The 80,895-nt window shown below is 63.3% G+C and carries 71 protein-coding genes and 1 pseudogene (1 of these 72 cut by a window edge); 21 read left to right on the forward strand and 51 right to left on the reverse strand.

Annotation, left to right across the window (positions count from 1 at the left end):
- Window positions 1-441, forward strand: partial view of an OmpW family outer membrane protein gene (locus tag NH396_RS05295; protein WP_253062142.1) — the 3' portion only. The gene continues 318 nt to the left of window position 1, outside the view; 441 of the gene's 759 nt are visible here — the last part of the coding sequence; its start codon lies beyond the left edge, outside the window; the stop codon is at window positions 439-441.
- 131 nt (window positions 442-572) lie between these two features.
- Here NH396_RS05295 and NH396_RS05300 read toward each other — a convergent pair whose 3' ends face one another.
- Window positions 573-1,568, reverse strand: a complete 996-nt coding sequence (locus NH396_RS05300) for a DMT family transporter (protein ID WP_176676649.1) — start codon at window positions 1,566-1,568, stop codon at window positions 573-575.
- 156 nt (window positions 1,569-1,724) lie between these two features.
- Between NH396_RS05300 and NH396_RS05305 the strand changes: the two genes are divergently transcribed.
- Window positions 1,725-3,431, forward strand: a complete 1,707-nt coding sequence (locus NH396_RS05305; protein ID WP_176676648.1) for a PLP-dependent aminotransferase family protein — start codon at window positions 1,725-1,727, stop codon at window positions 3,429-3,431.
- A 39-nt stretch (window positions 3,432-3,470) separates the two neighbouring features.
- Here the strand turns inward: NH396_RS05305 and NH396_RS05310 are convergent, their stop codons facing one another.
- Entirely contained in the window at window positions 3,471-4,346 is an 876-nt protein-coding gene (locus NH396_RS05310) for a carboxylate/amino acid/amine transporter (RefSeq protein WP_176676647.1), read from the reverse strand.
- Between NH396_RS05310 and NH396_RS05315 the strand changes: the two genes are divergently transcribed.
- The gene (locus NH396_RS05315) at window positions 4,345-4,911 is read left to right on the forward strand and encodes a DUF6314 family protein (protein WP_176676646.1); all 567 of its coding nucleotides are present in this window, start codon (window positions 4,345-4,347) and stop codon (window positions 4,909-4,911) included. The two genes, NH396_RS05310 and NH396_RS05315, sit on opposite strands and share 2 nt — an antisense overlap.
- 139 nt (window positions 4,912-5,050) lie before the next feature.
- Here the strand turns inward: NH396_RS05315 and NH396_RS05320 are convergent, their stop codons facing one another.
- The 7 genes from NH396_RS05320 to NH396_RS05350 form a co-directional block, all read right to left on the reverse strand.
- On the reverse strand, window positions 5,051-5,734 hold the full coding sequence (locus NH396_RS05320; protein WP_176676645.1) for a carboxylesterase: 684 nt from the start codon (window positions 5,732-5,734) through the stop codon (window positions 5,051-5,053).
- A gap of 211 nt (window positions 5,735-5,945) precedes the next feature.
- Entirely contained in the window at window positions 5,946-6,770 is an 825-nt protein-coding gene (locus tag NH396_RS05325; protein WP_253062144.1) for a haloacid dehalogenase type II, read from the reverse strand.
- 523 nt (window positions 6,771-7,293) lie between these two features.
- Window positions 7,294-7,560, reverse strand: coding sequence for a hypothetical protein (locus NH396_RS05330; protein ID WP_176676644.1), 267 nt, complete (start codon window positions 7,558-7,560; stop codon window positions 7,294-7,296).
- Window positions 7,561-8,074: 514 nt separating this feature from the next.
- Window positions 8,075-8,407 carry a hypothetical protein gene (locus NH396_RS05335; RefSeq protein WP_176676643.1) on the reverse strand — a complete coding sequence of 111 codons (333 nt, stop codon included), beginning with the start codon at window positions 8,405-8,407 and terminating at the stop codon, window positions 8,075-8,077.
- A gap of 124 nt (window positions 8,408-8,531) precedes the next feature.
- Window positions 8,532-8,864 (reverse strand): hypothetical protein, encoded by a 333-nt coding sequence (locus NH396_RS05340; protein WP_176676642.1) that lies wholly within the window; start codon window positions 8,862-8,864, stop codon window positions 8,532-8,534.
- A gap of 90 nt (window positions 8,865-8,954) precedes the next feature.
- Window positions 8,955-9,287, reverse strand: coding sequence for a hypothetical protein (locus NH396_RS05345; protein ID WP_043335406.1), 333 nt, complete (start codon window positions 9,285-9,287; stop codon window positions 8,955-8,957).
- A gap of 85 nt (window positions 9,288-9,372) precedes the next feature.
- Entirely contained in the window at window positions 9,373-9,714 is a 342-nt protein-coding gene (locus tag NH396_RS05350) for a hypothetical protein (protein ID WP_107335218.1), read from the reverse strand.
- 1,284 nt (window positions 9,715-10,998) lie between these two features.
- Here NH396_RS05350 and NH396_RS05355 point away from each other — a divergent pair.
- The gene (locus tag NH396_RS05355; RefSeq protein WP_290441694.1) at window positions 10,999-12,297 is read left to right on the forward strand and encodes a DUF1853 family protein; all 1,299 of its coding nucleotides are present in this window, start codon (window positions 10,999-11,001) and stop codon (window positions 12,295-12,297) included.
- 269 nt (window positions 12,298-12,566) lie between these two features.
- Window positions 12,567-13,907 (forward strand): branched-chain amino acid transport system II carrier protein, encoded by a 1,341-nt coding sequence (gene brnQ / locus NH396_RS05360; RefSeq protein ID WP_253062157.1) that lies wholly within the window; start codon window positions 12,567-12,569, stop codon window positions 13,905-13,907.
- A gap of 103 nt (window positions 13,908-14,010) precedes the next feature.
- Here the strand turns inward: brnQ and NH396_RS05365 are convergent, their stop codons facing one another.
- Complete coding sequence (locus NH396_RS05365; RefSeq protein ID WP_176676640.1) at window positions 14,011-14,511, reverse strand: gamma-glutamylcyclotransferase family protein; 501 nt, start codon at window positions 14,509-14,511, stop codon at window positions 14,011-14,013.
- A gap of 115 nt (window positions 14,512-14,626) precedes the next feature.
- Complete coding sequence (locus NH396_RS05370; RefSeq protein ID WP_176676639.1) at window positions 14,627-14,992, reverse strand: YqcC family protein; 366 nt, start codon at window positions 14,990-14,992, stop codon at window positions 14,627-14,629.
- A 75-nt stretch (window positions 14,993-15,067) separates the two neighbouring features.
- Here NH396_RS05370 and NH396_RS05375 point away from each other — a divergent pair, with 75 nt between their 5' ends.
- Both NH396_RS05375 and NH396_RS05380 read left to right on the forward strand, forming a co-directional pair.
- A complete protein-coding gene (locus tag NH396_RS05375) occupies window positions 15,068-17,056 on the forward strand; it encodes a cation:proton antiporter (protein WP_176676638.1) in 1,989 nt (662 codons plus the stop codon).
- Between the two features lie 200 nt (window positions 17,057-17,256).
- Window positions 17,257-17,523 carry a late competence development ComFB family protein gene (locus NH396_RS05380; protein ID WP_253062159.1) on the forward strand — a complete coding sequence of 89 codons (267 nt, stop codon included), beginning with the start codon at window positions 17,257-17,259 and terminating at the stop codon, window positions 17,521-17,523.
- Window positions 17,524-17,729: 206 nt separating this feature from the next.
- Here NH396_RS05380 and NH396_RS05385 read toward each other — a convergent pair whose 3' ends face one another.
- The 4 genes from NH396_RS05385 to NH396_RS05400 all read right to left on the reverse strand — a co-directional run bounded on the left by NH396_RS05385 (window position 17,730) and on the right by NH396_RS05400 (window position 20,595).
- Entirely contained in the window at window positions 17,730-18,494 is a 765-nt protein-coding gene (locus NH396_RS05385) for an amino acid ABC transporter ATP-binding protein (protein WP_176676636.1), read from the reverse strand.
- The gene (locus NH396_RS05390; RefSeq protein ID WP_176676635.1) at window positions 18,491-19,165 is read right to left on the reverse strand and encodes an amino acid ABC transporter permease; all 675 of its coding nucleotides are present in this window, start codon (window positions 19,163-19,165) and stop codon (window positions 18,491-18,493) included. Before NH396_RS05390 ends, NH396_RS05385 begins: the two co-directional genes overlap by 4 nt.
- Before the next feature lie 146 nt (window positions 19,166-19,311).
- Window positions 19,312-20,046, reverse strand: a complete 735-nt coding sequence (locus NH396_RS05395) for an amino acid ABC transporter substrate-binding protein (protein WP_253062213.1) — start codon at window positions 20,044-20,046, stop codon at window positions 19,312-19,314.
- A 369-nt stretch (window positions 20,047-20,415) separates the two neighbouring features.
- The gene (locus NH396_RS05400) at window positions 20,416-20,595 is read right to left on the reverse strand and encodes a hypothetical protein (protein WP_176676633.1); all 180 of its coding nucleotides are present in this window, start codon (window positions 20,593-20,595) and stop codon (window positions 20,416-20,418) included.
- A gap of 224 nt (window positions 20,596-20,819) precedes the next feature.
- Between NH396_RS05400 and NH396_RS05405 the strand changes: the two genes are divergently transcribed.
- From NH396_RS05405 to NH396_RS05420, 4 genes are all read left to right on the forward strand, one after another.
- Window positions 20,820-21,944, forward strand: a complete 1,125-nt coding sequence (locus NH396_RS05405) for a DUF3549 family protein (protein ID WP_176676632.1) — start codon at window positions 20,820-20,822, stop codon at window positions 21,942-21,944.
- 502 nt (window positions 21,945-22,446) lie between these two features.
- A complete protein-coding gene (locus NH396_RS05410) occupies window positions 22,447-22,956 on the forward strand; it encodes a RimK/LysX family protein (protein ID WP_176676631.1) in 510 nt (169 codons plus the stop codon).
- A 198-nt stretch (window positions 22,957-23,154) separates the two neighbouring features.
- Window positions 23,155-24,063, forward strand: a complete 909-nt coding sequence (gene rimK, locus NH396_RS05415; protein WP_043335225.1) for a 30S ribosomal protein S6--L-glutamate ligase — start codon at window positions 23,155-23,157, stop codon at window positions 24,061-24,063.
- Between the two features lie 286 nt (window positions 24,064-24,349).
- Window positions 24,350-24,808 (forward strand): hypothetical protein, encoded by a 459-nt coding sequence (locus NH396_RS05420; protein WP_176676630.1) that lies wholly within the window; start codon window positions 24,350-24,352, stop codon window positions 24,806-24,808.
- Between the two features lie 105 nt (window positions 24,809-24,913).
- Here NH396_RS05420 and NH396_RS05425 read toward each other — a convergent pair whose 3' ends face one another.
- The 19 genes from NH396_RS05425 to NH396_RS05515 form a co-directional block, all read right to left on the reverse strand.
- A complete protein-coding gene (locus NH396_RS05425) occupies window positions 24,914-25,810 on the reverse strand; it encodes an ElyC/SanA/YdcF family protein (protein ID WP_253062161.1) in 897 nt (298 codons plus the stop codon).
- Window positions 25,811-25,962: 152 nt separating this feature from the next.
- Complete coding sequence (locus tag NH396_RS05430) at window positions 25,963-26,568, reverse strand: YceI family protein (RefSeq protein WP_176676628.1); 606 nt, start codon at window positions 26,566-26,568, stop codon at window positions 25,963-25,965.
- 223 nt (window positions 26,569-26,791) lie between these two features.
- A complete protein-coding gene (gene sufT / locus NH396_RS05435; protein ID WP_176676627.1) occupies window positions 26,792-27,367 on the reverse strand; it encodes a putative Fe-S cluster assembly protein SufT in 576 nt (191 codons plus the stop codon).
- Between the two features lie 165 nt (window positions 27,368-27,532).
- On the reverse strand, window positions 27,533-28,777 hold the full coding sequence (locus tag NH396_RS05440; RefSeq protein ID WP_176676626.1) for a SufS family cysteine desulfurase: 1,245 nt from the start codon (window positions 28,775-28,777) through the stop codon (window positions 27,533-27,535).
- A complete protein-coding gene (gene sufD, locus NH396_RS05445; protein WP_176676625.1) occupies window positions 28,774-30,186 on the reverse strand; it encodes a Fe-S cluster assembly protein SufD in 1,413 nt (470 codons plus the stop codon). The genes NH396_RS05440 and sufD overlap by 4 nt, the downstream gene beginning before the upstream one ends.
- The gene (sufC, locus tag NH396_RS05450) at window positions 30,186-30,935 is read right to left on the reverse strand and encodes a Fe-S cluster assembly ATPase SufC (protein WP_176676624.1); all 750 of its coding nucleotides are present in this window, start codon (window positions 30,933-30,935) and stop codon (window positions 30,186-30,188) included. The genes sufD and sufC overlap by 1 nt, the downstream gene beginning before the upstream one ends.
- Before the next feature lie 75 nt (window positions 30,936-31,010).
- Window positions 31,011-32,453: a Fe-S cluster assembly protein SufB gene (gene sufB / locus NH396_RS05455; protein WP_176676623.1), complete on the reverse strand. Its 1,443-nt coding sequence runs from the start codon at window positions 32,451-32,453 to the stop codon at window positions 31,011-31,013.
- 135 nt (window positions 32,454-32,588) lie between these two features.
- Window positions 32,589-33,095: an SUF system Fe-S cluster assembly regulator gene (locus NH396_RS05460; RefSeq protein WP_176676622.1), complete on the reverse strand. Its 507-nt coding sequence runs from the start codon at window positions 33,093-33,095 to the stop codon at window positions 32,589-32,591.
- Between the two features lie 385 nt (window positions 33,096-33,480).
- On the reverse strand, window positions 33,481-34,776 hold the full coding sequence (locus tag NH396_RS05465; RefSeq protein WP_176676621.1) for an adenylosuccinate synthase: 1,296 nt from the start codon (window positions 34,774-34,776) through the stop codon (window positions 33,481-33,483).
- A 174-nt stretch (window positions 34,777-34,950) separates the two neighbouring features.
- The gene (locus tag NH396_RS05470) at window positions 34,951-36,135 is read right to left on the reverse strand and encodes an ATP phosphoribosyltransferase regulatory subunit (RefSeq protein WP_131431591.1); all 1,185 of its coding nucleotides are present in this window, start codon (window positions 36,133-36,135) and stop codon (window positions 34,951-34,953) included.
- A gap of 359 nt (window positions 36,136-36,494) precedes the next feature.
- On the reverse strand, window positions 36,495-37,376 hold the full coding sequence (gene hflC / locus NH396_RS05475) for a protease modulator HflC (protein ID WP_176676620.1): 882 nt from the start codon (window positions 37,374-37,376) through the stop codon (window positions 36,495-36,497).
- Window positions 37,373-38,596, reverse strand: coding sequence for an FtsH protease activity modulator HflK (gene hflK, locus NH396_RS05480; protein ID WP_176676619.1), 1,224 nt, complete (start codon window positions 38,594-38,596; stop codon window positions 37,373-37,375). Before hflK ends, hflC begins: the two co-directional genes overlap by 4 nt.
- A gap of 388 nt (window positions 38,597-38,984) precedes the next feature.
- Window positions 38,985-40,355, reverse strand: coding sequence for a ribosome rescue GTPase HflX (gene hflX / locus NH396_RS05485; RefSeq protein WP_176676618.1), 1,371 nt, complete (start codon window positions 40,353-40,355; stop codon window positions 38,985-38,987).
- 15 nt (window positions 40,356-40,370) lie between these two features.
- Window positions 40,371-40,619: an RNA chaperone Hfq gene (hfq, locus tag NH396_RS05490; protein WP_176676617.1), complete on the reverse strand. Its 249-nt coding sequence runs from the start codon at window positions 40,617-40,619 to the stop codon at window positions 40,371-40,373.
- 114 nt (window positions 40,620-40,733) lie between these two features.
- The gene (miaA, locus tag NH396_RS05495; protein ID WP_253062163.1) at window positions 40,734-41,717 is read right to left on the reverse strand and encodes a tRNA (adenosine(37)-N6)-dimethylallyltransferase MiaA; all 984 of its coding nucleotides are present in this window, start codon (window positions 41,715-41,717) and stop codon (window positions 40,734-40,736) included.
- A gap of 60 nt (window positions 41,718-41,777) precedes the next feature.
- Window positions 41,778-44,084: a DNA mismatch repair endonuclease MutL gene (gene mutL / locus NH396_RS05500; protein WP_176676616.1), complete on the reverse strand. Its 2,307-nt coding sequence runs from the start codon at window positions 44,082-44,084 to the stop codon at window positions 41,778-41,780.
- A gap of 163 nt (window positions 44,085-44,247) precedes the next feature.
- Window positions 44,248-45,732, reverse strand: coding sequence for an N-acetylmuramoyl-L-alanine amidase (locus tag NH396_RS05505; protein ID WP_290441695.1), 1,485 nt, complete (start codon window positions 45,730-45,732; stop codon window positions 44,248-44,250).
- A 91-nt stretch (window positions 45,733-45,823) separates the two neighbouring features.
- A complete protein-coding gene (gene tsaE / locus NH396_RS05510) occupies window positions 45,824-46,309 on the reverse strand; it encodes a tRNA (adenosine(37)-N6)-threonylcarbamoyltransferase complex ATPase subunit type 1 TsaE (protein WP_176676614.1) in 486 nt (161 codons plus the stop codon).
- Entirely contained in the window at window positions 46,290-48,095 is a 1,806-nt protein-coding gene (locus NH396_RS05515) for an NAD(P)H-hydrate dehydratase (protein WP_176676613.1), read from the reverse strand. Before NH396_RS05515 ends, tsaE begins: the two co-directional genes overlap by 20 nt.
- 306 nt (window positions 48,096-48,401) lie before the next feature.
- Between NH396_RS05515 and queG the strand changes: the two genes are divergently transcribed.
- Window positions 48,402-49,472 carry a tRNA epoxyqueuosine(34) reductase QueG gene (queG, locus tag NH396_RS05520; protein ID WP_253062215.1) on the forward strand — a complete coding sequence of 357 codons (1,071 nt, stop codon included), beginning with the start codon at window positions 48,402-48,404 and terminating at the stop codon, window positions 49,470-49,472.
- Between the two features lie 45 nt (window positions 49,473-49,517).
- On the opposite strand, the gene orn is transcribed toward queG, so the two are convergent.
- Complete coding sequence (gene orn / locus NH396_RS05525) at window positions 49,518-50,090, reverse strand: oligoribonuclease (protein WP_176676611.1); 573 nt, start codon at window positions 50,088-50,090, stop codon at window positions 49,518-49,520.
- A gap of 183 nt (window positions 50,091-50,273) precedes the next feature.
- Between orn and rsgA the strand changes: the two genes are divergently transcribed.
- Window positions 50,274-51,284 (forward strand): small ribosomal subunit biogenesis GTPase RsgA, encoded by a 1,011-nt coding sequence (rsgA, locus tag NH396_RS05530; protein ID WP_176676610.1) that lies wholly within the window; start codon window positions 50,274-50,276, stop codon window positions 51,282-51,284.
- A gap of 126 nt (window positions 51,285-51,410) precedes the next feature.
- Here rsgA and NH396_RS05535 read toward each other — a convergent pair whose 3' ends face one another.
- On the reverse strand, window positions 51,411-52,745 hold the full coding sequence (locus NH396_RS05535) for an NCS2 family permease (RefSeq protein WP_176676609.1): 1,335 nt from the start codon (window positions 52,743-52,745) through the stop codon (window positions 51,411-51,413).
- Between the two features lie 572 nt (window positions 52,746-53,317).
- Here NH396_RS05535 and NH396_RS05540 point away from each other — a divergent pair.
- Both NH396_RS05540 and asd read left to right on the forward strand, forming a co-directional pair.
- A complete protein-coding gene (locus NH396_RS05540; protein ID WP_176676608.1) occupies window positions 53,318-54,181 on the forward strand; it encodes a rhodanese-like domain-containing protein in 864 nt (287 codons plus the stop codon).
- A gap of 252 nt (window positions 54,182-54,433) precedes the next feature.
- Window positions 54,434-55,345 carry an archaetidylserine decarboxylase gene (gene asd / locus NH396_RS05545; RefSeq protein WP_176676607.1) on the forward strand — a complete coding sequence of 304 codons (912 nt, stop codon included), beginning with the start codon at window positions 54,434-54,436 and terminating at the stop codon, window positions 55,343-55,345.
- A gap of 487 nt (window positions 55,346-55,832) precedes the next feature.
- Here asd and epmA read toward each other — a convergent pair whose 3' ends face one another.
- Together epmA and efp are read right to left on the reverse strand one after the other, a co-directional pair.
- Window positions 55,833-56,888 carry an EF-P lysine aminoacylase EpmA gene (epmA, locus tag NH396_RS05550; protein WP_176678301.1) on the reverse strand — a complete coding sequence of 352 codons (1,056 nt, stop codon included), beginning with the start codon at window positions 56,886-56,888 and terminating at the stop codon, window positions 55,833-55,835.
- 236 nt (window positions 56,889-57,124) lie between these two features.
- Window positions 57,125-57,691 carry an elongation factor P gene (gene efp / locus NH396_RS05555; protein ID WP_175089738.1) on the reverse strand — a complete coding sequence of 189 codons (567 nt, stop codon included), beginning with the start codon at window positions 57,689-57,691 and terminating at the stop codon, window positions 57,125-57,127.
- 91 nt (window positions 57,692-57,782) lie between these two features.
- Here efp and epmB point away from each other — a divergent pair, with 91 nt between their 5' ends.
- A complete protein-coding gene (gene epmB, locus NH396_RS05560) occupies window positions 57,783-58,988 on the forward strand; it encodes an EF-P beta-lysylation protein EpmB (RefSeq protein ID WP_176676606.1) in 1,206 nt (401 codons plus the stop codon).
- A gap of 125 nt (window positions 58,989-59,113) precedes the next feature.
- Window positions 59,114-59,473, forward strand: coding sequence for a 5-carboxymethyl-2-hydroxymuconate Delta-isomerase (locus NH396_RS05565; protein ID WP_043335180.1), 360 nt, complete (start codon window positions 59,114-59,116; stop codon window positions 59,471-59,473).
- A gap of 110 nt (window positions 59,474-59,583) precedes the next feature.
- Here NH396_RS05565 and NH396_RS05570 read toward each other — a convergent pair whose 3' ends face one another.
- From NH396_RS05570 to pgi, 6 genes are all read right to left on the reverse strand, one after another.
- Window positions 59,584-59,832 carry a TIGR02647 family protein gene (locus tag NH396_RS05570; RefSeq protein ID WP_043335179.1) on the reverse strand — a complete coding sequence of 83 codons (249 nt, stop codon included), beginning with the start codon at window positions 59,830-59,832 and terminating at the stop codon, window positions 59,584-59,586.
- 238 nt (window positions 59,833-60,070) lie between these two features.
- Window positions 60,071-61,282, reverse strand: a complete 1,212-nt coding sequence (serB, locus tag NH396_RS05575) for a phosphoserine phosphatase SerB (protein WP_176676605.1) — start codon at window positions 61,280-61,282, stop codon at window positions 60,071-60,073.
- A 106-nt stretch (window positions 61,283-61,388) separates the two neighbouring features.
- Window positions 61,389-63,665 carry a DNA topoisomerase IV subunit A gene (parC, locus tag NH396_RS05580; protein ID WP_176676604.1) on the reverse strand — a complete coding sequence of 759 codons (2,277 nt, stop codon included), beginning with the start codon at window positions 63,663-63,665 and terminating at the stop codon, window positions 61,389-61,391.
- Window positions 63,666-63,808: 143 nt separating this feature from the next.
- Window positions 63,809-65,689 (reverse strand): DNA topoisomerase IV subunit B, encoded by a 1,881-nt coding sequence (gene parE, locus NH396_RS05585; RefSeq protein WP_176676603.1) that lies wholly within the window; start codon window positions 65,687-65,689, stop codon window positions 63,809-63,811.
- 238 nt (window positions 65,690-65,927) lie between these two features.
- Entirely contained in the window at window positions 65,928-66,680 is a 753-nt protein-coding gene (locus tag NH396_RS05590; RefSeq protein WP_253062165.1) for a YqiA/YcfP family alpha/beta fold hydrolase, read from the reverse strand.
- Window positions 66,681-66,958: 278 nt separating this feature from the next.
- Window positions 66,959-68,662, reverse strand: coding sequence for a glucose-6-phosphate isomerase (gene pgi / locus NH396_RS05595; RefSeq protein ID WP_176676602.1), 1,704 nt, complete (start codon window positions 68,660-68,662; stop codon window positions 66,959-66,961).
- A gap of 204 nt (window positions 68,663-68,866) precedes the next feature.
- On the opposite strand from pgi, the gene cmoA reads away from it, so the two are divergent.
- A complete protein-coding gene (gene cmoA / locus NH396_RS05600) occupies window positions 68,867-69,613 on the forward strand; it encodes a carboxy-S-adenosyl-L-methionine synthase CmoA (RefSeq protein WP_043335167.1) in 747 nt (248 codons plus the stop codon).
- Between the two features lie 31 nt (window positions 69,614-69,644).
- Window positions 69,645-70,673, forward strand: a complete 1,029-nt coding sequence (cmoB, locus tag NH396_RS05605; RefSeq protein WP_176676601.1) for a tRNA 5-methoxyuridine(34)/uridine 5-oxyacetic acid(34) synthase CmoB — start codon at window positions 69,645-69,647, stop codon at window positions 70,671-70,673.
- A gap of 140 nt (window positions 70,674-70,813) precedes the next feature.
- Here cmoB and norR read toward each other — a convergent pair whose 3' ends face one another.
- Window positions 70,814-72,586, reverse strand: a complete 1,773-nt coding sequence (norR, locus tag NH396_RS05610) for a nitric oxide reductase transcriptional regulator NorR (RefSeq protein WP_176676600.1) — start codon at window positions 72,584-72,586, stop codon at window positions 70,814-70,816.
- Window positions 72,587-72,779: 193 nt separating this feature from the next.
- Here norR and NH396_RS05615 point away from each other — a divergent pair, with 193 nt between their 5' ends.
- The gene (locus tag NH396_RS05615; RefSeq protein WP_176676599.1) at window positions 72,780-73,997 is read left to right on the forward strand and encodes a globin domain-containing protein; all 1,218 of its coding nucleotides are present in this window, start codon (window positions 72,780-72,782) and stop codon (window positions 73,995-73,997) included.
- A 166-nt stretch (window positions 73,998-74,163) separates the two neighbouring features.
- On the opposite strand, the gene cysN is transcribed toward NH396_RS05615, so the two are convergent.
- From cysN to NH396_RS05645, 6 genes are all read right to left on the reverse strand, one after another.
- The gene (gene cysN / locus NH396_RS05620; RefSeq protein ID WP_176676598.1) at window positions 74,164-75,615 is read right to left on the reverse strand and encodes a sulfate adenylyltransferase subunit CysN; all 1,452 of its coding nucleotides are present in this window, start codon (window positions 75,613-75,615) and stop codon (window positions 74,164-74,166) included.
- A 171-nt stretch (window positions 75,616-75,786) separates the two neighbouring features.
- Window positions 75,787-76,698, reverse strand: coding sequence for a sulfate adenylyltransferase subunit CysD (cysD, locus tag NH396_RS05625; RefSeq protein ID WP_176676597.1), 912 nt, complete (start codon window positions 76,696-76,698; stop codon window positions 75,787-75,789).
- 314 nt (window positions 76,699-77,012) lie between these two features.
- The gene (locus NH396_RS05630) at window positions 77,013-77,759 is read right to left on the reverse strand and encodes a metallophosphoesterase (RefSeq protein ID WP_176676596.1); all 747 of its coding nucleotides are present in this window, start codon (window positions 77,757-77,759) and stop codon (window positions 77,013-77,015) included.
- Between the two features lie 119 nt (window positions 77,760-77,878).
- Window positions 77,879-78,325, reverse strand: coding sequence for a DUF1249 domain-containing protein (locus NH396_RS05635; RefSeq protein WP_043337025.1), 447 nt, complete (start codon window positions 78,323-78,325; stop codon window positions 77,879-77,881).
- A gap of 324 nt (window positions 78,326-78,649) precedes the next feature.
- Window positions 78,650-79,288 (reverse strand): NUDIX domain-containing protein, encoded by a 639-nt coding sequence (locus NH396_RS05640; protein WP_176676595.1) that lies wholly within the window; start codon window positions 79,286-79,288, stop codon window positions 78,650-78,652.
- A 355-nt stretch (window positions 79,289-79,643) separates the two neighbouring features.
- Entirely contained in the window at window positions 79,644-80,333 is a 690-nt protein-coding gene (locus NH396_RS05645; RefSeq protein WP_253062167.1) for a hypothetical protein, read from the reverse strand.
- A gap of 190 nt (window positions 80,334-80,523) precedes the next feature.
- On the opposite strand from NH396_RS05645, the pseudogene NH396_RS05650 reads away from it, so the two are divergent.
- Window positions 80,524-80,721 (forward strand): annotated as a pseudogene (locus NH396_RS05650) (transcription elongation factor GreB); the annotation flags it as partial.
- Between the last annotated feature and the right edge of the window lie 174 nt (window positions 80,722-80,895).

The raw sequence follows: 80,895 nt of genomic DNA on the forward strand, positions 1-80,895 counted from the left end.
AGCGCCTTTGCCTTCACTCTCGGCTATCGCTTCACCGATACCTTCGGTATCGAACTGCTGGCGGCGCAGGATTTCGACCACGACATCTCGCTCAATGGCCAGAAGGCCGGCTCCGTCGATCACCTGCCGCCGACTCTGACACTGCAGTACTATCCGCTTGGCGGACGTGAATCGCGCATCCAGCCGTACATCGGCGCGGGGGTCAATTACACCCACTTCTCCGATGAAACCCTCGACGATGGCACCAAGCTCGAGATGGATGACAGCTGGGGCGCGGCCGCACAGATCGGCGTCGATCTGGTGATTAACGAGCACTGGGCGGCCAACGTCGCTGCCTGGTATCTGGATATCGATTCCGATGTCACCGTGGCAGGCAGCGTCAACGACAAGGTCGAGATCGACCCCATCGTGACCATGGCCGGGATCAGCTATCGCTTCTGATCAGCCACTTCCTGGCTAGCACTTCTGACTGGCCAGAGACGACAACGCCCCGCCAGCCCATCTCGGGCCGGCGGGGCGTTGTCCTTTTTTATCTATACGCTGTGCGTGGTGAGTAGTGCGCTCGGCACGCATCAGCGCGACGCGGCTTGCCCGCTGTTCGTTGCCGAAGCTTCAGAAGTTGCTGAAGCTGTTGAGCCTGGGGGCATCGAGGCTGAAGGCGCTGACGGCGTGGCGTCCTCCGCCGGCGCCTTGCTCGCCATGCCCGGACGCGGGCGGTCCAGCACCAGCCCCAGCACCACCAGTGCCGCGCCCGTGACCATCAGCGCGGTCCACTGCTCGTCGAACAGCCACCATGCCATCAGCGCGGCACACGGCGGCACCAGGAAGAAGGTGCGCGCGACCTGATGGGCCTCGCCCCGCTCCAGCATCAGCATCAGCAGCCAGATGGCACCGACCGAGATGGCGATCACCAGCCAGGCCATGGTCAGCAGCAGACGCGGCGTGGGGTCAAAGGCAAAGCTGCCGACACTGGTCGCGGCGACGACGAATACCGCGCCCGCACCGAGATACTGGAACATCAGCCCCTCGACCAGCCCCATGCGCCCGGAGACCCGCTTCTGCCACAGCGTCGAGCTGGACACGCCGATCAGCGCCACCAGGCACCAGACAAGCCCGATCAGCGGCCACTCCAGGGTGCCCGCACCGTCCCTGGCCAGCCCTGCCCCCAGCACCAGACTGACGCCGATGGCGCCACAGCCAAGCCCCGCCCACTGCCTGACCCCGAGACGCACGCCGAACAACGGCAGCGACAACGCCGCCGTCACCAGTGGATGCAGGCTGACCAGCAGCGCCGTCAGGCCCGCCGGCAGCCCCGCCTTGACCGCTGCGAACACGCCGCCCAGGTAGGCGCCATGCAACAGCATGCCGATGCCCATCTGCGCCAGACGGTCATTGCGCCGGCCCCACTGACGCGGCTTGCGGCGCAGCCACAGAATCAACCCCAGCACCGGCAGCACCAGCAGGCTGCGCACCAGCAGCAAGGTGAAGGGTTCAGCGTCCAGGGTACCGAAGCGCGCGGCGATGAAGCCGCTGGCGAACAGAAACACGAAGCAAAGTGGCATCCACATCACGCAGACTCCAGCGAGAGAAATGACAAGCGGGCGGCCCATAGGCAGGTGCAGGACGTGCACCGACGGGACCACGACATGAGCCTTCAGCTTGCCGCGACCCCTCAAGGGGGCACAAGATACAGATAATCACCAATTCAAGGGGTACAGACAGGCATGTCATCCGCCGAGCACGCTTCGTCCGCCAGCCGCCCTTCGCTTGCCGGCGACGCCATCAACTCAACCACCAGCTCAACCGCCAGCTCAGGCGCCACAGCCGCGACGCTGCCGCGCTATCAACAGCTGGTCGAGCGACTCAAGGCCCAGATGGCGACGGGCAAACTGAGCGCGGGACAGCGCCTGCCTTCGCTCAGGCGGCAGGCGGCGCAGGCGGGGCTCGGCCTCAACAGCGTGATCCGTGCCTATGGCGAGCTGGAGGCGGCGGGCCTGATCATCGCCGAACCGCGTGCCGGCTATCGGGTCGCGCCATCGACGCAGGCTGCTCACGACACGGATGACCTGAATACCGGCTCACAGAACAGCCCGACTTCATCACGCCACCCTAGGGAGTCGCAGCACGGGCAGCGGGAGTCACATCACAGGCCGCGCGCCATCACCACACTCACCATCAGTGACCCGGCCTGGCAGGCGATGGCGAATGCCAGTGATCCGCGCCTGGCGCCGTTGGGCGCCGCTCATCCGGAGCTGGACGCCCCCGCCGTGCGCCGCCTGTATCGTCTGGCGCGCACTCAGCTCGGGGCGCATGCCCAGCACCCCAGCGCCTATGCCCTGCCGCCGGGCTCGAGCGCGCTGCGCACTGCCATCGCCCAGCACCTCAGCCACCACGGCCATCCCTGTGACAGCGATGCCCTGTTGATCAGCCAGGGGGCGCAGCATGGCATGTCACTGCTGCTCGGCCAGCTGCGTGCCACTAAGGGCCGCTGTCGGGTCGGCGTCGAAGCGCCGGGCTATTTCGGTATCGTGGCCGCCATCGAAGCCCAGGGTCATCAGGCGATCGCCATTCCTGCCCGCGCGCACCAGGGACTTGATGTCGCGGCGCTCGAGCGTCTGCTCGAACGTCATGATGACAAGACGCCCGCCCTGACGCTGGATGCGCTGATCGTGACCGCGGATGGCCATAATCCCCTGGGCGGACAGCTGAGCACGCCAGATCGCCACCGCCTGCTGGCACTGGCGGCACGCCACGCCATCCTGCTGGTCGAGAACACCACCTTTGCCGAGCTGAGCTTCGATACCCGCCAGCCGTGGCTGGCCGACCTCGCCCACCGCCATGCCGACAGGCCGATGCCTGCGCTGATCAGTCTCGGATCATTTTCCAAGACGCTGGACCCCCGCACCCGCTGCGGCTGGCTGTGGCTGTCACGACCCGAGCAGGAGTCACCACTGGGGCTGCAGGCGATGATTCGGGCACGCTGGGCCAATGGCATGGGCGACATGCCGTGGATGCATGCCGCCCTGAGCGAACTGATCACCAGCGGGGATTACGGCCGCCACGTGCAGCGCATGCGACGCTGCTATGCCAAGCGCCTGGAGCGTCTGCGCGCGCACCTGAGCGCAGCGTTGGGCGACAGCGTCTGGCTGCCACCACCAAGTGGCGGCTATCTGCAATGGTGTGGCCTGCCAAGCCTTGAGGCGCGCCAGCTGGAGCAGTTGCATCAGGACCTGCTGAACGCAGGCATCGCCACCCTGCCCGGCAGCCTGTTCAATGTCGAACAATCGGGCCTGCGTCTGAATGCAGCCCAGCTCGGCGAGGAAGCGACTCAGAACGCTGCACGGTCCTCTGACGAGATTCCCCGCCAGCAGGACATACTGGCGCGCCTCACCACTCACCTGCAAAAAGCCCTCGCACAGGGCGAGGGCTGATTGTGATGCGATGTCTGGATTTCCTTATGGCGCAGACTTTCAGGCCATGCGCAGCGCCTGCTCGCGGCGACGCGCCCACATCTGGTTGATCACCAGTGCCGCCACGATGACCGCCCCACCCAGCGCCAGACGCGCCAGGTCGGCGTCGCGGTTCCAGATCAGCAGATTGACCAGCAGGCCCGCCGGTATCAGCGCGTTGTTCATGATCGCCAGCGTGCCGGCATCGACTCGCGTCGCGCCCTTGTTCCACAGGAAATAGCCCAGCCCCGAGGCCACGATGCCCAGCCAGCCCAGCACCACGAAGTGCACCGGCTGCGACGGCAGCTTGTCGGTACTGCCGAACAGCAGGAACATCACGATCACCAGCGCCAGCGCGCCGAGATAGAACCAGCCGAACACATGGCGATGGGCGACATCCGCCGGCAGCTGCGGAGCGACCTGACGGTAGGCCACCTGCCCGATGGCAAAGCACAGATTGGCGCCCTGCACGACCGCAAAGCCGAGCCAGAAGCCGTCACTGACCCCGTCGTAGCGAATGATCGCCGCACCCAGCACCGCAATCGCGGCGGTCAGCAGGTAGAATGGCGACAGGCGCTTGTTCATCAGGTCATCGAGCAAGGTGATGTAGATAGGCGTGAAGATGGTGAACAGCAGCACTTCCGGCACGGGCAGCAGCAGGAAGGAGCGATAGAAGAAGATGTACATCAGGCCTAGCTGGATCGCGCCGATGGCCATCAACTGGAAGCGCAGACGACCGCTGATCGCCCGCGGGCGCATGAACGGCGCGAAGATCAGGCACGCCAGCGCGATACGCGTCAGTACGGCCAGATAGCTATCGACCTGACCAGACAGATAGACGCCGATCAGGGAAAACGAGAAGGCCCAGAGGGCCGTGACACCAATCAGGTAGGACATGACGAGTAAACCCGGTAGCCAGAAGAAGTTGACACCAATTGTAACCCTCTATGCGCTGCTCGCGCAGATCCACCGGCTGGATTTTTCGTCACGCTCCGGCCCGGCCTCGCGCAATGCCTGGTCTGGCCAGGGAAGCGGCGAGGTGACGGTCACCCACGAAGCCCCAGATTCCCCCCACGACGGGGCACGGCAAGCGGCTCAGCAAGAGGCGGAGAGCGTGGTATTTCTCGAGCAGGGCCAGTTCCAGCTCAAGGGCCAGTCATCCAGCGTCAACTTCCACAACCGCTATCGCTGGCAGCTGGCTGCGGATGGCGAGGCGCTGTCGCTCAGTCATGAGCGTCGTGGCCGCGATGCCGCCGTCTTCCTGTTCGACCTGGTGGCCGACAGCGCTCGAGGCGAAGACCACTTCGTCAGTCGTGAAGCGCATCTGTGCATCGATGATCTCTACGCCGCCACGCTGGTCATCGTGCGCGATGAGGCGGGCAATGCCCTGGGCTTTGATCTCGACTGGCGCATCACCGGCCCGCGCAAGGATGAACACCTCGCCTACCGCTATCGCTGCTGAGCGCGACCAGCATCTGACATGAGCGCTTTCGGCGCATGACGGGGCCGCTGGCAGCACACGTAAACGCCGCTGACGAATCACTTCGTCAGCGGCGTTTTTGCTCTGGCAGTCGATACTGACAGTCGTTCCTGACAGTCGATCAGGCCAGCAGACGCGCCTTGAACCACTCACCGATCGCCTCGATTTCCTCGAGACACACGGCGTGCGCCATCGGCCAGGTCTGCCATTCCAGCGGATGACCCAGCGCACGCGCACTCTCGGCGCCCGCCTCGCCCAGTGCCAGCGGCACGATATCGTCGTGGGTACCGTGATGGACACTGATGGCCAGGCCCTGATTGGCGGCGCTCGGCGCAATGGTCGCGCTGGTCGCGAAATAGGTCGAGAGCGCCAGCAGGCCGCCCAGCGGGCGCTCGCAGCTCAACGCCGCCTCATAGACCACCGCACCACCCTGGGAAAAGCCGGCCAGAATGATACGCTCACTGGCGATGCCCTGGGCGATCTGCTCCTCGATCAAGGCATGCACGTAGGCCGCGGATTCACGCAGCTGCACCTCATCGACACGCCGCCCGAGATTCATCTCGAGAATGTCGTACCAGGCTGGCATGCGCATGCCGCCATTGACGGTCACGGCCAGTTCGCGCGCATGCGGGAAGACGAAACGCACGCCGTGATTCTCGGGCAGACCCAACGCAGGCACCACGGGCACGAAATCACTGCCGTCAGCCCCCAGACCATGCAGCCAGATCACGCAGGCATCCGCCTGGGCGCTCGGCTCGATGATCTGAGGGGCACGGTGGCCATGCTGCTGTGATGCGTCACTCATATTCAGCTCCGGTTGGTAAAAAGGGGATTGCCGCCCAGCCTACCATTGACGCCGTCATCTGCCATGCGGTGAGACTGGCAATCTCAGCCTGAACAGGCAAATTGCCCTGTCACTCGACGCCCGCCAGCCTCACCAATGCCATAAACGCCATGATGACAGAATATCTTCAGCACCCGTCAATCAAGGGGTCTGTCAATCAAGGGTTCTGATGCTATTGCAGAATGTCGGCCAGTTCGTTCACATCCTTCACGACGTGATCCGGCCGCTTTGACAGCGGGAACAGGGCCTTGCCCGGGCGGGCGATGAACGTGGTCTGCAAGCCCGCCTCCTTGGCGCCGGCGACATCCCAGCCATGTGCCGCGACCATCATGGCTTCCTCGGGTTCGACATCCAGCTTGTCCAGCACCCATTCATAGGAACGCAGGTCCGGCTTGTAGATCTGGATATCTTCAATGCTGTAGCGCGCATCGAAATACGGCAGCAATCCCGCATTTTCGAATTGCGCCTGGACGCCCTTGTTGGACGAGTTGGTCAGACTGACGATCTTGTAGCCTTCAGCCTTCAGCCTGGCCAGACCTTCCTTGACATCAGGGTGAGGCGGGAGTGTCAGCAACGGGGTGATGATGGCCTTCTTCGCCTGCTCATCCGTCAGTTCGACACCGTTGTTCTCCGCGACCACCCGCAACGATGCGACACCGATCTGGCCGAAGTCGTGGTAATCCCGGGTCACGGTAGACACCAGAGAATAATGCAGCATGGTCGAGAACCACAGAGGCAGCAGGTCTTCTCTTCCCCCCAGTGCCTCACCGACGGAACTGCGCATCGAGGCAAGATCCAGCAGCGTTTCATTGACATCGAAGATCAGCACCTTGGGCTTTTCGACGACATCACCCGCCATCACACTCCCTGACATCAAACCAACACCCAACATCAATGAACCTGCCACTTTCTTGAGTTTTCCGCGCACCATCATGGGCCTCCACTTGATTGATATCATGGCATCCTGACTCGAAATATCCGACATGCAGGCCAGCAATCAACAACGTTTAATCACCGTGATACATCATGACATCCATACTGTGAACTGCCGATGAATCTTTACGAATCATCTGGAAAACCCTCAGCATATTGCGGTCACCAAGCAAGACGACATGCACAGAGTCGACCAGCCACTTGCTGTGCCTTTCTGGAATCCGGGCATAAAAAACCCGCCATGGTGGCGGGCAATGAATGTCGGGACAGCGACACCCAGGACAGGAAAGCGTTTGAGAAAGGGTTTTGCCACCAGGTCGTTCTAAAAGGGATGGTGGAGGGGCCCAAAGCCCTTGCTCAAGCGTTCTGCTCACTATCCAAGTGTCTCTACGTCTGGGATATTCCCTTTCGCTCTCCCTGAATTTCGGTAGTCACTGGCTTGCGCATCAGTGCCTACGCCTTCGATCGTCGGTGTATAGTAATTCAATCAGCGGCAATCAAATCACAGCGCTTCGATTGTTACGCAATGACAACTTGCGGCATGAAGTCGTGTGAACCGAGTCGTGTGAACCGTCAGCATCGAAAGCTCAGCGATGGTCAGCGTCGATATCGACTGCACCATGCACATCACTATCGGCAAACACATTGCCACGGCTGGTGATCAGAATGTCAGGATTTGCGGCGTAGCGCTTTTCGCTCTTCTGGTAATCACGCACTTCGCTGTGAATGCCGTGAGATTGAGCACTATTGAATCGCACGTTACTGCTGTCATCAGTGCTGATATCGGCACTGGCCAGACCGCTGATGGCGAGGGCAAACGCTGCCAGACCGTGAGTCATGAATGACTTGATCATCTTTCTATCCTCCGTTCATTTTCACTATCGAGTTGCCATGGAGTGACACATCATTGATCACTTCATGTACTGCGTATATCCAGGCGGGATATCTATCAGAGTTGATAACTGAAATTACCCACGTGAACAATTATCAAAGACCATCAACAAGCACTACCCACAAGGATGCGGCTTACGATGGCACGCTATTCAGGTTTTCCCATGGCGTGGCCCTTCTACGTCATCGTATGAGCCACGGGGCGTCGCTGCGCGGTATGACTCCCGACAGATACCGGCCATTTCAGGAAGGATCTGACTGTCGTTTCACTTCGCGACGAGATGTCTCCAGACTCTCAGTGACACTGCTAAGCGACTAGCTTTTTCACGTTCTGGGTCTTCGAGCTCTTACTATTACTACTTCCGTTCCGGCTGCTGCTCATGACGGCACCTGTCGCGGAGACGCTAGAGTCAATTGCTGCCATGCATGGTCACGAATCAGAGCGGGGCTCAGACAATCTGAATTAGACAACCTGGCTCAGACGCTTTCGCTCAGCGCATGCTGAACGCGAGTCGCGGAAACGCTCTTGCCAGCATCGTTGACGAATTGCTGGGCGTCGGACGCCAAGGTCTCGCGCTGACCTTCGATCACAACATCGTTCAAGGAGCTTTCGACACGGCCCGCAGCAACGCTCATGCCGGTATCGGCAAAGGTGGCTTGCTCGGCGGCGGCGGACTGAGCCTGGCCGTGGATGCTGGATTCGCTGAGCGCAGAGCGCACCTGAAGGTCAGCGACGCTGTCTGCAAAGGCAGCACCGGTGGCAGCAACGGAAAGCGCGGTGGCGGCGATGAGGGTATTGAGCAGTTTCATGAGATATCTCCAGTGAAATCTTTTGTCGGGTCAACTGGGCCAACCGGATCAACAACATCCACCAGGTCAGCCAGGTCGCAAGCAGGGTCTGTCTTGGGTGCCGTCAGCGTGACGGCGCGACGCATCAGGCGTTGTCGTTCAGGGCATGCTCGACACGTGACGCGGCAACGCTCTTGCCGGAATCATTGACGAACTGCTGGGTGTCGCGAGTGACCTGCGCCTGCTGGCCCTTGATGGTCTGGCTGTTCAGCGCCTGCTCGACACGGCTGGCTGCAACGCTCTTGCCTGCATCGGTGATGGCCTGCTGCTGAGTGGCTGACTGCTGGGCCTGACCGTGGATCACGGATTCACTGAGGTTGGCGCGAACCTGCTGGTCGGCAACGCTATCGGCATTGGCGACGCCAGTGGCGGTCACGGACAGGGCAACGGCGGCGATAAGGGCATTGAGGGTTTTCATGAGATGACTCCAGAAAAAGTGAATAGCGAATAGATAAAAAGGAGATCAGTACTGCTGTGGTCCTGGGGTCATGAATCAGGACCTTCAGACTCAGGCGTTGTCGTTCAGCGCATCTTCAAAGCGTGATGCCGCGACACTCTTGCCATTGTCGTTGCTCAGGCTCTGGCCGCGGGAGACGGCGTGCGTCTGTTCACCCTTGATGGTATCGGCGTTCAGGGACTGCTCGACACGGTTGGCAGCGGCACTCATGCCGGACTCGGCAGCATTCAGCTGCGTCGCGGCAGGCTGCGCCTGGCCGTGGATGACCTGTTCGCTCAGTGCGGCACGCACCTGGGCATCGGCAACACTTTCATCAGCGGTGGCAACGCCGGTGGCAGCAATGGAAATGGCAGCGGCGGCGATCAGGGAAGTCAGGGTTTTCATGATGATTCTCCAGAAATGGGCAAGGTCGAATGTCAGGTGAGGCGCTGTTCGGGGGTCACTGAGTTGTCAGCGTGACCACTCTGCTTCAGGCGTTGTCGCTGATGTGCTGCTGAACGCGACTGGCGGCGACGCTCTTGCCTTGATCATTGACGGTGGCGTTGGCCTGGGACACGGCAGCGGTATCGACACCGCGGATGTGGTCAGCATTGAGCGCCTGCTCAACGCGACCGGCAGCAACGCTCATGCCCGTTTCGGAGAAGCTCTGCTGGCTGGTGGCAGCCGGCTGAGTCTGGCCCATGATCTGCTGGCTGCTGATGGCGTTCTGGACGCGCACGGCAGCAGGGCTATCGTCGGCTGCGAATACGGAGGTGCTGGCAGTGGCGATGGCGACGGTAGCGATCAGAGTCTTGAGGGAAATGTTTTTCATGGTGTATCTCCTGGTCCTGGTGCGGATGCTTCCGCTTTGAGTCGTTGTCAGTCAGTGATGGAGTGGTTTGCTGACCCCTGTCCGGGCCCTGGCTTTCACTGACTGTGTTGCGTGCTGCGCTTCGATGATTAACAGACTAATGTTTATGCTGCGTTCAAACTAGCCGTGCAACTGGAAGCTCACTGTTTCTCTTTGAGCAACGCTACTGGAAACGAATTTCCTTCCGCAGCGCCTGACCCTCCTGCCCCTCTCATCACCAATAAAGCTATTGCAGCGGTTCTGTGAAAGACTTGTACAACATGGAGAGTGCAAGAATTTCTTGTTTGCGTGCTGGCCATCCCCTTGCGCGGCGCTTCGGCCTGGCAGATCACTATCGACGTTGGTTGAGGAAGACAGTGACTCACCCACCACCTTGGTCGAACATGCTGCACGCTGCAGGGTGTGTCTTGCTGTGCTGATGAGTTATACGTCGCCACAGCAGAACTGGATGCCACAAAAACAGTAAAATGCGTATTTTTCTTTTTGATTTGGCTGAGACGCCTGAAAACAGCGTCCAGCAGCAAGAAATTGTGCACATCAACCTTTACGAATATTTATTGACCGATTGTTCAGGGTGTGGATCTTGCCCCTCACACTGTCAGTCGATGACGCCTTGCCCACTGATGTCGAGTAGATTCATGTCGCTCGACAACCAAGAGCTCTAGGTCAATACCGCCTCATCGGCCCTGCATATTTGCTGCAACGTTGATGGAAGGCATTGTGAACCTCAGGAGCCGTGGGATATATCCCCGCACCGGAACAGGATTGATTCTCTCATAGAATCAATTCAGCGCTCTTCCAACCCGGACTGAAGCCGCCTCACTCCCCCACGCGAAGTAATCCCAACGTTTTCAATCGCTTAGGCGACCCACGCAACGATGTCAAAATGATGACAGCTCGGAGACAGCCGTCGCATTACCGGCGACGGACAGCAGAACGTGTAGGAAGACCGTCGAGAAAGCGGCGAGGCGGCGAGAAAGTGTCGTGTGAGCAGCGCAAGGCTGGCGCAAAGGGTGGCGTAATAACTGGCGTAAAGAGTGGCAAGTGAGGAAAAGGAGCGAGAAGACAGAGGAGTAAAGAATGGGAGTAGAGAAGGGAATATTGAAGGGAGTAGATAGAGGGAGAGAAAAAGCGCCTGCGTGACACCACGGCCGGCAAGCAGCACTCGGCTCGGTTCACACAGAGCCAGGCTCTAACAGTACCACGCATTATCGACCGTCATCGGACGTGGGATACACTTATGTCATGCCTATCGAGCCCGAAGCCCCGCCCCATGCATCGCCAGGTGCAGCCGAGTCATCGCCCCCTTTTGCCCAATGGGGGGACTCCCCCTGTGCGACCGGCTGCGACCTGCGCCGCGACTGCACGCACTACAGTCACCCGCGCGTCAGGGATATCGCCTGGCTTCTGAGTGCCCCGGACCTCTTGCAGCTTGCGCGTTATCCGCGCCCGTCCCTGGCGGCACTCGGGCTGGAGGATGATCGCGTCCGCCACCGCTGGCTGATGACACTGGAGCAGGCACCCCACGCGCTCGAGGCCGCCGTGAATGAGCGCCGCCACTACCGCCTGGGCCACTACCACGAGCTGCTCTGGCAATTCGTGCTGGCACACGCACCCGGCAGTCGCCTGCTGGCCAACAACCTCAGGATTTCCCAGGGCAAGATCACGCTGGGCGAGCTGGACATGCTCTATCTGGCGGCGCGAGACACGGCGCCCACGCACCTGGAGGTCGCGATCAAGTTCTATCTCGGCCTGCCCGAAGGCCCTGAAGCGGCCGACAGTCCGGCACGCTGGATAGGCCCCGGCGGCGCCGACAGCCTCGCCATCAAGTATCAGCGCAGCCTTAAGCATCAATTGCCCCTCGCCTATACCGAGCGCGGACAGCAGACGATAAGCCAGGCACTGGCCAGACAAGCACTGACCAGACAGGCACTGGCCAGACAGGCAGGCGCGAGCGAGACGAACTCACCGCTGGCAGAAGATCCACCTGCCCCGCTGCTTGCAGGCCAGCAACTGGCATTGCCCGGTTGCCTGTTTCGCCCCTGGCAGCCAGACCAGGCGCCTGCCGACTGGCTGCCCCCGCCCCGCCATTGCCATCCCGAGAGTGCGCGCCAGGCCGGCTGGTGGATAAGCGTCAGCCAGTTTGCTGCCTTCTGTCAGACCCTCGAGGCCTCCCCGATGCATGGTGGCCCGCTGCTGGGCTGCGTCAGGGAAAAACCTGCCTGGCTGGCCGCCCCGCCCGTGGCGTCGCTACAACCATGGCATGAACTGGACCGCTGGCTGCGCGATCACTTCGTACTACCTGCCGCCGCTGACGACCTCAGGCCGGACGAACCGGTTCAGCAAGACGAGGCGGCTCAGCGGCACAGCCGCCAGCGCACGCATCAACACCCCCGCCAGCTGTGGTTGGAGCGCAGCGTGGCGGCGCCTGCCGGCGAGCCGACCACCACCAGCTCACCCCGCCAGCAATGGCGCATCTTCGTGGTGTCGGACGACTGGCCGAGCTTCATTCCACTACCACCCCCAGCGTCTGCCGCGCAGTGAGACTGCCGCATAGCTTGCTGGTGGCTTTGTCTTGCTACGTGAAATCAACGATAATGCGCCGCGTCAGATCAGGGTGGCGACAATCCGTCAACCTGATCTCGCCATTCGGCCCGCGCGCAACACTACCCCGCTGCTCCCGGGTCTGCTGGTGACCCACCCCTGTCGCTAGCCAACGGCTTCTCGGCACGTCTTCTTGCCTGACCGACCACCTCATCGGTCACCTGATGACGCCTGCTGCAACGCATCTGCTGAATCCGTAGGACGTCATAGTGAAAACACGACTTTCCAGCCTCGATATCGTGGCGCTGGGCTTCATGACCTTTGCCCTCTTTCTGGGCGCAGGCAATATCATCTTCCCGCCTCAGGTGGGCCAGGGCGCGGGTGCCGAATTCTGGCCGGCGGCACTGGGCTTTCTGGCCACCGGTGTCGGCATGCCGCTGGCCGGTATCGTCGCGGTGGCCGTGATCGGCGGCGGCCTCGACAAGATCACCTCGCCGTTGCCCAAGTGGGCGGCCGCGGCCTTCGGCGTCGCCATCTACCTGTCCATCGGGCCGATGTTCGCGATTCCGCGCACCGGCACCGTGGCCTTCGAGATGGGCATGCGTCCCTTCATCGACATGTCGGCACAGAGCGGTCTGGCCCTGCATTCGGTGCTGTTCTTCGGCATCGCCACGCTGATCGCGCTGAGCCCGGGCAAGTTGATGGATGTGGTCGGCAAGTGGCTGACGCCGCTGTTGATCGCGCTGCTGGCGCTGATCGCGCTGTTCACCATCATCGACCCGCAGGGGCCGCTGGGGCCGGTGAGCCCCGAGTGGGCCGAGGCGCCGTTCATGACCGGCTTCCAGCAGGGCTACCTGACCATGGATGCGCTGGCCTCGATGGTGTTCGGCATCCTGATCGTCTCGGCGATCAAGGCACGCGGCATCACCGCGACCGCTGACGTGACCCGCTACACCCTGTGGGCCGGCGCCATCGCCGCCATCTGTCTGGCCGCCGTCTATCTGCCGCTGACCTACATGGGCGCCACCAGCCATGCACTGGTCAGCGAAGCCGCCAAGGGCGAGCTGATCCCGGTCTACGTCGAGGCACTGTTCGGCGATGCCGGCAAGCTGATCCTGGCGCTGGTCATCACCCTGGCGTGTCTGACCACCGCGGTGGGCCTGTTGACCTCCTGCGGCGAGTTCTTCCACCGCCTGCTGCCGAGCGTGCCCTACCGCCTGCTGGTGATCGTGATGGCCGTGGCCTCGGCGTTGATCGCCAATCTTGGCCTCTCGACCCTGATCAACGTCTCGATTCCGGTACTGGTGACGCTCTATCCGCTGGTGCTGGTGCTGACGCTGCTGTCCTACCTGCGTCCGCGCCTGCACGATGCGCCGCGCGTGTTCGCCTGGACTCTGGGCCTGACGCTGCTGGTCAGCCTGCTGGATGGCTTCGAAGCCAGTGGCATCGACTCGCTGATGGCCATCTCGCACCGCATCGAGCCGCTGCTCCCGCTGGCCTCGATGAATCTGGGCTGGCTGGCGCCGGCGCTGGCGGGGCTGATCATCGGCATGCTGGCCAGCCGTCGTGATCAAACGAACCTGGACCCGGTACTGGCCGCCGAGGACTGAGGCTCACGCCAATCCGTCACCTAGCGTTGCCAGAAACGCGAAAGCCCGCCTCTCCAAAGAGAGGCGGGCTTTTTGTTGCCACACGGCAGGTGGCAGGCGACCGTCAGCGCGGCGTGGTGCGCGACAGGCCCAGCTGAGCCAGGGTGGCGTCATCCAGCCCCTGCACGGCCTCGACGCCGCTCAGCGTCGTGAAGTAGTCCGGCGTCAGGAAGTCACGCCCGCCCAGCAGGTGCTCCAGGTATTCGCGTGCCGGCTTGAGGCCCTCGGCGGTGCGCTCGGGCAGCGCCACATACACCCAGGCGTCGATCACGCCTTCGCGGGTGACGATGGGATGAAGGAAACGCTCATATTCATGCGGGCGGCCTTCGAAGGGGTCCATCAGCGTGATCTGCTCGGCCTCGAGCAGCTCGTACAGCACGCCTTCGACGCGCTCGCCCGACGCAGGCTGCACGTTGGCATGCGCGATACCCTCGACCCGGGAGGCCTTGTCGAAACTCAGGCGATGCGCTTCCAGCCAACCATGCACGGCCCGTCGCGTCTCGCCGATGCGTGCCACGACACGCGCCGGATTCATGTTGCTGCCGTAGGCGAAGTAATAGGCCATGCAAGCTCCTGACAGTTGTCTCGAGGCGCAATGCGAGAGCATCACGCGCGAAAGGCTCAGTGGAAAGTGTCGGGCAGAGGAGGCTCAGTGCGAGATGAGCCTCCCTACCAGACAATCAGTGAGTCGTGACCAGCGTGTCGATCTCGCGAACCACTTCCGTCATCGCCACGCGGCGCTCGGGGCGGGCATCCTTCAGCCAGGCCTCGATGGCAGGTGCCACTTCACACTTGACGGGGAACGGCGCACGGGCGTCGCACAGCGCATCCAGGCGGGCGATGAACACGAAGCGCAGCCACTGGCCCATGTCCATGCGATCGACACAGAATGGCTCCGCACTCATGAAGGCCTGCGGGGATGGCGTGTCCATGCGCCACAGGTCGGCAGCCTTCATGGTCGCTTCCAGACGTGCCAGCAGCGCGCGCAGTTCGTCGTAGGGATTGCCGGCGATCTCGCCGTCCCGGGGTTGTTCAGTCGGATTCATGCGACCTCCGTCAAATCATGCAGGGTTCATTCACGCTATTATCCCGATGATGCTCACCGAAGGCCAGGAGGCCGCATGGCAGACACGCTGTTCAATGATGTGATGATACTGCTGGGAGCCTCGGTAGTGGCCGCGGCGCTGTTCCGCCGCCTGCATCTGCCGCCGGTACTGGCCTATCTGGCGGTCGGCTTTCTGGTCGGCCCTCATCTGGCGGGCTGGATCGGTCGCCCGGAAGAACTCGCCTTCCTGTCGGAATTCGGGCTGGTATTTCTGCTCTTCTCGCTCGGCCTCGAATTCTCGGTGCCGCGCATGCGCGCGCTCAAGACCACGGTGTTCGGGCTGGGTGCCTGTCAGGTGGCGGTATGCAGTGGCCTGTTCTGGGCGCTGGGCTCGGCGCTTGGCCTGTCACCAGCGGCGGCGCTGGTCGCGGCCGGCGCGCTGGGGCTTTCCTCCACCGCCATCGTCACGCGGGAACTGGCGCGCTGGAATGAGCTGGACAGCCCCCACGGCCACGCCGCCGTGGGCGTGCTGCTGTTCCAGGATCTCGCCGCCCTGCTGTTCCTGATCCTGATTCCGGCCATGGCCGGTGATGGCAGCCGGCTGCTCAGTGACCTGGGCCTGATGCTCATCAAGGGGCTGGGGCTGGTGGCGGTGATGCTGATGATCGGCAAGTGGGTGCTGCCGTTGGTGTTCCAGGAAATCTCGCGCGCGCGCTCGGAAGAGCTGTTCGTGCTCACCGTGCTGCTGGTGGCGCTGTTTTCCGCCTGGCTGACCCACAGCCTGCACCTGTCGATGGCGCTGGGCGCCTTCCTGGCCGGGATGATGCTGGGCGAGAGCCACTTCCGCCATCAGATCGAGGCCGACATCCGGCCCTTCCGCGACATCCTGCTGGGGCTGTTCTTCGTCTCGGTGGGCATGTTGCTGGACCCGCAGGTGTTGCTGGCCCAGTGGTATTGGGTCGTCATCGGCGTGGCCTGCCTGCTGGCGACCAAGGCACTGCTGATCACCGGACTGGCGCGCCTCTCCGGCCGCCCGCTGGACAGCGCGCTGCGCACTGGTCTGGTGCTGTCCCAGGGCGGCGAATTCGGCTTCGCGCTGCTGGCACTGGCCAGTCAGCAACGCCTGATGGACAACGAGACCGTGGGCCTGGTGGTGGCGATCATCATCGGCTCGCTGGTGGTCACGCCGAGCCTGATTCGCCACAACCAGCAACTGACGCGTCGCCTGTGCCGCTCCACCACGCCCACCCAGGAGAACCCGCACACCACCGCGGAGCTGAGCGCCGCCACCGCCCCGCTCAGCGGCCATGTCATCGTGTGCGGCTTCGGGCGTGTCGGCCAGACGGTGGGGAGATTTCTCACGCAGGAGAAGCTTGAGTGGATCGCCATCGATGCCGACCCCATCCGCGTCCACGAGGCCGCCAGCGCCGGTGAGCCGGTGGTGTTCGGCGATGCGCAGCGTCTGGAAATCCTGCGCGCACTCGGTATCGAGCGCGCCCGTCAGGTGGTGATCACCGTCAATCAGCTCTCGCATGCGCTGGCCATACTGCGTTCCATCCAGCCGCTGGAACTCGAGAACCTCAAGGTGCTGGTGCGCACCCAGGATGACGCGGACCTCGAGACCTACAAGGCTGCCGGGGCCACCGAGGTGATTCCCGAGGTGCTCGAGGGCTCGCTGATGCTGGTCTCGCATGTGCTGGTCAATCTCGAGGTGCCCTTCCGACGCGTGGCGCGCTCGATCCAGAATGCACGTGAGGCGCGCTACAGCATGCTGCATGGCTATTTCCATGGACAGCAGTCCCAGCTGACCGACAAACGCGGCAACCCGCTGCTGCGGCGTCATCCGCTGACGCTGACCGCCGATGCCTGGGCCTGTGGCCGACGGCTGGACGACATCGCCTTGCCGGAAGTGTGTGGCATTCTCGTCTCACGCGTGGTGCGCGCCAGTGGCGAGAACCTGGAAGAACCCACCGGCGACCTGATGCTGGCGTGTGGCGATACACTGGTATTATCGGGATTGGCTGATCATATTGAAGAGGCGGAAACCCGCCTGCTGACCGGCTGACAGGCCTTGAGCGGCAGGCGACATCCAAAGACTCCGCCGCCTGCTGTACCGCCGCCAGCAACCGTGCTGGCGTGCGGGAGGGAGAGCGTCACAGAGAGTCAGCTCGGATGAATAGACTGATGAGCATACTGAAGGGATCGACATGTCAGGGGGCACGGCCCTGCATGGGAGATAGCCCCCATCACCAGGAGGCAATACACATGGAAAGCGCAGGCGTACACAACTACATGGAGCAGCTGGTGCTCGACCAGCTGCGCTTGCACCCCGATAGCCACACCATGGATGTCGACAGCCGCGAAGACGTGGCCTGCATCGCGCTCAATCAGCTGGCGCCCCGCTATATCCGCCATGACGTCGACATGGCGTTCTACATGGCGCCCGCCGAGCAGGAGCTGCTGGAAGAGCGCGTCTCGATGGCGCTTCAGGAAGCCTTCGACAAGGTGCGTTCGATGCCCCGCCACGGCTAGCCACCACTTGCGCCCCTATGATCCTAGACCCTATGAAAGGTCGCCCTGAACGCGCCCGGCAACATCAGAAGCGGATCAATGATCACCGCCAGAGAAACGACAACGGCCACCGCGATGGATATCACGGTGGCCGTTGTGTCTGTCGCAGGTGCTGCCCGAGGCGTTATCTCACGTGACCTGAGGGTCATGACCTCAACCGAGCAATATCAGATGCCCTCGGCGCACTGTGGCGGCACCTCATCCAGCACCTTGCGCAGGAAGGCGCGCGTGCGGTCATCCTTCGGCGCACTGAACAGCTGGCTCGGCGGCCCCTGCTCGACGATACGCCCACCTTCCATGAAGATGACGCGGTCGGCGACTTCCCGCGCGAACTGCATCTCGTGGGTGACCACGATCATGGTCTGGCGCTCGACCGCCAGCTGCTTCATCAGCTCCAGCACCTCATCGACCCATTCCGGGTCCAGCGCCGAGGTCGGCTCATCGAACAGGATCACCTCGGCCTGGGCGGCCATGGCGCGCCCGATGCCGATACGCTGTTGCTGACCGCCGGACAGAGCCGCCGGGAAGGCGTCCGCCTTCTCGCTCATTCCGATACGCTCGAGAATCTCGCGCGCTCGCTGATGCGCCTTGGCCTTGGGCCAGCCGTTGACGACGATCAGGCCCTCGGCAATGTTCTCCAGCGCCGTCTTGTTGGCGAACAGCGCATAGTTCTGGAACACGAAGGCACTGCTGCGACGCAGGCCCAGTATGTCCTGACGGCTGGCATGCGTGGCCTCGACCTTGCGCTCACCGATCTGGATCTCGCCGGCATCGGGCTGCTCGAGGAAGTTGATGCAACGCAGCAGTGTCGACTTGCCGGTGCCTGAAGGGCCGATGACGACGATGATCTCACCCTGCTTCACTTCCAGAGTGATGCCATCGAGCACCGCCTGCCCGCCGAATTTCTTGATCAGGTTTCTGACTGCAATCATCGCTGATAGGCCTTGTTGAGACGTTTCTCCATCCAGCGCTGCACGAAGGACAGCCCTTCCACCATCACCCAGTAGACGATGGCCACCATGATGAAGGATTCAAAATACAGGAAGCTGCTGGCGGCTTCCTTCTGAGTCGCGCCCATCAACTCGGTCACCCCCAGCGTGAAGGCCAGCGACGTGGACTTGATCATGTCCACGAAGTAGTTCATCAGCGTGGGAGCCGCCACCCGGGCCGCCTGAGGCAGCACGATGCGCCGCATCAGCTGGACATTGGTCATGCCGATCGACAGCGCCGCTTCGGTCTGGCTGCGATCGACTCCGACGATGGCGGCGCGGATGGACTCGGCCATGTAAGCCGCGAAATGCAGCGTCAGGCCGAGAATCGTCGCGGTGACGCCATCGATCTGGGTCAGGAACGCCATCACCTGCGGCAGGCCGTAATAGAACAGGAACAACTGCACCAGCAGCGGTGTGCCACGGAAGAAGGAGATGAACACGATGGTCAGCGCATTCAGCACCGGCACCTTGAGCACCCGCACCACCGCCAACAGCGAGGCCAGCACCAGCGCGGCCAGCATGCCGATACAGGCCATCTTGAGTGTCAGTGGCAGGTATTTGAGCATGACCGGCAACAGGCCAAGCATGTAATCGATATTGAGAATATCCATTCGTCATCCGGACAGACTGAGGGCTTGGCTGAGAGTCTGGAAAGACACCCATCGACATGACGACAACGGGGCGACGGTCAAGCCGTCACCCCGTTGTCACCTGACTTCCTTGCATGCGCCTTGTATCAGGGCGCAGCGGGCATTGTTCAAGGCGTGGTGATGTCGTTGCCGAACCACTTGTTGGAAATCTCGGCCAGACGGCCATTTTCCTTGAGCTCGGTCAGAGCGGCATCCACCTGGTCACGCTTGGCCTCGCCTTCGGCGTCCTTGCGGAACGGCAGTGCATTCTCGAGACGCGAGAACGGCTTGCCCGCCAGCTCCAGCGGCAGCGGGGTCTTCTGGATCACCTGACTTGCGCTGACGCGGTCCATCACGAAGGCATCGACACGCCCCAGAGCGGTGTCCTGCTCGATGTTGGACTCATAGGTCTTGATGTCGATCTGGTCGGCGTAGGGCAGCTCTTTCATCAGCGCTTCGTAGTTGGAGCCCAGATTGACCGCCACGCTGTGACCCTTGAGGGACTCGACACCGGTGATCTCGTCATTGCCGCGACGCTTGACCACCTGAGCCCCGTCGTAGACGTAAGGCTGAGTGAAGGCGAACTTGGCCTTGCGTGCGTCGGTGATGGTGATCTGGTTGGCCACGGTATCGATGCGGCCGGCTTCCAGTGCGCCGATCAGGCCGGAGAAGCTCATGGTCACGAATTCGACATCATCGCCGGTGATCTCGCCGACGGCGTTGAGGACATCCACCTCAAAGCCCTGCAGCTTGTCCTGCTTGACGAAGGTAAACGGGAAATAGCCGCCCGACATGCCGACCTTGAGGGTGTCAGCCTGTGCCGCCAGGCTGCCCAGAGTGGTCGCGCCCAGCGCGGCAGCCATCACGGCGCCCTTGAGAGCGGTAGAAGAGAAGACAGCTGCGAGCGAACGTGATTGGCGCATGGGATTCCTCGTGGATCGCAAGACTGGGCCTTTACCGCCGGACTGGTGCCGATATCCCATGGGTAATGGATAGCGAGGCGACAGAACAGGTATAAGCACAGCCTTTTATATGTGATTTGGTTGTATAGGATAACGGGGCTGACCCGCATTCCCAATCATTTCATCCCTTAAGTACATAACCATAAGGAATAAGACAGCAATTCTGTCAATGGTCGCGATTCTAGCACGCCTGTCTTGGCGGGCCAGTGATGCCGTCTGGGCTAGCTGCAGCGCTGGATGTCAGCCTGACGACAAGCGGATGACAGTTATTCACGCCATCCGTGGACGATGCTGTGGATAACCCGTCTTGGTCACGCTGCAAGCCGCGCCAGCCGTGGGATGACGAAAATTGATCAAAAAATCATCAACCTGCAAAACGCGCAGCGGCGCTTGAGGTACCGCGTCATCTGTCAAGCCATCACGGGCCGAAAGAGCGGCCATAATAGACATAGGTCGCTCTCTTCCCTCTGGCCATCATCACACGCCAGCGGGTGGCATGACAGCCGGTGAATCGCTAAAGTCGCTGCCATTCCAGACATGCTCAGGCACATGTCACGCGCCGGCAGCTGTCACTCAACGACACGTGCCGCGCCTGGCAATGGTGCTCGACAAGACTCCTTTTTCCGTTCTCCACCACGCCAAGGCGTGGCGGAGACACAGCCGTGGTGAGCCTCATGACTCCTCTCTCTTCCTTGAGCAACTTCTTCACACGCACCGGCGCCGAGCTGCACCTTTATCACCTGGGTCGCACCCTGGCCCCGCTCAGCCTTGAGCAACTGGAAGCCTTCGAGACCGAACAGCAGCCGTGGGAGCAGCCCTTCAAGGGCCAGGCACGCTTGGCATGCGTGTTCCGTCCGGCCGGACTCGACGATCCGCTGGTGTGGTTTCTGGCCCTGCCACTGGATGAGGAAGGTCGTCTGTCTCCCGCGCAACGCGACGCCTTCCTCGAGCGCTTGATCACGACGCTGGGTCAGACGGCACTGACCGTCGGCCGGCCTGATCTCCAGCAGGCCGAGGCCGGCAAGATCGACAACCTGATGCAGGACAATCCGCTGGCCTTCACGCCGGACGACAGCCTGCGCGCCATGCTGCACGCCCGCGCCAGCCTCGATTGCGACCGCCCTGCCAGCCAGTACTACGAGCTCTCCGAGCAGTATCTCACCGCCCAGCTACCGCTGGATGACTGGCCGTCACTCGGTCTGCAGGGCATCGCCGACGTGCTGACACGGCGCGGCGAGCTGTCCAGCGAGCTTGCGGCCGCCTTCGTGCAGCGTCTGGCTGACCTGCCGGATACACCGCTGCGCGCCATCGCGCTGTGTCTGGAGCAGGCACCGCCCGCCCATTCCCAGCTGGCCGCCCCACTGCCGGAGGAATACGAGACCGAGCTGCTCTCCGCCCTGATCGCACGTGGCCAGGCTGCACGTGACCTGGGGGATCTGGAGACGCTGTGCGCCTGCCTGCGGGCCGCCGGCGCCAGCCCACGGCCTGCGGCGGCGGAGTGGATCGATGCCCTGCTGGCCGACGACGAGGCCGTCAATGTCGACGTGCTGGTCGCGATCGCTGCGCGCGGCTACGCCCATCTGGAAGATGCCAAACGTCTGCCGGCCTTCCTGACCCGCCTGGCCAGTTGCCCGCAGGCCAACTTCGCCGCCTTGGCACGCGACCTCGCCCTGATTCCGCGTCTGCGCCTGCCGGTGCTGATGACGCTGCGCAATGCAAGCGCGGACAGCCCGCTGGGTCAGGCGCTTGCCGCCCTGACCCGCCAAGCCGATACCGGCAATCCTGCCCCGCGTCATTGACGCCGGGCATGCCCGCAGGTGACAGTGCTTGAGATCATGCGCTTAACCCACGACACTCGAACAGACACTTGATCGGACACTTGCTCAAGGCATGGCATCGGGGCTGATCAGCACCGGTGAACAGGGCGCGCGGCAACGCGCCACCGGCACGACGTCACCCGCGCCTGTGACCGTGGGGGACTTGCCCGACGCCCGCAAGAGAGGCGTCTGGCGGCGATGAAAGCGCGCCATCACCGCGTGCCATGACCGCGTGCCATGACCGCGTGCCCTGGGCGGTTTTGCCGGGTGCAGTCAGCGCCACCGTCATATCCCGCTGCGTGACGCGAAAAAAGAGGCTTCAGCAAGGATTGCTGTCAGTGCGTCAAGTGACTATGCTGCGCGCCCGCCTGGCCATTACCCCGCCAGGCCGGCAACGCACATTACGCTGTGCCGCGCCTGCCCGGTGTCTTCATGCCGTGAGCCGCTGCCCGCTTCGCTCACGCCCTCTGATTCAGGAAGAAACATGTCGCATCACAAGCACATTTCGCGTCATCACATCGACAAGGCACCGCCCCTCGATCTCAAGACACTGAATCATGACCTGCTGGGCTTTCGCCCGCGTGGCGTGGTGGGTCGGCGTGAGTTGATCGAGCTGCCGGAGCTCAAGCTGCACCTCAATGCCAAGATCGACACCGGTGCGCATTCCAGTGCGCTGCATGCCGAGAGTATCGAGGTCTTCGAGCAGCACGATGATCTGTGGGTTCGCTTCATCACCCGGACCGGCGGTAGCGACTCCCCGCCGCATACGATCGAGACGCCGGTGCATGATCGCCGCCGCGTGCGCTCATCCAATGGTCAGGCCGAGTGGCGCTACGCGATCCGCTCGCGCATGAAGCTGGCCGGGCTCGACTACGATATCGACATGACGCTGGTGGACCGCTCCCAGATGCGTCACCCCATTCTGCTGGGGCGCCGTGCCCTGCGTCGCCTGCTGGTCGCACCGGGCGCCGCCTATCTGCACGGCGAACCCTGACGGTATCGGCCGTGCGCGCGGCGGCATGCTGCGGCATCTCGCCTCAAGACGCTGGCGCCGGTGCCACCTGCTATCGCGTAACGCCTCGAGACAGTAAAGGCCTCACCGACGAACACCACGCCTCCTGACGGGCTTCACGTCAGTCGTCTTCTGATTCATTCCCATCTCTGTTTGGCCCATTCGGCTCCGGAGGATTTCATGCATATCGGTATCCTGTCGCGTAACTCACGCCTCTACTCCACCCGTCGCCTGATCGAGGCCGCCGAGGCACGTGGCCACACCGCGCGCGTGGTGGACACGCTGCGTTGCTACATGAATATCGCCTCGCACCGCCCGTCCATCCATTACAAGGGCGCCGAGATCGAGCACTTCGATGCCGTCGTGCCGCGCATCGGTGCCTCCGTCACCTTCTATGGCTGCGCCGTGCTGCGCCAGTTCGAGATGATGGGCACCTACGTGGTCAATGATTCCGTGGCCATCTCCCGCTCACGCGACAAGCTGCGCTCCCTGCAGCTGCTGTCGCGCAAGGGGCTGGGCCTGCCGGTCACCGGCTTCGCGCATTCGCCGGATGACATCCCCGACCTGATCACCATGGTCAAGGGTGCGCCGCTGGTCATCAAGCTGCTGGAAGGCACCCAGGGCATCGGCGTGGTACTCGCCGAGACCAACCAGGCCGCCGAGAGCGTGATCCAGGCCTTCATGGGCATGAAAGCCAACATCATGGTGCAGGAATACATCAAGGAAGCGCGTGGCGCCGACATCCGCTGCCTGGTGGTGGGTGACAAGGTGGTGGCGTCAATGAAGCGTCAGGCGGCCGATGGCGAGTTCCGCTCCAACCTGCACCGTGGCGGCACCGCGAGCGAGATCCGCATCACGCCGGAAGAGCGCTCCACCGCCATTCGCGCCGCCAAGGCCATGGGCCTGTCCGTCGCCGGTGTCGACCTGCTGCGCGCCAATCATGGCCCGGTGATCATGGAAGTGAACTCCTCGCCGGGCCTGCAGGGTATCGAGACGGCCACCGGCAAGGACATCGCCGGTCTGATCATCGATCACATCGCCAAGTCCGCCGCGCCGGCCAAGAAGATTCCGCCCAAGCCCAAGGGCTGAGGGCTGAGGACTTAACGCGCAACGCTCGACCAAGGGGGCAGGTCTTCATGACGGCACACCTGGCGTCTCTGGGTCTGATGGCCGCGTGTGGACAAGCGGGAGCGATGGAAACAGGGCAAGGACAGCGTCTGAAGGCAACGATGATCGTCACCAGAACGTCATTGTATTGTCGTAAACTGCAGGGATTGACAGTGCGGGAATAAATATCCTGACTTTCTGCCCTTCAGGGGTAGAAAAACACTGTTTTCACCCGCACAATCTCTTCTGACGGAGGAGGTGACCGCCCATGTTTCTCGACAATCGCCAGGTGGCGATGGATAGCGTCCAGGAAGCCCTGGCAGACAGTCTTGATTATTTCGAGGATAACGCCGAACGGCTGCGTCCCGCGCTCCTGGAGGCCTTCGAGCCCTTCTATGCGAGCCGTGTCGAGCTCAAACAGGCCCTGGAAGTCGAGACACGCAAGCATCTGAGCCTGATGCCGCGCGACGCCGATGTCGAGCGCGATGACTACATGTGGCTGTGGAGTCGCCTGAAGAGCATCGTCGGCAATGACAATCAGGTGCTGATCAACGAGCTGCTCGAACAGGAACGCGTCCTGATGCAGGCCTGCTCGACCGCCTTCACGCATCCGCTGCCTGACAGCATGGAGAAGGTACTGGAAGGCATCTTCCACAACTGCCGCCATCTGATCCGCGAGCTGTACCGTCACCAGACAGGTCAGGCCGCCCGCCGCCGCGCCGGCTAGCCATATATCCGCCGCCAGGCCGTGAACGCAAGACGCCCCGCCTTCCAAAGGAAGTGCGGGGCGTCTTCGTGTTGACCCTGTGCGTCTGGCGAAGCCGACACGCGGCTAGTTCGCATCAGATCTGACAGGCAGCCACTGGAGCAGTGCCTGCTTCACCTCGGGCAGACTGGCCAGCAGGCTTGCCTGTGCCTGACACGCGAGGGCATGCGAGTCCGGCGTGTCGGCAGCATTCTCTGCATCCGCCACATCACGACTGGCAGTGGCCTGCTGCCCTACTCCGGCAGCCACCGAGTCCGCCGCCGGTGACACGGGCTTGTCCAAGGAGTGAGATGATGAGGGCTGCGATGATGAGTGCGATGACAAGACCGGCGTCGGCAGCGTCTCCTGCGGCCCGAGAAAGCGCGGCTTGCGCCCCCACAGGTAAAGGTCTCCCACTGTCGCCGCACGGGCCAGCCACTCGCGCAGCATCAGCTTGAGCCCCGGCGGCTGGCGTTCGGAGATGGCCGGGCAACCCACTGCCTCCAGGCCCAGTGCATCGGCGATGAACAGTGCACGCGGCAAATGCCACGGCTGGGTGACCAGCACCGCCTCATCGACACCGAAGACCTTGTGCGCTCGCACGAGGGTATCGAAGGTGGAGAAGCCCGCGTAATCGAGCGTCATGAACTCCTGCGGCACGTTGCGTGCTCGCAGGTCACGCCACATGGTCATCGGCTCATTGTAGTAACGCGTGCGGTTGTCCCCCGAGAGCAGCAGGTTGGAGACGCGGCGCAGGCGGTAGAGCTGGGCGGCGGTATCGAGACGTGCCTGATAGTGTGGATTGCTGCCCCCGCCCACCAGGCCGTGTGAGGTGCCGAACACGATCCCCACCTCACGGCTCTGGCAGGTCAGCGGTGACGTGGCAATGCGATCGTGCGTTGCCATCACGACCCAGAGGTTGAGCCCGACCACCGCCATTGCACCGGCGGCCAGTAGACCGACGATGGTCCAGCCAGCCCGCATGATCACTCGCTGCATCTCTTCCCCACGCCCATCCCTGCCTGTCTTTCCTGCCAGTAGCGTCACATCATGCAGGCATGAGCGATCAGCCTACCCAAGCGGCCGAGGCTCTGCCAGCACTGACTGCTCCCGGCCACGCATGCGGGTGACTCCGCTCAGTCTTCCTGCACCATTACTGCCTTGACGCTGACTGGCACCTGGGTCGCGATGTTGCCAAGCCCGGCCAGGTCACGCAGGGTGCGAATGCCATCGACCAGCGCGAACTGCTCAGCATCGACCATTACAGGCGTGAGGGTCTGCACCAGCCAGCGGTCGCCGCGCAGGCGCGTCACCTGCAGGCTCATCGGCAGGTTCTGGGTATTGTCGTGCAGCGTCAGCTGACCTTCGACATCCACCTTCTGAGTGTCGCCCGACTCCATCACCTTGAGGGTCGGCATGTCGAGACTGGCGGTCATCACGGCCAACGGATAGGTGCCGGACTCGAACAGCTTCTCGCTGACGCGCTGGTCACGAATGTCGATGCCGGTACTGGCCGAGTCGAGGTCGATCTCCACCGACAGCTGACCGGCGTCATTGACGCGCGCCCGCCAGGAGGTGAAAGCATTCGTCTCGACGGTGCTGGCGCCCGACTTGGCCATCTTGGTGGTCTGGAAGCTCAGCTGTGACACATCACCATCCAGCTTCCAGGCGGCCTGCGCGCTGGCAGCGCTACTCAGAATCAGGGTGGCGGTCAGGGTGCGCAGCGCAGTCTGGAATCGCATTGGGGAGTCTTCCTTGAGGCAGGTGATACGGGAAACCGTCAAACGGACGTGCCGCCGCGACCCGAGGCAGTAACTTGCCCGGACGCTCAGCAACGTGAATTGGATAGCCGGATGGACGAGAGGTTCCCGCCCATCCAGTTTCGTTTGCTGCATCTCCCCCGAGTATCGATGCGACCGGTAACGGTCACATCATGGAGGACAGGCAGCAAGGCGCGCCCGGGGCTCAGAACATGCCCAGCTCCAGGCGCGCCTCTTCACTCATCATCTCGCGCGACCAGGGCGGCGAGAACACGATCTCGACGTGGACCTTGGAGACATCCTCGGCGCCGAGAATCTTGCGCTTGGCATCTTCGGCAATCACGTTGCCCATGCCGCAGCCCGGCGCGGTCAAGGTCATCTTGAGATTGACCATCTTCTCGCCACTGATCAGGGTGTCGATACGACAGCCATAGACCAGCCCCAGCTCGACGATGTCGACCGGGATCTCGGGGTCGAAGCAGGTGCGCAGCTGGGCCCAGACGAAGGCCTCGATATCGGCATCGCTCTGGCCGGCCGGCAGATGCGGACGCGGCACGGCGTCCAGCCCCAGCGCATCGAGACTGAAACTCTCGATCAGGTACATGCGACCCTCGAAGGCTACGCTGACCGTCCCGCCCTTGGCCTGCATGACCTCGACAACGGCGTCTTCCTTCAATGTCACCGACTTGCCGAACGGTACCGAGATACCCTCCACGTCCCGCTGCAACGGCATCTTCTGGCCCTTGCCGAGGCTGGCCAGCTGGTCTTCGGTGTGGCTCATGCCCTCTCCTTGCCGATCCGCATGACCGGCATGCGGATCGTGAATTCTGGTGGTTCACTCGAGTCGTACGGGTGACGACATCCCCTGGCAAGGGCCGATACCAATGAGGCCCGCCATGCGCGAGCCTCATCGATCAGCGCCCGTCAGGGGCACCGCAGGGGGTGCTCAGCGCACCATGGTCAGCACACGCTGCAGGGCATCGACGAACATGTCGATCTCTTCCGGCGTGTTGTAGGCCGCGAAGGAGGCCCGACAGGTGGCATCGACACCGAAGCGGCGCAGCACCGGCTGAGCGCAATGGTGGCCGGTACGGATGGCCACCCCAAGCTGGTCGATCAGCAACCCGATGTCCTGCGCGTGGGCACCATCGACCACGAAGGAGATCGCGCCCGCCTTGTGCGGTGAGTTGCCGATGATGCGCAGGCCATCCACCTCTCCCATGCGCTGAGTGGCATGCGTCATCAGCTGCTGTTCCCAGCGCGTGATCAGCCCCATGTGGGTGCAGTCCAGCCAGTCGATGGCCTTGCCCAGTCCGATGACCTCGGCGATGGGTGGCGTGCCGGCCTCGAACTTGTGCGGCAGGTCCGCGAACAGGGTGCCATTCTCGAACGACACGGTGCGGATCATCTCACCGCCCCCCTGCCACGGCGGCATCGCCTCCAGCAGCGCCTCCTTGCCATAGAGCACCCCGATGCCGGTCGGGCCATACATCTTGTGCCCCGAGAAGACATAGAAGTCGGCATCGATCTCGCGCACATCGACCTGCTGGTGCGGCACCGCCTGGGCGCCATCGACCAGGATCAGCGCGTCGTGAGCATGCGCCAGCTTCGCCATCTCGGTCACCGGGTTGATGCTGCCCAGGGCGTTGGAGACCTGATTGACGCACACCAGACGGGTCTTCTCGCCCAGCAGGCCACGGTAGGCCTGCATGTCGAGCACGCCATCGACGTCACACGGGATGACCTTGATGACGATGTCGAGGCGCTCGGCCAGAAGCTGCCACGGCACGATGTTGGCGTGGTGCTCCATCACCGAGATCAAGACTTCATCACCGGCGTGGAGCCAGTTGGCTCCCCAGCTGTTGGCGACCAGATTGATCGCCTCGGTGGTGCCGCGCGTGAAGATGACCTCGCGCGTCAGACGCGCATTGATGAAGGCGCGCACCTTCTCGCGCGCCCCCTCATAAGCGGCCGTCGCCTCATCCGCCAGGCTGTGCAGACCGCGGTGGATGTTGGCATTGGTGCTGCGGTAATAGTCGCTCATCGCGTCGATGACGGCGGTCGGCGTCTGGCTGGTGGCCGCGCTGTCCAGATAGATCAGCGGCACATCACCATGCACACGGCGCTCGAGGATCGGAAAGTCCTCGCGCACTCGCACGACATCAAGCATCAGGTTGTCGATGGCACTCATGCAAAGTCCTCGTCACGTGCCACCGCCACTGCCCCGCCGCCCAGCTCGACACTGAGATCGACCAGCTCATCGAGGTGGAAGCGAGACGGCAGACGACCCGCGACGCTGCGCTCGATACGCTCGGCGATGGCGTCGATGCCCAGCCCTGCCATGACTTCGTTGGCGAAGGCCAGCGTCAGCAGACCGCGGGCGGTCTGCTCGTCGATGCCACGCGCACGCAGCGCGAACACGGCACTCTCGTCGAGCTGACCGGTCGTGGTGCCGTGGGAGCACTTGACGTCGTCGGCATAGATCTCGAGTTCCGGCTTGGTGTTGATCTCGGCGCGGTCCGACAGCAGCAGGTTGGCGTTGTTCTGATGCGCCTCGATCTGCTGGCTGTCGCGCTTGACCAGTACGCGGCCATTGAAGACGCCGCGGGCGCGGTCGGCCAGGATGCCCTTGTAGTTCTCGTCGGAGAACGTCAGCGCCTCGTTGTGATTGACCAGCGAGTGGGTATCCACGTGCTGACGATCACGACCGAAGAACAGGCCGTCGAGGCGTGCATGGGCGTTGTTGCCGTTCAGGTCGCAAACGATGTCGTTGCGCACCAGACCACCACCGGTGTTCAGGTTGATGGAGCGATACTGGCTATCGCGCGGCTGCTCGACCTGCAGCGAGGCGATATGCGTCTCGCCGGTGGCGGCTTCCCCCAGCTTGTAGTGATTGAGCACGGCGCCGCGCTCCAGCATCACTTCGCTGACCATGTTGGTGAAGTTGGTCGCACCGGTCTCACCGATGTGGTGTTCGATCACGCTGGCTTCGGCGCGACTACCCAGCTGCACCAGCAGACGCGGGTGGCTCATGGTCACCGGCTGGCCTTCGACGGCGGCACGCGAGAGGAACAGCACGTAGACCGGCTTGTCCAGCACCGTACGCGGGCCGACCTGGATCACCGCACCCTCTTCGGTGAAGGCGGAGTTCAGCGCCACGAACGGCGTGAAGTCGATGCCGGTCAGGCGATTCAGCGAACCCCCGATGACTTCCGGCTGATTGACGATGGCGTCAGACAGTGGCACGACACGCACGGTATCGGGCAGGCCTGCCACATCGGAGAGCTCGGCATTGTAGAGACCATCGACGAACACCAGACGATAGGCGTCGACGTCGAGTGCCAGCTCATCCTTCACGGACGGCGCGAGGCTTGCCTCATCGGCGAGACGATATTGCTGACGACCCAGTGCCTGGGTGTCGGTGTACTTCCAGGCCTCGACCTTGCGGGTCGGCAGGCCGAGGGCTTCAAAGCGGGCGATGCCGGCCTGACGGCGGGCGGCCATCCAGCTCGGGTCGGCCGCAAAGCGAGCCTTGCGGGCAGCGAATTCGCTGGCGAAGGCTTCGCTGCCGGGGACGGACGCGGTAGCAAGTGCTGTCATTACGCGGTTTCCTCCTGCAGCCAGTCATAGCCCTGGGCTTCGAGTTCGAGGGCCAGCGACTTGTCGCCGGACTTGACGATGCGGCCATCCATCAACACATGGATCTGGTCCGGCACGATGTGCTCGAGCAGACGCTGGTAGTGGGTGACCATCAGCACGGCACGCTCTTCACTGCGCAGCGAGTTGACGCCCTTGGCGACGATCTTCAGCGCGTCGATGTCGAGGCCGGAGTCGATCTCGTCGAGCATGGCCAGCTTCGGTTCCAGCACCAGCATCTGCAGGATCTCGTTGCGCTTCTTCTCACCGCCCGAGAAGCCTTCGTTGACGGCGCGCTGCAGGAAGCTGGCGTCCATCTGCATGAAGGCCAGTTTCTCGCGGATCAGCTTCATGAACTCAGGGGCCGGAATCTCGCCCAGGCCTTGGGCTTCACGCTTGGCGTTCAGCGCCGCCTTGAGCAGGTAGACGTTCTTGACCCCCGGGATTTCCACCGGGTACTGGAAGCCCAGCAGCAGGCCGGCACGGGCGCGCTCCTCGATTTCCATCTCCAGTACATCCTCACCTTCATAGGTAATGGTGCCCGAGGTCACTTCATAGCCGTCCTTGCCGGCGATCACGGAAGACAGCGTGGACTTGCCTGCGCCGTTCGGGCCCATGATGGCGTGGACTTCACCCTTGTTGATGGTCAGATCGAGACCCTTGAGGATTTCCTTGCCTTCCACCGAAACGTGCAGATCTTTGACTACGAGCATGTTGATACCTTTTGCTGACAGGCCGCCCGCGAGCGGCCCTCAAGAATGGGGGTGAATGCGAAAGACGCGGCGATATCAGCCGACGGCGCCTTCAAGGGTGACGTTGAGCAGCGCCTCGGCCTCGACGGCGAACTCCATCGGCAGCTCCTGGAAGACGTCCTTGCAGAAGCCATTGACGATCATGTTGACCGCATCTTCCTCGCTGATGCCGCGCTGACGGCAGTAGAACAGCTGATCTTCGCCGATCTTGGAGGTCGTGGCCTCGTGCTCGACGGTGGCTGTCGCGTTGCCGATTTCCTGATAGGGGAAGGTATGCGCACCGCAGCGGTCGCCGATCAACAGCGAGTCACACTGGGTGAAGTTGCGCGCGCCCTTGGCCCGCGGGCCGATCTTGACCAGACCACGATAGGACTGCTCGGAATTACCGGCCGAGATACCCTTGGAGACGATGGTGGACTTGGTGCCCTCACCGATGTGGATCATCTTGGTGCCGGTGTCCGCCTGCTGACGACCATTGGTGACGGCGACGGAGTAGAACTCCCCGACACTGTCCTTGCCGCGCAGGATGCACGACGGGTACTTCCAGGTGATCGCGGAGCCGGTCTCGACCTGGGTCCAGGAGACCTTGGAGCGGTCACCACGGCAGTCGGCACGCTTGGTGACGAAGTTGTAGATGCCGCCCTTGCCGTCTTCATCACCCGGATACCAGTTCTGGACGGTGGAATACTTGATGTAGGCGTCTTCCAGCGCCACCAGCTCGACCACGGCGGCGTGCAGCTGGTTGTCATCACGCTGCGGCGCGGTACAGCCTTCCAGATACGAGACCTGAGCCTGCTTCTCGCAGATGATCAGAGTGCGCTCGAACTGGCCGGTGTTGGCGGCGTTGATGCGGAAGTAGGTGGAAAGCTCCATCGGACAGGTGACGCCTTCCGGCACGAACACGAAGGAGCCATCGGTGAAGACGGCCGCATTCAGCGCGGTGAAGAAGTTGTCCGCCTTGGGTACCACGGTACCGAGATACTGCTTGATCAGCTCCGGGTAGTCCTGGATGGCTTCCGAGATGGAGCAGAAGATGACGCCCGCCTCGGACAGCTCCTTCTTGAAGGTCGTGGTCACGGACACGGAGTCGAAGACCGCGTCGACCGCGACACCGGCCAGTGCGGCACGCTCGTGCAACGGGATACCCAGCTTCTCGTAAGTCTCGAGCAGCTTGGGGTCGACCTCATCCAGACTCTGCGGGCGGTCTTCCGGCTTCTTCGGGGCGCTGAAGTAGGAAATCGCCTGGTAGTCGATCTCCGGATAATCCAGGTGAGCCCAGGACGGCGCCTTCATCTTCAGCCACTGCTGATACGCATCCAGGCGCCACTCCAGCATCCACTCCGGCTCACCCTTCTTGGCCGAGATGAAGCGAATCACGCTTTCATCCAGTCCCGGCGGAATGGTGTCGCTCTCGATATCGGTCACGAAGCCCTGCTTGTACTCGCGCTGTACAAGCTGCTCCATCTCCTGGCTCGCCATGCTGGTCTCCTCTCCCGGAGAGCTCCGGGTCTGTTCAGATGCCTGATCACCCCGCCCGAATCGCAGCGAAGTTCGAATGTTCGTGTTGCCACGGCGATGTTTGTCGCGCGGCAACGGATTCAGCGTTTGCCGGCTCTAGCGTTTGCCAGTGCTGTTGGATGCCTTGGCCCTGGGGAGTGGCTCGTCATCCCCATACAGACTGATGGCCTGAATCGGCAGTTGCACCGGCATGCGCAGTGGCGCGGATGACGCCAGATGCGCCAGCGTCACGCTGCCCAGCAGCTCACTGATGGCGTACGAGACGCGCTGCCAGTTGTCGGCCACCCCGCAGGTGTTGACCAGCTCGCAATCGCCATCGGCATGACTGCATTCGGTCACGGCCACCGGGCCTTCGATGGCGCTGATGATGTCGCTGGCCGTGATCTGGCTGGCTGGGCGCGCCAAGCGATAACCGCCCAGCGCGCCGCGACGCGACTCAAGCAGCCCTGCCCGCACCAGCGCCTTGAGCGTCTTGCTCACGGTGGGATGCGGCAGCTGCACGCTTTCGGCCAGATCGATCGCCGCGTGGGCCGAGTCCGGCTCGCGGGCGATGCGCGCCATCACGACAGCGGCATAATCGGTCATCTTGGAAAGCTTCAGCATGCTGGCCTCCACCACGGGAAGATTAATTGGGGACCATTTTAGTCCTGTATCAGAACGATGTGAAGCGGGGACCCCACCGAAAACGTCGAATTGCGACCTGGGCAACCAGTTTGCCGACAAGATAGCCGCCGATCACAACAAAAATAACAATCATTCCCATTTAGAATATCTACCAGCCCTGCCCGATAGCCCAAGCGCCCTGTACAACAATCCCGTGCACGCCAGGTGATCGATGACGGCAGCCCCGCTACGCCTCTCTAAAACGCACGCTCTCTCTACAAGGCCCCTCCACAACTCCACAACGCAAGACACCCCGCCGGGGAAATCCCGACGGGGTGTCTTGGTCACGCCATCATGCAAGGCTCATCGGAGCCATGCGTGATGATCAGCCGTGGAACGGATTGCGCAGCACGATGGTCTCGTTGCGGTCCGGGCCAGTGGAGATGATGTCGATCGGCACACCGACCTGTTCTTCCAGGAAGCTGATGTAAGCGCGGGCGTTGGCCGGCAGCTTGTCGACTTCGCGCACGCCGATGGTGGAATCGCTCCAGCCCGGCAGGTCCTGGTACAGCGGCTCGATGGCTTCGTAGCCTTCGGAATCCACCGGATTGTCCAGCACGTCCCCATCCTTGCCACGATAGCCGATACAGACACGGATATTCTCGAGACCATCCAGCACGTCAAGCTTGGTCAGGCAGATGCCGCTGACCGAGTTGATCTGCACGGCGTGGCGCAGGGCGACGGCATCGAACCAACCGCAACGACGCGCACGGCCGGTGGTGGCACCGAATTCGTGGCCACGCTCGGCCAGGTGACGGCCGAACTCATCGAACAGCTCGGTCGGGAACGGGCCGGAGCCGACACGGGTGGTGTAGGCCTTGGTGATGCCCAGTACGTAGTCGAGATACAGCGGGCCGACGCCGGAACCGGTGGCGGTGCCGCCGGCAGTGGTGTTGGAGCTGGTGACGTACGGGTAGGTACCGTGGTCGATGTCGAGCAGTGAGCCCTGAGCACCTTCGAAGAGGATGTTCTCGTTGGCCTTGCGCACGGAGTGGACCAGATCCACGGTGTCGCAGACCATCGGACGCAGTTCTTCGGCCATTTCCATGGCTTCGTCCAGCACCTGCTGGAAGTCGACCGGCGCTTCACCGTGATAGTGCTGCAGCACGAAGTTGTGGTAATCCAGCACTTCGCCCAGCTTGGAGGCGAAACGCTCACGGTGGAGCATGTCACCCAGACGCAGGCCACGACGCGCGACCTTGTCTTCATAGGCCGGACCGATGCCGCGACCGGTAGTCCCGATCTTGGCGACGCCACGGGCCTTCTCGCGCGCCTGGTCCAGACGCACATGGTAGGACAGGATCAGCGGGCAGGCCGGCGACAGACGCAGGCGATCACGCACCGGCACGTCGTTGGCTTCAAGCTCACGGATTTCCTTGATCAGCGCTTCCGGAGACAGCACGACACCGTTGCCGATGACGCAGGTCTTGCCCGGGTGGAGGATGCCGGACGGGATCAGGTGGAGGACGGTCTTCTTGCCGTCCAGCACCAGGGTATGACCTGCGTTGTGGCCACCCTGGAAACGCACGACGGCGCTGGCGGATTCGGTCAGCAGGTCGACGACCTTGCCCTTGCCTTCATCACCCCATTGGGTGCCGAGCACGACTACATTCTTGCCCATGGTTCCTATCTCTTTCGGTGAATAACCGTCGGTGAAAACCCACTCACAAGTGCAGCTGCCCTGTCGGCAGCTGCACCTCGGGGCCCAGTGGCCCCAGCTGTTCTGCTATCTGTCACTCGCTGCCATCGCTCTCGGGTCACCGAAGCTCACCCATTCAAGCTCAGTCATCCAGGCTCAGGCATCGAGCGTGACGACCTGCCAGCCGCCGTCGCCATTGACCAGCTCACGATTGCAACGGTGTGCATCCGCGCCGGTGGTCTGGCCCGGCAGGGCCTCGATGACACGCTCGCCAGCGGCACGCAGCTGATCGACACACTCACGCAGCGCGCTGTCGTTGAGTGCCGGCGCCCAGATGCCGTCGCAGGCCGGAGCCTGCACGGCCAGCGAGGCCAGCTGCTTGAGGTCCATCGAGAAGCCGGTGGCAGGACGCGCACGACCGAAGGCTCGTCCAGTATCGTCGTAGCGCCCCCCCTTGGCCAGCGCCTGACCGTAACCCGGGACGTAGGCCGCGAACACCATGCCGGTGTGGTACTCGTAACCGCGCAGTTCGGCGAGATCGAAATAGAGCGTGACCTGCGGATGACGCTCGCGGACCGCGCAGCTCAGCGCCGTCAACTGATCCAGAGCGCTGGCGACCGCCGCCGGTGCGCCGGCGAAGGCGGTACGCGCCTGGGCCAGAATCTCGTCATCACCGTGCAGGTGCGGCAGCGCCTTGAGCATGCCCGCCACTACCTTGTCACCCACCACGCGATCGATCAATGCATCGAGAGCGGAATACTGTTTACGCTCGATGGCAGCGAACAGCTCACGCTCGTGCTCGTCATTCATGCCGGCTTCGGCGATCAAGGCACGGTAGATGCCGATATGACCCAGTGCCAGGTGCAATTCACCCGCGCCGGCCTGCTCGAGACTGGTCAGGGCCAGATGCAGAATCTCGTGGTCGGCCTCGAGGCCGGCGTGACCGAAGAGCTCGGCACCGACCTGCACCGGACTGCGACCGCCCTGGTGCTTGTCCGCCTTGGTACGCAGCACGTTGGCGCAGTAGCACAGACGTACCGGGCCTTCGCGGTGCAGAGAGTGAGCGTCCATGCGCGCCACCTGCGGGGTGACGTCGGCGCTGGCGCCCATCATGCGACCGGTCATCTGGTCGGTCAGCTTGAAGGTCTGCAGATCAAGCTCGGTACCGGTGCCGGTCAGCAGCGAATCAAGAAATTCGACGGGCGGCGGCAGCACCAGGTCATAGCCGAAGCGATGATAGAGGTCGAGCAGCGCGCGGCGCAGCGCCTCCATACGGGTTGCCTGAGGGGGCAATACCTCATCCATGCCATCCGGGAGGAGCCAGCGATCTGCGATGGTCATTGCGCTATCCTGCGAGAGATTTATGACAAGGGGTGGCTCGTGACGCGCGGAAATCCACTCGGTAACGCACATATCGATAATGACGCCCGTGGGGATTTCACGTCAGCTGACCGAGACCCGTGAAGCAAGGTCCTGCTCAACGCTTTCCTGTCGGCCTTGCGCCCGAATATGAAACCCGGGCATGAAAAGCGGCCACAAAAAAACCGGGCGGTGCCCGGTTGCAGGAGTCTAGCATGAATCCTTGTGGGATGAACCCCGCGAACCTCTCGAGCGACGTTCATCCACTGCGCGGCCTCTGATGCTGCCAGAGGCCGCGCGCAACACCCCCGAAAGCAAGCCTTCGGGCTTGATGATGCTGCTTACTGGTTGCTGCCCTGCGGGTCCTTGAAGAAGCGGAAGAACTCGCTGTCCGGCTGCATGACCATCATGTTGCCATCGCCCTTGAAGCTGTCGCGATAGGCCTGCAGAGAGCGGTAGAAGCGGAAGAACTCGGTATCCGCCCCGTAGGCACCGGCATAGATGGCAGCGGCGGAGGCATCGCCTTCACCGCGCAGGGTCTGCGCCTGCTCTTCGGCCTGCGCGAGCAGGACGGAACGGCGACGATCGGCATTGGCCTGGATCTTCTCGGCCTGCTCCTGACCCTGGGCACGATACTCACGTGCCTCACGCTGACGCTCGGTCTTCATACGCTCGTAGACCGCCTGGGAGACTTCGTCCGGCAGGTCGATACGCTTGACGCGGATATCGAGAATCGACACCCCCAGTTCCTTGCGCATCACCTCGTCGAGCTCTTCGGTGGGCTTCTTCATCAGCGCGTCACGCTGCTCGGAGATGATCTGCACCAGTTCGAGCTTGCCGAACTCGTTACGCAGACTCTCGTCGACACGCGGCGCGATCAGGCGCTCGGCCATCTGCTCTTCGCCGGAGGTCGCTTCGTAGTAGCGCTTCGGATCGACGATCTTCCACTTGACGAAGGAGTCGACGATGACGGCCTTCTTCTCGCGGGTCAGATAACGACTTGCCTGGGCATCCAGCGTCAACACGCGCGTATCGAAGGTACGGATCGTGTTGTAGACCGGCAGCTTGAAATGCAGACCGGGCTGGATGTTGTCTTCCACCACTTCACCAAACTTGAGCTTGATGGCGCGCTGGGTCTCATCAACCGTGTAGAGGCTGTTACTGCCAAGCCAGGCCACTACGGCCAGACCGGCGACGGCCATCAGTGAGCGATTGTTGATCATTGACGACCCTCCCGACGGATGCTGTTGCTGCTATCATTGCTCTGGCTGCGGCTCAGGGCATCACTCGCCTGTCGGGACACACGGTCCAGCTCGCTACGACTCATGCCACTGCTGTCTTCGGCGGCAGCACTGGACTTGTTGGCCAGCTTGTCCAACGGCAGGTACATGAGGGAATTGCCGTTCTCGACATCCACCAGCACCTTGTTGGTCTTGCCGAGCACTTCGCCCATGGTTTCCAAGTACATGCGCTCGCGGATGATTTCCGGCGCCTTCTGGTACTCGGTCAGCAGGGACGTGAAGCGGTTGGCTTCACCCTGGGACTTCGCGACCACGGACTCCTTGTAACCCTCGGCTTCCTCGATGATGCGCTGCGCCTGACCCTGGGCTTCCGGAAGAATCGAGTTCTCGTAGGCCAGCGCCTGGTTGATCGTGCGCTGACGATCCTCGCGCGCCTTGATGACGTCATCGAAGGAATCCTGGACCGCTGCCGGCGCAGAGGTGGACTCGACGTTGATGGTCTGCAGCGTCAGGCCGACACCATAGTTGTCCAGATAGGACTGCAGGCGCGACTTGACGTTGCTGGCCAGCAGCTCACGACCGGAGGTCAGGATGTCGTTCATGTCGGCACTGCCGACTTCGTGACGCAGCGCGGAGTCCATGGCGTTCTCGAGACTGATCTCGGGCGCACGGACGTTGAGCAGGAAATCACGCGGGTTGGACACCTGATACTGCACGGACATCTGGACTTCGACGATGTTCTCGTCCCGGGTCAGCATCGACTTGGTCTGGGAGAGCGAACGCACCTTGGTGACGTTGACCTCACGCACATCATCGATGATCGGCGGATTCCAGTGCAGACCCGGACCGACGATGTCGTTGTACTTGCCGAAACGCAGCACGACGCCACGCTCTGACTGATCGACCAGATAGAAGCCGGAAGCCGCCCAGATGGCGACCAGGATGACACCGATGATACCCGGCAGCGCGAAGGCATTGGTGCTGCCACCGTTGCCGCCATTGCCACCGGCACCGCCACGACGCTTGCGGCCATTGCCGAGCATGCCGTTGAGCTTGTCCTGGAATTTCTTCAGCGCTTCGTCGAGGTCGGGCGGCCCACCATTGCCACCGCCGTTACCCCCGCCCCCCTTCTTGTCCCCGTTGCGACCACCGCCGCTCCACGGGTCATGCTGGTTGCCGCCACCCGGCTCATTCCAAGCCATACGTCGTCTCCACTCAGTCGATGTTCCGCTCGTCATTATGATGACGCCGCCCTGCCAGCTGCGACCGGTTCCGTGCCTTGAGCCTGATGGCCTCCGGCGACCGATTCTCTCTTACGGCATGGCGACGCGTCCCTTGCGGGAGAAGGCCATGGCCCTGCCCGACGGCCATCGTCCGCCGGACGGCATCCAGCCAATCCTGCTGAATGCCCGCTGCTCTGACGCGCAGGGCATGCCCTGCGCGAGGGCATCCATCGTCATTCGTGCGCCGCGATGGATGCCGGGTAGTACTTGCCATTGCAATGTGACAACAGTGCGCTATTGCCTCGTGCGCCACTTCTCATCGAGCTGCTGCGCAGCGCACCAGCGCAAGTCTCGTTACCAGACGGTATCAGGACTTGTGCGTGACCGACACGCGATGCTTTTCCGCGCGTTCGGCAGACAGCTCACGCTGCCAGGCTTCACGGTCATCATGTTCACCGCCGAGATAATCTTCAGGCGATTCACCAAGATGAGACAACAACTGCAGAAAGTCGCGTTTCTCGAGACGAATGTCCAGCAGCGCATTGCCCTGCTCGTCATATTGCTCGTCCTTGACCGCGTCCAGCTCATGCAGACCTGCCCGTAGACGGGACTTCTCAGGCCCAAGCGTCAGCTGCATGGAGATGACGTTGTCGGACAGCAGCTCGGCGAAGGCCTGCATCAACAGATCCAGCCCCTTGCCATCGCGTGCCGACAGCCACACCGCCAGCGGACGACCGAAGCCATCACGCTCGATGCGCGGCGCCATGTCGAGTCGATCGATCTTGTTCATGACCAACAGACGCGGCACATCACCGGCGTCGATCTCGTTGAGCACCTCGTTGACCTGCTCGGTATTGCGGTCATTCTCCGGGTCTGCGGCGTCGATGACATGTACCAGCAGATCCGCTTCCGCCGCTTCCTGCAGGGTCGCCTGGAAGGCTTCCACCAGCTTGTGCGGCAGATGACGAATGAAGCCGACGGTATCGGCCAGGACTGCCGAACCGACATCCTCGAGCTCCAGACGACGCAGCGTCGGGTCCAGCGTCGCGAACAGCTGATCGGCGGCGTACACCTCGGAGGTGGTCAGCGCGTTGAACAGCGTCGACTTGCCGGCGTTGGTATAGCCGACCAGCGACAGGCTCGGGATCTCGGCACGCGCACGGGCACGGCGGTTCTGATCGCGCTGCTTGTGCACCTTCTCGAGTCGTTTGTGGATCGACTTGATGCGGGCGCGCAACAGGCGACGGTCAGTCTCGAGCTGGGTTTCCCCCGGGCCTCGCAGACCGATACCGCCTTTCTGACGCTCAAGGTGAGTCCAACCCCGCACCAGGCGGGTAGACATGTACTCGAGCTGTGCGAGTTCCACCTGCAGCTTGCCCTCATGGGTCCGCGCACGCTGGGCAAAGATGTCGAGAATCAGACCGGTACGGTCGATGACGCGACATTTGAGCGTGGCTTCGAGGTTGCGCTGCTGGGAAGGACTCAATGAATGGTTGAAAATGACCAGCTCGGCTTCGTGCACGGCCAGGGCCTCTTGCACTTCCTCAAGCTTGCCTTCTCCGATGAACGTACGGGAGTCGGGGCGGGGCCGGCTACCCTCGATGAGGGTCGCCGGCACGGCGCCTGCCGAACGTACGAGTTCGAGGAGCTCACCGGCATCCTCGCGTTCTTTTTCGTCCCGGAAATTGACATGCACCAGGACGGCCGTTTCACCGGCTTCAGGTCGTTCGAAGAACAATCAGCGCCTCTGACTTCAGCTTTCTGTGGACGGCACGCTCGAATCCTGGGCCGGCAGGCGCACATTGCGCGACGGCACCACGGTCGAGATAGCATGCTTGTAAACCATCTGGGAGACAGTATTGCGCAGCAGGATCACGAACTGATCGAAGGATTCGATCTGGCCCTGCAGTTTGATGCCGTTGACCAGGAAGATCGAGACCGGGATACGTTCCTTGCGCAGGATGTTCAGGTACGGGTCCTGGAGTGATTGACCTTTGGACATGTGACTCTCCGTAAAAATGTCTCGTTCGAGGTAAGTATGGTTATGTTCGCCAGCGCTCCGGGTTGCCCTCTTGAGGGGGCTTCACGGGCGCGGGTCGTGACCGCTCATGTTACGCTAAGTGCAGGTCTGGCGCACGATTTTCAAGGTTTCACTGTAAGGATCTACACCCATGGAATCCACCGGGTGAATCCCCTGCCAGCTCCGCAGCCAGGTCAACTGTCGCTTGGCGAGTTGACGCGTCGCGATGATGCCGCGCTCACGCATCTCGTCCCGGCTCAGATGGCCATCGAGAAAATCCCACACCTGACGGTAGCCGACACAACGGATCGAGGGCAGGCCCGCATGCAGTTCCGGACGTGCCTTCAGCGCTTCGACCTCGGCAATGAAGCCCTGTTCCAACATCTGATCAAAACGCGTCTCGATACGTTCATGTAACACGGCTCTATCGTGGGGCGCCAGTGCGATCGCTATCGGCCGGAACGGAAGTTCCGCCTTCGGCTGCTCCGCGAGCAGCTCGCTCATCGGGCGCCCGCTGATCAGACAGACCTCCAGCGCGCGTGTCAGCCGCTGGGGGTCAGTGGCCCGAATGCGCTGTGCCGTGGCCGGATCAAGCCGCGCCAGCTGCGCATGCAGCGCCGGCAGACCCTCGGACTGGATACGCGCCTCAAGCTCCGCGCGCAGCTCGGCATCCGCTGCCGGCAGCTCCGCCACGCCTTCCAGCAGACGCTTGAAATACATCATGGTGCCCCCGACCAGCAGCGGCATCTTGCCGCGGGACTGGATCTCGGCGATATGCGCCAGCGCATCGCGACGAAACTCGGCGGCGGAATAGCTCTCCAGCGGGTCGAGAAAGTCGATCAGGCGGTGTGGCGCTCGGGCCAGCTCTGCCGCGCTCGGCTTGGCCGTGCCGATATCCATGCCGCGATAGATCAGCGCCGAATCGACACTGACCAACTCCGCGCCCTGCTCCTCGTGCCAGCGAATGGCGAGGTCGGTCTTGCCGGAGGCCGTCGGCCCCATCAACAACACGACAGGCGGCTTGTCAGCCACCTCAGGCGCGTGATGTCGGGAATCTTCAGGGGGTTGAATCTGGGTCATGGCCTATTGTCTGGGCTGGGAGGTGAATCAGGGGTGAACCGCGACGACACGGGGCGTCATCTACTGGCCGCGCAGGAACAGCTTGTCGAGCTCATGCATCGAAAGCTCGGTCCAGGTCGGCCGGCCGTGATTGCATTGCCCGGAGCGCTCGGTGCGCTCCATGTCACGCAGCAGGGCATTCATTTCCGGAATCGTCAGTCGGCGGTTGGCGCGCACGCTGCCGCGACACGCCATGTCGGCGAGCAGTTCATTCATGTGCGCCTCCATGCGGTCACTGCGCCCATAGCGCTCGAGGTCTTCCAGCATGCCGCGCACCAGAGGCTCCACATCGGCATTGCCGAGCACGACCGGCACCTGACGCACCAGCAGCGTTTCCGGCCCGGCAGCGTCCAGCTCGACGCCCAGACGCGTGAACGCCTCGGACTCGCGCTCGAAGGTGCCCATCTCGCGCGCACTGACCGCCAGTGACACCGGTACCAGCAGCGGCTGGGCCTCCAGATGGCCGCCGCCGTGGACGTGCTGCTTCATGCGTTCATAGGTAATGCGCTCGTGAGCGGCATGCATGTCGACCATCACCAGCCCGCGCGAGGTCTGCGACAGGATGTAGACCCCATGCAGCTGCGCCACGGCATAGCCCAGCGGCGGGGTGTCATCGTCGTCACTCTGCGCCGGCAGACCACGCATCACCACTGCCGCACCACCTGAGACCGACGGCGCCGACATGCCAGACACGGCGTCGCTGGAAGGCGCGCCGCCGGACGCCCCCCCCACCTGAGGCGAGTCGACCTGCCAACCGGGCGCCGCTTCTCGGACACCGGTCTGCGCATTCTCCTGCGAACTCCCCTGACGTGCGCCTTCCCCATCACCCTCGCGGCCACCTTCGCCCAGCGTGACTCGTGGCGCACGCCGCGCCTCACGTTCGGCATTGGCGATCGCCGCCGGATCATTGGCCATGCCCGCGCCGCCTGCCCCACCGCCTGGCGTGAGCAGATGATCTTCGCTGGGGTGCAGTGCCCGATAACCGGCCATGAATTGACGCACACGCTCGGCGCTAAGGCGTTCGCTGGAGCGCCCATCACCGGCAGGCGGCAGCTGCGAGGAAGGTTTCCAGGGAGCCGCAGCGCCTGCAGGTGCGCTTGGCGAAGCCGGCGAGTCGCCCCCGGACTGCGGACCGGCCGATGAAGATTGCTGCCCGGAGGCGATATTCTGCTGGGTATCCTGTTCCTGACGCCCGAGACGCATGCCCTGCTGCTGCCAACCGGGGTCCTCTTCCTTCTCCTGCCCCTCGATGCCGGTAGGCGCGGCGCTGTTGTCACCGGGACGCACCTCGGCCAGCGCCTTGTGCAGACTGGAGAACAGGAAGTCATGTACCAGTCGCCCGTCCCGGAAGCGCACTTCGTGCTTGGTCGGGTGAACGTTGACATCCACCACCGTCGGGTCGAGCTCCAGATAGAGCACGAACACCGGATGCCGACCATGGAACAGCACATCGCGATAGGCCTGACGCACGGCGTGCGCGACCAGTCGGTCACGCACCACGCGGCCATTGACGAAGAAGTACTGCTGATCGGCCTGGGCACGCGAATGCGTCGGCAAGCCCACCCAACCGGACAGACGCAGCCCGGAGGCCTCGATATCCAGATGCAGCGCGTGCTCGAGGAAGTTGCGCCCCAGCAGCGCACCGATGCGCCGCTCCACCGTCAGGGTGTCTTCACCGGCACGCAGCTGATGCACCACCTTCTGGTTGTGACGCAGCGTCCAGCCGATGTCGTGGCGTGACAATGCCAGCCGCCGGAAGCTTTCCTCGACATGACCGAACTCGGTCTTCTCGGTGCGCATGAACTTGCGGCGCGCCGGCGTATTGAAGAACAGATCACGCACCGCGACGCTGGTGCCACGCGGATGCGGCGCCGGGGAGACGCGCGGCGCCATCTCGCGCCCTTCCGCCACCACGCGCCAGCCGTTGGCCGGCTCATCCGAGACATTCGAGAACAGCTCCAGCCGCGAGACCGAACTGATCGAGGCCAGAGCCTCGCCCCGGAAACCGAGGCTCGCCACGCCCTCGAGATCATCCAGGCTCTCGATCTTGCTGGTCGCATGCCGTGACAGCGCCAGCGGCAGGTCTTCCTCGGTGATGCCGCTGCCGTTGTCGCGCACGCGAATCAGCCGCGCACCGCCGCCTTCCAGCTCCAGCTCGATGCGGGTGCTGCCGGCATCGATGGCGTTCTCGACCAGCTCCTTGACCACGGAAGCCGGCCGCTCCACGACCTCACCCGCCGCGATCTGGTTGGCAAGGCGTGGATTGAGAATGCGGATCCGTCGCTCGCCAGGGCGAGCGGGTTGCATGTCGGTCAGCTCGTCAGACATCGATAAACTCCTGGATACACGAGCGAAAAACGCCGCGTCTCTGAAAACGATACTGTCCGCCGACCCAGCCACGGCAAGCAACGCATGCCGGAACTGCATCAGCGGACAGTGTCTGCGCCCCGCCAACGCAAGGCGCTGTCAGGACGACTTGATGGCGTCAGGCTCAGCTGCGCGGAATCTTGAGCAGCTGGCCCACGCGCACCGTGTCGCCACTCATGTTGTTGGCCTGCTTGATGGCCGCCATGCTCACGTTGTGGCGCTGGGCCACTTCCGACAGCGTATCGCCACTCTTGACGCGATACTCACCGCCGTTGCCACCGCGTGCCTGGCTGCGCTGCCATGCCAGCAGACTTGCGGGCGGCGGATTGCGCTCGAAGTGGCTCTGGATTCCCGAGAAGATCGAGCGCGCCAGCTTTTCCTGATAGGGGCCGCTGTTGAGGTTGCGCTCTTCCTGGGGGTTGGAGATGAAGCCCGTCTCCACCAGCAGCGAGGGGATATCCGGCGACTTGAGCACCACGAAGCCCGCCTGCTCCACCTGACGCTTGTGCAGGGAATTCATGCGCCCGAGGTTGGCCAGCACGCCGCTACCCGCCGCCAGCGAATCGTTGAGCGTCGCGGTCATGGTCAGGTCGAGCAAGACGCCACGCAGCATCTCATCCTTGTCATTCAGGCTGAGATTGCCATCCACGCCCCCGATCAAGTCAGCACGGTTTTCGGTGGCGGCCAGCCAGCGTGCGGTCTCGGACGTCGCCCCGCGGCTTGAGAGCGCAAAGACCGAACTGCCGTGCGGGCGCGGGCTGTTGAAGGCATCGGCGTGAATCGAGACGAAGAAGTCCGCCTTCTGCTCACGCGCGATCTCGGTGCGCTTGCGCAGCGGAATGTAGTAATCACTGTTGCGGGTCAGGATGGCCTTGAAGCCGGGCTGGGCATCGAACATGCGCTTGAGGCGCTTGCCGATCTTGAGCACCACATCCTTCTCCCGAGTCCCGCCGGGGCCACTGGCGCCGGGGTCTTCCCCACCGTGGCCAGGGTCGATCGCGATGATGATGTCACGTTTGGGGTGTGCCGCCGCCTGGGTATTGACCACAGGTTCCACCGGCTCGCCCTTCAGCTTGCGCTTGGCCGCGGCCTGTTCCTGCTCGCGGATACGGGCTTCGATGGGATCGATGGGATTCTCGACCGCCGATTCGCCGGGGAACTCGAGATCCACCACCAGGCGATTGCCGTACTTGGCATTCGGCGCCAGCGTGAAGTCCTTGGGATTGACCGGCCGCGTCAGGTCGAGCACCACACGCAGGGCATCCCCCTGGCGTCCGCTGCGGATCGACTTGATGGCGCTGCCTTCGAGATTCAGCGCGGCGAACTTGCGCTCGACCGCGGCACTGGCCACTTCGCTGCCGGCAAGGTCGATCACCAGACGGCGCGGATTGTCGAGGCCGAAGACCTTGGCCTTGGCGGCACTGTCGAGATCGAACACCAGCCGCGTGTGGTCCGGTGCGGTCCACAGGCGCAGGTTCTCGACCTTGGCGGCCAGCGCCTGCGGCGCCAGCACCAGACTGGCAAGCGAGCAGACGACGCCACCCACCAGCCAGCGACGGAAGCTGCGCGCCAGACGCATACGGGGGATTTTGGACGCTATTTCAGGCATCAGACAGGATGACCCAGACAGAAAGAACATGAATGAAGTTAACGAATGACCAGACACTTCGCCGCCAAGCATCGCAAGCGGATCAGCGTCATCATGCCTGAGAGGTTCGGCGCTCGGCCAGTGTTGCCAACCAACCCTCACCTCGCGGTGTCAGGGCAGTCAATTCGGCCTCACGTCCTTCGTCGGCGACGAACAGCGTGATGCGCAGATCCGGCGTGGGCAGAAAGCCCTGACCACAGCTCGGCCACTCGATCAGCGCCAGGCTGTCGGCGGCGAGCAGATCGCGCCCCCCGATGAACTCGAGCTCTTCAGGGTCGGCGAGGCGGTAGAGATCGAAGTGGTTGATGTGCCATTCTCCACCCTCGGCCCGTGGCAGCACGTAGGGCTCCACCAAGGTGTAGGTCGGGCTCTTGACCGCGCCCTGGTGACCATAGGCGCGCAGCACGCCGCGGGTCAGGGTCGTCTTGCCCGCCCCCAGCTCGCCCTCCAGGAACACCAGCCCGCGGCCGGCAAGGATATTCCCCAATTGAGTGCCGAAGGCAACCTGGGCGTTTTCATTAGACAGAAGTATGCGCATCTCGGGCCCGTGGATTGAGCAATAAATGCATATAGGATGCCAGATCACCTGCAAGCAGGCCACGTTCACCACGCTCCTGTACCGCCTGATCGGCCGCCAGGGCATGCACCAGCACCCCAAGCCGTGCCGCCTGCGCCATGGCACGCGTGACTCGCCGGGCCTGCACCGCCTCATCCCGGGTGGAACGCGGCTGGCGTGCATCAAAGCCGCCGTTGAGTGCCTGCGCCGCCAGACCCGCGATGATGCCCCCCAGCACATCGCCCATGCCGCCACTGGCCATGCCCGGGTTGCCGTAGGGGCAGAGCGCCACCGCCGGCCCCTCGAGCACTCCCGCAGGGCTCGCCACCAGACTGCCCGCGCCCTTGAGCACCACGCTGCCGCCGAAACGCTGCTGGAGTGCTCTTGCGGCTGCGATCCGGTCATGTTCGACATCCACCACACTGCAATCGAGCAAACGCGCGGCCTCGCCGGGATGCGGCGTCAACACCCAGTCATCGCGGTGAATGATCTCGCCTTCGCTTGCGCGCCAGGCCAGCAGGCTCAGGCCATCGGCATCCACGACCAGTGGCTGACCCGCCGCCAGCACCCGCGACATGCCGCCCCACCCCCACAGCATGCTCTCGAGACTCTCGGTACCCATGCCGGGCCCGACCAGCGTCACGCTGGCCTGAGCCAACTGTGATTCCAGCACGGCGAAGCCATCGTGGCTGCTGCCCTCCGGGCCACTCTTGAGACCGCGCGCCATGACCTCTGGGCAGCGCGTCAGGCTGGCGCTGATATGCGCGGGCGCCGTCAGCAGCGCGACCTTGCCGGCACCGGCCCGCGCCGCTGCCTCGCTGGCCAGCAGCACCGAGCCACCCAGCCCGGGCCCGCCACCGAAGACCAGCACGCTGCCGGCATCCCCCTTGTGAGCCAGAGGTGAGCGCGGTACCAGCTCCGACTCCAGCCAGCGCGGTGTCAGACGCTGCACGGCGTCCTGGGCCAGCAAGGCCGCCGTGCGCGTTTGCGCCACCACCTCCGGCAGGACGCGTGCCGCACCCAGTCGCGCCAGGCTGACCTGGCCGGCATGCAGCTCGGCGCGTCCGGTGTGCAGGCCCGGCTTGTCGACCAGAAATGTCAGCGTCACATCCGCTTCCACGGCGACACCGGCGACCGCGCCCGTCGCGGCGTTCAAGCCTGAGGGCACATCCAGCGCCATGACATGCACGCCCTGCCGATGAGCGTGATTGATGCGCTCGATGGCTTCAACCACGCTGCCGCGCGGTGCATCGCGCAGGCCGATGCCGGTCAGCGCATCCACCAGCAAGGGCCAGCCCTTGAGCAGCGCATCCGCCGCGGCCTCGTCGCCCGCGGGCCATGCCAGCGTCTCGACGCCAGCCTCGCGCGCCGCAATCGCGGCCAGCTGCGCATCACCGGTCAAGGCATCCTCCGGCGTCAAGGCGATGACTCGCACCTCGAAGCCCGCCAGCAATGCCAGGCGCGCCAGCAGATAGCCATCGCCGCCATTGTTGCCGCCGCCACACAGCACGCACAGCCTGCGCGTCTCCGGCCAACGCTGACGCAGCAGGTCGAACGCCGATTGCGCGGCGCGCCCCATCAGGCGCTTCTCCACCGGCGCCTCGCTCTGGCCACTGTCAGCGGCGACGGTCTCCTCCGCGAGCATCCAATGCTCCAGATCGCGCAGCGCCGCCAACGGCCACAGGCAGTTGACCGAACGCCACAGCGTCATGGTCGCCGAAGATGCCGGCGGGCAGGTCTGCTCAGAGGTCGATTCGTGCGCTGCCATGCCTACACTCCTTGTCTGGGTATTCGTTGCCTGGCTGAATGTTCGTTGCCTGTCTGGACGCTCATTGCCTGCCTGGATGTGCGTTGCCTGTCGTGAGGCATGGCGTTGCATGCCGCCTTCCTTTCTACCACCTTTACCTGCCGTGCACGCCCCGACAGGCAGCACGCTTGGGCTGACCGGCAAGTTGCGCTAAGGTGGCGCGCCTCTGCCCTCGATCTCGCTGGAAACCCCATGTCTGCTCCGCACTCCTCCACTGCTGCCGTAACACCTGACGACACAGGGAGCCCCGCCGCCGATGAACAGGCCATGGCGGAGCTGGCGACGCGCATCAAGACATGGGGGCGCGAGCTGGGTTTTCAGCAGGTCGGCATCACCGATGTCGACCTCTCGGCCCACGAGGCCTATCTGGAGCGCTGGCTGGCCAACGGCCATCACGGCGAGATGAACTTCATGGCCAAGCACGGCACCAAGCGCACTCGCCCTGAGGAGCTGGTGCCCGGGACACTGCGCGTGATCAGCGTGCGCCTCGATTACCTGCCGCCTGAGGTCGAGACCACTCAGGTACTCAGCCAACCCGAGCGCGCCTATGTGTCACGCTACGCGCTGGGGCGTGATTACCACAAGCTGATGCGCAAGCGACTGGCCAATCTGGCCAAGCAGATCGAGAAGGAAGTCGGCAAGTTCGGCTATCGCGCCTTCGTCGACTCCGCGCCGGTGATGGAGCGCGCCCTGGCACAGAAGGCCGGCATCGGCTGGTTCGGCAAGAACGCCATGCTGATGAATCAGCAGGCCGGCTGCCTGTTCTTCCTGGGCGAACTCTACACCGACCTGCTCCTGCCGGTGGATGCCCCTTTTGAAAAGGAACACTGCGGCAGCTGCAACGCCTGCAAGGTCGCCTGCCCGACGGATGCCATCATCGAGGACAAGGTCGTCGATGCGCGGCGCTGCATCTCCTACCTGACCATCGAGCTCGATGGCGCCATCCCCGAGGAATTCCGCCGCCCGATGGGCAACCGCATCTACGGCTGCGATGACTGTCAGCTGTTCTGCCCCTTCACACGCTTCGCCAAGGCGACTCAGGAGACTGACTTCTCGCCGCGTCATGATCTGGATCGCATCGAGCTGATCCGCCTGTTCTGCTGGGGGAAGCAGGAATTCCTCAGCAAGACGGAAGGCAGCCCGATCCGACGCATCGGCTACGAGAAGTGGCTCTCCAACATCGCCATCGGGCTGGGCAACGCGCCCTGGTCGGAGCAGGTCGAGCATGTGCTGCGCGCCCGTCTGGCCTACCCCAGCGAGCCACTGCGCGAGCATGTGCGCTGGGCGCTGAAGGAGCAGGCCATCAAGCGCGGCGCCCGCCTGGCCACCGCGCTGTGAGAGGCGTTGCCTCCAGCGCTATCGCTTTCAGTTGAGGCACGATGTTCAGACGATGCCCTGCTGGGTCAGCTTGAGGAAGGTCTTGCGGTAATGCGCAAGCTCCGCCAGGGATTCGCGGATATCGTCCATCGCCTGGTGAGTCGCACGCTTCTTGAAGCCGTCGAGCGCGGCCGGATTCCAGCGCTTGGCCAGCTCTTTCAGGGTCGAGACATCGATGTTGCGGTAGTGGAAGAATGCTTCCAGCAGCGGCATCTCGTGCTGCAGGAAGCGGCGGTCCTGATGCACGCTGTTGCCACACATCGGCGAGGCGCCTGCCGCCACGTGCCGGGCCAGGAACTCGAGAGTCTGGCGTTCGGCTTCGGCGGTATCCACCTGACTTTCCTTGACGCGCTTCACCAGCCCGGATTCACCATGGGTGCGCGTATTCCACTCATCCATCGCCTCCAGCAGGCTGTCCGGCTGATGCACGGCCAGCACCGGGCCTTCGGCGATCAGGTTGAGGTCGCCGTCGGTGACCAGCGTGGCCACCTCGATGATGCGCTCATGCGCCGGGTCGAGACCGGTCATTTCCAGGTCGATCCAGATGAGGCGGTCGGCCTGCTCGGTGGGGTTTGCCATGGGTCACTCCTTGCTGAACTGAGGATGGAATGGCGCAAGACGCCAGCCAGTGGCCGCAGTATCACACGCCATCCCGGGGCGTCGCACGACACCCGAGGGCGCAAAGGGTACAATCGCGCCGCAGACGGGGGAAGACTCTCCCATCCCTGGCGAACGAACGGCGACCGGAGTCACCAGCCAAGCATGAGTAAACGCAAGCTAAGCCGCCAGCAGCAATGGCGAATCGAGAAGGTGCAGGCCGAGCGTACCAAGCGCGCCGAAAAGCGCGAGACGCAGGACCGCGACAAGCTCGACGCCGGCGAATATGGCCCGGAGCAGCATGGCCGTGTCATCGCCCACTACGGGCGCAGCCTGGAAGTCGAGAGCGAATCCGGCAGCCTGCATCGCTGCCACCTGCGCGCCAACCTCGAGACGTTGGTCACCGGAGACCGGGTCATCTGGCGCGAGGCCAGCGATGCCAGCGGCGTCGTCGTCGCGCGTGGCGCACGCACCACCGAGCTTGAACGCCCCGACATGCGTGGCGTGCTCAAGCCGGTGGCGGCCAACATCGACCAGATCCTGATCGTGTTCGCCGCCGAACCCGCCCCGCAGCCCAACCTGATCGATCGCTATCTGATCGCCGCGGAAGCCACCGGCATCACGCCGGTGCTGGTGCTCAACAAGGTCGACCTGCTGCCGGAAAGCGGCGGTGAGCTGCGCGACCTGCTGGCGCGCTATGAGGCACTCGGCTACGAAGTCGTCGCCTGTACCACGCGTGGCGAATCGGGGCTCGATGCCCTCAAGGCCCAGCTCAGCGACCGCACCTCAGTCTTCGTCGGCCAGAGTGGCGTCGGCAAGTCGTCCCTGATCGGCATGCTGCTGCCCAGGGAAGAGGTTCGCGTCGGCCCGCTGTCGACCGAATCACGCCAGGGCACGCACACCACCACCACCGCCTGGCTCTATCACATGCCGGATGGCGGTGACCTGATCGACTCGCCCGGTATCCGTGAATTCGGCCTGGTGCACCTGACTCCCGAGCAGGTCACCGACGGCTTCCGCGAGTTCCACGATTATCTCGGCTATTGCCGCTTCCGCGACTGCAAGCACGAGAAGGAACCGGGCTGCGCCCTGCTGCAGGCCGTGGACAATGGTGAGATCGGCCGCGTGCGCTTCGAGAGCTACAAGAAGATTCTGCTCTCGCTGACCGAGAGCTGATCAGGCGCGATCCAGAAGTCGTCAAAAAAGCCCCGCCAGGCAGTCACTGCCTGACGGGGCTTTTTCATGCTCGAAACTATCGAGATACATCACAGCCTCGAGACATATCACTGCCGCTTTCGAAGCCTAGCCTTCCAGCAACAGCAGCAGTGACAGCGCGAACAGCACCCACATGGTCGGGCGAATCTCGCGCGCCTTGCCGACACCGAGCTTAATGACCACGAAGCTCAGGAAACCGTACACGATACCGTGGGTGATGGAGTAGGTCAGCGGAATCATCACCATGGCGATGAAGGCCGGGATCGCATCATCGAACTGGTGCCAGTGGATCTTGCCGATCGGCTCCATCATGAACACGCCGACCAGGATCAGCGCCGGGGCAGTCGCGATGGACGGCACCAGCGACAGCAGCGGCGCCAGGAACAGGAACGGCAGGAAGCAGAGCGCCACCACCACCGCGACCAGCCCGGTGCGTCCGCCCTGACTGATACCGGCCGCAGATTCAATGTAGGCGTTCGCCGGACTGGTGCCGAGTGGCGCGGACACCAGCGCCGAGAAGGCATCGACCATCATCGAGCGTCGGATATTGCGCGGGTCACCATTCTCGTCCTTCAGGTTGCCCGCCTCGGCCACCGCCATGAAGGTCGAGAGCGCATCGAAGAACACCGTGAACAGGATGACGAAGATGAACGGCGCATAGGCCACCTTGAGCGAACCGAGCAGGTCCAGCGCCAGCAGGCCGCTGAAATCAGGCGCAGCGAAGATACCGGTGAAGTTGACCAGCGTCGGTTGGGCGATCTCCGGCGGGAAGTAGGCGCTGCCATCCCCCCACAGACGCCCGATGGTGGTCGCCATCAGGGTCGTGACGATGATGCCGATGATCAGTGCGCCGTGAATGCGCTTCGCGACCAGGATGGCGGTCAGCGCCAGCCCCAGCAGGAAGACCACCAGCGAGGGCGTCATCGGCGCGACACTGACCACGGTGACCGGGTTGGAGACGATCAGCTTGGCATTCACCAGGCCGATCAAGGTGATGAACAGGCCGATACCACAGGCGATGGCGTAGCGGAGCTGAGCGGGAATCGCATCGATCACCAGGCGGCGAACGTTGAACATGGCCAGTACCGCGAAGATGACACCGGCCCAGAAGACGCAGCCCAGCGCGACCTCCCAGCTCATGCCGCCGCCCAGCACCATGGTGTAGGCGAACAGGGCATTGATGCCCATGCCCGGCGCGACCAGGATCGGGTTGCGCGCGTACAGGCCCATCATCAGGCTGCCGAAGAAGCTGACCAGCACGGTCGCCGTGAGGGCCGCACTGAATGGCACGCCGGCGGCTGACAGGATGCCGGGATTGACCACGATGATGTACATCGACGCCATGAAGGTGGCGATGCCCGCCAGCACTTCCGTGCGCGTCGTGGTGCCTTCGGCACGCAGTGAGAATAGGCGCTCGAGCAAGATGATGACTCCCGTTCAGGATGAAGCGATTTGAGTAGCAGCTCAGCATCGACGGGGCGCCGACACGCTGCACCAAAATGACACACATTGAGCGCCAGCGCCGCACCCGAAAAGTGCAGCAGCGCCACTGGTGACAGACAGTGTATTGCCTGAGGCCGCGAAGAGGATGCCTCGAGGGCCAATGTTGCATTCGCCACAGGGCGCTGGGCTGAAACACGCGCTTCTCTCGACAAGACCGACTGGATCTACTGGCGGCTGGGGCTACTGGCTGGTCTCGCCAGCTGACCAGAACCCCGCCCTTGAAACTGGCCGGAATCCGGAAGGCTGTCCAGGAGGTCAGGTCGTGGCGCGCACTGGGCTTTCACACGTTCGCCCCAGAATGTGACGCGCGGCATTATACTGAAAACATGTCGTTTCAGGGGACAAGATGGCAAGGAATCTGGCGCGGTGACACTTCGCCTCGCCGCAGTCACTTGATTGCATCTCTTGATCACAGTGACTTGACCACAGCGCCAGCCGACGTGCCATGATGCCGGAAGGACCACTCTCTTCGTAGAAGCAAGGATTACGCCATGTCTCACGATTCTTCACATCCTTCCCCCTCGGAAGCCGACCTGCTGCCCTTGATCGTCGAACCGCAGCAGCTCGCGGAAATGCTCGACCATCCTGATATCGTGATCGTCGATGTGCCGCTGAAAGCCGAGAGCCATGCGCGTCACGTGCCCGGCGCTCGCCTGCTCGACTTCAAGCAGCTGGTCGGCAGCAATGACGATGACATTCCCGGCGTGCCGAGCCCCGAGGCGCTGTCTGAGGTGATGTCAGCCCTTGGCATCACCCGTGACAGCCATGTGGTGGCCTATGACGATGAAGGAGGCGGCTGGGCCGGACGCCTGCTGTGGACCCTGGCGCTGCTCGGCCATACCCGTTACAGCTACCTCAATGGTGGCCTGCACGCATGGCAAGGCGATGGCCTGCCGCTGAGTGACGCCACCAGCGACTGGAGTCCCAGCGAGTATCACGCCGCCTACATGGACGCCAGCGTGATGGCGACGCGGGAGGACATTCTCGATCGGCTGGCGGCCGAGGATCCGCAGAACAGCGTCGTGATCTGGGATGCACGCTCGGCGGAGGAATATCGCGGCGAGAAGGGCCAGAACGCCCGCCTCGGCCATATTCCGGGCGCCGTGCATTTCGAGTGGACCGAGGCCATGGACCGTGAGCGCAACCTGCGCATCCGCGACTATGCGGAGCTGATGACCGAACTGGGCGCTCGCGGCCTCAACCCCGAACAGCACATCGTGACACACTGCCAGAGCCATCACCGCTCCGGCCTGACCTGGCTGGTGGGTCAGGCGCTTGGCTTCAGCGATGTGCGCGCCTATCCGGGCTCCTGGAAGGAATGGGGCAACCGTGACGATACGCCCATCGAGCGCTGAAGGCGCTCGATCGCAGACTGGAATGCCCCTTTCGATCGCCAGCACGCCAGGGCAGGCCATGTCGAGATGACGCGCATGGCCTGCCTAGCAACTGTCGCCAGGCCCACGACTGCGGCGATCCGCAGGCTTGAGCCGTTATTGACGATGGGCTAAGGTGCAGCCCAACTGCTGGCCGCCGCTTGAGCCGGCCAACGCCCGCCCTCTCGAGGAGCGGGCTTTTCATTCCTGAAAGAGCCTGCAAGGATCGCCATCGTGGATCGCGCCAAGCTGTTTTCCCTGAGCCAGTACCCACTGCCCCAGCACCTGATCTCACGCCTCATCGGCCGTGTCGCCGCCTGCACCAATCCGTGGGTCAAGAACACCTTCATCGAGCGTTTCATCAAGGCCTACGGCGTCAACATGAACGAGGCGCTCGAGGAGAATCCGCGTGCCTACGCCTGCTTCAATGACTTCTTCACCCGTGCCCTCAAGGCGGACGCCCGCCCCATCGGTGAAGGCCTGGTGTCACCGGCCGATGGCGTACTGTCCCAGTTCGGCAACATCGACCACGGCACCCTGGTACAGGCCAAGGGTCAGGCGTTCTCGCTGACCCAGCTGCTGGGTGGCAGTGAAGCGCGTGCCGCGCCCTTCCGCAACGGTCGCTTCGCCACCGTCTACCTGTCACCGAAGGACTACCATCGCGTTCATATGCCGGTGGCCGGGCGTCTGATCGAGATGGCCTACGTTCCGGGGCGCCTGTTCTCGGTCAACGAAGCCACTGCCAAGCACGTACCGGGCCTCTTCGCGCGCAACGAACGCCTGGTCTGCATCTTCGAGACCGAGCATGGCCCGATGGCCATGGTGCTGGTGGGCGCGATGATCGTCGCGGCGATCAAGACCGTCTGGAGTGGTCAGATCACGCCGCTTTCCGGTGATGTCGAGACGACCCGTTTCGATCAACTCATCGAGCTGGCGCGCGGCGCCGAGATGGGTCGCTTCCAGCTCGGTTCCACCGTAGTGATGTGCTTCCCGGACAGCGTCGAGTTCGATGACGCCCTGACGCCGGGCCAGAAGGTCAGCATGGGACAGTCACTCGGCATGCGTCCGTCTGCGACAGCACCAGCCGAGTCAGAAGCGCATGCGGCAGAGACGGCGCAGGGCACGCCGACCACAGACGAGAAATAAGGTCAGGCCTGGCGCAGCGCGAGCACGACACTCGCGCATAAAGCCTGCACATGAAACCCGAGCATAAAAAAAGGGAAGCCCCTGGCTTCCCTTTTTAACGACAGGAGCCTGACCGCGCTCCTCGCCTTCTTGCCTTGCCCCGCGATGAACGCTGCCATCGGGGTGATCACTACCTTCAGTGCCCAAACAGATCAGAGTCCTCCATGACGGGCGTCACGCTCTCACGACGCGACTGCCGGATGATGCCTCGAAGGCTCCGAGGGTTCGAGTCATCATCTGTCGCCTTCTTTCACCATGCCCGATAAAAGAAGACCCGCTGCGACCATTGCCCTGGTCCTGCCATCACCTTGCCTGCGGGCTTCGCCGGCAAGCGCCAACCCTCCACGCTGACCTCTCCAGTCTAGTCGACGCACGCTCGGCAAGCGTGTTGGCAATAAACGCTGGGATTCACGCAATTCACATCGAAAGCTGCCTCTCATGTCGGCTCTCAAGCACGTGATGCCGGGAAAGCGATGACCGCCGAGATATCGCGCTCTCCCAGCGCCAGCATGATCAGACGATCCAGCCCCAACGCCACCCCGCTCCCCGTGGGCATTCCCGCCTGCAGGGCCGCCAACAGGCGCTGGTCCGCCGCTACCTCAGGCAGCCCCTGGGCAATTCGCGCGGCATTGTCTTCGGCAAAGCGCACCGCCTGCTCACTGGCATCAGTCAGCTCGTCATAGCCGTTGGCCAGCTCGATGCCCGCCACGTAGGCCTCGAAGCGCGATGCCACCCAATCACCCTCACTGTCCTGGTGCTTGCGCGCCAAGGCAGCCTGCGCAGCCGGATACTCGGTGACCAGCTCCACGATAGCTTGTCCCTGCGCTTCTGCGCCCTGTGACCCTGAGCCAAGAGTCGGCTCGATCACCAGGCTCATCAGCGCATCCAGGCAGGTCTCATGCGACCAGTCATCAGCCGCGACCTCACATTCGCGCGCACAGGCGGCTCGCAGCTCCTCGAGCGTGGCCGTGAAGGGGTCCAGCGACAGCACACGGCGAAACAGTGCACGGTAAGGCGTGATAGCAGGCCTGGCCTGGGCATCCTGAGACTCACTGAGCAGCGACGGCTGGCCGGTCAGCTGTGCCCCGAGCGTCATCACGCGCCGGATCAGCTCGCAAGTCTCCGTCATCAGCGCCTCAAGATTCATGCCGGGGCGGTACCACTCCAGCATGCAGAACTCGGGATTATGGCGACGGCTGACCTCGCCATCACGGAAGGCACGCGCGATCTGGAAGATCGGTCCACTACCGGCCGCCAGCAGGCGCTTCATGTGAAATTCCGGCGAGGTCTGCAGCCACAGCGGCACGCGCTCACGCTCACCCGGCAGCTGCGCGGCCAAGGACAATGACGCGAGACCGACATCCGTCGAACCGGCCCGCCCCAGCACCGGCGTTTCCACCTCCAGCACTCCACGCTCGGCGAAGAAGGTGCGCACCTCGCTGATCAGACGCGCACGCTGGACGAGTCGCTCGCGCGTGACAGTGGGCGCCCAGTCCTCTACCAGGACAGCGGCTGAAAGAGGTGAAGCAGCGGCGGAAGAATCGGCATCAGACATGGGAAGCTCAAGGGAGGTATCAGCGGGAAACGTTGGCCAACCGCGAGGGCTGATCGACACGATCACCCTGCACGACTGACCAGCACGAATGAGGAGCACGAATGAGGAGCACGGATGAGCAGCACAAACGATGATGCCCCGCACGAGGCGAGGCATCAGGGTGTTCACGACGTGAGCGAAAGGGCTCAGGCGCGAGACACGTACTCGGCGCTGCGGGTATCAACCTTGAGGACTTCGCCCTGGTTGATGAACAGCGGCACACGCACTACGGCACCGGAAGACAGGGTCGCCGGCTTGGAGCCACCATTGGCGGTATCCCCCTTGAGGCCAGGGTCCGTCTCGACGACTTCCAGTTCGATGAAGTTCGGCGGCGTCACGGCAATCGCGTTGTCGTTCCACAGCGTGATGGTGTAGACGACCTGCTCCTTCAGCCACTTGACGTTGTCGCCCAGCGCCTTGCCATCGACGGCGTACTGCTCGAAGGAGCCATCGGTACGCATGAAGTGCCACATCTCACCGTCGGTGTAGAGGTATTCCATGTCGACTTCCATGACATCGGCGGCTTCGATGCTCTCGCCGGACTTGAAAGTACGCTCCCATACACGACCGGTCTTCAGGTTGCGCAGCTTGACGCGGTTGAAGGCCTGCCCCTTGCCCGGCTTGACCAGTTCGTTATCGACGATGGCACAGGGATCATTGTCCAGCATCACTTTCAGACCGGACTTGAATTCGTTGGTAGAATAGTTGGCCATCTTGCTCGCTCTCGACTCGTTAACGGGTCTTGCCCGCCATGAATTCCAGATTGCAGTCAATCGGCTGCAATCATGACTAGAAGTGATGCGCATGATAACCCGAACCCCTGCATCCTTGCATACCATCCCGCACAACAGCCACGAAAGTCGTGCCTCAGAGGCCTTCTCGACTGCCGCTGAACCCCCGTCTGCCCCGAATGACTGGCGTGCACAGCTACGCGACGTGATCCGCTCTCCACAGGCTCTGCTGGAGCGCCTGGGGCTGGAGCGCGAGTGGCTGCCGGGCGCTCGCGACGGCCATGAGCTATTCTCGATCCGCGTGCCCGAGGCCTATGCCAGCCGCATCCGCGCCAATGACCCCGACGACCCGCTGCTGCGCCAAGTGCTGCCGCTGGACGCCGAGACCGACGTGCTCGACGGCTACGTCACCGATCCGCTGGAAGAGGCCGAACATACACCGCTGCCGGGGCTGATCCACAAATACACCAATCGGGTGCTGCTGATGGCCAGCGGTGGCTGCGCGATCAACTGCCGCTACTGCTTTCGCCGTCACTTCCCCTATGACGACCATCAGCCCAGCCGCGCGCAATGGCAGGATATCCTCGACTACCTGCGCGCCGACGAGCGCATCCACGAGGTGATCCTGTCCGGCGGCGACCCGCTGGTCTCGCCCGACAAGCGCCTGGCATGGCTGGTGGAGTCGCTGGGCGAGATTCCACATCTCAAGCGTCTGCGCATCCACACACGCCTGCCGGTGGTGATTCCGGACCGCGTCAATGACGAGCTGCTCGGCTGGCTGGGCACCACACGCCTGCAGAAGGTGCTGGTCATTCACACCAACCATGCCAACGAGCTGGATGATGCCGTCGCTGCCGCCATGACTCGCCTCAAGAGCGCCGGCGTCACCCTGCTCAACCAGGGCGTCATCCTGCGTGGCGTCAATGACAGCGTGGGAGTGCAGACAGCCCTCGCCGAGCGCCTCTTCGAGTGCGGCGTACTGCCCTACTACCTGCATGCCTTTGATCCGGTGCAGGGCGCCGCCCACTTCGCGGTCAGCGATGACGAGGCCTGCAACCTGATGGAAGCGCTGCTTGAGCACCTGCCCGGCTTCCTGATGCCGCGCCTGGTACGTGAAGTGCCCGGCCGACGCTCCAAGACACCTCTGTCCAAGCCCATAGTGTCCAGGACACATCAGGGAGTCGACGCCACCGCCACTGCCCCTTCGGCGCCTTCTCCTGCGGACGACGAGCGCGAGCCATCTTCGCTCAACCTGACGGGTACCATCGCCAGTGCGTGATTGGCGCACTGGCAGCGTGAGGCAACAACAGGCGGCGTGCCGCACAAAATTTGCTACTATCGCTGGCCAATTTCATCATCGGCACACGCCCCGAGAGGCGTGGCCACGCTCAAGGAGCCCATCACATGCCTCATCTCGTCATTGATTATGCCGACAGTCTGGCCCCCAGCCTCGACATGGACGCGATCATGGATGACCTGCATGCCGCTGCCATGCAAAGTGGCCTGTTCAAGGAAACCGACATCAAGGTGCGCGCGGAAAGCTGGCGACACTGGCGTCTGGCCGGCAATCAGGCACCGCTGGCGCACAAGCACGGCTTCGTCAATCTGCACTGCCATCAGCTGGAAGGCCGCAGCGATGACGACAAGTCACGTCTGGCGGATATCCTGATGGAAGCCCTCAAACCTCACTGCGAGGCAGCCCGCGAAGTCAGCGTGGAGATCGTCGAGATCACCCGGGCGACCTATCGCAAGCACAAGGCCTGAGCGCACGGATACCTCACTGCTCCTGAGGCCATATACGAAAACGCCCCGTGGCCGAAAGCCACGAGGCGTTTTTCCTTCTCGCGATCAGCGATTCAAGCCAACGGGCGAACTCAGGTGCCCGTCATGGCCATCGGGACGTGAAGCAGGTCATTGAGACGATGGGCGTGCTCGGCGGCCTCACGGCCCACCGACGTCAGATAGCCGCCATCCGGCAGCGTGGTCAATCCCTTGGCATGCAGACGCTCGGCGGCGGCCACCATGTCGGGGCTGGCATCGTGGCGAATCTTCAACCCCTTGAGAGCGGCATCGTGCGGAAACAGGCACAGCAGGTGCAGTTCATCGTCATAGGGTGACGGCATGGGCAAACTCCTGACGGCGTGGCGAGTGGCGTTTCAGTATGGCGTCAACTGACGAGCGACGAGTCGTCGGCGCTTCACCTCCAGTCTAGCCCCAACACCCGAAAGCGCATTGCTGCTTTGGGACTATTCTGCGACCTGACGACCAGACGACACCGCCCCATCGCGGCGGCGATGAGGGCGGTATCACTCACACACTGGCTTGTCACTCAGCGCGGGTGTTCAGCGGCTGAATCACGGATCAGTGCTCGAGGTCCTGCTGGCGATAGCCCATCAGGTAGAGCACGGCGTCCAGACCCAGGGTCGAGATCGACTGACGCGCCTGTTCACGCACCAGCGGCTTGGCACGGAAGGCGATGCCCAGCCCCGCCTCGGCCAGCATCTTGAGGTCATTGGCACCGTCACCGACGGCGATGGTCTGCTCCATGCGCAGGCCATGACGCTCGGCGATCTCGCGCAGCAGCAATGCCTTGCGCTCGGCATCGACGATCGGTTCACGCACTTCACCGGTGACCTTGCCATTGACGATCACCAGCTCATTGGCGTGGATCTCATCGAAGCCCAGCAGCTGCTGAAGATGACGCGCGAAGTAGGTGAAGCCGCCGGACAGGATCGCGGTGCGATAGCCCAGCGCCTTGAGGTTGGCCATCAGGCGCTCGACCCCATCCATCAGCGGCAGATTGGCGGCGATATCGGCCAGCACCGACTCATCCAGGCCTTCCAGCTTGCTCATGCGTTCGCGGAAGCTTTGCTTGAAGTCCAGCTCGCCCCGCATGGCCCGTTCAGTGACTTCCGAGACTTCCTCGCCGACACCGTGACGACGCGCCAGCTCGTCGATCACCTCGGTCTGAATCAGCGTCGAATCCATGTCGAAGCAGATCAGGCGGCGATGACGACGCCATATATCATCTTCCTGGATCGCGATATCGACACCGTGCAGCGCGCCCAGCGCCAGCGCCTTCTCGCGCAGGGCGTTGATGTCGGTGTCACTCTCCGGCAGGCGCAGCCAGCACTCGACACAGGCACCTTCGGCTGGTGACTCGCCATCCAGCGGCTCACGCCCCGACAGACGATGCATCAGCTCGACGGTGATCCCGAATTCGGCTGTCAGGCCACCGACCTCGGCCAGAATGCCGGCGGGCAGGCGTGGTGCCAGCAGCGTCAGAATCCAGCGCGGGCGCTCCGCCTGATGGCTCCAGCGCGCGTATTCCTCAGCACCGACCTGCACGGCCTGCACATCCAGCCCCAGCTGTTCACCGGCGGCGGCCAGCGCGGCCTCCAGATCGGACTCCGCACCGAGAGCCACCAGCGCTTCCAGCGACACCAGCCCGAAGGTCACGCTCTGATTGATGTCCAGCAGTCGTGCGCCGCTGCGCGCCAGCGCCTGACCAAGCCCTGCCAGCTGTCCTGGACGAGCCGTACCGGTGGCACGGATCAAGATACGTTGTGTCATTGGAAAATCATTCCTGAGCAATGAATCATCAAGGTGTCGCCCACGGGGCATGTCGGCGTCAATGCCGACGCACCTCTGCTAACAAGCCAGGCCATCTGGCCCGGATTCAACTATCGACGGCCAGACGGTCGACCTTCTGGAAGCCCTTGGGCAGCTTGCTGCCGCGGCGGCCACGCTCGCCACGATAATAATCGAGATCCGCCCCCTTGAGCAGAGTCTTGCGCTTGCCGGCATGCACCACCAGGGTCGTGCCGGCGGGCAAGACCACCAGCGAGCGCACGAACTCCTCGCGGTTGGCGGCGCGTTCGCCCGGGATCGACAGCATCTTGTTGCCCTTGCCCTTGGACATCTCAGGCAGCTCGGAGAGCGGGAAGACCAGCAGGCGCCCTTCATTGGACACCACCGCCACTTCCAGCGCAGCCCCATCGCCCTGCGCTGACTCAGGCACTTCGGGAATCGCCACCGGCGGCAGCACCGCACAGCCGCGCGGTAGAGTCAGTGCCGCCTTGCCGGACTTGTTCTTGCCGGTCAGCTGCTCGAGCGTGGTCACGAAGCCATAGCCGCCATCGGAAGCCAGCAGATAGCGCGCAGAAGGCGCATCGAGCAGCAGCCCGACCATCGCCGCCCCCGCCGCCGGATTCATGCGCCCAGTGATCGGCTCGCCCTGTCCGCGTGCACTGGGCAGATTGTGGGCGGCCAGGGTGTAGGCACGCCCGGTGTCATCCAGCAGCACCAGCGGCTGATTGGTCTTGCCGCGCGCCGCCAGATGGAAGCGGTCGCCGGCCTTGTAGGACAGACCCTCGGGGTCGATATCATGCCCCTTGGCAGCACGGATCCAGCCCTTCTCGGACAGCGCGACGGTAATCGGGTCGGCGCCCATCAGCTCGACTTCCGACAGTGCCTTGGCTTCGCCACGCTCGACCAGCGGTGAGCGACGTGCATCGCCGAAGTCAGTGGCGGCCTGCTCAAGCTCACTGTCGATCAGGTCCGTCAGTGCCTCGTCATTGCCCAGCAGATGCTTGAGGTGCTTGCGCTCACGCTTGAGCTCGTCCTGCTCGCCACGCAGCTTCATCTCTTCAAGACGTGCCAGGTGACGCAGACGCAGCTCGAGGATCGCCTCGGCCTGACGCTCGGAGAGCTGGAAGGTCTCGATCAGGCTGGCCTTGGGGTCCTCCTCCTCGCGGATGATGCGAATGACCTCGTCGAGATTCAGGTAAGCCGTCAGCAGACCCTCGAGGATATGCAGACGGTCCTCGACCTTGGCCAGACGATGCTCGAGGCGGCGACGCACGGTGGCACGACGATAGCGCAGCCACTCGGCCAGCATCTCGTGCAGCGCCATCACCCGTGGGCGCCCCTTGAGGTCGATGACGTTCATGTTGACGCGCGCATTCTTCTCGAGATCGGTGGTGGCGAACAGGTGCGCCATCAGGCCTTCGATATCGACACGATTGGAGCGCGGTTGAATCAGCAGGCGCGTCGGGTTCTCGTGATCGGACTCATCACGCAGATCCGCGACCATCGGCAGCTTCTTGGCCTGCATCTGGGCGGCGATCTGCTCGATCACCTTGGCGCCGGAGACCTGATACGGCAGCGCCGTGATCACGATATCGCCCTCTTCCAGCACGTAGCGGGCACGCATCTTCACGCTGCCACGACCGGTGCGGTAGATCTTGGCGAGGTCGGTGCGCGGCGTGATGATCTCCGCCTCGGTGGGGAAGTCCGGTGCCGGCAGGTGCTCCATCAGCTGATCGCTGTCAGCGTCCGGATGGCGCAGCAGATGCCGGGTGGCGGCCACGACTTCATGCACATTGTGCGGCGGGATGTCGGTCGCCATGCCCACCGCGATGCCGGTAGTACCGTTGAGCAGCACATTGGGCAGACGCGCCGGCAGCACCTTGGGTTCGCGCATGGTGCCATCGAAGTTGGGCACCCAGTCGACGGTGCCCTGGGAAAGCTCGGACAGCAGCACCTCGGAGTACTTCGACAGCCGCGATTCGGTGTAACGCATCGCCGCGAAGGACTTGGGGTCATCCTGACTACCCCAGTTGCCTTGGCCATCCACCAGCGGATAGCGATAGCTGAACGGCTGCGCCATCAGCACCATCGCCTCGTAACAGGCGCTGTCACCATGGGGGTGGAACTTGCCCAGCACGTCGCCGACGGTACGCGCCGACTTCTTGTACTTGGCGTTGGCCGTCAGGGACAGTTCGCGCATGGCGTAGACGATGCGGCGCTGCACCGGCTTCATGCCATCGCCGACATGCGGCAGGGCGCGGTCGAGAATCACGTACATCGAGTAGTCGAGGTACGCCTTTTCGGTGTAGTCGCGCAGGGCCAGACGTTCGACGTCACCCTCCGCGACCTGGATATCCATGCTCATGGGCGCTTGACCTTGATTACGAGCGTAAAACCGGGGAGCGTCTGACTGTGGCGCTCCCGAAAGAATGCTGTCGCGCAGCTTGTCTGGCTTTCGAAGTTCAGCTGCTTTCGAAGTTCAACTGGCCGTGAAAGCTGGACCGATGATCAGACCTCGATATCGGCCATGTTGCCGTAGTCCTCGAGCCAGCTCTTGCGATCGCTGGCGCGCTTCTTGGCCAGCAGCATGTCGAGCATCTCGTGGGTGCCGTCATCCATACTGCGCGTCAGCTGCACCAGACGGCGGGTGTCCGGCGCCATGGTGGTTTCCCGCAGCTGCAGCGGATTCATCTCACCCAGGCCCTTGAAGCGCTGCACATTGGGCGTGCCACGCTTGCTTTCGAGCTGCTTGAGGATGTGCGCCTTCTCACTCTCGTCCAGGGCATAATGCACTTCCTTGCCCAGGTCGATGCGGTACAGCGGCGGCATGGCGACGAAGACGCGCCCGGCATCCACCAGCGCCGGGAAGTGACGCACGAATAGCGCGCACAGCAGCGTGGCGATGTGCAGACCATCGGAGTCGGCATCCGCCAGGATGCAGACCTTGTGATAGCGCAGCTTGGTGAGGTCATCCGAGCCCGGGTCCAGGCCGATGGCGACCGCGATGTCGTGAACCTCCTGGGAAGAGTAGATGTCATGCGACTCGACTTCCCAGGTATTGAGGATCTTGCCGCGCAGCGGCAGGATCGCCTGGGTCTCGCGGTTGCGCCCCTGCTTGGCGCTGCCGCCGGCGGAGTCCCCCTCGACCAGAAAAAGCTCGCTCTCGGCAGGGTCGGAGCTTGAGCAGTCCGAGAGTTTGCCCGGCAGTGCAGGCCCGGAAGTGACCTTCTTGCGCGCGACCTTCTTGGCACTCTTCAGGCGGCGCTGGGCCGCCGAGATCACCAGTTCCGCCAGCGCTTCGGCCTGATCGACATGGTGGTTGAGCCACAGTGAGAAGGCGTCCTTGACCACGCCGGAGACGAAGGCCGCGACGCTGCGCGAGGATAGGCGCTCCTTGGTCTGGCCGGCGAACTGCGGATCGAGCATCTTCACCGACAGCACGAAGGCGGCGCGCTCCCACAGGTCATCCGCGCTCAGCTTGACGCCACGCGGCAGCAGGCTACGGTAGTCGCAGAATTCCTTGAGCGCCTCGAGCAGACCGGAGCGCAGGCCATTGACGTGGGTGCCGCCCAGCGGCGTGGGGATCAGGTTGACGTAGGGTTCCTGCACCAGCTCGCCGCCTTCCGGCAGCCACTGGATCGCCCAGTCGACCCCGTGCTCCTCGTCCTCGAAATGGCCGACGAAGGGCGATTCCGGCAGGCGTTCGAAGCCATCGGTGGCGCCGAGCAGGTAATCGCGCAGGCCATCCTCGTAGTGCCAGGTCGTCTCGCTGCCATCGGTCTCGATGAGCACGACCTTGAGGCCCGGACACAGCACGGCCTTGGCACGCAGCAGGTGGCGCAGACGCGGCATCGCCAGGCGCGGGCTGTCGAAGTAGTTCTCGTCGGGCCAGAAGCGCACCAGAGTGCCGGTATTGCGCTTGCCGACGGTGCCGATACGGGTCAGCTCCTCGACCTTCTCGCCATTCTCGAAGGCGATGCGCTGACGCAGGCCATCGCGGCACACTTCCACTTCCAGACGCGTCGACAGCGCATTGACCACCGAGACGCCCACGCCGTGCAGGCCGCCGGAGAAGCGATAGCTGTCCTGGGAGAACTTGCCCCCCGCGTGCAGCTTGGTGAGGATAAGCTCGATGCCGGTCACGCCATGCTCGGGGTGGATGTCGGTGGGCATGCCACGACCGTCATCGCCGACCTCGATACCGCCATTCTCGAGCAGGCGCACGCGGATTTCCTTCGCGTGCCCCGCCAGCGCCTCATCGACGGAGTTGTCGATGACCTCCTGCGCCAGGTGGTTGGGCCGAGAAGTGTCGGTATACATGCCGGGCCGCTTGCGGACCGGTTCGAGGCCGGAGAGGACCTCAATGGAACTGGCGCTGTACTGACTCATCGCAGCCTTGTGTCCTTGGTGTTGACGTCCGCCATCCGACTCGACATTTCACGTGCGCGAGACGAACAACGGATTCCTGAAAAATGAGAGACCGGCGCCTGGCGTTCAGCATCGAACGCCCTGCCATGTCGTGCCAATCCGTATCGTGGCGATCCATGTCATGCCAGGATATGCCGTATCCAGCCAGGTCGTGGCGGGTGGCGGCAGGCCTGGCACAAAGCACCACACACGTGACCTGCTAGTCCGGCGCGACATGCATCGCCGCTGCGGTGGCGGGGGCCAGCCGGTGTCCGCCATGCGCCATGATCGCCGGCAGATATTCCGCCAGCTGCGCAAAGCCGTGATCGCCACCCGGCGTGATGATCAAGCGGCTTCCCTGATAGAGCCCTGCGGCATCATTGACATCCAATGTCTCATCGGCCGTCGCCAACAGCACCAGGGTGCGCTGCGCCGTGACAGGCTCCGCTTCCAATGCAAGCAGCCCGGGGCCGAAATCCTCGGTGACGGTGAACGTCACGCCGGTATAGGGATTGGCATGCACCGAGCCGAGCCATTCGCTGACCAGTCGCGCGGGACGCACGGCCGGATTGATCAGCACACTGCGTGGCCCCTGACGCCAGACGCTCTGGGAAGGGCCTGCCGGCCCCTCGAGACGTGCGGCCTCACGCGCGACCAGCCAGGTGGCCAGAAAGCCGCCCATGGAACTGCCGATCACCATGATGGCGTCATCACAGGCGGGGTCTGCGGGGTCCAGCGCAAGGCGCTCACACAGCGTGAGATAGGCTGCGTTGACCGCCGCCTGACCCGCATCGGGCGCCGGGGGGATATCCGGCATCACGCACGGCAGGCCGAACTGCTCTGCCGCGCGCTGCATCAAGCGCGCCTTGGGCGAACAACTGGCCGAATTGAAGCCGTGCAGGTACAGCAGCCCCTTGACGGGCGCGGTGGTGTGCATCGCTGCCGTATCTGACGGAAAGAGGGAATTGGCCATCAGCACTCCCAACAGCACGCCAGACCGCGACACCGCCCCTCCCACGCTTCAAGATGGCTGGGCATCTCTCGAGCGTTCATACGCTGGAAGCAGGGTTTTCGACGGTCCGCGTCGTGCTGTCTAGTGTAAACGATTGATTCGCTTATAGGATAGCGAGAATACTGTATAAATCAACAGAGGGCGACGACTGGCGCCGCCGCTCGTCTTGCACGGCATGGCAGCATGCCCTCACACACTCTCTCACTCGCTCCCCCCCCTCACTCACCTCCGCCGCGGGTTCAGCGCGGGTCCTGGTCCTGTGCGGCCCACACCGCTTCGATCAGCGCGCGGCTGGAGGCATCCAGCGTCTCGAAGCCTTCGCCGGTGGTCATGGTCGCTTCGGTGGCGGTGGCGATCTGCTTGCCCAGCTCCACGCCCCACTGATCGAACGGATTGATGTCCCAGATGGTGGCCTGCACGAAGACCTTCTGCTCGTAGAGCGCAATCAACGCACCCAGCGTTTCCGGTGTCAGCGCTTCCAGCAGCAGCGTGGTCGACGGCTGATTGCCACGGTAGCGCTTGTGGTTCGGCTGCGCCTCATCACCGGGGATGGCGTCATCGCCCAGCATCAGTACACGTGACTGGGCAAAGCAGTTGGCCAGCGTCAGGCGGTGCTGTGCCTTGAGGTGGGCGCGTGTCTCGGCGTCCTCGACATGGTCATAACGGCACATCGGTGCGATGAAGTCACACTCGACCGCCTGGGTGCCCTGGTGCAGCAGCTGATAGAAGGCGTGCTGAGCATTCGGCCCCAGCTGGCCCCACAGCACCGGACAGGTCGAGTAGTCGATCATCTCGCCATCGTTGGTCACTGACTTGCCGTTGGATTCCATCTCCAGCTGCTCGAGGTAGCTGGCGAAGTACTCCAGACGACCGTCGTAGGGCAGGATGGAGTGGGCGCGGATATCGAGGAAGTTGTTGTTCCAGATCCCGGCCAGCGCCAGCAGCACCGGCAGATTGTCTTCCAGCGGCGCGGTGCGGAAGTGCTCATCCAGCTCATGCGCCCCGGCCAGCAGACGACGGAAGTTGTCCATGCCGACGTTGAGCGCGATGGGCAGACCGATGGTGCCCCACAGCGAATAGCGGCCGCCGACCCAATCCCAGAACAGCAGCTGATGTTCCGGTGCGATGCCCCACTCGGTCATCTTCTCCGGCTTGGCGGAAGCGCCGATGAAGTGCTGACGGTTGATCAGCGCTTCCAGGCGTCCTTCCGGGTCGAGACGTGATTTCAGCCAGTCGCGCGCGGTGCGGGCATTGGATAGCGTGTCGATGGTCGAGAATGACTTGGAGGACAGGATGAACAGCGTGGTTTCCGGGCTGAAGGATTCCAGATAGTCCGCCAGCTGGGAGCCATCCATGGTCGAGGCGAAGTGCACGCCGATCTCGTGGATGTCCTTGGGGCGGCAATCGCTCAGGGCGCTGGAGACCATCAATGGGCCGAGGTCCGAGCCACCGACTCCGAGGTTGACCACATCGGTGATCGGCTTGCCGGTGGCGCCACGCCACTGCCCGCTGTGGAAGGTATCGACCATCTCGGCCAGGTGCTCGAGGCTCTCGTGGATGGCCGGCACGATATCCTCGCCATCCACCAGGAGGCTGGCGGAGCGCGGCAGACGCAGCGCGGCGTGCAGCGCCGGACGGTCTTCGGAGCGATTGACATGTTCACCGGCCAGCAGGCGCTTGATGCCCTGCTCGACGCCGGTTTCGCGCGCCAGCTCCAGCAGCAGCTCCAGGGTCTCGCCCTTGAGGCGCTGCTTGGAGAGATCCAGACGCAGCCCCGCGGCAGAGCGCGTGAAGGTCGCCACTCGGTCACGCCCTTGCGCCGCATCCTCGGCGAACAGGTCCTTCAGATGCACATCGGCCATCTGCTCTTGATGATGGCGCGCGAGAGCCTGCCAGGCCTGGGTATTACGACGCGCAGAACGTGCCGCTGATTGAGTGGACATGGCCACCTCTCTCCTTGAAGTGTAATGACCGGCCCTGCATGGCCCGGCCTGAAATCGATTGATGGAGGCATCACCCGCCAGCCGTGACGGGTGCGTCACGGGCGCCGAATGCGTAGAATGGCGGGCCCGACGGGGCGCTCTGCCCGGCCGGTCCTCGGCCACAGGCATGTCGCCCTGGCCCACTGCCCGATGAAGCCTTGATCCATGAGTGATGCATCTTACCGTGACGCGATATTTACGACACCCCTTGACCGTGTCGCCAGCTTCTCCTTCGACGAGCAGGTCGTCAGCTGCTTTCCGGACATGCTGCGCCGCTCGGTGCCGGGGTACGGTCAGATCATCGCCATGCTGGGCCTGATGGCCCGCGCCCACCTGCGCCCCGGCGCTCGGGTCTATGATCTGGGCTGCTCACTGGGTGCTGCCAGCATGGCGCTGGCCCGCGAGATGGCCGCCGAGGATATCGAGATCGAAGCCGTCGACCTGTCCAGACCGATGGTCGAGCGCGCCAGCCGCGAACTCGCCGAGGCCTTCCCCGACCACCGCATCAACGTCACCGAAGCCGACATTCGCACCCTCGACTATCAGCCGGCCGGCATGATCGTGGTCAATCTGACGCTGCAGTTCCTGCCGCCGGAAGACCGCGACGCCGTGATCGACAAGCTGTTCGCGGCGCTGGAACCCGGCGGCGTGCTGATCCTCTCCGAGAAGATCATCAGCGATGATCCGGTCGAGAATGCCTGGCTGATCGAACGCTATCATGACTTCAAGCGCGCCAACGGCTACTCCGATCTGGAAATCTCCCAGAAACGCGAGGCCCTCGAGGACGTCATGAAGCCCGACAGCCTGAACACGCATCACGAGCGCCTGGCGCGCGCCGGCTTCCAGCGCAGCCATACCTGGCTGCAATACCTGAATTTCGCCTCGATGGTCGCCTTCAAAGCCGCCGAATGACCGCTACGCCTGCACGGACCCGACCCAGCGCATGAGCATTTCCCCGTATGACCGCGACCTTTACCGCGCCTTCACCGCGCTGGCCTGTGAGCCAGGCGCCGTCGGCGATGGCTTCGCCCGCTGGCTGGGCGCCCTGCCTGAACAGCTGGCCAATGGCCTGGACCGCAAGCGCCATGCTGACCTGAAGGCTTGGCATGGGGCGCTGGAAAAGCTGCCCGCCCTGCCCGACGCACGCGAAGTACAGCTGGAAGCCGATCGGGTCGGTGCACGCTTTCCGACTGGCTTGACTAGCGGCCAGCTGCGCCAGAGCGAGAACCTGCTGCGTGCGATGATGCCGTGGCGCAAGGGCCCCTATCAGCTCGACGAAATCCATATCGACACCGAATGGCGCTCCGACTGGAAGTGGCAGCGTCTCGCGCCGCACCTGTCGAATCTCACCCATCGCCGCGTGCTGGATGTCGGCGGCGGCAATGGCTACCACGGCTGGCGCATGGTCGGTGCAGGCGCGGCCTTCACGCTGGTGATCGACCCTTCGCCGCGCTTCTACTGCCAGTTCCATGCCGTACGCCACTTCATTGGCGCGGACCACCCCCAGGGCCGCAACCTGCACTTCCTGCCGGTAGGCATCGAGGATGTGCCGGCGAAGATGGGTGCCTTCGATACCGTGTTCTCGATGGGCGTGCTCTATCATCGCCCCTCGCCGATGGACCACCTCTTCCAGCTGCGTGACACCCTGCGTCCCGGCGGCGAGCTGGTGCTGGAAACCCTGGTGGTGGAAGGTGACGTGACGACGGTGCTGATGCCCGGCGAGCGCTACGCCGCGATGCCCAATGTCTATTTCCTGCCCTCCTCGCAGGCGCTGGCCCACTGGTGTGAGCGCGCCGGCTTCAAGGACGTGCGCATCGTCGATGAAGCCGTGACCACCCTGGACGAGCAGCGTGCCACCGACTGGATGACCTACCACTCGCTGAGCGACTTCCTCGATCCCACTGACCCGAGCCTGACCCGCGAAGGCCACCCGGCGCCTCGGCGTGCGGTGCTGATCGCCACTCGCGCCTGAATTGGCGTGCGAGACACGGACGTCTCGTCGCACCAGAGCCGACAGCAGCAGAAATACAAGAACGGCGATGCTCCATGAGCATCGCCGTCTTCTTTTCTCATATCAGACACTTCATCTCGCCCCAGACACTGCCTCGCGCCTCAGACAATTCCCAGACGCTGCGCCTGCCGGTACAGGTTGCCGCGATCGACCTTGAGCCTGCGCGCCGCCTCCGCCCAGTTGCGATCACTGGCCTGCCAGACCCGCGAGATGTGCTCGCGCTGAAACGCCTCGGTGGCATCGCGCAGCCCCAGCGTCTCGTCGCTGGCGTGTCGGCAGGCGCGCTGTGCAGAGCTTGCTCCTGGGGTCTGACTCGCTTCCGCCGCATGACTCGCTCTTCCCGCCTGATCCACCCTCCCCATCTGCGCGCCCTGAATCTCCTGCGCTACGCTGGCGGCCCGTTCAAGTGACACCTCGGCGTTGACCTCCAGTCCCAGCAGTTCCGGCGTGATCACCACCAGCTGGCGCCCATCGGCGCGCAGGCGAGTCAGGTGGGCACCATGCGCGAGCCGGGCATGCAGGGCCGCGCGACTCAGGCAGTGCTCCAGCTCACGCACGTTGCCGGGCCAGGGGTAGTCGCACAGCAGGCGCTCCGCCGCCGGCGTCAGGCGCAGATTGCCCAGTCCGAGGCGCGTGCGGTTGTGTTCCAGAAAGGTGCCGGCCAACGCCAGCAGGTCTGCACGTCCGCGCTCGCGCAGCGGCGGCACCCTGAGCGGATAGACGCTCAGACGGTGATAGAGGTCTTCACGGAAATGCCCGGCGGCGACCTCCGCCTCGAGATCGCGATTGGTGGCCGCGATGACGCGCACATCGACCTTGACCACGCGATCGCTGCCCAGCGGCTGCAGCTCGCCTTCCTGCAGTACCCGCAGCAGCTTGGGCTGCAGCGCCAGCGGCAGCTCGCCGATCTCATCCAGCAGCAGGGTGCCACCATCCGCCATCACGAAGTGGCCACGGTGATCATGGGTCGCGCCCGAGAAGGCGCCACGCCGATGACCGAACAGCGCGCTTTCGACCAGGTCCGGCGACAAGGCGGCGCAGTTGATGCGTACCAGCGGCCGCGCAGCCCGCCGGGATGCGTCGTGTAGGCGCTGGACCACGCCCTCCTTGCCCACACCGGTCTCGCCCTGCACCAGCACCGTCATCTCGGTATCGGCGACCGCCTCCAGCTGCGCCTCGAGCCTGGCCATCGCCGGCCCCCGCTGCGGACAGGCCATGGCGCTCTGTGACGCCATGCCTGTCGGTGAGACCACCATCGGTGCCGAAAGCGCTGACCTGCCGTCCGCGGCCCACTCCTGTCGCAGGGACAGCGACAGACAATGTGCGGAGAGTGACAACCAGGCCTGCAACTCCTGAAGGGGAAGTGCCAGCTCGTCCGTGCTCGCAGAGGCACACAGCGATTCCAGCGGGGCGAGCACCCCCGGCGTCAGCGCGTCGAAGGTCATCACTCCCAGCAGGGTGTCGCCCTCGCGCAGCGCGATACCGGCACAGTCATGCACCAGCAGATCCGGCCCATGCACGTCCCCCAGCAGGCCATCGAAGGGGTCTGGCAGGTCGCTGTCCAGCGCGAAACGATGCACTCCCGTGTGCTCGGCGATCGCCTTAAGCCGCGGGTGCTCCGCCAGCGCGAAGCGTCGCCCGCGCACCTCGGCAGGCAGGCCGTAGGTGGCCAGTGGCAACAGCTCGTCACGCTCGGGCAGGTAGCGCATCAGGGTCGCCGCCTCACCGGGCAGCTGCTGCATGATCGCGGCCAGCAGACGCGTCCATGGCAGCGCTCGCCGCTCGCCGCCCTCCTCGCGGGACAACCAGGCGGCAAGCCAGGCATTCACGGCCGCGACCGGCGTATCGTTCAGGGGCAAGTGGGCATCGGGCATGCGGTCCTCCTTGCGGGGATCGGGTGTGAGAGGGCTCAAGATTGATGTCATCATGACACGTTCGATGTCATTAAGACACGCCACATGACCATGTCATTTTGACATCATGGACCTACAGAGCGCATGACGACTGCCCTGGAGAGTTGGCACGCCCCTTGCCATAGAGGGAGGGACATCAATCAGAGGTATCGTCATGCTGACCAACGCCCAGGAAGACCTGATCGCCGCCACCGCTCCCGTCGTCGCCGAGCATCTCAATGCCATCACGGCGCGCTTCTATCCGCTGATGTTCGAGCGCTATCCCGAGGTGAAGCCGCTGTTCAACCAGACCCACCAGGCCAGCGGCGGCCAGGCCCGTGCGCTGGCCGGCGCCGTACTCGCCTATGTCGGCGCGCGCCACTCACGTGAGGCGGTGGACCGCCTGCTGGCGCCCGTGGTCAGCAAGCATGTCTCGCTCAACATCCTGCCGGAGCACTACCCTATCGTCGGCGAGTGCCTGATGGCTGCCATCGGTGAGGTGCTGGGGGATACCGTCACGCCAGAGATCGCCGATGCCTGGGGCGCCCTCTACGGGGAACTGGCCGCTGTGCTGATCGCCGCCGAGCAGGGCCGCTACGACAGCTTCGCCGCTACCCGCGGCGGCTGGCAGGGGCTGCGCCGTTTTCGCATCGTGCGTACACAGGACGAGAGCCGCGAGATTCGCTCGCTGTACCTGGTGCCGGTGGAAGGCCCGATGTTCTCCTTCCTGCCGGGCCAGTACATCGGCATGCGCCTGACGATACCGCAGGGCGTGATCCATCGTCATTACAGCCTGTCCCATGCGCCGGACGAGCGCTTCTGCCGCATCTCGGTCAAGCGCGAGGCCTACGGCCAGTCCAGCCAGTACCTGCATGCGCTGAAGGCAGGTGACGAGATCGAGCTGCTGCCGCCGGCCGGCGAGCTGACCTTCGAACATGCTGCCCCGCAGAGCGCCGATGCCCCGGTGCTATTGCTGTCAGCCGGTGTCGGCCAGACACCGATGCTGCCGCTGCTGACGGCGGCGCTGGCGGCGGGCCGCCAGGTGATCTACCTGCATGCGGCACGCAATCCCGAGGTGCATGCCTTCGACGCCACACTGCAAACGCTCGTCGTGCAATATCCCGAGCAGCTGCATTATCAAGTCTGCTACGAACAGGCCGAGACGCTGCCGTCCCATGCGCAGCTGGGCATCATCGAGCGCGACTGGCTGGCGCGGCAGATCGCCACGACCGGTGCCAGCGCCGAGTCGTTGCAGGCCTTCGTGATCGGCCCGCATGGTTTCATGCAGAGCATGATCCAGCACCTCAGCCGTATCGGCGTCCCGCTCAGCCAGTGTCACCACGAGCACTTCGGCCCCTCCGCCCCGCTCGCCATCGACACGGCTGTCGCCTGATGCGCCAGAGGTGAGCCGCGCCATGCAAAAAAGCCCCCATCGCCTTGCGGCCATGGGGGCTTTTGCGTTCTCCGGCTTCATTCCAGCAGGCCGTGTTGTTATTGCGTGTCCAGCGTTGTTGTTGGTATCTCGCTGACTTCCATGCTGCTTTCGCGACAGGATGGAATCAGTTGGTGCGGCCGAGCAACTCGCGCACGTCACGGGCTTCCCAGTGCGGGAAGTGCTTGCGCACCAGCGCGTTGAGGTCGGCTTCAAACGCGGCCCAGTCGGTCTGCCGGGTCGTGGCCTGGGTGCCGGAGCGACCCACGCCGCGAATCATGCCCGCGCCGACGGTCACGTTACTCAGACGATCGATCACGATGAAGCTGCCGGTACCCGGGCTTGAGCGGTAGTCATCCACCGGCACCGCCTGGGTCAACTCGAGCTGGACTCGGCCAATGGCGTTCAGCGCCAGGCTGTCGCCCTCGTGATGCTCCAGCGTGTTGACGTCGTAGAGATAGTCGATGGCGCTGACCTGGCCAGTCAGGTCGCGGGTCGCCAGCTTGATATCGTACTGACGGCCCGGCTGCAGCGGCTTCTCGTGCATCCAGACGATATCCGCTTCCAGCGCATTGGAAAGTGGCAGTTCGGCATCCGCCGCCACCAGCCAGTCGCCACGCGAGATATCGATCTCATCATCAAGCGTCAAGGTGATGGCCTGCCCCGGATAGGCGATCTCGAGATCACCATCGAAGGTGACGATGCGCTCGATGGTCGAGGTCTTGCCGGACGGCAGCACCTTGACGCTGTCGCCCGGACGCACGACACCGGCCGCCAGGGTGCCGCAGTAGCCACGGAAATCGAGGTTGGGACGATTGACGTACTGTACCGGGAAGCGGAGATCGCTGAGATTTTGGTCGTGGGTCAGTTCGACGGTTTCCAGCACCTCGAGCAGTGACGGGCCCCCTACGCCATCGACGGTGTACCAGTCCAGTGACGGACTGCGATTGACGACGTTGTCGCCCTTGAGAGCGGACATCGGCACGAAGCGGATGTCCGGTGCATTCAGCTTGTTGGCGAACTCCTGATACTCGGCGACGATCTCGTTGAAGCGGGTCTCGGAGTAATCGACCAGGTCCATCTTGTTGACCGCGATCACCAGGTGCTGGATGCCCAGCAGGTCGGCGATGAAGCTGTGACGACGGGTCTGGGTCTGCACGCCGTAGCGCGCGTCGATCAGGATGATCGCCAGACTTGCCGACGAGGCGCCGGTGGCCATGTTGCGGGTGTACTGCTCGTGCCCCGGCGTGTCGGCGATGATGAACTTGCGCTTGTCGGTCGAGAAGAAGCGATAGGCGACATCGATGGTGATGCCCTGCTCACGCTCGGACTGCAGGCCATCGACCAGCAGGGCCAGATCGACCTCGTCACCGGTGGTGCCGCTGGTCTTGGAGGCCTGGGTGATGGAGGCCAGCTGATCTTCATAGATCAGCTTGGAATCGAACAGCAGACGACCGATCAGGGTCGACTTGCCGTCATCAACGCTACCGCAGGTGATGAAGCGCAGCAGGTCCTTGCGCTCGTGTTCTTGCAGGTAGGCTTCGATATCCGCGGAAATCTTGTCTGACGCGTGGGACACACTCTTCTCCTTGCCGCTGTCATGGGCCTGATGAGGTGGCGAGCCAGTGTCGCGAGCCAGTGTCGCGAGCCAGTATCTCGTGAGGCTGCGAGCCGACTCATCATGCTAATTGTTCGTTCGGGTCATCAAGCGCCGTGTAACGGCGCCTGCAGGCAAAATGCTAGGGCGACCTTAGAAATACCCTTCGCGCTTCTTCTTCTCCATCGAGCCTGCCTGGTCGTGATCGATGGCACGCCCGGAGCGCTCACTGGTACGCGTCAGCAGCATTTCCTGGATGATTTCCGGCAGGGTCGCGGCGGTGGATTCCACGGCGCCAGTCAGCGGGTAGCAGCCCAGGGTACGGAAACGCACGGACTTCATTTCCGGCACTTCGCCTTCCTTGAGCGGCAGACGGTCGTCATCGACCATGATGTCGAGGCCGTCACGTCTCACCACCGGACGCACTGCGGAGTAGTACAGCGGCACGATCTTGATGGACTCAAGATAGATGTACTGCCAGATGTCCAGCTCGGTCCAGTTGGAGAGCGGGAAGACGCGGATGGACTCGCCCTTGTTGATCTTGGAGTTGTAGATGTTCCACAGCTCCGGACGCTGATTCTTGGGGTCCCAGCGGTGGTACTGATCGCGGAAGGAGTAGACGCGCTCCTTGGCCCGCGAGGCTTCCTCGTCACGACGTGCGCCACCGAAGGCGGCATCGAAGCCGTGCTTGTCGAGTGCCTGCTTCAGCGACTGGGTCTTCATGATGTCGGTGTACTTGGCGCTGCCGTGGTCGAACGGGTTGATGCCCGCCTCGACGCCTTCCTGATTGATGTGCTCGATCAGTTCCATGCCGACTTCCGCCGCCATCTCATCGCGGAACTTGATCATTTCCTGGAATTTCCAGGTGGTATTGACATGCATCAGCGGGAACGGCGGGACGCCCGGCGCAAAGGCCTTGCGCGCCAAGTGCAGCATGACGGCGGAATCCTTGCCGATGGAGTACAGCATGACCGGATTGGCAAATTCCGCTGCCACTTCACGGATGATGTGAATGGATTCGGCCTCAAGCTGCTTGAGGTGGGTCTGACGTTCGGGGGTAAGCATCGCGTGCGGCAACCTCATGAGCGTTGGGACACGCCCCGAGAGGCGGCCCGTGAAGTCAGTGGCGCGCTCTGTCAGCGACAGATGGATGCCCCGAGGAAGCACGCCGAATGGTTACACGGTACTCGCCCTGCCTTGATAACGTCAAAGAATCAGAAACTATCTTTTAAGACCGAAATGACATACCTGACACCTGTGGGTCTTGCGCCACACTGATGACACCGGGCCATTCATGCTGGCGCCCAGGGCATTCACGCTGACGCTATGGCTGTGGCAGCGCATGGGGCGAGCTTGCCCGCCCTTACTTGCGAGCCTGGCTAGAGCGTGACCCGCTCCACCCAGGTCTCGAGATGCTCGCCATCGAGATCCACCACGCGCAGGCCGGGGCGCGCCGCCTCATCCACGGCGAAATCATGGCTCAGCGGAGCGAACTGATCGGAGGTGGAGGGAACGCCATAGACGGCCACACTGCCCTGCCCACACGGCATGAGTTGCGTGAAGGCCTGATGGATATGCCCACACAGCACGGCCCGCACCTGCGGGTATGGGCGCAGCGTTTCCCACAGCGCATCGCGGTCGGCAAGGCCCAGCGCATCCATCCAGTCCGAGCCGATCGGCAGCGGATGATGATGCATGGCCAGCAGGACCGGACGCGGGTCCAGCTCGACGGACAGCGCCAGTGACTGTGCAAGCTCGCTCAACTGCTCCTCGCCAAGCTCTCCTCCCGCCTGCCCGGTGACGCGCGAATCCAGACACAGCAGTCGCCAGTCGCCCAGATCCAGCTCGTGATGGAAGGGACGCAGCTCCTGCATGAATTCAGGATGATCGTGGTTGCCCGCGAGCCAGAACCAAGGGCAGCCCAGGCCATCGAACAGCTCTGCCGCCATGCGATAGGAGGCAGGGCTCTCGTCCTGGCTGACATCCCCGGTCACCAGCAGGATATCGGGCCGCAGGCGCGAGGCATGCGCCATCACCGCCTCCAGCTGACGCCAGGGGAAGCCCAGCCGTGAACGCGCATCAGGGTCGGCGCGTAGATGGCAATCACTTATCTGAATCAGTCGCATCGGTCTCTCGAGCAGCAGGGAAATGAACAGAACCGCGAGGCCGGGCCATCGCGGTTCTGTCAATCAAGACGGGTAATCCACCGGGTGTCAGCGCCTGTGCGCCACGCCAGCCCCAAACGTCACGGCAACTCCGGCACATCCGCCTGCCCGAAGGCGCGGGCATGGGTCAGCCATTCGCCGAGAAAGCGATTGAGCTGAAGCTTTTCATCCGGCTGGTGCATGCGCGGATTCGGGTAACGATTGCGCCCTGAGAAGTGACGCTGGCGCTGAAAGTCGGTGACCTCCGCCATGCGCACGTCGTGGTACAGATGCACGCTCATGCGCGGCGAATCGATGATGTGGTCCAGCACGCCGGTCTGGGCGACCGTGACCATGGTGGTATAGGGCGCGCATTCGACCACCTCGAGCAGCAGCGTGCCGAAGTGGCCCTGATTGCCCGCCAGCGGGAAGGCGAAGCTGTCACCGGCCTCGGCCTTGCCGAGGATGCGCGTGAGGCGCAGATAATTGGACCCGCACTCGGCATGGAGTGCTTTTAGGTCAGCCACATAGGCTTTCTTGACCTGCATGGGCGATCTCCTTGCGAATCTCAGAACATTGGCATGTTGTCTGTCAAAGCACGCCCGCTATCGTGCGTGGCAAGATGCGGGCGACGTGCGATAAATCAAGCGCTGTGCCAGCACTCAGGCTGTCGGCGATCAGCTCTCGGCTATCGAGTCCAGCTCTCAAGACTGAAGCTGAGACGAAAACCGAGACCGATACGGACACTGGCGCAGACAGTGATCGTTGCTGGCTGCCGGTTTTCAGCAAGCCTCTAGAATAGCAGCTCTGACGCGCAGGTTGAGGAAGCCTGCGTGAGACACGAGGGATTGCCAAGCTTCGCCTTCACTGCCTCAGGCATGCATGACGCGCAACGAGGCACGCTCACGCAGCAGCCATTGCATGGCCATGATGGCCATCGCGTTGCCCAACCGCCCTTGTTCCAGCAGCGTGAGGGCCGCCTGGAAGTCGAGCACATGCACACGGATATCTTCATTCTCCTCGGCCAGACCATGCACGCCGCCCAGCCCACTGCTGTCACACAGAGCGATGAACAGCGTGACCTCCTCGGTACAGGCGCCGGGGCTCGGGTAGTAGCGGTAGAGTTCGATCAGGTCGGTCAGCTCGCACCCCGCCTCCTCGACCGCCTCACGGCGCGCGACCTCATGGGCCTGTTCGTCCTTGTCCACCAGCCCTGCAATCGGCTCCAGACTCCAGGGCGTGCGTGCGTCTTCCAGCATGCCGGCACGAATCTGTTCGACGAAGACCACGCGGTCGTTGACCGGGTCATAGGGCAATACGCCTACCGCATCGTGACGGACATGCACCTCGCGATGGATCACATCGCTCCAGCCACCGTTGAAACGCTGGTGGCGGAATTCGCGCTGCTCGAGGCGAAAGAAGCCGTCCTGCAACACTCTGGTCTCGACCCGCTCGACATCGTTCTGCGAGAAGACCTGCTGTCCGGCCACGTGCTCTTGTTGCTCGCTCATGCATCCTCCTTGGCTGAGCAGGCATTATCCTGTCCTGCCGCGAGACTGGCCAGCCCGTCACCTGCAAACTTGCTTGGCGCGTCGTACCGAGTCAGTCATCAGCGCCATTCAAGGCGCTATCTGAAGGCACCTGGACGACTTCTCATCCACAGAGCGATAAACGACACGGCCCGAGCGGAATCTCCGCTCGGGCCGTGGGGCTCAAGGACTCAGTCATTCAGGAAATCGGGGATTCCTCCGAGGCTGTTAGAACAGCGCCTGGCCCAGCGCTGCCGTTCACTTGCAGGGCTCACTGATGTCGCTCCAGCCAGTCTCCACCTCCAACAGCCAAGCAAGCGATACGGACGACGGAGACTCACTGCAGGCGCTTGATCAGTGCGGCGATCTCTTTCTGCAATTCCTGATCGGCCAGCTCACGATTGGGTCGTGGCGGCCCGTCCTGAGCGAGACGCGCATGCTTGAGCGCTTCCTCATCACGGCCTTCGGAGGCCAGATAATCGGCGTAATAATAATTGGTATCCATGCCCGTCGGGTTGACCTCAAGCCCCTTGCGCAGCACTTCTCCCGCCTTCTCATCATCCCCGAAGCCCACTGGCCAGCCGGGCGCCTTGTCATAGAGCGCGCCAAGCGTCACATAGGCAGAGGCATTGTCGCCCTTGGGATCGAGCGAGATCGCCTTCTCGAGCGTGGCCTTGGCTTCCTTGGCCAGATCCAGTGCTCCCAGACCACCGCGCGCCTTGGCCCATGAGGCCAGGATAATGCCTTCCCAGGTCAGCACATGGGCATTGTCCGGATACTGATCCGCCAGCGCGCGTACCTCCTTGCCCAGGGCTTCCATGCCCTTTTCCTGAGCATCACCGGAGACCTGATAATTGATCTGCGCCCAGCGCTTGGAGAGCGGGAAGACGTCATCATCGCCAGGGGCAGCATGGACTCCGGTCATGCCGGCCAGCGTGATGCCCAGCGCCATGCCCCCGGAGAGCAATACGCGACAGCAACGGGATATGACACGGCAAGACGGGTGTGAAGATGGCAGCATGGGCATGGACAGCTCCCTGATTTTCGTTATTGTTGGCAGATTCGGCATGGGTGACGCGCAGGCGCTCCGGCGAGCACACACTGACTGTAACGAACGTTTGAATCGGCCGCCAATCACCCTTGGTCGCAGGTCTCAACGCTAGCGAACATCGCACACGACGCCTTGAGCCTTACCCACAGAACCAGCGGAGCAGACCATGCAAGGTCGCAACATGACACGCTGGCGCGACCCCAAGACGGACCCGCGCCAAGAAAAGAAGAGCAACGTGATTACCCCGCAGGGCCACGCGAAGATGAAGGGGCTGGCCGACCATCTGAGGCGCGTGAGGCGCCCGGAGCTTTCGCGCAAGACGGGCGAGGCTGCCGCCATGGGGGATCGCAGCGAGAATGCGGATTGCCAGAAAGAACCTCAAATGACATACTATAAACTTCAAGCCTTTGTTTCCTGGATTCATAGAATAACCGCAGCACTTTGGACCGCACGGTAGAGGCAGGAGGGCCAGCGCCGGTACCCTTCTCGGCTCACCGACCAAAGTGAAGCAGAGTATGGAATACCGACAGCTGACCCA

This window comes from Cobetia sp. Dlab-2-AX (assembly GCF_024124625.1).
GTDB lineage: Bacteria > Pseudomonadota > Gammaproteobacteria > Pseudomonadales > Halomonadaceae > Cobetia.

What these genes read in the sequence shown, in the direction of transcription:
- NH396_RS05300 (WP_176676649.1), bottom strand. Translation starts at nt 1,568, where the DNA reads ATGTGGATGCCACTTTGCTTCGTGTTTCTGTTCGCCAGCGGCTTCATC.
- NH396_RS05305 (WP_176676648.1), top strand. Translation starts at nt 1,725, where the DNA reads ATGTCATCCGCCGAGCACGCTTCGTCCGCCAGCCGCCCTTCGCTTGCC.
- NH396_RS05315 (WP_176676646.1), top strand. Translation starts at nt 4,345, where the DNA reads ATGACGAGTAAACCCGGTAGCCAGAAGAAGTTGACACCAATTGTAACC.
- NH396_RS05310 (WP_176676647.1), bottom strand. Translation starts at nt 4,346, where the DNA reads ATGTCCTACCTGATTGGTGTCACGGCCCTCTGGGCCTTCTCGTTTTCC.
- NH396_RS05320 (WP_176676645.1), bottom strand. Translation starts at nt 5,734, where the DNA reads ATGAGTGACGCATCACAGCAGCATGGCCACCGTGCCCCTCAGATCATC.
- NH396_RS05330 (WP_176676644.1), bottom strand. Translation starts at nt 7,560, where the DNA reads ATGATCAAGTCATTCATGACTCACGGTCTGGCAGCGTTTGCCCTCGCC.
- NH396_RS05335 (WP_176676643.1), bottom strand. Translation starts at nt 8,407, where the DNA reads ATGAAACTGCTCAATACCCTCATCGCCGCCACCGCGCTTTCCGTTGCT.
- NH396_RS05340 (WP_176676642.1), bottom strand. Translation starts at nt 8,864, where the DNA reads ATGAAAACCCTCAATGCCCTTATCGCCGCCGTTGCCCTGTCCGTGACC.
- NH396_RS05345 (WP_043335406.1), bottom strand. Translation starts at nt 9,287, where the DNA reads ATGAAAACCCTGACTTCCCTGATCGCCGCCGCTGCCATTTCCATTGCT.
- NH396_RS05350 (WP_107335218.1), bottom strand. Translation starts at nt 9,714, where the DNA reads ATGAAAAACATTTCCCTCAAGACTCTGATCGCTACCGTCGCCATCGCC.
- NH396_RS05355 (WP_290441694.1), top strand. Translation starts at nt 10,999, where the DNA reads ATGCCTATCGAGCCCGAAGCCCCGCCCCATGCATCGCCAGGTGCAGCC.
- NH396_RS05365 (WP_176676640.1), bottom strand. Translation starts at nt 14,511, where the DNA reads ATGGCCTATTACTTCGCCTACGGCAGCAACATGAATCCGGCGCGTGTC.
- NH396_RS05370 (WP_176676639.1), bottom strand. Translation starts at nt 14,992, where the DNA reads ATGAATCCGACTGAACAACCCCGGGACGGCGAGATCGCCGGCAATCCC.
- NH396_RS05375 (WP_176676638.1), top strand. Translation starts at nt 15,068, where the DNA reads ATGGCAGACACGCTGTTCAATGATGTGATGATACTGCTGGGAGCCTCG.
- NH396_RS05380 (WP_253062159.1), top strand. Translation starts at nt 17,257, where the DNA reads ATGGAAAGCGCAGGCGTACACAACTACATGGAGCAGCTGGTGCTCGAC.
- NH396_RS05385 (WP_176676636.1), bottom strand. Translation starts at nt 18,494, where the DNA reads ATGATTGCAGTCAGAAACCTGATCAAGAAATTCGGCGGGCAGGCGGTG.
- NH396_RS05390 (WP_176676635.1), bottom strand. Translation starts at nt 19,165, where the DNA reads ATGGATATTCTCAATATCGATTACATGCTTGGCCTGTTGCCGGTCATG.
- NH396_RS05395 (WP_253062213.1), bottom strand. Translation starts at nt 20,046, where the DNA reads ATGGCTGCCGCGCTGGGCGCGACCACTCTGGGCAGCCTGGCGGCACAG.
- NH396_RS05400 (WP_176676633.1), bottom strand. Translation starts at nt 20,595, where the DNA reads ATGTCTATTATGGCCGCTCTTTCGGCCCGTGATGGCTTGACAGATGAC.
- NH396_RS05405 (WP_176676632.1), top strand. Translation starts at nt 20,820, where the DNA reads ATGACTCCTCTCTCTTCCTTGAGCAACTTCTTCACACGCACCGGCGCC.
- NH396_RS05410 (WP_176676631.1), top strand. Translation starts at nt 22,447, where the DNA reads ATGTCGCATCACAAGCACATTTCGCGTCATCACATCGACAAGGCACCG.
- rimK (WP_043335225.1), top strand. Translation starts at nt 23,155, where the DNA reads ATGCATATCGGTATCCTGTCGCGTAACTCACGCCTCTACTCCACCCGT.
- NH396_RS05420 (WP_176676630.1), top strand. Translation starts at nt 24,350, where the DNA reads ATGTTTCTCGACAATCGCCAGGTGGCGATGGATAGCGTCCAGGAAGCC.
- NH396_RS05425 (WP_253062161.1), bottom strand. Translation starts at nt 25,810, where the DNA reads ATGCGGGCTGGCTGGACCATCGTCGGTCTACTGGCCGCCGGTGCAATG.
- NH396_RS05430 (WP_176676628.1), bottom strand. Translation starts at nt 26,568, where the DNA reads ATGCGATTCCAGACTGCGCTGCGCACCCTGACCGCCACCCTGATTCTG.
- sufT (WP_176676627.1), bottom strand. Translation starts at nt 27,367, where the DNA reads ATGAGCCACACCGAAGACCAGCTGGCCAGCCTCGGCAAGGGCCAGAAG.
- NH396_RS05440 (WP_176676626.1), bottom strand. Translation starts at nt 28,777, where the DNA reads ATGAGTGCCATCGACAACCTGATGCTTGATGTCGTGCGAGTGCGCGAG.
- sufD (WP_176676625.1), bottom strand. Translation starts at nt 30,186, where the DNA reads ATGACAGCACTTGCTACCGCGTCCGTCCCCGGCAGCGAAGCCTTCGCC.
- sufC (WP_176676624.1), bottom strand. Translation starts at nt 30,935, where the DNA reads ATGCTCGTAGTCAAAGATCTGCACGTTTCGGTGGAAGGCAAGGAAATC.
- sufB (WP_176676623.1), bottom strand. Translation starts at nt 32,453, where the DNA reads ATGGCGAGCCAGGAGATGGAGCAGCTTGTACAGCGCGAGTACAAGCAG.
- NH396_RS05460 (WP_176676622.1), bottom strand. Translation starts at nt 33,095, where the DNA reads ATGCTGAAGCTTTCCAAGATGACCGATTATGCCGCTGTCGTGATGGCG.
- NH396_RS05465 (WP_176676621.1), bottom strand. Translation starts at nt 34,776, where the DNA reads ATGGGCAAGAATGTAGTCGTGCTCGGCACCCAATGGGGTGATGAAGGC.
- NH396_RS05470 (WP_131431591.1), bottom strand. Translation starts at nt 36,135, where the DNA reads ATGACCATCGCAGATCGCTGGCTCCTCCCGGATGGCATGGATGAGGTA.
- hflC (WP_176676620.1), bottom strand. Translation starts at nt 37,376, where the DNA reads ATGATCAACAATCGCTCACTGATGGCCGTCGCCGGTCTGGCCGTAGTG.
- hflK (WP_176676619.1), bottom strand. Translation starts at nt 38,596, where the DNA reads ATGGCTTGGAATGAGCCGGGTGGCGGCAACCAGCATGACCCGTGGAGC.
- hfq (WP_176676617.1), bottom strand. Translation starts at nt 40,619, where the DNA reads ATGTCCAAAGGTCAATCACTCCAGGACCCGTACCTGAACATCCTGCGC.
- miaA (WP_253062163.1), bottom strand. Translation starts at nt 41,717, where the DNA reads ATGACCCAGATTCAACCCCCTGAAGATTCCCGACATCACGCGCCTGAG.
- mutL (WP_176676616.1), bottom strand. Translation starts at nt 44,084, where the DNA reads ATGTCTGACGAGCTGACCGACATGCAACCCGCTCGCCCTGGCGAGCGA.
- NH396_RS05505 (WP_290441695.1), bottom strand. Translation starts at nt 45,732, where the DNA reads ATGCCTGAAATAGCGTCCAAAATCCCCCGTATGCGTCTGGCGCGCAGC.
- tsaE (WP_176676614.1), bottom strand. Translation starts at nt 46,309, where the DNA reads ATGCGCATACTTCTGTCTAATGAAAACGCCCAGGTTGCCTTCGGCACT.
- NH396_RS05515 (WP_176676613.1), bottom strand. Translation starts at nt 48,095, where the DNA reads ATGGCAGCGCACGAATCGACCTCTGAGCAGACCTGCCCGCCGGCATCT.
- queG (WP_253062215.1), top strand. Translation starts at nt 48,402, where the DNA reads ATGGCGGAGCTGGCGACGCGCATCAAGACATGGGGGCGCGAGCTGGGT.
- orn (WP_176676611.1), bottom strand. Translation starts at nt 50,090, where the DNA reads ATGGCAAACCCCACCGAGCAGGCCGACCGCCTCATCTGGATCGACCTG.
- rsgA (WP_176676610.1), top strand. Translation starts at nt 50,274, where the DNA reads ATGAGTAAACGCAAGCTAAGCCGCCAGCAGCAATGGCGAATCGAGAAG.
- NH396_RS05540 (WP_176676608.1), top strand. Translation starts at nt 53,318, where the DNA reads ATGTCTCACGATTCTTCACATCCTTCCCCCTCGGAAGCCGACCTGCTG.
- efp (WP_175089738.1), bottom strand. Translation starts at nt 57,691, where the DNA reads ATGGCCAACTATTCTACCAACGAATTCAAGTCCGGTCTGAAAGTGATG.
- epmB (WP_176676606.1), top strand. Translation starts at nt 57,783, where the DNA reads ATGATAACCCGAACCCCTGCATCCTTGCATACCATCCCGCACAACAGC.
- NH396_RS05565 (WP_043335180.1), top strand. Translation starts at nt 59,114, where the DNA reads ATGCCTCATCTCGTCATTGATTATGCCGACAGTCTGGCCCCCAGCCTC.
- NH396_RS05570 (WP_043335179.1), bottom strand. Translation starts at nt 59,832, where the DNA reads ATGCCGTCACCCTATGACGATGAACTGCACCTGCTGTGCCTGTTTCCG.
- serB (WP_176676605.1), bottom strand. Translation starts at nt 61,282, where the DNA reads ATGACACAACGTATCTTGATCCGTGCCACCGGTACGGCTCGTCCAGGA.
- parC (WP_176676604.1), bottom strand. Translation starts at nt 63,665, where the DNA reads ATGAGCATGGATATCCAGGTCGCGGAGGGTGACGTCGAACGTCTGGCC.
- parE (WP_176676603.1), bottom strand. Translation starts at nt 65,689, where the DNA reads ATGAGTCAGTACAGCGCCAGTTCCATTGAGGTCCTCTCCGGCCTCGAA.
- NH396_RS05590 (WP_253062165.1), bottom strand. Translation starts at nt 66,680, where the DNA reads ATGGCCAATTCCCTCTTTCCGTCAGATACGGCAGCGATGCACACCACC.
- pgi (WP_176676602.1), bottom strand. Translation starts at nt 68,662, where the DNA reads ATGTCCACTCAATCAGCGGCACGTTCTGCGCGTCGTAATACCCAGGCC.
- cmoA (WP_043335167.1), top strand. Translation starts at nt 68,867, where the DNA reads ATGAGTGATGCATCTTACCGTGACGCGATATTTACGACACCCCTTGAC.
- cmoB (WP_176676601.1), top strand. Translation starts at nt 69,645, where the DNA reads ATGAGCATTTCCCCGTATGACCGCGACCTTTACCGCGCCTTCACCGCG.
- norR (WP_176676600.1), bottom strand. Translation starts at nt 72,586, where the DNA reads ATGCCCGATGCCCACTTGCCCCTGAACGATACGCCGGTCGCGGCCGTG.
- NH396_RS05615 (WP_176676599.1), top strand. Translation starts at nt 72,780, where the DNA reads ATGCTGACCAACGCCCAGGAAGACCTGATCGCCGCCACCGCTCCCGTC.
- cysD (WP_176676597.1), bottom strand. Translation starts at nt 76,698, where the DNA reads ATGCTTACCCCCGAACGTCAGACCCACCTCAAGCAGCTTGAGGCCGAA.
- NH396_RS05630 (WP_176676596.1), bottom strand. Translation starts at nt 77,759, where the DNA reads ATGCGACTGATTCAGATAAGTGATTGCCATCTACGCGCCGACCCTGAT.
- NH396_RS05635 (WP_043337025.1), bottom strand. Translation starts at nt 78,325, where the DNA reads ATGCAGGTCAAGAAAGCCTATGTGGCTGACCTAAAAGCACTCCATGCC.
- NH396_RS05640 (WP_176676595.1), bottom strand. Translation starts at nt 79,288, where the DNA reads ATGAGCGAGCAACAAGAGCACGTGGCCGGACAGCAGGTCTTCTCGCAG.
- NH396_RS05645 (WP_253062167.1), bottom strand. Translation starts at nt 80,333, where the DNA reads ATGCCCATGCTGCCATCTTCACACCCGTCTTGCCGTGTCATATCCCGT.